The 113,560-nt window shown below is 62.8% G+C and carries 105 protein-coding genes and 4 tRNA genes (1 of these 109 cut by a window edge); 42 read left to right on the top strand and 67 right to left on the bottom strand.

Annotation, left to right across the window (positions count from 1 at the left end; translation table 11 throughout):
* The 8 genes from zapE to sdhC all read right to left on the bottom strand — a co-directional run.
* A protein-coding gene (gene zapE / locus AB4Y85_RS12620; protein ID WP_441985248.1) for a cell division protein ZapE crosses the window boundary here: on the bottom strand, positions 1–742 show its 5' portion. 446 nt of this gene lie to the left of the window's left edge; the window shows 742 of its 1,188 coding nt (coding positions 1–742); its start codon is at positions 740–742; its stop codon lies off the left edge, out of view.
* A 100-nt stretch (positions 743–842) separates the two neighbouring features.
* Positions 843–1,430, bottom strand: a complete 588-nt coding sequence (locus AB4Y85_RS12615) for an AprI/Inh family metalloprotease inhibitor (RefSeq protein ID WP_441985247.1) — start codon at positions 1,428–1,430, stop codon at positions 843–845.
* Positions 1,431–1,491: 61 nt separating this feature from the next.
* Complete coding sequence (locus AB4Y85_RS12610) at positions 1,492–2,019, bottom strand: hypothetical protein (RefSeq protein ID WP_441985246.1); 528 nt, start codon at positions 2,017–2,019, stop codon at positions 1,492–1,494.
* An 84-nt stretch (positions 2,020–2,103) separates the two neighbouring features.
* The gene (locus AB4Y85_RS12605) at positions 2,104–2,886 is read right to left on the bottom strand and encodes a succinate dehydrogenase iron-sulfur subunit (protein WP_441985245.1); all 783 of its coding nucleotides are present in this window, start codon (positions 2,884–2,886) and stop codon (positions 2,104–2,106) included.
* Positions 2,887–2,894: 8 nt separating this feature from the next.
* Positions 2,895–3,290: a hypothetical protein gene (locus AB4Y85_RS12600; RefSeq protein WP_441985244.1), complete on the bottom strand. Its 396-nt coding sequence runs from the start codon at positions 3,288–3,290 to the stop codon at positions 2,895–2,897.
* Positions 3,291–3,309: 19 nt separating this feature from the next.
* Complete coding sequence (sdhA, locus tag AB4Y85_RS12595; RefSeq protein WP_441985243.1) at positions 3,310–5,118, bottom strand: succinate dehydrogenase flavoprotein subunit; 1,809 nt, start codon at positions 5,116–5,118, stop codon at positions 3,310–3,312.
* A gap of 11 nt (positions 5,119–5,129) precedes the next feature.
* A complete protein-coding gene (sdhD, locus tag AB4Y85_RS12590) occupies positions 5,130–5,549 on the bottom strand; it encodes a succinate dehydrogenase, hydrophobic membrane anchor protein (RefSeq protein WP_441985242.1) in 420 nt (139 codons plus the stop codon).
* A 12-nt stretch (positions 5,550–5,561) separates the two neighbouring features.
* The gene (sdhC, locus tag AB4Y85_RS12585; protein ID WP_441985241.1) at positions 5,562–5,957 is read right to left on the bottom strand and encodes a succinate dehydrogenase, cytochrome b556 subunit; all 396 of its coding nucleotides are present in this window, start codon (positions 5,955–5,957) and stop codon (positions 5,562–5,564) included.
* A gap of 202 nt (positions 5,958–6,159) precedes the next feature.
* Between sdhC and AB4Y85_RS12580 the strand changes: the two genes are divergently transcribed.
* Complete coding sequence (locus AB4Y85_RS12580; protein WP_441985240.1) at positions 6,160–7,047, top strand: LysR substrate-binding domain-containing protein; 888 nt, start codon at positions 6,160–6,162, stop codon at positions 7,045–7,047.
* Positions 7,048–7,232: 185 nt separating this feature from the next.
* Positions 7,233–7,835: a hypothetical protein gene (locus AB4Y85_RS12575; RefSeq protein WP_441985345.1), complete on the top strand. Its 603-nt coding sequence runs from the start codon at positions 7,233–7,235 to the stop codon at positions 7,833–7,835.
* Here AB4Y85_RS12575 and folD read toward each other — a convergent pair.
* Genes folD through AB4Y85_RS12560 form a run of 3 tightly spaced genes read right to left on the bottom strand, consistent with a single transcriptional unit; the run spans position 7,832 to position 9,353 of the window.
* Positions 7,832–8,734 carry a bifunctional methylenetetrahydrofolate dehydrogenase/methenyltetrahydrofolate cyclohydrolase FolD gene (folD, locus tag AB4Y85_RS12570; RefSeq protein ID WP_441985239.1) on the bottom strand — a complete coding sequence of 301 codons (903 nt, stop codon included), beginning with the start codon at positions 8,732–8,734 and terminating at the stop codon, positions 7,832–7,834. The two genes, AB4Y85_RS12575 and folD, sit on opposite strands and share 4 nt — an antisense overlap.
* A complete protein-coding gene (locus tag AB4Y85_RS12565; protein ID WP_441985238.1) occupies positions 8,731–9,051 on the bottom strand; it encodes a DUF167 family protein in 321 nt (106 codons plus the stop codon). The genes folD and AB4Y85_RS12565 overlap by 4 nt, the downstream gene beginning before the upstream one ends.
* Before the next feature lie 11 nt (positions 9,052–9,062).
* The gene (locus AB4Y85_RS12560) at positions 9,063–9,353 is read right to left on the bottom strand and encodes a YggT family protein (protein ID WP_441985237.1); all 291 of its coding nucleotides are present in this window, start codon (positions 9,351–9,353) and stop codon (positions 9,063–9,065) included.
* 179 nt (positions 9,354–9,532) lie between these two features.
* Between AB4Y85_RS12560 and AB4Y85_RS12555 the strand changes: the two genes are divergently transcribed.
* Positions 9,533–9,608, top strand: a tRNA-Ala gene (locus tag AB4Y85_RS12555).
* Between the two features lie 77 nt (positions 9,609–9,685).
* Here the strand turns inward: AB4Y85_RS12555 and AB4Y85_RS12550 are convergent.
* The 9 genes from AB4Y85_RS12550 to AB4Y85_RS12510 all read right to left on the bottom strand — a co-directional run bounded on the left by AB4Y85_RS12550 (position 9,686) and on the right by AB4Y85_RS12510 (position 19,814).
* Positions 9,686–10,399, bottom strand: a complete 714-nt coding sequence (locus AB4Y85_RS12550) for a DUF1028 domain-containing protein (RefSeq protein ID WP_441985236.1) — start codon at positions 10,397–10,399, stop codon at positions 9,686–9,688.
* A gap of 12 nt (positions 10,400–10,411) precedes the next feature.
* Positions 10,412–12,205: a gamma-glutamyltransferase family protein gene (locus tag AB4Y85_RS12545; protein ID WP_441985235.1), complete on the bottom strand. Its 1,794-nt coding sequence runs from the start codon at positions 12,203–12,205 to the stop codon at positions 10,412–10,414.
* A 25-nt stretch (positions 12,206–12,230) separates the two neighbouring features.
* On the bottom strand, positions 12,231–13,106 hold the full coding sequence (locus AB4Y85_RS12540) for an ABC transporter permease (RefSeq protein ID WP_441985234.1): 876 nt from the start codon (positions 13,104–13,106) through the stop codon (positions 12,231–12,233).
* Positions 13,103–14,050, bottom strand: a complete 948-nt coding sequence (locus tag AB4Y85_RS12535) for an ABC transporter permease (RefSeq protein ID WP_441985233.1) — start codon at positions 14,048–14,050, stop codon at positions 13,103–13,105. The genes AB4Y85_RS12540 and AB4Y85_RS12535 overlap by 4 nt, the downstream gene beginning before the upstream one ends.
* Positions 14,051–14,125: 75 nt before the next feature.
* Entirely contained in the window at positions 14,126–15,625 is a 1,500-nt protein-coding gene (locus tag AB4Y85_RS12530; RefSeq protein WP_441985232.1) for an ABC transporter substrate-binding protein, read from the bottom strand.
* Positions 15,626–15,667: 42 nt separating this feature from the next.
* Positions 15,668–16,771 (bottom strand): ABC transporter ATP-binding protein, encoded by a 1,104-nt coding sequence (locus tag AB4Y85_RS12525; RefSeq protein WP_441985231.1) that lies wholly within the window; start codon positions 16,769–16,771, stop codon positions 15,668–15,670.
* Positions 16,771–17,826: an ABC transporter ATP-binding protein gene (locus tag AB4Y85_RS12520; RefSeq protein WP_441985230.1), complete on the bottom strand. Its 1,056-nt coding sequence runs from the start codon at positions 17,824–17,826 to the stop codon at positions 16,771–16,773. The genes AB4Y85_RS12525 and AB4Y85_RS12520 overlap by 1 nt, the downstream gene beginning before the upstream one ends.
* Complete coding sequence (locus AB4Y85_RS12515; RefSeq protein WP_441985229.1) at positions 17,816–18,592, bottom strand: FadR/GntR family transcriptional regulator; 777 nt, start codon at positions 18,590–18,592, stop codon at positions 17,816–17,818. Before AB4Y85_RS12515 ends, AB4Y85_RS12520 begins: the two co-directional genes overlap by 11 nt.
* Before the next feature lie 304 nt (positions 18,593–18,896).
* Positions 18,897–19,814, bottom strand: a complete 918-nt coding sequence (locus tag AB4Y85_RS12510) for a phosphatidylglycerol lysyltransferase domain-containing protein (protein WP_441985228.1) — start codon at positions 19,812–19,814, stop codon at positions 18,897–18,899.
* A gap of 492 nt (positions 19,815–20,306) precedes the next feature.
* On the opposite strand from AB4Y85_RS12510, the gene AB4Y85_RS12505 reads away from it, so the two are divergent.
* Positions 20,307–21,272 (top strand): calcium-binding protein, encoded by a 966-nt coding sequence (locus AB4Y85_RS12505; RefSeq protein WP_441985227.1) that lies wholly within the window; start codon positions 20,307–20,309, stop codon positions 21,270–21,272.
* Between the two features lie 31 nt (positions 21,273–21,303).
* Here the strand turns inward: AB4Y85_RS12505 and AB4Y85_RS12500 are convergent, their stop codons facing one another.
* The 15 genes from AB4Y85_RS12500 to aceA all read right to left on the bottom strand — a co-directional run bounded on the left by AB4Y85_RS12500 (position 21,304) and on the right by aceA (position 36,760).
* Positions 21,304–21,669, bottom strand: a complete 366-nt coding sequence (locus AB4Y85_RS12500) for a YbaN family protein (protein ID WP_441985226.1) — start codon at positions 21,667–21,669, stop codon at positions 21,304–21,306.
* 78 nt (positions 21,670–21,747) lie between these two features.
* Positions 21,748–21,975, bottom strand: a complete 228-nt coding sequence (locus AB4Y85_RS12495) for a DUF6894 family protein (protein ID WP_441985225.1) — start codon at positions 21,973–21,975, stop codon at positions 21,748–21,750.
* A 158-nt stretch (positions 21,976–22,133) separates the two neighbouring features.
* A complete protein-coding gene (locus AB4Y85_RS12490; protein ID WP_441985224.1) occupies positions 22,134–23,024 on the bottom strand; it encodes a hypothetical protein in 891 nt (296 codons plus the stop codon).
* Positions 23,025–23,330: 306 nt separating this feature from the next.
* Entirely contained in the window at positions 23,331–24,623 is a 1,293-nt protein-coding gene (locus tag AB4Y85_RS12485; protein ID WP_441985223.1) for an amidase, read from the bottom strand.
* Positions 24,624–24,705: 82 nt separating this feature from the next.
* Positions 24,706–26,850, bottom strand: a complete 2,145-nt coding sequence (locus AB4Y85_RS12480) for a sensor histidine kinase (RefSeq protein WP_441985222.1) — start codon at positions 26,848–26,850, stop codon at positions 24,706–24,708.
* A gap of 1 nt (position 26,851) precedes the next feature.
* A complete protein-coding gene (locus AB4Y85_RS12475) occupies positions 26,852–27,898 on the bottom strand; it encodes a sensor histidine kinase (protein WP_441985221.1) in 1,047 nt (348 codons plus the stop codon).
* The gene (locus tag AB4Y85_RS12470) at positions 27,898–28,353 is read right to left on the bottom strand and encodes a response regulator (protein WP_441985220.1); all 456 of its coding nucleotides are present in this window, start codon (positions 28,351–28,353) and stop codon (positions 27,898–27,900) included. Before AB4Y85_RS12470 ends, AB4Y85_RS12475 begins: the two co-directional genes overlap by 1 nt.
* Positions 28,354–30,591: an ATP-binding protein gene (locus AB4Y85_RS12465; RefSeq protein ID WP_441985219.1), complete on the bottom strand. Its 2,238-nt coding sequence runs from the start codon at positions 30,589–30,591 to the stop codon at positions 28,354–28,356.
* Positions 30,588–31,154, bottom strand: a complete 567-nt coding sequence (locus tag AB4Y85_RS12460; protein WP_441985218.1) for a biliverdin-producing heme oxygenase — start codon at positions 31,152–31,154, stop codon at positions 30,588–30,590. The genes AB4Y85_RS12465 and AB4Y85_RS12460 overlap by 4 nt, the downstream gene beginning before the upstream one ends.
* Complete coding sequence (locus tag AB4Y85_RS12455; RefSeq protein ID WP_441985217.1) at positions 31,151–31,903, bottom strand: ABC transporter permease; 753 nt, start codon at positions 31,901–31,903, stop codon at positions 31,151–31,153. Before AB4Y85_RS12455 ends, AB4Y85_RS12460 begins: the two co-directional genes overlap by 4 nt.
* Positions 31,900–32,838, bottom strand: a complete 939-nt coding sequence (locus tag AB4Y85_RS12450) for an ABC transporter ATP-binding protein (protein WP_441985216.1) — start codon at positions 32,836–32,838, stop codon at positions 31,900–31,902. Before AB4Y85_RS12450 ends, AB4Y85_RS12455 begins: the two co-directional genes overlap by 4 nt.
* Positions 32,835–33,953 carry an ABC transporter permease gene (locus AB4Y85_RS12445; RefSeq protein WP_441985215.1) on the bottom strand — a complete coding sequence of 373 codons (1,119 nt, stop codon included), beginning with the start codon at positions 33,951–33,953 and terminating at the stop codon, positions 32,835–32,837. Before AB4Y85_RS12445 ends, AB4Y85_RS12450 begins: the two co-directional genes overlap by 4 nt.
* Positions 33,954–34,098: 145 nt before the next feature.
* Positions 34,099–35,013: a glycine betaine ABC transporter substrate-binding protein OsmF gene (gene osmF, locus AB4Y85_RS12440; protein ID WP_441985214.1), complete on the bottom strand. Its 915-nt coding sequence runs from the start codon at positions 35,011–35,013 to the stop codon at positions 34,099–34,101.
* Positions 35,014–35,189: 176 nt separating this feature from the next.
* Entirely contained in the window at positions 35,190–35,399 is a 210-nt protein-coding gene (locus AB4Y85_RS12435) for a DUF4170 domain-containing protein (protein ID WP_441985213.1), read from the bottom strand.
* 41 nt (positions 35,400–35,440) lie between these two features.
* Complete coding sequence (gene aceA / locus AB4Y85_RS12430) at positions 35,441–36,760, bottom strand: isocitrate lyase (protein ID WP_441985212.1); 1,320 nt, start codon at positions 36,758–36,760, stop codon at positions 35,441–35,443.
* Positions 36,761–36,948: 188 nt separating this feature from the next.
* Between aceA and AB4Y85_RS12425 the strand changes: the two genes are divergently transcribed.
* On the top strand, positions 36,949–38,382 hold the full coding sequence (locus AB4Y85_RS12425; RefSeq protein WP_441985211.1) for a helix-turn-helix domain-containing protein: 1,434 nt from the start codon (positions 36,949–36,951) through the stop codon (positions 38,380–38,382).
* On the opposite strand, the gene AB4Y85_RS12420 is transcribed toward AB4Y85_RS12425, so the two are convergent.
* Entirely contained in the window at positions 38,379–39,131 is a 753-nt protein-coding gene (locus tag AB4Y85_RS12420; RefSeq protein WP_441985210.1) for a glutamine amidotransferase, read from the bottom strand. The genes AB4Y85_RS12425 and AB4Y85_RS12420 overlap by 4 nt on opposite strands.
* Before the next feature lie 508 nt (positions 39,132–39,639).
* Between AB4Y85_RS12420 and AB4Y85_RS12415 the strand changes: the two genes are divergently transcribed.
* From AB4Y85_RS12415 to AB4Y85_RS12400, 4 genes are all read left to right on the top strand, one after another.
* Positions 39,640–40,017 (top strand): response regulator, encoded by a 378-nt coding sequence (locus tag AB4Y85_RS12415; protein WP_441985344.1) that lies wholly within the window; start codon positions 39,640–39,642, stop codon positions 40,015–40,017.
* A 439-nt stretch (positions 40,018–40,456) separates the two neighbouring features.
* The gene (locus tag AB4Y85_RS12410; RefSeq protein WP_441985209.1) at positions 40,457–44,095 is read left to right on the top strand and encodes a FecR domain-containing protein; all 3,639 of its coding nucleotides are present in this window, start codon (positions 40,457–40,459) and stop codon (positions 44,093–44,095) included.
* Positions 44,096–44,168: 73 nt separating this feature from the next.
* A complete protein-coding gene (locus AB4Y85_RS12405) occupies positions 44,169–46,079 on the top strand; it encodes a CHASE2 domain-containing protein (RefSeq protein WP_441985208.1) in 1,911 nt (636 codons plus the stop codon).
* Between the two features lie 133 nt (positions 46,080–46,212).
* Positions 46,213–47,100, top strand: coding sequence for a cation diffusion facilitator family transporter (locus AB4Y85_RS12400; protein WP_441985207.1), 888 nt, complete (start codon positions 46,213–46,215; stop codon positions 47,098–47,100).
* Between the two features lie 129 nt (positions 47,101–47,229).
* Here the strand turns inward: AB4Y85_RS12400 and AB4Y85_RS12395 are convergent, their stop codons facing one another.
* From AB4Y85_RS12395 to hemC, 9 genes are all read right to left on the bottom strand, one after another.
* The gene (locus tag AB4Y85_RS12395) at positions 47,230–48,447 is read right to left on the bottom strand and encodes a hypothetical protein (RefSeq protein WP_441985206.1); all 1,218 of its coding nucleotides are present in this window, start codon (positions 48,445–48,447) and stop codon (positions 47,230–47,232) included.
* 11 nt (positions 48,448–48,458) lie between these two features.
* Complete coding sequence (locus AB4Y85_RS12390; RefSeq protein WP_441985205.1) at positions 48,459–49,298, bottom strand: DUF6311 domain-containing protein; 840 nt, start codon at positions 49,296–49,298, stop codon at positions 48,459–48,461.
* Positions 49,299–49,861: 563 nt separating this feature from the next.
* Positions 49,862–49,936: transfer RNA gene (locus AB4Y85_RS12385), tRNA-Gly, on the bottom strand.
* Between the two features lie 32 nt (positions 49,937–49,968).
* Positions 49,969–50,044: transfer RNA gene (locus AB4Y85_RS12380), tRNA-Ala, on the bottom strand.
* Positions 50,045–50,109: 65 nt separating this feature from the next.
* Positions 50,110–50,185, bottom strand: a tRNA-Thr gene (locus AB4Y85_RS12375).
* Positions 50,186–50,266: 81 nt separating this feature from the next.
* Positions 50,267–51,850 (bottom strand): heme biosynthesis protein HemY, encoded by a 1,584-nt coding sequence (locus tag AB4Y85_RS12370; protein ID WP_441985204.1) that lies wholly within the window; start codon positions 51,848–51,850, stop codon positions 50,267–50,269.
* 19 nt (positions 51,851–51,869) lie between these two features.
* Positions 51,870–53,291, bottom strand: a complete 1,422-nt coding sequence (locus AB4Y85_RS12365; protein ID WP_441985203.1) for a COG4223 family protein — start codon at positions 53,289–53,291, stop codon at positions 51,870–51,872.
* 185 nt (positions 53,292–53,476) lie between these two features.
* Entirely contained in the window at positions 53,477–54,172 is a 696-nt protein-coding gene (locus AB4Y85_RS12360) for a uroporphyrinogen-III synthase (protein ID WP_441985202.1), read from the bottom strand.
* Positions 54,172–55,098: a hydroxymethylbilane synthase gene (hemC, locus tag AB4Y85_RS12355; RefSeq protein ID WP_441985201.1), complete on the bottom strand. Its 927-nt coding sequence runs from the start codon at positions 55,096–55,098 to the stop codon at positions 54,172–54,174. Before hemC ends, AB4Y85_RS12360 begins: the two co-directional genes overlap by 1 nt.
* 123 nt (positions 55,099–55,221) lie before the next feature.
* Between hemC and tsaD the strand changes: the two genes are divergently transcribed.
* The 4 genes from tsaD to AB4Y85_RS12335 are packed head-to-tail and all read left to right on the top strand — an operon-like array spanning position 55,222 to position 57,971.
* A complete protein-coding gene (gene tsaD / locus AB4Y85_RS12350; RefSeq protein ID WP_441985200.1) occupies positions 55,222–56,277 on the top strand; it encodes a tRNA (adenosine(37)-N6)-threonylcarbamoyltransferase complex transferase subunit TsaD in 1,056 nt (351 codons plus the stop codon).
* 1 nt (position 56,278) lies between these two features.
* Positions 56,279–56,548, top strand: a complete 270-nt coding sequence (locus AB4Y85_RS12345) for a hypothetical protein (protein ID WP_441985199.1) — start codon at positions 56,279–56,281, stop codon at positions 56,546–56,548.
* 2 nt (positions 56,549–56,550) lie between these two features.
* Complete coding sequence (locus AB4Y85_RS12340) at positions 56,551–57,546, top strand: NAD(P)H-dependent glycerol-3-phosphate dehydrogenase (RefSeq protein WP_441985198.1); 996 nt, start codon at positions 56,551–56,553, stop codon at positions 57,544–57,546.
* Positions 57,547–57,557: 11 nt separating this feature from the next.
* Entirely contained in the window at positions 57,558–57,971 is a 414-nt protein-coding gene (locus AB4Y85_RS12335; protein WP_441985197.1) for an EVE domain-containing protein, read from the top strand.
* A gap of 125 nt (positions 57,972–58,096) precedes the next feature.
* Here AB4Y85_RS12335 and AB4Y85_RS12330 read toward each other — a convergent pair whose 3' ends face one another.
* Entirely contained in the window at positions 58,097–59,539 is a 1,443-nt protein-coding gene (locus AB4Y85_RS12330; RefSeq protein ID WP_441985196.1) for a M10 family metallopeptidase C-terminal domain-containing protein, read from the bottom strand.
* A gap of 213 nt (positions 59,540–59,752) precedes the next feature.
* On the opposite strand from AB4Y85_RS12330, the gene acs reads away from it, so the two are divergent.
* From acs to AB4Y85_RS12315, 3 genes are all read left to right on the top strand, one after another.
* Positions 59,753–61,711, top strand: a complete 1,959-nt coding sequence (gene acs, locus AB4Y85_RS12325; RefSeq protein WP_441985195.1) for an acetate--CoA ligase — start codon at positions 59,753–59,755, stop codon at positions 61,709–61,711.
* Between the two features lie 123 nt (positions 61,712–61,834).
* On the top strand, positions 61,835–62,332 hold the full coding sequence (locus tag AB4Y85_RS12320) for a L,D-transpeptidase (protein WP_441985194.1): 498 nt from the start codon (positions 61,835–61,837) through the stop codon (positions 62,330–62,332).
* 256 nt (positions 62,333–62,588) lie between these two features.
* Positions 62,589–64,241 carry a DUF4166 domain-containing protein gene (locus AB4Y85_RS12315; RefSeq protein ID WP_441985193.1) on the top strand — a complete coding sequence of 551 codons (1,653 nt, stop codon included), beginning with the start codon at positions 62,589–62,591 and terminating at the stop codon, positions 64,239–64,241.
* A gap of 33 nt (positions 64,242–64,274) precedes the next feature.
* Here the strand turns inward: AB4Y85_RS12315 and AB4Y85_RS12310 are convergent, their stop codons facing one another.
* Together AB4Y85_RS12310 and AB4Y85_RS12305 are read right to left on the bottom strand one after the other, a co-directional pair.
* Positions 64,275–65,573, bottom strand: coding sequence for a class I SAM-dependent methyltransferase (locus AB4Y85_RS12310; RefSeq protein ID WP_441985192.1), 1,299 nt, complete (start codon positions 65,571–65,573; stop codon positions 64,275–64,277).
* Between the two features lie 101 nt (positions 65,574–65,674).
* Positions 65,675–65,911 (bottom strand): DUF1674 domain-containing protein, encoded by a 237-nt coding sequence (locus AB4Y85_RS12305; protein WP_441985191.1) that lies wholly within the window; start codon positions 65,909–65,911, stop codon positions 65,675–65,677.
* A 232-nt stretch (positions 65,912–66,143) separates the two neighbouring features.
* On the opposite strand from AB4Y85_RS12305, the gene htpX reads away from it, so the two are divergent.
* From htpX to AB4Y85_RS12270, 7 genes are all read left to right on the top strand, one after another.
* Positions 66,144–67,076, top strand: coding sequence for a zinc metalloprotease HtpX (htpX, locus tag AB4Y85_RS12300; protein ID WP_441985190.1), 933 nt, complete (start codon positions 66,144–66,146; stop codon positions 67,074–67,076).
* Positions 67,077–67,081: 5 nt separating this feature from the next.
* Positions 67,082–68,404: a 16S rRNA (cytosine(967)-C(5))-methyltransferase RsmB gene (rsmB, locus tag AB4Y85_RS12295; protein WP_441985189.1), complete on the top strand. Its 1,323-nt coding sequence runs from the start codon at positions 67,082–67,084 to the stop codon at positions 68,402–68,404.
* A 476-nt stretch (positions 68,405–68,880) separates the two neighbouring features.
* On the top strand, positions 68,881–70,641 hold the full coding sequence (locus AB4Y85_RS12290) for a heparinase II/III family protein (protein WP_441985188.1): 1,761 nt from the start codon (positions 68,881–68,883) through the stop codon (positions 70,639–70,641).
* Positions 70,642–70,659: 18 nt separating this feature from the next.
* The gene (locus AB4Y85_RS12285; protein ID WP_441985187.1) at positions 70,660–70,911 is read left to right on the top strand and encodes a CBU_0592 family membrane protein; all 252 of its coding nucleotides are present in this window, start codon (positions 70,660–70,662) and stop codon (positions 70,909–70,911) included.
* Between the two features lie 562 nt (positions 70,912–71,473).
* A complete protein-coding gene (gene purH / locus AB4Y85_RS12280) occupies positions 71,474–73,066 on the top strand; it encodes a bifunctional phosphoribosylaminoimidazolecarboxamide formyltransferase/IMP cyclohydrolase (protein WP_441985186.1) in 1,593 nt (530 codons plus the stop codon).
* Positions 73,067–73,147: 81 nt separating this feature from the next.
* Complete coding sequence (locus AB4Y85_RS12275) at positions 73,148–73,885, top strand: DUF2711 family protein (protein WP_441985185.1); 738 nt, start codon at positions 73,148–73,150, stop codon at positions 73,883–73,885.
* Positions 73,886–73,927: 42 nt separating this feature from the next.
* A complete protein-coding gene (locus AB4Y85_RS12270) occupies positions 73,928–74,248 on the top strand; it encodes a heavy metal-binding domain-containing protein (protein WP_441985184.1) in 321 nt (106 codons plus the stop codon).
* Between the two features lie 4 nt (positions 74,249–74,252).
* Here AB4Y85_RS12270 and AB4Y85_RS12265 read toward each other — a convergent pair whose 3' ends face one another.
* The 3 genes from AB4Y85_RS12265 to AB4Y85_RS12255 all read right to left on the bottom strand — a co-directional run bounded on the left by AB4Y85_RS12265 (position 74,253) and on the right by AB4Y85_RS12255 (position 81,132).
* The gene (locus AB4Y85_RS12265) at positions 74,253–75,608 is read right to left on the bottom strand and encodes an MFS transporter (protein ID WP_441985183.1); all 1,356 of its coding nucleotides are present in this window, start codon (positions 75,606–75,608) and stop codon (positions 74,253–74,255) included.
* Positions 75,609–75,828: 220 nt separating this feature from the next.
* Positions 75,829–80,667 (bottom strand): NAD-glutamate dehydrogenase, encoded by a 4,839-nt coding sequence (locus tag AB4Y85_RS12260; RefSeq protein ID WP_441985182.1) that lies wholly within the window; start codon positions 80,665–80,667, stop codon positions 75,829–75,831.
* 114 nt (positions 80,668–80,781) lie between these two features.
* Positions 80,782–81,132 (bottom strand): winged helix-turn-helix transcriptional regulator, encoded by a 351-nt coding sequence (locus AB4Y85_RS12255; protein ID WP_441985181.1) that lies wholly within the window; start codon positions 81,130–81,132, stop codon positions 80,782–80,784.
* A gap of 97 nt (positions 81,133–81,229) precedes the next feature.
* Here AB4Y85_RS12255 and AB4Y85_RS12250 point away from each other — a divergent pair, with 97 nt between their 5' ends.
* The gene (locus AB4Y85_RS12250; RefSeq protein WP_441985180.1) at positions 81,230–82,246 is read left to right on the top strand and encodes a zinc-binding alcohol dehydrogenase family protein; all 1,017 of its coding nucleotides are present in this window, start codon (positions 81,230–81,232) and stop codon (positions 82,244–82,246) included.
* A 393-nt stretch (positions 82,247–82,639) separates the two neighbouring features.
* The gene (locus AB4Y85_RS12245) at positions 82,640–83,020 is read left to right on the top strand and encodes a DUF2794 domain-containing protein (protein ID WP_441985179.1); all 381 of its coding nucleotides are present in this window, start codon (positions 82,640–82,642) and stop codon (positions 83,018–83,020) included.
* A gap of 88 nt (positions 83,021–83,108) precedes the next feature.
* On the opposite strand, the gene AB4Y85_RS12240 is transcribed toward AB4Y85_RS12245, so the two are convergent.
* The 5 genes from AB4Y85_RS12240 to AB4Y85_RS12220 form a co-directional block, all read right to left on the bottom strand.
* The gene (locus AB4Y85_RS12240; RefSeq protein WP_441985178.1) at positions 83,109–84,335 is read right to left on the bottom strand and encodes an MFS transporter; all 1,227 of its coding nucleotides are present in this window, start codon (positions 84,333–84,335) and stop codon (positions 83,109–83,111) included.
* Positions 84,336–84,344: 9 nt separating this feature from the next.
* Entirely contained in the window at positions 84,345–84,881 is a 537-nt protein-coding gene (locus AB4Y85_RS12235; protein WP_441985177.1) for a GNAT family N-acetyltransferase, read from the bottom strand.
* 96 nt (positions 84,882–84,977) lie between these two features.
* Positions 84,978–85,742, bottom strand: a complete 765-nt coding sequence (locus AB4Y85_RS12230) for a Bax inhibitor-1/YccA family protein (RefSeq protein ID WP_441985176.1) — start codon at positions 85,740–85,742, stop codon at positions 84,978–84,980.
* Between the two features lie 229 nt (positions 85,743–85,971).
* Complete coding sequence (locus AB4Y85_RS12225) at positions 85,972–88,560, bottom strand: ABC transporter permease (RefSeq protein ID WP_441985175.1); 2,589 nt, start codon at positions 88,558–88,560, stop codon at positions 85,972–85,974.
* 11 nt (positions 88,561–88,571) lie between these two features.
* Positions 88,572–89,264, bottom strand: coding sequence for an ABC transporter ATP-binding protein (locus tag AB4Y85_RS12220; RefSeq protein WP_441985174.1), 693 nt, complete (start codon positions 89,262–89,264; stop codon positions 88,572–88,574).
* Between the two features lie 70 nt (positions 89,265–89,334).
* On the opposite strand from AB4Y85_RS12220, the gene AB4Y85_RS12215 reads away from it, so the two are divergent.
* The 7 genes from AB4Y85_RS12215 (at position 89,335) to AB4Y85_RS12185 (ending at position 94,434) form a co-directional block, all read left to right on the top strand.
* Positions 89,335–89,997, top strand: coding sequence for an arylesterase (locus tag AB4Y85_RS12215; protein ID WP_441985173.1), 663 nt, complete (start codon positions 89,335–89,337; stop codon positions 89,995–89,997).
* Between the two features lie 64 nt (positions 89,998–90,061).
* On the top strand, positions 90,062–91,105 hold the full coding sequence (locus AB4Y85_RS12210; protein WP_441985172.1) for an aldo/keto reductase: 1,044 nt from the start codon (positions 90,062–90,064) through the stop codon (positions 91,103–91,105).
* A 295-nt stretch (positions 91,106–91,400) separates the two neighbouring features.
* Positions 91,401–91,937: an RNA 2',3'-cyclic phosphodiesterase gene (gene thpR / locus AB4Y85_RS12205; protein ID WP_441985171.1), complete on the top strand. Its 537-nt coding sequence runs from the start codon at positions 91,401–91,403 to the stop codon at positions 91,935–91,937.
* Between the two features lie 9 nt (positions 91,938–91,946).
* Complete coding sequence (locus AB4Y85_RS12200; RefSeq protein WP_441985170.1) at positions 91,947–92,528, top strand: histidine phosphatase family protein; 582 nt, start codon at positions 91,947–91,949, stop codon at positions 92,526–92,528.
* Positions 92,529–92,598: 70 nt separating this feature from the next.
* Positions 92,599–93,594: a YeiH family protein gene (locus tag AB4Y85_RS12195; protein WP_441985343.1), complete on the top strand. Its 996-nt coding sequence runs from the start codon at positions 92,599–92,601 to the stop codon at positions 93,592–93,594.
* A gap of 125 nt (positions 93,595–93,719) precedes the next feature.
* Positions 93,720–94,022 (top strand): 4a-hydroxytetrahydrobiopterin dehydratase, encoded by a 303-nt coding sequence (locus AB4Y85_RS12190; RefSeq protein ID WP_441985169.1) that lies wholly within the window; start codon positions 93,720–93,722, stop codon positions 94,020–94,022.
* 4 nt (positions 94,023–94,026) lie between these two features.
* Positions 94,027–94,434: a GFA family protein gene (locus AB4Y85_RS12185; protein WP_441985168.1), complete on the top strand. Its 408-nt coding sequence runs from the start codon at positions 94,027–94,029 to the stop codon at positions 94,432–94,434.
* Between the two features lie 2 nt (positions 94,435–94,436).
* Here AB4Y85_RS12185 and AB4Y85_RS12180 read toward each other — a convergent pair whose 3' ends face one another.
* The gene (locus AB4Y85_RS12180) at positions 94,437–95,222 is read right to left on the bottom strand and encodes an SDR family NAD(P)-dependent oxidoreductase (RefSeq protein WP_441985167.1); all 786 of its coding nucleotides are present in this window, start codon (positions 95,220–95,222) and stop codon (positions 94,437–94,439) included.
* Between the two features lie 121 nt (positions 95,223–95,343).
* Between AB4Y85_RS12180 and AB4Y85_RS12175 the strand changes: the two genes are divergently transcribed.
* The 5 genes from AB4Y85_RS12175 to AB4Y85_RS12155 all read left to right on the top strand — a co-directional run bounded on the left by AB4Y85_RS12175 (position 95,344) and on the right by AB4Y85_RS12155 (position 99,295).
* The gene (locus tag AB4Y85_RS12175) at positions 95,344–95,694 is read left to right on the top strand and encodes a YkvA family protein (RefSeq protein ID WP_441985342.1); all 351 of its coding nucleotides are present in this window, start codon (positions 95,344–95,346) and stop codon (positions 95,692–95,694) included.
* A 361-nt stretch (positions 95,695–96,055) separates the two neighbouring features.
* Positions 96,056–96,766 carry a hypothetical protein gene (locus AB4Y85_RS12170; RefSeq protein ID WP_441985166.1) on the top strand — a complete coding sequence of 237 codons (711 nt, stop codon included), beginning with the start codon at positions 96,056–96,058 and terminating at the stop codon, positions 96,764–96,766.
* Between the two features lie 132 nt (positions 96,767–96,898).
* Complete coding sequence (locus AB4Y85_RS12165) at positions 96,899–97,195, top strand: YciI family protein (RefSeq protein WP_441985165.1); 297 nt, start codon at positions 96,899–96,901, stop codon at positions 97,193–97,195.
* A 195-nt stretch (positions 97,196–97,390) separates the two neighbouring features.
* The gene (rlmN, locus tag AB4Y85_RS12160; protein ID WP_441985341.1) at positions 97,391–98,602 is read left to right on the top strand and encodes a 23S rRNA (adenine(2503)-C(2))-methyltransferase RlmN; all 1,212 of its coding nucleotides are present in this window, start codon (positions 97,391–97,393) and stop codon (positions 98,600–98,602) included.
* 183 nt (positions 98,603–98,785) lie between these two features.
* A complete protein-coding gene (locus tag AB4Y85_RS12155; protein ID WP_441985164.1) occupies positions 98,786–99,295 on the top strand; it encodes a hypothetical protein in 510 nt (169 codons plus the stop codon).
* Here AB4Y85_RS12155 and AB4Y85_RS12150 read toward each other — a convergent pair.
* Positions 99,267–99,908, bottom strand: a complete 642-nt coding sequence (locus AB4Y85_RS12150) for a LysE family translocator (RefSeq protein ID WP_441985163.1) — start codon at positions 99,906–99,908, stop codon at positions 99,267–99,269. The two genes, AB4Y85_RS12155 and AB4Y85_RS12150, sit on opposite strands and share 29 nt — an antisense overlap.
* A 221-nt stretch (positions 99,909–100,129) precedes the next feature.
* On the opposite strand from AB4Y85_RS12150, the gene AB4Y85_RS12145 reads away from it, so the two are divergent.
* The 3 genes from AB4Y85_RS12145 (at position 100,130) to AB4Y85_RS12135 (ending at position 102,309) form a co-directional block, all read left to right on the top strand.
* Entirely contained in the window at positions 100,130–100,735 is a 606-nt protein-coding gene (locus tag AB4Y85_RS12145; RefSeq protein ID WP_441985162.1) for a LemA family protein, read from the top strand.
* A 220-nt stretch (positions 100,736–100,955) separates the two neighbouring features.
* A complete protein-coding gene (locus AB4Y85_RS12140) occupies positions 100,956–101,699 on the top strand; it encodes a TPM domain-containing protein (protein ID WP_441985340.1) in 744 nt (247 codons plus the stop codon).
* 1 nt (position 101,700) lies between these two features.
* Positions 101,701–102,309 (top strand): TPM domain-containing protein, encoded by a 609-nt coding sequence (locus AB4Y85_RS12135; RefSeq protein WP_441985161.1) that lies wholly within the window; start codon positions 101,701–101,703, stop codon positions 102,307–102,309.
* A 172-nt stretch (positions 102,310–102,481) separates the two neighbouring features.
* On the opposite strand, the gene AB4Y85_RS12130 is transcribed toward AB4Y85_RS12135, so the two are convergent.
* The 8 genes from AB4Y85_RS12130 to AB4Y85_RS12095 form a co-directional block, all read right to left on the bottom strand.
* Positions 102,482–103,219 (bottom strand): DUF1223 domain-containing protein, encoded by a 738-nt coding sequence (locus tag AB4Y85_RS12130; RefSeq protein WP_441985160.1) that lies wholly within the window; start codon positions 103,217–103,219, stop codon positions 102,482–102,484.
* 29 nt (positions 103,220–103,248) lie between these two features.
* Positions 103,249–104,223 carry a lipid A biosynthesis lauroyl acyltransferase gene (locus AB4Y85_RS12125; protein WP_441985159.1) on the bottom strand — a complete coding sequence of 325 codons (975 nt, stop codon included), beginning with the start codon at positions 104,221–104,223 and terminating at the stop codon, positions 103,249–103,251.
* Between the two features lie 100 nt (positions 104,224–104,323).
* A complete protein-coding gene (locus AB4Y85_RS12120; protein WP_441985158.1) occupies positions 104,324–105,346 on the bottom strand; it encodes a zinc-binding dehydrogenase in 1,023 nt (340 codons plus the stop codon).
* Between the two features lie 311 nt (positions 105,347–105,657).
* Complete coding sequence (locus AB4Y85_RS12115) at positions 105,658–106,404, bottom strand: SDR family NAD(P)-dependent oxidoreductase (RefSeq protein ID WP_441985157.1); 747 nt, start codon at positions 106,402–106,404, stop codon at positions 105,658–105,660.
* Between the two features lie 4 nt (positions 106,405–106,408).
* Complete coding sequence (locus AB4Y85_RS12110) at positions 106,409–107,689, bottom strand: beta-ketoacyl-ACP synthase (RefSeq protein ID WP_441985156.1); 1,281 nt, start codon at positions 107,687–107,689, stop codon at positions 106,409–106,411.
* Positions 107,690–107,700: 11 nt separating this feature from the next.
* Positions 107,701–108,819 carry a beta-ketoacyl-ACP synthase gene (locus AB4Y85_RS12105; protein WP_441985155.1) on the bottom strand — a complete coding sequence of 373 codons (1,119 nt, stop codon included), beginning with the start codon at positions 108,817–108,819 and terminating at the stop codon, positions 107,701–107,703.
* 4 nt (positions 108,820–108,823) lie between these two features.
* Positions 108,824–109,279 carry a 3-hydroxyacyl-ACP dehydratase FabZ family protein gene (locus AB4Y85_RS12100; RefSeq protein ID WP_441985154.1) on the bottom strand — a complete coding sequence of 152 codons (456 nt, stop codon included), beginning with the start codon at positions 109,277–109,279 and terminating at the stop codon, positions 108,824–108,826.
* Positions 109,280–109,422: 143 nt separating this feature from the next.
* A complete protein-coding gene (locus tag AB4Y85_RS12095) occupies positions 109,423–109,704 on the bottom strand; it encodes an acyl carrier protein (RefSeq protein WP_009490841.1) in 282 nt (93 codons plus the stop codon).
* Positions 109,705–110,003: 299 nt separating this feature from the next.
* Here AB4Y85_RS12095 and AB4Y85_RS12090 point away from each other — a divergent pair, with 299 nt between their 5' ends.
* The gene (locus AB4Y85_RS12090) at positions 110,004–110,726 is read left to right on the top strand and encodes a fused DSP-PTPase phosphatase/NAD kinase-like protein (RefSeq protein ID WP_441985153.1); all 723 of its coding nucleotides are present in this window, start codon (positions 110,004–110,006) and stop codon (positions 110,724–110,726) included.
* A gap of 125 nt (positions 110,727–110,851) precedes the next feature.
* Here the strand turns inward: AB4Y85_RS12090 and AB4Y85_RS12085 are convergent, their stop codons facing one another.
* Complete coding sequence (locus tag AB4Y85_RS12085) at positions 110,852–112,636, bottom strand: ABC transporter ATP-binding protein (RefSeq protein WP_441985152.1); 1,785 nt, start codon at positions 112,634–112,636, stop codon at positions 110,852–110,854.
* Between the two features lie 140 nt (positions 112,637–112,776).
* Between AB4Y85_RS12085 and AB4Y85_RS12080 the strand changes: the two genes are divergently transcribed.
* The gene (locus AB4Y85_RS12080) at positions 112,777–113,403 is read left to right on the top strand and encodes a LysE family translocator (RefSeq protein WP_441985151.1); all 627 of its coding nucleotides are present in this window, start codon (positions 112,777–112,779) and stop codon (positions 113,401–113,403) included.
* The last annotated feature ends 157 nt before the right edge of the window (positions 113,404–113,560 follow it).

The following is a 113,560-nucleotide window of genomic DNA, read 5'->3' as shown; positions in this document are numbered from 1 at the left end:
TGAAGGCGCGTGTCAGCGCTGCGCGGGAGATCTCATCGGCGGGAGCGTAGAAGACGGGGCTGCCCGCGAGCTTCTCGAGCCGGAAATCGGTGCGCGATTCCAGCTTCACGATCTCCATTCGCTCCTGCAGCAGATCGATGAAGGGCAGGAAGAGCGAGCGATTGAGCCCGCCTTCGTAAAGCCGGTGAGGCTCCACGTTGGACGTGGCGATCACCACGACGCCACGGGCAAAGAGCGCCGTAAAAAGCCGCCCGAGGATCATGGCGTCGGCGATGTCGGTGACCGTGAACTCGTCGAAGCAGAGCACCCAAGCTTCTTCGGCAAGAGCCTCGGCCACCGGGGCGATGGGATCGTCTCCCTTTACCTCGCCGGTCTTCAGTTTCTGGCGGAAAGCATGGATGCGCTCATGAACATCGGCCATGAAGGCGTGGAAATGGACCCGGCGCTTGCGCCTGACCGGCAGTGCCTCGAAGAACAGGTCCATGAGCATGGTCTTGCCGCGCCCCACCGAGCCCCAGACATAGAGGCCTCTCAGTGGGGCAGCTTGCGTCTTCTTGCCGAACAGCCAGCCTAATGCGCTGGGCTTGCGCGCGAGGCGCACTTGGCCGAGAGCTTCGGCAAGAGCCTCCAGCTGCCGCAGCAGCTTCACCTGCGCGGGATCGCGCTCGATGGTTCCGGCGGAGACCAGAGCATCGTAGCGGGCTGTGATGGAATGGGGCGATGGGAGATGGGTATCGGTCACGGATCAACCGATAGCGTTCCGCTCCGTGAAGCGCAAACGAAGAGAGCGGATTGCGGCATGTGTTTCACGCAATCCGCCCCAGTGATTTTTAAAGGCTAACTTATCGGGAGAGCGACAGCGGGGCACCGGATTTGGCGAGCACGCCCGACAGCGCGGAGGACGAACCCCGCAGGCGCGCAGCCACCGAGCCGCCGGTCTGGTAGAGATAGACCTCGCCGTCGCGGTAATCCCACGCATTGACCTTGGACAGGTCCTGGTTCGAGCAGCCGGAGGCCGAGGCCCGATAGAGATCGAGAGCGGGCGAGCTCGACAGCGAGACGCGGCAGGAGGCGCCGGAGGCGTCGCGCACCGACCAATTGCCGATCATCGAAGTGCGGCTGGCGGGAGCGGAAGGCGCGGGAGCAGCAACTGGGGGTGCGGCGGCCATGTCCATGCCGGGAGCGGATGGGGTCATGCCCGGCGCGGCGCCGACCGGCGGCAAGGGCTGGCCTTCGATGGGAGCAAGCGGCGCGGATTCGACACCGCCGGAGGGGATCGCCTCGATCGGATCGGGAGCCACAGGCGCGGCGGCAACACGCCCCTGCGAGCCACCGAACCCGCCCAGGCGGCTGGACGTACATGCCCCGAGCGCCAGGACGGCGCAGAGGGTGGCGGTGAGGGCGTAACCACGGGATGTCGGTGCGATCATTGCGGCAAGTGCTTCTCGTTTCGGGAGGAAAGTCTTCTGGGCTAGCTTGAAATGGCAGACATCACGGGCGTGTCAAGCCAAGACGGTCCTGCAATGTTCTCAATGCGCTGAGCTGCGCATCGTTCGGCGCGCCATTGGCCGCGACAATCCGTTTGGCCATCTCATGGACATCCGCCCGCTCGGAGGGCTGCAGATTCTCATGCCAGAGCTTGGCGAAGCGCAGGGACAGGATGTTCGGGTCCGTCGTGTGGCTCGCCACCCATTTCGAGAATGTGAAGATCTCTTCGACCGCGACCAGCCCCATCGTATGCTGCATCTCGGCCTTGATTGCCTCCTCGGAGGCTGTGCTGAGGCTGCCGCGCTCAGCCGCAAGCGAAATCAACATGGCCACGACCGCTGCAGCCGGATCCGTCACCGCCTCGATGGGAGAATTCTCGTCTCTCGTAAAGAACTGCTTGCGCCGATAAGCCTGACGGGCCCGCTGCGCCGCATCTACAAGTCTGCCCGCAACGCCACCTAGATTGCGTGTCCGGTAAAACCAAAAAGCAGCGACGCCCAGGGTGCCGAGGAGGGCGAAGAGAGCAGGCATAAAGAAACTCCGGACCCGATCCAGCAGATCAGGCCCGGAGTGTTACAATGAAACATATCGGTTAGGCTAGATTTATTATCGCTTTTAGACTGCCCGCGCGATCATCATCTTCTTCACCTCGGCAATGGCCTTTGCCGGGTTCAGGCCCTTCGGGCAGGTGTTCGCGCAGTTCATGATCGTGTGGCAGCGATAGAGCCGGAAAGGATCATGCAGGTTGTCGAGGCGCTCGCCGGTGGCTTCGTCGCGGCTGTCGATGAGCCAGCGATAGGCCTGTAGGAGAGCGGCCGGACCGAGGAAGCGGTCGCCGTTCCACCAATAGCTCGGGCAGGAGGTGGTGCAGCAGGCGCACAGGATGCACTCGTAGAGGCCATCGAGCTTGGAGCGCTCTTCCGGCGTCTGGCGCCACTCGGTCTCGGGCTCCGCCGTCTCCGTCTGCAGCCAGGGCTCGATAGAGGCGTGCTGGGCGAAGAAGCTCGTGAGATCCGGCACCAGATCCTTCAGCACCGGCATGTGCGGCAGCGGATAGATCTTGATCGCGCCCGATCCGCAATCGTCGATGCCGAGCGTACAGGCCAGCGTGTTGCCGCCCATGATGTTCATGGCGCAAGAGCCGCAGATTCCTTCGCGGCATGAGCGGCGGAAGACCAGCGTCGAGTCGACGTTGTTCTTGATCCATAACAGCGCGTCGAGAACCATCGGGCCGCAATCGTCGCGGTCGACATAATAGGTGTCGATGCGCGGATTGGCGCCGTCATCCGGGTTCCAGCGATAGATGCGGAATTCCTGGACGTTTGAGGCATCGGCTGGCTTCGGCCAGGTTTTGCCTTCGGTGTACTTGGAATTTTTCGGGAGGGTGAACTGGGCCATGTCGTACCTTACAGGTCACTGGTTGGGATTAGCCGGCGGCGCCAATACGCCCCCAAGCACAAACCAAAAAGAATAGGGGGAATGAAGGAGCCTATGAAGACGCGCGGCAAGCGGATCTCATAGCCCTCATCAGGAAGGGCAAAGAAGATTCCCAGAATGACAGAGAGAAACGTGCTGATAGCAATTGCTAACCCGCTCCAGCGCTTAGCCAGAAAGATCGCAAGCAACACTGAAAGCAGAGTTACAACTGTCCAGCACAGCACAACTACTCGAAGCCAAGTCGGGCTATCCTCTAGTATATAGAATTTAAGCCACAGCATCCCCATCGTTGCCGCGTACGCCGCACCTGCCAGCACCGCGCCGCTTATGAGGCCTAAGCGATTTATGAAGCGGTAGCGATGCATGGCAGCAAGTCTCTCAATCTCAATACACGCGAGCCTTAGGCTCGATGTACTGGATGTCGTTCGACATGGTGTAGGTATGCACCGGACGGTAATCGAGCGTTACCTTGTGAGAGGTGTCGTCGAGCCAGGCCAGCGTGTGCTTCATCCAGTTCTTGTCGTCGCGCTCGGAGAAGTCCTCGCGGGCATGCGCGCCGCGGGATTCCTGACGGTTGGCGGCGCCTTCCATGGTGACGACGGCCTGTCCGATGAGGTTGTCGAACTCAAGCGTCTCGAGAAGGTCGGTGTTCCAGATGAGCGAACGGTCCGTGATCTTGATGTCGGCGGAGGCGCTCCACACGTCGTGGATGAGCTTCTTGCCCTCGTCCAGAACCTCGCCGGTGCGGAACACCGCGCAGTTGTTCTGCATGGTCTTCTGCATCTGGAGGCGCAGCTCGGCGGTCGAGGTGGAGCCGTTGGCATAACGGAACTTGTCGAGGCGCGAGAGCGCGAGATCGTCGGCGCTCTTCGGCAGGTCCGCATGACGCGCATTCGGCTCCAGGATCTCGGCGCAGCGAAGACCCGCCGCGCGGCCGAACACCACGAGGTCGATGAGCGAGTTCGAGCCGAGGCGGTTCGCGCCGTGCACGGACACGCAGGCCGCTTCGCCGAGCGCCATGAGACCGGGCACCACCGTGTCCGGGTTGCCGTTCTTCAGCGTCAGCACTTCGCCATGATAGTTCGTCGGGATGCCGCCCATATTGTAGTGAACGGTCGGCAGAACCGGGATCGGCTCCTTCGTCACATCGACGCCCGCGAAGATCTTCGCGCTTTCCGAGATGCCGGGCAGGCGCTCGTGCAGGATCTTCGGGTCGAGGTGATCGAGATGGAGGTAGATGTGGTCCTTGTTCTTGCCCACGCCGCGACCGGCGCGGATCTCCATAGTCATGGCGCGGGAGACGACGTCGCGGGAGGCAAGGTCCTTGGCGGAGGGCGCATAGCGCTCCATGAAGCGCTCGCCTTCCGAGTTGGTGAGGTAACCGCCCTCGCCGCGCGCGCCCTCGGTGATGAGGCAGCCCGAACCATAGATGCCGGTGGGGTGGAACTGCACGAACTCCATGTCCTGCAGCGGCAGGCCCGCGCGCAGCACCATCGCGTTGCCGTCGCCCGTGCAGGTATGGGCGGAGGTGGCTGAGAAATATGCGCGTCCATAGCCGCCCGTGGCGAGGATCGTCATGTGGGCGCGGAAGCGGTGGATCTCGCCGGTCGACTGGTTGAGCGCGACGACGCCGATGCAGCGCCCGTCCGAATCCATCATCAGGTCGAGCGCGAAATACTCGATGAAGAAGTTCGTCTGGTTGCGGACAGCCTGCCCGTAGAGCGTGTGCAGGATCGCGTGGCCCGTACGGTCGGCGGCGGCGCAGGTGCGCTGCGCGGTGCCCTTGCCGAACTCGGTGGTCATGCCGCCGAAGGGACGCTGGTAGATCTTGCCTTCCGCCGTGCGGGAGAAGGGAACGCCCCAGTGCTCCAGCTCATAGACTGCGGCGGGCGCATTGCGCACGAGATACTCGATAGCATCCTGATCGCCGAGCCAGTCGGACCCCTTCACGGTGTCGTACATGTGCCAGCGCCAATCGTCCGGGCCCATGTTGCCGAGCGAAGCGGAAATGCCGCCCTGCGCCGCGACCGTGTGCGAGCGCGTGGGGAACACCTTGGTGATGCAGGCGGTGCGAAGGCCGGCCTGCGAGCAGCCGACAGTGGCGCGAAGACCCGCGCCGCCGGCACCCACGACCACCACGTCGAAGGTATGGTCGATGATGGTATAGGCCTTGCCGTTCGTTGCTTGAGCCATGAGAGAATTCCTTAAACCAGAATGCGGCCGAGGCTGACCTTGAGAATGGCGTAGAGGCAGGCCACTCCGATGATCGAGGCATAGAAATTGTTGGCGATCGTGGCGACGATCTTGAGACCCTTGTCGTGGACATAATCGTCGATCACGATCTGCATGCCGAGCCGCATATGGTTCGCTACCGAGATCACCGCGAGGATCAGGATGATCGCGATGAGCGGATGCGAGATGACGGCGATCGCTTCCTGATAGGACGGCGAGCTTGCCAGCGCCGCAACGATGATCACGAAAGCGATGATGAGCGGAACGTTCGCCACCGCCGTGACGCGGTGCATCCACCAATGCTCGACGCCGTGACCGGCTGCGCCAAGGCCCTTCACACGGGCAAGCGGGGTGCGCATGGAAACGCGGGTATCAGCCCTGTTGTCGGCCATGTGTCCGTCTCCTTAGAACGCGAGGAAGGCGATCACCCAGATCGCAAGGGTGAGCACAATGGAGCCGACGAGGGTGAAGCGGGCCATGTTGATGCGCTGGGCCGGTTCCATGCCGTAGCCGAAATCCCACACGAGATGGCGCACGCCGCCGAGCATGTGGTGCATGAGAGCCCAGGTATAGCCGAAGAGGATCAAGTAGCCGATGGGCGAACCGAAGAACCATTGCACGGCGTCAAATGCCGAGGGGCCGGAGGCCAGGGCGACAAGCCAGATCGCAAAAAGCGCGATGCCGAAATAAAGAGCCGATCCCGTGATGCGATGGACGATGGACATCGCCATCGTCCAGCTCCAGCGATAGACTTGAAGATGTGGGGACAGGGGCCTCGGGGCCAGCTTCGCCTCAGCCATGGCAATCACTCCTGATCGGCGACGTAACGTCGCCCGTAGTTTGGAATGGTTCGTAACGGAAGCGCGGGGACACCGCAATGCGCCTTCTGCCCAAGTTTGTGACAAACGGCATACTTCGTCATTTGCGAAGTGTGCCCCACCCCTTCTCAAGGCACAATTTTTAATTACTCTTATCTACCTTCGCGAATGACGAAGAAAGCTTATGTTATTCGACCTGACCGATCTCAGTCTCTTCCGCCATGTGGTCGAGGCGGGCAGCATCACCCATGGGGCCGAGCGGGCCAATCTGGCGCTCGCCGCAGCCAGCACCCGCATCCGCAACATGGAGAAGTCGCTCGGCGCGCCCCTTCTCCTGCGCAATCGCCAAGGCGTGGTGCCGACTCCCGCCGGGCGCACTCTGCTCCAGCACGCACGAACCCTGCTCGCCCAGGCCGAACGTCTGCGGGAGGATCTAGGCTCCTTCACCGGCGGCCTGGCGGGCCAGATCCGAATCCTCTCCAATACCAATGCCCTCACCGAGTTCCTGCCCGAGGCGCTGAGCGCGTTTCTGGCCAAGCATCCGCAGGTCTCCATAGACCTCGAGGAGCGCCTGAGCGACGAGATCGTCGGCCTCGTCGCTGAAGGTGTCGGCGATTTCGGCATCGTGGCGGGCACCGTCGATACGGGCCGGCTCGAAACCTATCCCTTCCGCAGCGACCGGTTCGTGCTCGTGGTGCCGAACGGACACCCCCTCGCCTCCCGCGCCAGCATTTCCTTCGCCGAAGTGGTCGACCACGATTTCGTCGGCCTCGACCGCGCCAGCGCCCTCCAGCGCTTCCTTGCCGGCAAGGCGGCCCGCATCGGCAAGCCGATCCGCTTGCGCGTTCAGCTCCGCAGCTTCGATGCCGTCTGCCGCATGGTGGAGGCCGGCGTGGGCTTAGGCATCGTGCCCGAAACCACCGCCCAGCGCGCCGCTCGCACCACAGCGATCGGCATCGTCGATCTCGACGATTCCTGGGCCGCTCGCGACCTGACTTTGTGCATCCGCTCCCTCAAGGACCTCCCGCCCTCGGCGCGGCAGCTGGTGGAGCATTTGCGGGAACGCCCCTGAGATCAGCGGAAAAAGCAGCTCCCCTGTAACGTTGCCTTCAAAACGCCGTGAGGACGGAATGATTTCTCCCCTGAACCGTCTCCTTGAACGAGGACGGTCGTGAGGTCTTTCACAGGAGGAAAACTATGCGTGGAACGGACAGCGTAACGCTTATTACTACCATCGGATTTCTCGCCCTGGTGCCCATGGGAGGCGCACAGGCACAAAGCGCCGATACGAGCTTCTTCGTCACCAGCGTCGGCTCCGGCAAGGGTGCGGATCTCGGTGGCCTCGATGGGGCTGACCGGCATTGCCAGAATCTGGCCGAGGCCGCCGGCATTCGTGGCAAGATGTGGCGCGCCTATCTCTCGACGCAAGGGGCTAATGCCGTCAACGCCAAGGACCGCATCGGCCAAGGCCCGTGGCAGAACGCGAAAGGCGCCGTGATCGCCAAGGACGTGGCCGACCTGCACGGCGCCAACAACAACCTCAATAAGCAGACCGCGCTGACCGAGAAGGGCATGCCGGTGAAAGGCCGGGGCGATACCCCGAATGAGCATGACATGCTCACCGGATCGCAGGCCGACGGCACGGCCTTCGCAGGAGCCGAGGATCGAACCTGCGGTAACTGGACGAAGAGCGGCGCGGACGGCACCGTCATGTTGGGGCACCACGACCGCACAGGCCTGGACGAGTCGCCACCGGCCAAATCCTGGAACGCCTCACATCCGTCACGCGGCGGATGCAGCCAGGATGCGCTCAAGAGCACTGGCGGCGCGGGCCTGTTCTACTGCTTCGCGGCGAATTAGGCGGCGAAATCCACTGCCGGCATCGGGAGGCCGCGGCGCAGGCATGCGGCTTCCAACGTGTTGCGTAAGAGGCAGGCGATGGTCATGGGGCCGACACCGCCCGGAACAGGCGTGATCGCGGAGGCGACCCCAGCTGCCTCCGCATAGGCTACGTCGCCGACCACCTTGGTTTTGCCCTCGCCTGCTGCCGGATTCGGCACGCGGTTGATGCCCACATCGATCACGATGGCGCCGGGCTTCACCCAATTGCCCTTGACCATTTCAGGACGACCGACGGCAGCCACCAGAATATCGGCCTCGCGGCAGACCTGGGGGAGATCCTTCGTCTTGGAATGCGCCACCGTGACTGTGCAGCTCTGCGCGATCAGGAGCTGCGCCATCGGCTTGCCAACGATGTTGGAACGGCCCACCACCACGGCATTGAGCCCCGCCAGATCCCGGCGCACGGATTGAACGAGCAGCAGGCAACCCAAAGGCGTGCAGGAGACGAGGCCGGGAACGCCGGTCATGAGCTTGCCCGCGTTGATGGGGTGGAAGCCGTCCACGTCCTTCGCCGGATCGATGGCCTCGATCACCTTCTGCGCGTCGATCTGCTTAGGGAGAGGCAGCTGCACGAGAATGCCGTCCACCGCCGGGTCCGCATTGAGCGTTCCCACGAGCGCCAGAAGCTCCGCCTCGCTTGTCGAGGCGGGCAGCACATGCTCGAAGGAGTGCATGCCGACCTCCACCGTCTGGCGGGCCTTGTTCTTCACATAGAGCTGGCTTGCCGGATCCTCGCCGACGATGACTACCGCGAGCCCCGGCGTGAAGCCTTTGCCGGACAATTCCCGAACCGCTTTCGCGATACGGGCACGCAGGCCCTCGGCATAGGCTTTTCCGTCGATGATCGTGGCGGTCATGGCTGCGCTTGTCCTGTCAGAACGGCGATGTCTTTGGCGAGGGCGTCAGTTTCGCCGGTAATCAGAAATGTCTTCAAGCGGGCGGTCGCGCCGGCTTCGAGGGTGACAGCGGACGCCGGGCGCTTCAGCGCCTTGGCGAGAAGCCGCCTCACCCCCTCGTTGGCCGCCCCATCCTCAGGCGCGGCCCGCACGCGAACCTTCAGAACCGGCTGGCCATCCGACAGGGCATCCACCCCGTCGATGGCGTCCCGCCCGCCCCTGGGCGTCACCCGCACGCGCAACTCGAGCCCGTCAGGACGAATGCACCAGGGTGTCATGCCTATCCCTCTTAGAAGGAAACCGGGATCAGGTAATCGACGATCAGCTTCTGGATGAAGATGATGAGCAGGATCAGGATCACAGGCGAGATATCGACCCCGCCAAGATTCGGCATGATGTTACGGATCGGCCGCAGCACCGGCTCGGTCAGGGCATCCAGGAACTTCCAGATCGAGCGGACCAGCTCGCTGCGGGTATTGACCACATTGAAAGCTATGAGCCAGCTCAAGATCGCCGAGGCGACGATGACGTATGTATAGAGCTGCAGGGCGATCAGAATAACTTCAAGCAGAGCGCGCATGGGGAAACCTGTCAGGATCGGGCGTTGCTCATGTAACCTTCCAAGCGGAGCTGAACAACCCATCCGACCCGAAAACCGGCCCAACCCTCCAAAACGCTCCCCCCTCCCTCGGCCCTGAGCGATTGACAGAGAGAAGCCGGGAGGCCTAAATCGGCCCGCTTGGTCTTGAAAAAGCGACCGGGGCTGTAGCTCAGATGGGAGAGCGCTGCAATCGCACTGCAGAGGTCAGGGGTTCGATTCCCCTCAGCTCCACCAAAATTCCTTCGACCTGAAATCGCCTCTCCATTTCAGGATCTCAGCCAGCGCCCTTCGGCTCCGCTCCCTCTCTCCTCTCAGCCATGTCGCGCGTCCTGGATTTCCCGCGTTCTCTGATCGATCCAGGTCCGATCCGTTATTCCCGCGGGGTTGGTGCGGGTGGCCATGGCTTCCATGAAGGCGAGGAAACGCTCGTGAGCGACGCCGTAGAGCCGGCGCAGCTCTTCCAGGGGCTCCAGATGATCGTCCACGCGTAAGTCCAGCGCGGGGTAAAGCTCGGTGCGCCAGACCTTGAGGGCCGCCGATTGCTTGCCGCGCTTGTCGCCGCCTTCCGCCTGCCCTGCATCGAGCGCCGTCATGAGACGTTCCGCAAAGGGAAGATCCGCGTGATGCCTGAAGGCCTCCAGCGTCGCCTCGATGACGGCCGGGCCTGCGAGCATATTGCCGGCAACCGAGACTCCGTCCTCCGCGAGATGCCCGCACCAGTCCACACATTCCCGACCGGTATGGGCGACTGTGCGCCCCTCACGGTCGATGACATGGAGTTGGCGCACATCCCGTCCGGGATCGGCAGCCGTGAGAATTGCCACGATCTCTTCGGCGCTTCTCCCTTCCGCCAGCAAGCGCAGGCCATCGTGACCGTAAAGCGGATTGACGAAGGCCTGCGTCGCCAGCGCGCCCACCTGTGCGGCGCCGTAGGGGCAAAGCGCCCCGACTGCGAAGAATTTCGTGGTGACGGCGACGCCGAAGGCGCCGCTCTCAGGATCCTTGGCGATGATCGACCAGGTCACGATAAAGTCCCCTCAGCGGCCGACCGCATAGGCCTGCATCAGGCGTGGCGTGGCAGCACCGTGCAGAAGCCCGTCCTTATCGCGGCTCGCGGCCACGAGGCGGCCGACGGTCCACTCAGGAGCAACCTCGACGTCGTGACCGCGTGCGCGCAGATCACCGAGAACCTCCTCGCCGAAGCTCACCTCGGCCATGAGATGGCCGGGCTTCTGCTCGCGCGGATAGAAGGAGGATGGGAAATGCGCCGTATGCGACATCGGCAGGTCGATTGCTTCCTGCAGATTGAGCCCATGATGGGCATGGCGCAGGAACAGGAGTAACTGCCACTGCTCCTGCTGGTCGCCGCCGGGCGAACCGAAGACCATGTAGGGCTCGCCGTCCTTCTCCGCGAGCGTCGGCGTGAGCGTGGTGCGCGGGCGTTTGCCGGGTTCCAGGCTCGCCGGAAGTCCTTCTTCCAGCCAGAACATCTGGGCCCGCGAGTTGAGCATGAAGCCGAGTTCCGGAATGACGGGCGAGGATTGCAGCCAGCCGCCTGAAGGCATCGCGGCGATCATGTTGCCGAAGCGGTCGACGACGTCGATATGCACAGTGTCGCCGCGTCGCGACGAGCGCATGGAGGCGAGCGTCGGCTCGCCTCCCGAGACCTTGCGGTCCGTGGTGGAGAGATCGCGCAAGGCCGCAAGCGTGCGCTCGACCTGCGATTCATAACCGGGCACCGTGCCGGGACGCAGCTCGCGGGATGCCTTATCCGTCATCAGCTTGCGGCGTTCGTTGTTGTAGGCGTCAGAGAGAAGAGTCTCCATCGGCACGTCGACAAAATTCGGATCGCCATAATAGGCCTCGCGATCGGCGAAAGCGAGCTTCATGGCTTCCGTCAGCGTATGAATGAATTCGCCACTGGTCGGCCCCATCTTGGCAAGGTCGAATCCTTTCAACAGCGCGAGGGTCTGCAGGAACACGGGTCCCTGCCCCCAGGGCCTGATCTTGTTGACCCGGTAGTTGTGATACTCGTAAGTCTGCGGCACGTCGTAGCTGGCGGACCAGCCCGCCATGTCGTCGCCGGTGAGCACGCCGCGATGGCGTGTCCCGCTTTGGTCCATCACTTCGGTCTTGCGCACGAAGGCATCGATAGCCTCCGCCACGAAGCCCTTGTAGAAAACGCTGCGCGCGGCTTCGATCTGCGCCTCGCGGTTGGAGCCCTTCGCCTCGGCTTCGCGGATAATGCGTTTCCAGGTATCGGCAAGTTGCGGATTGCGGAAGAGAGCCTTCGGTTTCGGCGCCTCGCCACCGGGCAGGAACACGGCAGCGGATGTGGGCCATTCCGTTTTGAAGAAGTCCTTCAGATCATTGATGGTGTTGGACACGCGCGGCAGCAGCGGGTGGCCCTGCTCGGCATAATAGATGGCGGGCTCCAGCACGTCGCGCAGGGACAGCATGCCATGGTCGCGCAGCAGGAGCATCCAGGCATCGAACGCGCCGGGGATGACGGTCGCCAGCAGACCGTTGCCGGGGATGAGCTTGAGGCCTTCGTTCTTGTAATGCGCAATGGTTGCGCCCTTCGGCGCGGTGCCCTGGCCGCAGAGCACTTCCACCTTCTTGGTCTTTGCCGAATAGAACACAGCCGGCACTTCGCCGGACGGGCCGACGAGATGCGGCTCGACCACCTGCAGCACGAAGCCGGATGCAACGCAGGCATCGAAGGCGTTGCCGCCTTTCTCCAGCATCGCCATGCCGGCGGCGGATGCCAGCCAGTGAGTCGAGGTGACGATGCCGAATGTACCGAGAATCTCAGGCCGGGTCGTGAACATATGATTTTTCCGAAGTTGGCGTTACTTACTGTTCGCGAGGGTCGAGCGCATCGCGCAGACCATCGCCGAGAAGGTTGAAGCCGAGCACGATCAGGAAGATCGCGGAACCGGGGAAGATCGACATCCAGGGCGCCTGATCCATGAAGTTCTTGGCGGTATTGAGCATGGAGCCCCAGGACGGGTTGGGCGGCTGCTGACCTAGGCCGAGGAATGAGAGGCTCGCCTCGGCGATGATGGCGGTCGCGACGGTGAGCGTGCCCTGCACGAGGATGGGCGGCAGCACATTCGGCAGGATATAGCGCACGATGATCCAGAAATCGGGAAGCCCGATGGCGCGCGCGCCCTCCACGTAATCCTCCGCCTTCACGGTGAGCACCTGCCCGCGCGTGAGGCGGATGAAGATCGGCATGGCCGAGAGGCCGATGGCGATCATCGCGTTCGTGAGGCTGGGGCCCAGGAAGGCCGCAAGCGCAATGGCGAAGATCAGGAACGGAATCGCCAGCATGGCATCCGTGGCGCGCGAAATCGCGGCATCGGTCCAGCCGCCGAAATAACCCGATATAAGGCCGAAGGGCACACCGAGAACGATGGCGATGAAGACCGAGACGACACCCGCCATGATGGAGGCCCGCGCGCCCCAGAGCATGCGCGAGAAGACATCGCGGCCGAGTTCGTCCGTGCCGAACCAGAACAGGGCCGAGGGCGCCTTTCGAATGCTGGTGAAACTCGGCTTGATCGGATCGTAGGATGCGAGATACGGCCCGATGATGGCAGCCAGAATGAAGAACAGGACGATGAGGCCTCCGACCACGGCGCTCTTGTTCTTCAGGAACTTTGTGAGGACGCGGCTGCGCTTTTTCGGAAGCGCGAGATCCTCGGTGACGACGGCGGTAGCGGTCATGCGGCGTTCCTCAGGCGAGGATTGACGAGAACATAGAGCACATCGGCCAGGAGATTCATGAAGATGAAGCCGACCGCCGTGCACAGAACGACACCCTGCACCACGGCATAGTCGCGGTTGAACACCGCATCCACGATCAGCTTGCCGAAGCCGGGAATGGTGAAGATCTGCTCGGTTAACACCGCACCTGCGAGAAGCTCCCCGAAAAGAAGCGTCGAGAGAGTTACGATGGGCACGAGCGCATTGCGCAGCGCATGCTTGAGGATAATCTTGCGGGAGAGCAGGCCCTTGGCGCGGGCGGTCCGAATATAATCGGACCGCATGACGCCGAGCATGGCGCTGCGGGTGTGGCGCATGAGGCTCGCAGCAAGGCCCGTGCCGAGCACGAAGGCGGGCATCAGCATGGTCTTGATGTTGAGCCACAGGTCCTCGGTCGGCGTCACATATCCGGATGCGGGCAGCAATCCCCAGCGCACGGAGACCAGCATGATGAGCATGATGCCGAGCCAAAAATTCGGGATGGAGAGACCTGACAGCGCGACCACATTGGCGGCATAATCCACGGCGGTCCCTTTTTTCACGGCGGAGACGATGCCGGCCGGAATGCCGATGGCGAGCGCCACGATCATCGCCATGATGGCGAGTTCGATGGTCACCGGGAGCTTGCTGAGAATGAGGGTAAGCACGGGGATGTCCGTGCGCAGCGAGATTCCAAGATTCCCGGTCAGCGCCGAACCGATCCAGGCGAAGTATTGGACCGGGATCGGATCGTCCAACCGGTATTTCTCGCGAAGAAACGCGAGCACCTGCGGATCGCGCTCTTCCCCCGCCATGGTGAGGACAGGGTCGCCCGGCAGGAGTTTCTGCAAGGCAAAGACCAGCACCGACACGATGATGAGTGTCGGGATGGCGATCAGAATACGTCGTCCGATGTAGCGAAGCATCAGCGCAAATCATCCGCGAGAAGAACAGGAGGGCGTGCCCGGCAGAGAAAGCCGGGCACGCGGTTGGTTAGCCGGTTACGATCCGAGCTTTACGCCCTTCAGGCGGATCATGCCGTCCGGATAGGGCTTGAAACCCTGCATCTTCTTCGAGAGCACGAAGGGCCAGGGCTGGTAGTAGGTGTAGATGATCGGCAAGTCGTCCTTCAGGATGGCCTGCGCGGAGTCGTAGAGTTGCTTGCGCTTGGCCTCGTCGTTGATGGAGCGCGCCTCGTTGAGCAGCTTGTCCACTTCCGCATTGCAATAGCGCCCGTCGTTGAGGGCACCCTTGCAGGTCGCGAAAGCGTGGATGTTGCCATCGGGATCGACGCGGCCCGACCAGCCGATGATGTTGGCGTCGAAATTGCCGGACTGCGCTTCCTTCTGCATGGCCGCGAACTCGGTCGGGCGCAGCTTGACTTCGAAGCCCGCTTCGGCCGCCATGGCCTGCACGATCTCGGCGATCTGCTGGGTCGTGGTGCTGGTTCCGAAGGTGAGTTCGAACTGCACCTTCTCGACCCCCGCTTCCTTCAGAAGCTGCTTCGCCTTCGCTACGTCGCGCTTGCCTGCCGCGAACTTCGGATTGTTATAGGGGCTCGCCTCAGGGAAGGGCTGACCCGCGGGCGGGTAGATCCCGGCGCCCACGACCTCGTTGATCACGTTGCGATCGATGGACAATTCGAGTGCCTGACGCACGCGCTTGTCCTGACCGAGCGGGGTCTTCGCACGCTCGCCGTTATTGGTGTTGATCGTGATGCCCTGATAGCCGATGCCCGTGACGGGCGCGAAGACGAGATTGGCATCGCTCTTGGCGGAGGGCACGTCGCTCGGTGCAAGGCGCTCGAGCATGTCGAGATTGCCCGATTTGAGGTTCGCAAGGCGCACGGTCGTGTCCGGGATCGGCTGGAAGACCACGCGATCGAAATTGAAGTTCTTCGCGTCCCAATGCTCCTTGAAGCGCTCGAGAACGATACGGTCGTTCTGCACACGTTCGACGAACTTGTAAGGGCCGGAGCAGACCGGCTTCTGGGCGAAATCGGCGGAAGTCATGGCCTTCGGCGACAGGATCATGCCGGCGCGGTCGGAGAGCTGCGAGAGCAGGGTCGCATCCGGACGCGAGAGATTGACCTTCACCGTCAAGTCGTCGACTACATCGACGCTTTCAACCGAAGTCAGCTCGCTCTTGCGCAACGAGTCCGGCAGGGTGCGCGCACGGTCGAGATTGGCCTTCACGGCGGCCGCATCCATCTTCTCGCCGTCATGGAACGTGACGCCCGGGCGCAGCTTGAAGGTGAGCGCTTTGCCGTCGTCGCTCCAGCTCCACTCGGTGGCAAGCTCGGGCGTGAACTTCAGGTCGGGGGTAATGTCCACGAGCTTGTTGCACAGCGAGGTGAACACGATGCGGCCGACGAAGGTGCGTGCGCGATGCGGATCGAGCACGTCCGGATCTTCGTTCAGGCCGATGCGAAGGGTTTGCGCGGAGGCGGCAGTGCTCACGAGGAGCCCAGCCGCCACGGCCAGGAGCAGTCTTTTCTTCATTCCTTAGTCCTCCAAGTTTCCTCTGGATTTATTTCACTTGGTTCAGGGGCCCGCCGTGACGGGCTTGTCCTGCCTGTCACGCCAAGTTCGATAGAGCGCCAGACGCTTGGAAAGCGCTGCGCTTTGAGAAGGCGCGCGGATGGAACCCGCGCCCGCATTTTGAATTTCGCGCCAGAAATGGCACGCGACCCTGCGCCCGTCGGATGCGGTTTCCAGCGCTGGATGCTGCTCCTTGCAGAACGGCCTGACATGCGGGCAGCGTGTATGAAAGCGGCAGCCCGAGGGCGGAGCTGCCGGGCTTGGCACATCGCCTTGCAAGAGCGCCTTCGACTGGCGGTTCACGGGGCTCGGAGACGGGATCGCCGCGAGCAGAGCCTGGGTATAGGGATGAAGCGGATCGTCGAAGAGCGCATCCGTCTCCGACAATTCGACGATCTCGCCCAGATACATCACGGCCACACGGTCGCTCATGTGGCGGATGACGGCGAGATCGTGCGCCACGATCACGAGTGTCAGGCCGAAGCGTTCCTTCAGGTCTTCCAGAAGATTGATGATCTGCGCCTGGATCGACACGTCGAGAGCGGAGACCGGCTCGTCGCCGATGATCAGCTTGGGTTCGCCGGCAAGCGCGCGGGCAATGCCGATGCGTTGACGCTGACCGCCGGAAAACTCGTGCGGATACCTGTCCGTATGCGTGGGCAGAAGTCCCACGATGCGCATGAGATCGGCCACGCGCTCACGCTTTTCCTTGCCGGCGGCAAGGTTGTGCAGCCAGATCGGCTCGGCGATGATATCGCCCACATTCATCCGCGGGTTGAGAGAGGCGAAGGGATCCTGGAAAATGATCTGCAATTCGCGGCGCAACTTGCGCAGCTCGCTCTTGTTGAGCGTGAGGATCGACCGTCCCTCGTAGCGCACATCGCCGCCCGTGGGCTCGATGAGGCGAAGAAGCAACCGGCCGAGGGTCGACTTGCCGCAACCGGATTCGCCCACGATGGCGAAGGTTTCGCCGCGCTGGACGCCCAGGGAAACGCCATCGACCGCACGTACCACGGTCGGCGAGGACAGCAAGCCGCCTCCGCCGAAATGCTTCTTCAGATCGATGCCTTCGAGAATGATGTCGTTGGTCACAGGCATCACGCTCATCAGGCAACTCCACGATGCTGTTCGAGCGGCGCGTACCAGCATCGCGCGCGATGGCCGGGATTGATCTCGGCAAGCGGCGGCGGATCGTTTGCGCAGCGAGTGTCGGAGAAGGGGCAGCGGGGCGTGAACCGGCAGCCTTTCGGCATCAGCTCAGCCGGGGGCACCGAACCGCGGATCGTGGCGAGCCGTCCCTGACGGCGTCCGAGGGACGGCACGGAGCCCATGAGCCCGATCGTATAGGGATGCTGCGGATCCTCGAAGATCGCCTCGACGGAGCCGGTTTCGACCACGCGCCCCGCATACATGACGGCCACCTCGTCCGCGACCTCGGCCACAACGCCGAGATCATGGGTGATGAGGATCATGGCCGTGCCCGTCTCCTCCTGCAGGCGTCGGATCAGCATCAGGATCTGCGCCTGGATGGTCACGTCGAGCGCCGTGGTCGGCTCGTCGGCGATAAGAAGCTGCGGATCGTTGGCAAGGGCCATGGCGATCATCACACGCTGGCGCATGCCGCCCGACATCTCATGCGGATAGGCGCGAAGCCGTTTCTCGGGCGCGGGGATGCGCACCTTTTTCAGCATGTCGAGCGCGCGTTCCATGGCCTCGACCTTGGAAACCTTCTTGTGACGCACGATGCCTTCCGCGATCTGATCGCCGACGGTGAAGGCGGGATTGAGCGACGTCATGGGCTCTTGGAAGATCATCGCCATGCGGTCGCCGCGCAGATCCGCCCGCTCGCGCTCGGAGAGGGTCAGCAGATCCTGTCCGCCGAAGATAGCAGAACCTCCGACGATACGCGCCGGAGGGGTCGGCAGAAGGCCCATGAGCGCCAGCGACGTCACGCTCTTGCCGCAACCGGATTCGCCGACGATGCAGAGCGTCTTGCCTTTGCTCACCGAGAAGGACACATCATCGACCACATTGATGTTCTTCGGCGAGCCGTCGAACCGAACCGACAATCCCTGCACGCTGAGCAGCGGCTCTTCGGATGACGGCGCAATATGGCTGGAATGCTCGGCGTGTCTCACCTGCTGGACCGCTTCATGTCCCATGTCGAATGTCTTCCTTCGTCTCGTCGAGCATCGCGCGCATCGAGCTCACTTCGTCGATCCGCTCGGATCGCGGATGGGTCATGACTCTCACCAAATTGTCCCGCACGAATTCCAGATGCTCACGCATGGCCAATTCCGCCGCGTGCCCGTTTCGCTGAGCGATGGCTGAGACTACTTGCCGGTGCTGGTTCACGTAAATCCGCTGACGTTCCTCGGACCGTGCCCGCTCACGCATCAGGCGCCATGTCACGTCCTGACGGATCTGATCGACCATGCCGAAGATCGCCAGGAGAAGGCTGTTGCCTGCGGCTTCCGCGATGGCGCGGTGCAGGGCGCTATCCCAAAGCTCGCGGGAATCGGCGTCAACTGTAATCGCGGTCTTGTCGGCGAGCCGATCGAGGCGCTCGATATCTCCGTTTGTGGCATGCAGGGCCGCGAGCCGGGCGAGAGCCGGCTCGATTGCCAAACGCACGTCCATTATTTCCAGAGGATGCGTCCGCTTCGACAATTCGTCGAGGCTCGACTGGTGCTGGACAGGCCGGGATCCGACGAAGGTGCCCTTACCCTGATGCCGCCAGATACGTCCTTCGGCTTCCAGCACCTCAAGAGCCCGGCGCAAGGCGCGCCGCCCGATGCCGATCTCAGCCGCGAGGGACCGCTCTGACGGAAGCCGCTGATCCTGGGAGAACGAGCCTTCCTCCAGGAGCGCGCGCAGCCGTTCGAGAGCGACACTCGAACTGTCCGACAGGGTATCAAGCGGTGCCACTCGGCAAGGCTCCTCCATGAACCAATCATGTTGTCTCAAGCTCGGATTGTAGAACTTTCGTTCGTCCTCTCGTGCCTTAGCGCAAGCATGCTAGACCAGCATGAAACCAATTGCCAATTGGTTTCATGCTGGTTCATTAGTTGAATACGGGATTGAACTGGAGGCCCGGTTCGCGGCATCCGTCGCTGCTTTCAGTGCGATCCTACAGCTTATGAGAGCAATGAAGACCGCCCGCCAGTGCATGACGCAAGAGCGGCTGTAGATCGGCTACAGCCGCCCCCGCTTCGCAACCGGGTGAACTTTCTTAAGCCTCCCGCGCGCCGAAGAGGCCGTGCATCGCTATCGGGCGGAACCGCTGCTTCAGTTCTCGTAGGCCGGGGCGGCCGGCATCCGTCGAGTCGTTGAAGCGGATGAGGCCGGGGAACTCGTCCATGAGGCGGTAGCGCAGGAGATGGGGGAGACCGCGAAAGTCATTGTCGGTGATGCAGAGGAAGTTGCATCCCATGGTGCCGGTGACGGACCCCGAGAAAGCGAAGCCGCGCACCTCTCCATTCACCTCGACGACCAGCCCGTTGAGCAGGGATTGCGGGAAACGGTCGGCCATTTCCAGGCAGGCGATCGTGTAGCTGTATCCGTTGGCCTTCATGCCGGTGGCGACGAGCCGATCCCACCAATCCTCCACGAGGGCGATGCAGGCCTTCCGATCCTTGGAGGTGTAGTGCCGCGTTTCAACCTGGCCCGGCTTCCTGGCGCGAGAGAGTTCCTGACGAAGGCTTCGGAAACCAGGGCCCTCCAGCGCCATGACTGCTGCGCGGTCGAAGATGAACTCTTCTTCCTTGAAGAAGATCTCGAAGCCTGCCCGTGCGACGGGAATGACATCGCTCTCCTGCACCCAGACGATCCGGCCCGACCGACTGCCATTGAAATCCTGCATCCGCTCCTGGGCATGGCGAAGCGCGGCGAGACTGAACGGGAAAGGGGGAAGATAGAGGCTCAGTCGCAAGCGGCGCTGCCCCTGCCGCAGCAGGTAAATCAGAACGGAGCCTTCGACTTGCTCAAAGAGCAGGGCCTGCTTCTTGACGTGATTGCCGAAGAGATTGAGGAAAGGAAAGTAGTGCAGATGCGAGGTGATCGGATTGTTCTCGACTGCGTCTGAAAAGACCTTGTGATCCTCGACATTGATTGCTGAGAGGCCAGAGAGTTCATCAGGGATACTGAGCATGTACAGCGCCTTTTAATCCCTAAGCAATCTCGGATGACGATCACCGGGAGTTCTCCACGGCAGGGGCCTGCCATGCCGATTGGGTTCCGATGACGTTTGCCTGTCATGCATCTGACGGCTCCGGGCTTAGGATCGATGCGGACGATCTTGTATCAAGTCATGATCTTACGCCTTGGAAATTTTGGGGAACCCGGTGGCAGCTCACGAGTAGCACTGCAAATGAATACCAGTGAACGGCTCGACAACCGCTTCGTGTCCTGTCGGCTGTTCTACAAATGCTAGCCTGAGGATTTGGCTCCTTTGAGGCAGGGACGGATACCTCTTCCGTCGAAGCGACGAGACGCCGCAAGCTGCAACATTTTTGAGCAACCGCTCCGCATCAGTGGCGACATCGCCATTCTCTTCTCGAGGAAAACCTTGGAACAGCGAAGGCATCACCTTTGTTGATGGTGATGCCACGGTTTTCCCGTGTTCCCCTCAAAGGTATCACCCATGCCGACAGCCATCGCCATCGAAGCCAAGCCTCTCGAATTTCAAAGCATCAACCCGGGCTTTTATCATCTCTATCTCATCAAGACACAGACCGATGACGCCGGTAACGTAATTTCGGAGAAGGTGATCCGCGGGACTCTCGGCGATGGGGGCAAGCTGGAGACCCTGGCGAACGCGAATCTCTCCACATCGCCCGATGCCCGTGGTTCGGATACCCTTGTCAACCGGCATCACAGGGAGCTCGACCTCGGCGGCCGCAATGCCGATGATGTGTGGAAGGTCATGGTAAAGCACGCTCAGAATATCGACCATGCCAACCTGGATTACAGCATCGACATTTTCGGGAATTTTCGTGGCGACGACCTCAACAGCAATTCAGTCGTAGCATCGGTCATGAATTCGGTGGGCATCGATTGGTCAGCCAACTACCCGTGGGGCATTAGCCGGTCGGAAGCTCCGCTCTTTGGACAGCTCGCCTATATGAAGGTGGATGACGGCATAAACGGAACGCCCCGAAACGACATCATCAAGGGCGGAGAAGGAAACGACAAGCTGTATGCCGGCGCCGGCAACGACCGTATGACCGGTGGTAGAGGTGATGATCTTCTCTCGGGCGGCTCTGGTGCCGATAACATGCATGGGGGCGCGGGGCAGGATGCGTTCTTGTTCAACACGAAACCCAATGGCACAACCAATCTCGATACAATCCGCGACTTCTCCGTGGCCGATGACACGGTTTGGCTGGAGAGCAACGTCTTCACCGAGGCCGGTCCGGAGGGCCGCCTGATATCTTCGCATTTCTGGAAGGGAACAGCCGCCCACGATTCCACGGATCGTATCATCTATGACTCGGCCGGAGGTTTTCTCTATTACGATCCCGACGGCATTGGCGCGGCGGAGCAGGTCGCGATCACTAAAATTTCCACCGGCCTCAGGCTGACCAACGACGATTTCCGCATCGTTTAGTGGGAGGGCGAGGCGCCGCTCGGCTCCTTGCCTATTCTCGCTCTGAAGGCAGGGGACGCGTGGCGATATAGAGCGCCACGCTGCCCATGATTGACGCTAAAATGAAGGGCAGATATCGGCTCTCGATCAGCCTGATGCTGATCAAGTAGCAAATCAGGAGCGATGAAAGGGCCAGCACTTTCGCCCGCCGAGAGATAGCGCCCTGGTCGCGCCACGCGGTGAGATGCGCACCGAACCGACGGTGCTCATAGAGCCTCGCCGCTAGTGCCGGATTGGAGCGCGCGAAACACCAGGCCGCGAGAATGAGGAAAGGCGTCGTCGGCAGCAGCGGAAGCGCGATGCCGATCACACCGAGCGTCAGGCTGAGATAGCCGAGGGTCAGATGAACGCGACGCATGGAATTGATCCGTTGAGGCTGGCTCTCATGAGAGGCGTATAGCAGCCGAACGGGGATGAGGCGACAGATCCCTTCCGATCAGGACAGGCCGTAACCGAGGTCGAAAACCATCATCAGTTCTCCCGACGCGTCCGTGACCTCCAATCTCCAACCCGCCCAATCCTCATCCGTGGTATCGTCTTCGGACCGCAACTCTTCGATAGCCATCAATGCCTGCGTTTTCGCGTGGCTGAGGCTTGCTACCTCGACGCCTTCACTGTCCGGGATCTTTCCCATGCTGCTGACCAAATGAAAATAGTATCGCATGGCGCGGCTCGCTTCTGCAGCCTGTATTACTTGCATCTTTGCCGCCGCTCTCAAACGTTCGATGTTTTCATCGGGAAGCCAGCATGTCGGTAGATTAGTTCAAGAGTGAACCAAGTCAAAAAAGTGGGCAGAGCCTCATGGCTCCGCCCACACATTTTTCATCGCGCCGATACTCTGCCGACGAACTGACAAAGCGCTGTCAGGTCGTTTTCGAAGTTACCTGGCGATGCCAGCACCCCAGCGCAACTCCGCCGAAGCTTCTGCTGCTCATCGCTGCTCATGGACCGCCATGCCGCCGCGACGTTCGGGTTCGAGCCTGGATTCATGCCGGGATTCTGCCCGGGATTCTGTGCGCCGGGGCTCGGATTGTTGGGGCCTGGGCGACCGGTATTGCCGCCAACCGTACCGCCACCGACACCTCCGATGATGCCGCCGCCTCCGCCGTTATTGTTGCCGTTTCCGGGAGTGCCGCCTCCATTGGAGCCGCCACCGACACCGATGCCCACGCCGACATCGACGCCGTTCGAGCCACCGACATTCGCGCCGATTCCGGTATTCACCCCGTTAGAACCGCCGATACCGACATTGCCGGTCGCCGAGATGCCGTCGGATCCTCCGACATTGGCACCCAGGCCGGCACTTACGCCGCGCGAGCCGCCCACGTTGGCCCCGACACCGGCGGTAACGCCCTGTGATCCACCGGCGTTGGCACCAACGCCGGCATCGATGCCACGCGATCCGCCGACATTGGCTCCGGCACCTGCGTTCACACCGTCGGAACCACCGACACTGGCTCCCAGCCCGGCACCCACGCCCGTCGAGCCGCCGACATTCGCGCCGAGGCCCGCATTCACTCCGTTAGCATCGCCGACACTCGCCCCGACGCCAACGCCGAGACCATCGGATCCACCAACACCTAGTCCGGCATTGATGCCTCCAAGACTGAGACCGATGCCGAGGCCGCCATTATCGCTTCGGCCCGGTCGATCGCCGCCATCTCCACCCCTCGATTGGGCATCAGCCGGGGCGGACAAAGTACAGGCAAGCATCAATACTGCAGCACTGCAGATAACTTCATAGCGTCTTCTACGCAGAGACATCACCCACTCTCCTCAAGGCGACGAACAACCCCCGTGCTATGAAGATGCAAATTTATCGTAGGTTGTTCCGAAAATTGTCTCGGAATAGGTAATTATTTTGGATTAGTTATTATACAACATGTAAATAGAATTATTTTATTTCGTTTATTAAGTTACATTACAAGATTTCGTACAATGAATATCATTTACACTAGCATTCTAACCTTTGCCGCAATACCCGCTCTGATTGCGGAGGCGACCCTTTCCACGCCGGGTTCATGAAGCGAGAAGCGCTTCGATCCCGGCCGCGATCTCAAGCAAGCGTCGATCCGAACCATGCCGGGCCACCAGCATCAGGCCGACAGGCCGCTCGCAATGCGGCAAAGGCAGGGATACGGATGTCAGGTCGAATTGATTGGCCATCTGCGTGTTGCGCAGGATCAGCCTGTCGGCGTCGTTGTAGAGAACCTCATCGGCTTCGAGCGGCGCCATCAGGGGGGCCGTGATCGCCGTCGTCGGCAGGGCCAGGACATCCACGACGGCAAGGCGCCGGTCCATCGCTTCGATCAGGGAGCGGCGACGGCGCATCATGCGCAGGTAGATATGGGCCGGAACGGCACTGCTGCGCACCAGCCAATGATGGACACGCGGATCGATATCCTCCGCGCGCGTCGTGAGCCAGTCCGCATGAATCTCAGCGGCTTCGATGGCTGCGATGGAGGCATGAAGCGTGGCTTCCCGCATGGCCCGAAGGAGATCGTCGATGTCGTGATCCACGATCCGTGCGCCGGTTCTGCCAAGAAGACCGAGTGTCTTCTCGAATGCGATCTCCACCATTCCTTCGGTCTCGGCGAACAGGCGCCCGCGTGGAACACCGATCCGCAACCCGGCCAGCGGATAAGGATCAAGGATATGAGGCTCCTCCCCCGCCATCACCGCGTCAGCAAGGGCGCAATGCTGTACGTTGCGCGCCAGCGGCCCGATGGAGTCGAGGCTCGGCGCGAGGGGGAAAGCGCCGTCGAGCGGCACGCGGCGAGCCGTCGGCTTGAACCCGACGACGCCGTTGAACGCAGCGGGAATGCGTACCGATCCGCCCGTATCGCTGCCGATAGCGATCTCGCTCGTGCCTTCCGCGACGGACACGCCCGCACCCGACGACGACCCGCCGGGGATGCGCGCCGGGTCGACCGCATTGCCGGGCGTGCCGTAATTAGGATTGAGTCCAAGACCGGAAAAGGCGAATTCCACCATGCCGGTCTTGCCGAGGATCACGGCGCCTGCCTGCCGCAGCCGGCTCACTATGGCGGCATCTTTGGCGGCAGGTGGAGCATCGCGCAGAACGATGGAGCCGGCCGTCGTCACTTCGCCTGCCACATCGAAGAGATCCTTGATGGATACCAGCATGCCGTCGAGCGGCCCAAGTGACACGCCGGCCAGCCTACGGTCATCGGCGGCATCGGCCGCGGCGCGGGCAGCCTCGGGATAAAGCCCCATGAAGACGCGCTCGTCCTCTGCGCGCGCAGCAAGCCGCGCCAGGACCATCTCCAGTTTGTCGCGTGTCGTCGTCATGCCCGATCAGCCCGCAGAAGCCATGGTTCAAGACACCTTCCCCGACCATGACCGGGTGTCAAGCACGATGAGCTTGCCTCCCTCAGGAGGCGTAGCGATCCTCATCGGGCTCTGGCTCCTCCTGCAACGCCAGGACGCTCTGGAGCGGGAAGGTGATGACGCAGCGGATACCTTCAGGCCGGAAATCCAGCTTGATCTCTCCGCCGAGCTGCTGTGCGAGGCCGCGCTGGATCAGCTTGGTGCCGAAACCTTCACGCGCAGGAGGCATGACGCGCGGCCCGCCGCTTTCCACCCATTCCACGATCAGCACCGGAGGGTTGAGCGCCGGAGTCACGGCCCACATGACATTGATCCTGCCCTCCGGCGAGGAGAGGCTTCCATACTTCGTGGCATTGGTCGCCATTTCGTGGGTCGCAAGTCCGAGCGCGAGAACGGCGCTCGGCTGTAGATTGACCTTGGGGCCGCGCAGGCGGATGCGCTGGCGCATGCTGTCCTGGTAAGGCTCCAGCTCGTTGTTGAGCACATCCGACAGGAGTGCCCCCTGCCATTGGGACGCCGTGAGAAGATCGTGCGTCTTCGCAAGACCCTGGATGCGGCCCATGAAGGTCTCCCAGGCTGCAGGATCGCCCTGCTGTGCGGAGCGGCGTGTCATGGAAGCGACGGATTGCACCGTGGCCAGCGTGTTCTTGACCCGGTGATCGAGCTCGTGGAGCAGAATGGCCTGACGCTCCTCGGCCAACTTGTTCTCAGTGATGTCCTGAGACACGCCCACCATGGATAAACGCTCATCCGGCCCCACGCGCATGCGGCCGCTGATGCGGATCCAATGCTCGCTGCCATCCGGCCAGATCGTGCGGTATTCCACATGCAGGTCACAGCGCGTCGACACTGCCTTCGCAACCGCCTGCACCAGATGGGCGCGGTCATCCGGGTGAATGGATGCGACGAGATCCGCATAAGAGAAAGGCTCGTCCGGCTCGCGTCCGAAATTCGCGCGGCAGGCGGGCGAAGTGATGAAGGCTCCGGTCGAGGGCGTGTACTCCCATGACCCGAGATTGCCCGCATTGAGGGCAAGCTTCAGACGGGCCTCGCTTTCGGCAATGCGCGCGAGAGCTTCCTCCCGCCCTTTCTCCTGATCGCGCAGATCGGCGGCGGCATCGGCGATGGCCTTCTGGATCGTGTCGAATTCCAGAACGCGCGTGGTAGCGGGCTCCACATCCTTACCCCCCGCAAGAGCCTGCGCTGCCGCCACGAGCTGATCGACCGGGCGTGCGACGAGCCGTGAGAGAATGGCGACCAGCACGATTCCCACACCGATGCAGCCGGCCATGACAAACAGCCAGAACAGGGAGCGGCGTACGGACTCCGACAGCTCAACGTCCGGAACGCTGAGGATGAACGCCCAGCCATAGACAGCCGAGCGGCTGAAATAGGAGCGCACGGGCACACCATCCAGCGTCACGCTCTGCACATGGCCTTCGGGGGAAGCCGCAATCGCCTCACGCAGCGCAGAGCGGGCCAATTGTCCGACGAACTGATCCGGCGCGCGCAGGCGGGCGATGATGCGACCGCTCTTGTCGAGGATGGCGCCGTTCCAGCCGTCGTTGATCCTCTGATCCGTGATCAGCTGCTGGAATACCTCGAAGCCGATGGCGACCGAGAGCACATAGGCAACCTTGTCGGCGATGACGACCGGGACATCCAGAAGCACGAGGGGCTGGCCCGTGAACTGCCCTGACTGAAGATCGGAGAGCTGAGATTGACGCGTTTCAACGACGCGCCGGATGTCTCCCGGCCTGCTGGTATCCGGAAGCTTCACGCCATAGGGCAAACGAGTGTTGAAGATCACGCTTCCATCCGGCCGGATCAACGCGACCCAGGACGGCCTCGCCAGGCCGATCTGCGAGACCTGCTCATAGAACGCCGCGAAATCTCCATCACGAACGCTTTGAGAGAAAGCCAATGCGCGCAAGGCCGTTTCGCTCTTCTCGATCTCCCGGTCCAGGGACGAGGCAAGGGCGCGCACGGTCTCCTGCAACCGTTGATCCATCGCATCCCGTTCGGCCCGGTAGCTCGAATAGAAGCCGGCGGCCGCGATCAGGATGGCAGGGAGGGTGAGAGCGAAGACGAGGCCCCAGAGCACCTGCCTCAGCGACGTGCGGGCGACGATGGGAAAACTCCACATCGCTCGGCCTGTTTCCGAATGCCCGTCGACCCTGTCCGTCATGTCAGCCGATCTCTCGGACCGGCATGGTGATGCGCACCAGCGTTTCCGGTTTGTCGAGCGGCCATTCCACATGGGCATCGAGCTGCCGCGCAAGGCCTTTGAGGACTGTGCCTGACGAGCTCTCCTGCGCCGCCGCCTTCTCTTCCGGCGTAAAGACGTCATCGGAAAGCTGGAACAGAAGATGGCTGTCACGCACCCGCATGACGAGCTTCAGCTTCCCATGCCGCTCCTTGTAGGCGTAGCCGAGAGCGTTGACGACGATCTCGTTGAACAGAAGCGCCATCGGCGCGGCCTTCGCCGCATCCACTTCGACGTTCTCGATCTCGAATTGGCAAATTATCCGAATATCCTTGGCGGCAGCCGTAAGCTCTTCGCACATTTCCCGCGCGAACCGGCCCGCATCGAAACGCGCGGATCCCCTGCCGTCATAGAGATCGCGATGCGCGGCGCCCAGCGCCTGGACGCGCTGTTTCATACGCCCGAGAACGCCGCGCGCATCCGCGCCTTCCGCATGGCGCATCTCGATCGCGATGAGCGCTTGCAGAAGCTGCAGGTTGTTCTTCACCCGGTGATCGAGTTCATGGAGGAGCGTGGTCCTCTCATCCAGCAGCTGGCGCAATGCTTCCTGCGCCTGCCGTCTCTCGGCACGCTCATGCGCCTCGGCGAGCGCGCGCATGATCGTCGCCGGCAGCCGTTCGATCTTGTCCTTCAGGACGTAATCCGTCGCGCCCCGCTTGAGCGCCTCGACGGCGATCTCCTCTCCGAGCGCGCCGGACACGAAAACGAAGGGAAGACTCGGGCGCAGCTGCCGCACGAGGTCGAGCGCGTTCAAACCGTCGAAGCCCGGCAGGAGATAATCGGCAAGCACCAAATCCCAGGTCTCGTTCTCGATGGCTGCCTTGAATTCCTCTTCGAGTACGACCCGGCGGACGGAGGCGTTCAGAGCCGCGGACAGGACCTCCGACACAAGCTCCGCATCGAGCGCGGAATCCTCCAGGAGGAGGATGCGCAAGACGCGGCTGGACTGAAGTTCGGCCCGCTGTTGCATCAAAGACCCTGTCGTGCGCCCCGCGGCGGCGGCTCGTTGAGGATGGCCCAGAACACACCCAGATCCTGGATCGCATCGAAGAACTCGCGGAAGCCCACCGGCTTCACCACGAAAGCGTTCACCCCAAGCTCATAGCTTCGGAGAAGATCACTTTCCTCGCGGGAAGAGGTGAGCATGACGACGGGCGTGTGCCGCAGATCCGGATCGGCTTTTACCTGTTCCAATACCTGAAGACCGTCGATCTTCGGAAGCTTGAGATCGAGCAGCACCACGGCCGGGTCGGCGGTGTTGCGGCTCGCGTGCGCCCCGCGCCGATAAAGGAAGTCCAGAGCCTCCTCCCCGTCGCGTACCACGACCACCTCGTTGGCGAGTTGGCTCTGCTCCAGGGCGGCGAGCGTGAGTTCGAGATCCTTCGGATTGTCCTCAACCAGCAGGATCGGTTTCAGTGCCGGCATTCAAGCCGCTCCTTCCATATCGGGCAGGGCGACATAGAACGTCGCTCCCTTGCCAAGTTCGGCCTCGGCCCAACTGCGGCCTCCATGCCTTTCGACGATGCGTCGAACGTTGGCCAGCCCGATCCCGGTTCCCTCGAAATCCTCGATCCGGTGAAGGCGCTGGAAGACGCCGAACAGCTTGTCGATATACTTCATATCAAAACCGACACCATTATCCTTCACGAAAAAGATGATTTCCCCATCGTCGCGGCGGGAGCCGATCTCGATACGAGCCAGGTTGCGGGGGCGGGTATATTTGACCGCGTTGTCGATCAGGTTCTCGAAAACCAGCCGGATCAGCACCGGATCGGCGATGACCGGGGACAGATCATCGACGATCCACTCAATCCGGCGCTCCCCTGTCTCCATCGCCAGTTTCTGGCGGATTTCGGTGACGATCTGCTCCACATCGACAGGCCTTGGGCGCAGGGCCGTGCGGCCCATCTGCGAGAAGCGCAGCAGATTATCCACCAGGGTTCCCGCCGTGTAGGCCGATTCGATGATCGTCTCGACATAACGCTTGCCGCGGTCGGACAGATCCGCCGATTCTTTTTTCAAAAGTTCGGAAAAGCCGACGATGTGGCGGAACGGGGCGCGCAGATCGTGAGAGACCGAATAGGAGAAGGCCTCGAGTTCCTTGTTGGTGCGCTTGAGCTCGTCGGCAAGCGCCGCAAGTTCCTCGGCGCGGCGCAGGACGATGCCGACGATGGCATTGCGCAGATCCTTGACCGCCTCGATCTCGCTCTGCTCCCAGGCAGTCGAGCGTTCGCGCACGGTCTCCTTCCAGATGTCGAAGGAAGCGCGAGGATGCAGCCTGAGGGTTCCCGCCTCTTCCTTGACGGGCTTTTGCGGATTGCCGCCCCATTTCACGGTCTGGACCTGCTCCGGGCGGAACCAGAGGATATAGCTCGGATACATCTTCGAGATGGAAATCGACAGGAGTCCGCTCGCCTTGTCCGTATAGGCTTTGGCCGGTCCGAAATGGGCCGCGAGATTGTCGGTGGCGAAGATGTCTTCCTGGTGATTGGTCGACAGCCATTCGAAGAGTGTCTTGACCTCTTCGTCGCCCGGCGTAACGCCCCGGCACCAGCAATGATCATCCGTAATGACCGCCACCCCCTGCGCTCCGGCGAGGAGCATCAGATCGTCGGGATGCTTCATGAGCCCATCGACGAAATAGCTCTCTGCCGCCATGTAGGCGAGAAGCCGTGCCTGCACGGCCCTGAGACGCACCCGATTGTCGGCGAGCGCCGTATGCTGCCGCGCTTCCAACTGGAGCGCGAAGATCTGCGTGAGGAAATCGCATGCGTTGCGCACCGGCAGCGAGATCCGCTTCGGCTCCTTGCTGTGGCAGGAGATAAGGCCCCAGAGCTGACCATCGCGCAGAATCGAGATCGACATGGAGGCCATGGTGCCCATGTTGCGCATGTATTCCAGATGAACGGGCGAGACGCTGCGCAAAACCGAGTCGCTCAAATCAAGCGGCGCGGGATCATGCGATTGAATGGGAATCGGCGTGTAATTGGCATCGGGAATGATGCGCAGGCGATTGCGGCGGTAGAGTCCCCGAGCCTGTGCGGGAATGTCGGAGGCGGGAAAACGCAGGTCGAGATAGGACGGCAGCACCTCGTTGCGGTCCTCTGCGAGGACGGTGCCGTTCCACTGCTCGTCGAAGCGGTAGACGAGCACCCGGTCGAATCCGGTCATACGGCGGATGTCTGCGGCGGCCAGTTTGCAGAGAACATCCGTCGAGGAAGCCGATTGCAGCTGCTCCACGAAGCGGCGCAGGGTCGGATAGAGGGCATCGAGGCTGGACACCGCCTTGGAAGGCATCGCCTCGAGTTCGATGATCGTGTGATCGCCGGAAAGGGACACCACGGCGTCGAAGAGCGTGGAGCCTGCCGGCGTGTCGAGTTGGACCGTCCTGATGGAGCGAGCGCTGTCTTCCAAGGGCGGCTCAGCGATATCCGCATCGAGCAACGCCGCCAGTTCCGGCAGTGCCTCTCGGAAAGAGCGTCTGAGAAGAGACATGGCATCATGTCCCAGAACCGACCCCATATTGGCGCTGGCATAGGCGATCATCCCGTCCGCGCGGCCGACAGCGATCAAAATCCCGTGAGGCTGAATGCTCCCAGGAATATGGATCGGCTCGCGTTCGCAGGCGGTCAGATCGAGTTCCTGGGACGCGTGGGTATTCATGAAGCCTCGCACAACCAGTCATGCATGACGGTGAAGGTTCCTTGCGCCGTCTCGACGATCAGATCGTCCACTTCCGGCGAAGAGGCCTCCAAAAGGGCAGCGCCAAACGACTTCCACATGACACCGATATCACGTCCGTAACTCCGAAAATAGGCGCAGCCGGTCTCGGCGCTCATACCGAGCCGCCGTTCCACCTCCCGTGAGATGATGGCGCCGCCAAGGGTCGAGCCTTCGATCACATACATGCTGCCGAGCACGGCTGCCGGCGAAGGCATCGGCATCAGGGACCGGCATTGCGGCAGGCTTATGATCTCATCCGGCGTCATCCCCAGGGCCTGGAGATCCTTAACGAGAAGATGCGTCTTGCGGCGGCGCTCGAAGAATACCCGGTTTCCGGCAACCGGAGCAGCCGCCTGTTCCCAGGCATGATGGAACCCGTAGAAGCGCTGGAGAACGCCTTTGTACGACTCGCGGGTCGCGATCCTGCGCTCAAGGTCGAAGGCCAGTTCGATGCGGTCGTGGGCAGGGCGTGTCTCAACCTTGAGACGTTCGAGCAATGTCATGAGACCTCATCCTGAGAACGGCCCAGCTTCCTGGCTGCGAACCGCTCCACAAGCCCTAACCCGTCGTGGATCAGGACCGCAAGCAGGGCCACAACCAAGCCGCCCTGCAGAACAAAGGCAATGTTGTTCGACTGAAGCCCGGCGATGATGACTTCCCCAAGCCCCTTGGCCGCAACGGTTGAGCCGATCGTGGCCGTACCGAGGCTGATGATGACCGACAGGCGGATACCGGCGAGGATCACTGGCAGGGCCAAAGGCAGCTCTACCTGGAAAAGGCGCTGACGCGGATTCATGCCCATGCCTCGCGCTGCCTCCAGCGTCTGAGCGGAAACCTGGGTGAGGCCGGTCAGCGTGTTCTCGAAAATCGGCAGGAGGCCGTAGAGAAAAAGCGCGATGAAGGTGGGCTTTTCACCGAACCCAACGAGAGGAACCGCGATGGCGAGAACTGCGATCGGCGGAAAGGTCTGCCCGATATGCACGAGGCTGCGCGACAAGGGCAGAAACTCGGAACCGAATGGACGCGTGACGAAGACGCCGAGAGTCAGCGCGAGAACGATGCTGGCGAGCGTCGCAAGGAAGACGGTGCGAAGATGGGACAGCGTCAGCGAGAGAAGACTGCCCTGATTGTAGATTGCCGGCGCGTTGTTCGTGGTCAACGGTTCGAACACAAAAGAAAAGAGCTGCGGCCTCGTGATGAACGACACCAGCAGGACGAGAGCCGCCACGCGAAAGATCCATCGCAGGTTCATGCGAAGCGGCGCCCGTGATCCAGAATGCCCGAAACGCTCACCCGGCCCACGAGCGCACCCGACGCATCCGCGACAGGCAGTGCATCGCGGCCCGTCCACATGAGCTGCGAGAGCGCGTCGTGCAGCGTATCCGACAAGGTGATCGGCTCGCCCTCCGCGCTTCCCGGCTCAAGAGCGTCCCTAACCTTCGTGAGCGCGAGCAGGCGGAAAGGCCGCTCCGCCGTTCCCACCAATTGCTCCACGAAAGGATCCGCCGGGCGCATCAGCAATTCTGCGGGTGCTGCATGCTGCACGAGGCGAGCTTCGTCCATGACGGCGATGCGATCGCCGAGATGGAAGGCCTCGTTCATGTCATGGGTGACGAGAAGAATGGTGGTCCCGAGGCGCCGTTGAATCGCGAGCAGTTCGTCCTGCGCCTTGGCGCGGATCACCGCATCGAGCGCGCCGAACGGCTCGTCCATGAGAAGCAGCGCGGGCCGTGCGGCAAGCGCCCGCGCCACACCCACGCGCTGCTGTTCGCCGCCCGACAATTCATGCGGGAACTTGGTTGAGAATTCCACTGGGTCGAGCTGGAAGAGTTCGAGCAGTTCGGAGACTCGCGCCGCGATGCGTTTCCTGTCCCAGCCGAGAAGGCGCGGCACGGTGGCGATGTTGGCCGCGACATTGCGATGCGGAAACAATCCATAACCCTGGATCACATAGCCGATGCGATGGCGCAGCTGGTCTTCGGGAATCGAACGCGTGTCCTCGCCATCGATGAGCACGCGCCCCGAAGTCGGTTCGACGAGGCGGTTGATCATGCGCAACAGGGTCGACTTGCCCGCGCCCGAGGTGCCGACGATGGCGGTGACGGTGCCCTCCTTCACCTGGAACGAGACGTCATCGACGACGATGGTGTCGCCATAGCGTTTGGTGAGATGCTCGATTTCGATCATGCGAGCGCTCCTTTGGCGCCATCGACCGCCGCATCGAGGATGACGGAGGCGGCGAAAGACAGGGTCACCGTCGGCAAGGCGCCGAGCAGCACGAGATCGATGGCGGTCTGGCCGATGCCCTGGAACACGAAGGCGCCGAATCCCCCTCCCCCGATGAGCGCTGCGACCGTGGCAAGGCCGAGATTCTGGACGAGCACGATGCGGATGCCGGCCAGGATCACCGGCAAGGCCAGCGGCAGCTCCACCTGAAACATGCGCTGGCGCGAATTCATGCCCACGCCCCGCGCCGCATCGACCACGGCAGGCGAGACCTGATGCAAGCCCGCGACGGTGTTGGCGACAATGGGCAGCAGCGCATAGAGAAACAGCGCGATGAGGGCAGGCGCAGCACCGATGCCGCGAATGCCGAGCGCGGCGGCCAGCGGCACGCTCGCGGCAATGGCCCCGAGAGGCGCCATGAGAATGCCGAAGAGCGCGATGCTCGGGATGGTCTGCACGATGCTTAAAATCTGCAGAACAACTGTTCTCAAGGCACGAACGCGATGGCTCGCGATGCCGAGAGGAATGCCGACGAGGCAGGCTGCGATCATCGATCCGAAAGCCAGCATCAGATGCTGGCGTCCCTCGCGCCAGAAGCTTTCGGACCGTGCCGCGTATTCCTTCAGGATGGAGAGGTTGTCCCACGCGCCGGACCACAGCAGGAAGGCGACCCCGGCCGCTCCCGACAACAGCACCACGACCCGTTCCATGGGGCTTAAATGCAGGCGCGTGAGGGCATCGATGAGAAGAAGCGAGAAAGCGAGCGTCAGGAGCCAGAAGCCGAGGGATGGCGAGACCCGCGCGAAGGTATTGTCGGGCGGCGTCAGATAGCCTGCCGACATGCCGATCCCGATGCAGATCGCGCCCAACCCCAGAACGGACGCTACGAGCCTTGCGAGCGGCACGCGCACGACCACCGCGCCGATGGCGATGCCGAGGGACACAGCCATGAGCACGAGCCCCCACATCCCCGGCAGCGCCTCCATCAGCATGCGTGCCTCACCGGAGGCGATACGGGTGGCGCGATAGGTTGCGAACGGCGCGGCGAACAGGGCGACCGCGATGAGGATCGCCATGAGGCTCCCCAAAGGATCGAGGGCGGATGCGGCGCGCGGGGGCATCGGGCCAATCGCATCCGCCCGGGACAGTATCGAACTCACAACAGGCCTTGTTCTTTCTTAACCGTGCTACGAAGATCCGGCTCGCGGGACGGTCCCTGTCCTATTTCAGGAACCCTTTGGACTTCATGTAATCGGTCGCGACCGCCTTTGCCGCCTCGCCGCCGATCTGGACCCGGGCATTGAGCTTCTGGAGCGTCGTCAGGTCGAGCGAGGCGAAGATGGGCTTCAGGATCTCGGCGATCTTCGGATTGTCCTTCAACACCGTCTCGCGGATGATGGGAGCCGGCGCATAGACGGGCTGCACGCTCTTGTCATCCTCAAGCACCACGAGGCCGGAGGGCGCGATTCCGCCGTCGGTGCCGTAGACCATGGCCGCATTGGCGCCATTCGTCTGCTCCGCCGCCGCCTTGATGGTGGCCGCCGTATCGCCGCCGGAAAGCACGATGAGCTGTTCGGGCTTCATCTGAAAGCCGTAAGCCTTCTGGAAGGCCGGCAGGGCCGCCTCCGAATTCACGAATTCGGCGGAGGCCGCCAACACGACCTTGCCGCCGCCCGCGACCCATTTGCCGAAATCCGACAGGGTCTTGAGCTTGTTGGCGTCGATCACATCCTTGCGGAGCGCGATGGCCCAGGTGTTGTTGGCAGGCGACGGATCGAGCCAGACGATCTTGTTGGCGTCGTAGTCGAGCTGCTTCGCCATCTGGAAGCCCTTGGCGGCGTCCTTCCAGACCGGGTCATCCGCCTTGTTGAAGAAGAAGCCCGCATTGCCGGTATATTCGGGATAGATGTCGATCTCTCCTGCCGTGATAGCCTTGCGCACCACCGGGGTCGCACCGAGCTGGATGCGGTCCTGAGTCTTGATGCCGTTGGCGTTCAACGCCAGCAGGATCATGTTGCCCAGAACCGAGCCTTCCGTGTCGATCTTCGACGAGACCACCACATCGGCCTTGGCCGAACTCAGGGCCGCCAGGCCAAGTGCCAGGGCGGCGGCGAACGATTTCAAAACAGGCTTCATGGCAGTCCCTCAGCAAGAACACATTAGCGCGCCCTTCTTTTTAGGTCACGCCGCGCGTTTAAGCAGAGGGGCAGGCCGATAAGAGTCGCCTCAGGCCATCAAAAATCATCGCCCGGAATGGGTTTACCCACTGTCAACTCTGCGGTGACGGTGGGTGAAGAGGATCCGCTGGCGCCTCAGGCGCTCAGGGGCGACGGCGGCTCCTGAGCGATGGTGAAGCGAACCTGAGCCTGGGGCCGGTGATCCTCGGAGAGGCTGCGCCAGGTGCGCTCGGCCTCATTGCGGCTCTCGAAGGGGCCCACGACCCGCTCGGTACCCTGAACGATGGTGTCGCAATCGCAGGAGGTGTACTCGCCGCCGACAACCCAGAAACGTGATGCATTCATTGTCGATCTCCTTAGGTGCAAAGCATTGATAAGATTAGTTTTTACTCGGCTGCCTGAAGCTTGGCCGAGGTTTGGAACTGAGCGGTCTCGGTGGATTCCGCCATGGCGGTCGTGGACGACTTGCCGCCGGTGATCACCACCGACACCTGATCGAAATAGCCGGTGCCGACCTCACGCTGGTGGCGGGTGGCGGTATAGCCGTCGGCCTCCGCCCCGAATTCGCGGGCCTGCAGCTCGGAATAGGCGCCCATGCCGCGATCGCGGTAGCCGCTCGCCAGATCGAACATGCCGTAATTGAGCTGGTGGAAGCCGGCCAGCGTCACGAACTGGAACTTGTAGCCCATGGCGCCGAGCTCGCGCTGGAACTTGGCGATGGTGGCGTCATCCAGCTTCTTCTTCCAGTTGAAGGACGGCGAGCAATTATAGGCGAGCAGCTTGCCAGGATGGTGCTTATGAATGGCTTCCGCGAACTTGCGGGCATCGTCGAGATCCGGGTGCGAGGTCTCCCACCACAAAAGGTCGGCGAGCTCCGCATAGGCCAGCCCGCGCGAGATGCAGTGGTCGAGGCCGGTGCCGTCCTTCAGGCGGTAGAAGCCTTCCGGCGTGCGGCTGTCCGGCTCGATGAAGGGGCGGTCGCGCTCGTCCACGTCGGAGGTGATGAGCTTCGCCGATTCCGCATCGGTACGGGCCATGATGAGGGTCGAGGTGCCCATCACATCGGCGGCGAGCCGCGCGGCGGTCAGGTTGCGCTCATGGGCGGAGGTCGGGATCAGCACCTTGCCGCCCAGATGGCCGCATTTCTTTTCGGATGCGAGCTGATCCTCGAAATGCACGCCAGCGGCGCCGGCCTCGATATAGGCCTTCATGAGCTCGAAGGTGTTGAGCGGGCCGCCGAAACCGGCCTCGGCATCGGCGACGATGGGCAGGAACCAGTCGCGCTGCGCGCCGCCTTCGGCATGCTCGATCTGGTCGGCGCGCTGGAAGGTGCGGTTGATGCGGCGGCACAGCTCAGGGCCGGAATTGGCCGGATAGAGCGACTGGTCGGGATACATGGCGCCCGCGACATTGGAATCCGCTGCCACCTGCCAGCCGGACAGATAGATGGCTTCCAGCCCGGCGCGGGCCATCTGCATGGCCTGGTTGCCGGTCATGGCGCCGAGCGAGTGCACATAGGGGCGCTCCTGCAGGAGCTGCCATAGCTTCTGCGCGCCACGCTCGGCCAGCGTATGCGAAATCGGGAAAGAACCGCGCAGGCGCTGTACATCCTCGGCCGAATAGGGGCGGCGGATTCCGTCGAAGCGGCCCTTGGGAGCTGCTGGGATCAGATCGTCGAGGGAAGCCGGGGACTTCTGCGCGGTCATTATCTTGTCCTTAATTTACATCCATTGACAAACTGCCACTCGCGACCACAAACTTTATGCATCAGCGAGGCGTCTGAAGGATATAATCCGAGAAGAAGCCTTTGTTTCAATGGTTGATTTCTGAAGAAAAGTGGCCTTGTAAAGCCATGACAACACAAGCTTAGTAAACTTGTAAAAAGATTTACAAAATGGATGAAAGCAGAAAGCTCTTTGTCGGGCCCCGCCTCAAGCGCCTGCGGCGCGACCTGAATCTCAGCCAGGCCCGCATGGCGGAGGAGCTCGGCCTGTCGCCGAGCTATCTCAACCTGATGGAACGCAACCAGCGCCCGATCACGGCGCAGGTGCTGATCCGCCTCGCCCACGCCTATTCCCTGGACCCGCGCGAATTCGCCAATGACGACAACGAGCGCACGGTGTCGGAGCTGGAGGAGATCTTCGCCGACCCGCTGTTCCGCTCTTCCCCCGTCTCCCGCATCGAGCTGCGCGAGACCATCGAGTCCGCGCCCTCGCTCGTCGATGCCGTAAACCGGCTCTACCGCGCCTATCAGGCCATGCGCGGCGCGCGCGAGGCCGTGACGCCGAGAATGACCGACAAGGACCGGGCGGAAGACGCGCCGCAGGTCAACCCGGTTGACCGGGTGCGCGAACTCATCCACGAGGCGAAGAACCATTTCCCCGAGCTGGACGAGGCCGCCGAAAACCTTGCCTCGGACCTCGCGCTCACCGCCCACGAGCCGTTCTTCTCGATTGCGGAACGCCTGCACGCGAAACACGGCATCCGTGTGCGCGTTATGCCTGTCGACGTGATGCCGGATTCCTTACGCCGCTACGACCACCACCGGCGCCAACTGCTCATCTCCGAGATCGTCGATCCGTCGGGCCGCACCTTCCAGGCCGCGTATCAGCTCGCCTTCGCGGAAATGCGCGATACCATCGATGCTCTGGCCGCGCGGCTCGAGCCGGTGGATGGCCCGGCGCGGCGATTGCTGCGGGTTTCCTTCGGCAATTATTTCGCCGGCGCGCTGATGATGCCCTACGGCAAATTCCACGCTGCCGCCGAGGCGCTCGGCTATGACGTGGAAGTGCTCGGCGCGCGCTTCGGAGCGAGCTTCGAGCAGGTCGCCCATCGCCTAACGACGCTCGCACGGCCGGGGGCGCGCGGCATTCCGTTCTTCCTCGTGCGCGTGGATGCGGCGGGCAATGTCTCGAAACGCTTTTCGTCGGGACGTTTTCCGTTCTCGCAATTCGGCGGCACCTGTCCCTTGTGGAACCTGCATTCCACTTTCCGAAGCCCCGGACAGGTGATGACTCAGATCATCGAGCTGCCGGATTCATCGCGCTGGTTCTCCATGGCCCGCACGGTCAAGCGCGCGTTCAGTCCCTGGGGCGCGCCCGATCCGCAATTCGTTGTGGGCTTGGGCTGCGAGCTGAAATACGCGCACCGCCTCGTTTATGCGCGCGGACACGATCTCGCGTCGGCGGAGGCCATGCCCATCGGCATCAATTGCCGCTTGTGCGAACGCGTCGCCTGCCCGCAACGCGCGGCGCCTCCGCTCATGCATGCCCTGATCGTGGACGAGATGAAGCGCGGTGTGTCGCCTTTCGAGTTCGACGCAACTTAGCGGCTGGCGACGCGCCTGCTGCGGGCGGGCACCGGCTCGCCCAGCCAGTGATCGAGAAAGTGGCCGATCCATTGCGAGACATGCGGATCGTATTGAAAACGCCCCGCGATCTGGCGGATGCGATCCTGCGCGCCGGGCATGGCAAGGCGCTCTTCCGCGTGGACCGTCCAGCGGCACATCATGGCGTGGGTGACCTCCGGGTGGAATTGCAGGCCGAAGGCGGATTCGCCCACCTGGATCGCCTGCGTGGGAAAATCGTCGCCCGTCGCCAGAGTCTCGGCGCCCGATGGGCAATCGAAGCCTTCCCGATGCCAGTGATAGACATGGCTCGGCCAGGGCATGCCCCATCCATCGCTGAGACGCTGCCCCGCCTCCGTGGGTACAAGCGGATAATAGCCGATTTCGGCACGTCCCTCCGGGTGAGGCCAGACCTTGGCGCCCATCTGCCGGGCGAGCATCTGTGCTCCGAGGCAGAGGCCCAGGAATGGCTTGTTCTCCTTCAAGGGCACGCCGATCCAGTCGATCTCCGTCTTGATGAAATCGTCCGGATCGTTGGCGCTCATAGGCCCGCCGAAAATCACCGCGCCCGCGTGCTCGGCCAGCGTCTCCGGCAGGGGATCGCCCAATCGGGGACGGCGGATGTCGAGCCGGTGACCGCGCTCGGCGAGGAGACGCCCGACGCGGCCTGGAGTCGAGTGCTCCTGATGCAAGATGATGAGGACCGGCGCCTTCGAAGCTCGCTTAAGCACGATTGTCCTAAGTCATGAATTTGTCAGACATGGCGGAATTATCGAGGAGAAGAGGCCTATTCCGCAAGACCTGCCAATTCATGGCAGAACTGCTTGAGCAAAACCATTCCTGTCGCGCGGAATAATGGAGTGATTCGGACGGTCGATCACGAATTCCCGAGAGGATAACCTATGTTAACGGCGTCCGCTCAGGTTCGGCGCATAGTGGTCTGAAGGCGAAAAGTCGCGCAAGAAGTTCCGCATGCCTGGAAGAGATTTCGATTTATCGAATGAATTCAGATGCTTCGGGATCTAGGCAACTGTCTTTTCCCACACTAATATTATGCTCGAAACGAGAAGCGGGAAGACACAGGGGGCGCTTGGCTTTTGCACGATCGTGCAAGGATGCTAGAACCCTCTGATTCTTAATGCTTAACTTTGTAGCGTTCGGGTAATATGCCCGGTGCGGCGGATGGGAATTTCGCAACACCATGCGTGAAGAGAAAGAGAAACCGTGACTGAAAGCGTGATGAGCGACGGAGACCTGAACGGCCTGCGGATTCTTGTCGTCGAGGATGAAGCGGCAATCTCTTTGCTGCTGGAGGACATGCTCCTTGATTTCGGCTGCGAGGTCATCGGACCTGCAGCCCGGCTGTCTGCTGCCCTCGAGGCCGTCTCCCGGGAGCAGGTGGACCTTGCGATTCTCGACGTGAACGTCGCGGGCGAGCCGATCTATCCGGTGGCCGAAGCCCTGGCCCAGCGCTCGATCCCCTTCGTCTTCTCGACAGGCTACGGCAGCGCGGGAATCCGCGACACCTTCCGCGACCGCCCGGTGCTTCAGAAGCCCTTCGCCCAGCATGACCTGAAGCAGAAACTGATCCTCGCCCGGAAGAAGAGCACCACCTGAACGGTTGGCCGGCCAGAGGACTAACGCGTCGCGTATCTCCTGCTCATAAGGCCGTCATCACCGCCTTGCGCCGGTAATGACGGCTACATTTCCCATCCCGCGCCCCTCTTCCTGAGAGTCTGGCTTATAAAGGATGTCGCGCGTGTTCCCCTCCCCGAAAGGGGGAACGAAAGAACTGTCAGCGCATGAGGAGCCAGACACTCAGGATGAGCGCCAGGGTATAAGCGGGTGCCGTCTCCTCCGGGTGCAGCCTTTCCCAAGACTTTCTTAACAACCAAGAAACCACGACGCAGCCTCATATTTCCGCACTGCAACTGCCCGCGGGTGAGGGGAAATGTGTTCCAACGCACCGAACATTGTCCTGAATCAGCTTTGATCCTGTAACAATCCTGCTAAAGTGCCCTTCCCCAGGGTGAGTTTCAGTATCAATCAACCGTTCATGGCTGCACGTTCTTTTCATTTCCTCGCGGCGGCCAGCACTCTTGTGCTGTGCCTATCTTCCGCCCATGCCCAGAGCCCCCTCCCGCGCCCGACACCCGTGGCGGGGTCTATCGTGTCCGCCAAGGGCGGCGAGGAGATGCGCTTTTTCCGTGAGGAATTGTGGCGCAACGCGCAGATCCGGCAGGATGTGATCGGCGGCGACGTGCTTCGCACCAATGCCATCGGCAATCTCGCGATCCTGTTCGCCGACCAGACTCAAATTCGCGTCGGCCGCAACTCGACACTCACCGTGAACGAGGTCGCCAGCGCCAACAGCGGCAAGACCGAGCTCAATCTCCAAGCGGGCAGCATCTGGGCCCGCGCCTCCCGTGGCGGCTCGGGCGTCGATGTGAAGACGCCGGCTGCCGTCGCGGCCATTCGCGGCACGGATTGGTCGCTGACCGTCGAGGGCGGACGTACCTCGCTCGTGGTGCTCGAAGGCGTCGTGGAGCTCAGCAACCCGCAGGGCTCGGTGACGGTCCGACAGGGCGAAGGCGCGGTGGCGGCCATTGGCCGGGCGCCGTCGAAATTCATTCTCACCAATTCCAACGACCGCGAGCAGATGCTCTTCTATTTGAGCCTGCGCGATACCTTCTCCTCCCTTTCCATATCGCCTCTCACGGGTCCTGTAGCGCGCACCGAGCGCAGCCGCGTCGCGGCGACCGCGCCCGAGACCCGCAGCGCGGAGGATTGGCTGGTTCTCGCCGAGACGGCCATGAGCTATGACGGCAAGCCCGCCGCCGCCGAGGCCCTCGCCCAGGCGCGGGCAAAGCGCCTCACCGGTTCGCAGCGCGCCCGCGCCGATCTGGTGGAAGCCTCACTTCTCGGCTCGCAGCATCGATGGGCGGAAGCGGCCAGCCTCTTCGCCAGGGCGGAAAACGGGCTCGATCCGCAGCGTCGCGTGATCGCTTCCTACGGGCGCTACATCACCCAGTCGCTCGCCAATCCGAACCGGGTCTATCCGGAACCGAAAAGCAGCCTCAACGATCCCATCGCGGCCCTGGCCCATGCCTATGTGACCGCCTTCCGGCAGGACCTGAAAGCCGCCGCCGACATTCTGAGGGCCGCGGAGAAGCGGTTCCCGAACGACGCACGCATCGCCGTCATGTCGGCGCAAGTGTCCTACGCCCTCAACAGGCGTGAGGAGATGCGCGAGTCCATCGCCCGCGCCAAGGCCATCGATGCGCTCGATCCGGATGTGATCGCCGCCGACAGCAACATTCGCGGCGACATCGATGGTGAGATGAATGCGGCGGCCGAGGCCCTGCGCCAGGCGGCGCAGGTCGCGCCGGGCAACTCGAATATCTGGAACAGCCTGGGCCTCTTCGAATCCGAGATGGATCGCCCGCTTGCCGCCGAAGACGCGCTGCGCCGCGCCATTGCGGCCGATCCGGGAAGCCCCGTCGCTTACGCTAATCTCGCCATCGTGCTGCTCGAACAGAACCGTGTCGAGGAAGCGGGCGCCCTGATCGACAAGGCGCTCTCCCTCGATCCAGCCTTCAGCGTCGCCTATATCGCGCGCGGCCGTTATTTTCTGCAGAAGGGCGAGATGGAAAAGGCCGTCGAAGCCATTCTCGCGGGCTCCGCCGCCAATCCCGCCCTTTCCCAGGGCCTGCTTCTGGCGGCCATTGCGTATTACCAGAACGGCGAGGAAGAGCTTGCGGAACAGGCTCTCGACAATGCGGACCGGCTCGATCCCAACGATCCGGTGGTGTCGAGCGCCCGCACGGCGATCGCCATCGATCAGTACCAGGCCGATCAGGCGGTGCTGGCCGCCCGCGAGACCCTGCGCCGCTACCAGCAGCGCGGCGGCGATTTCGCAGGGTTAGCCGTGAACAAGGACGGCGGCTCCTATCCGGCGCAGGCCTACCGTTTTCTCAATCTCAACGAATGGTCTCGTTTCTACGGCGACCGGGTCTTCGATCCCTTCACCGCATCGAGCTATTTCGACCAAGCGGCGGTGCAGCGCCCGAACCTCGTGACCGTCAGGCCCGACATCTCCAATGTGGAGACCGGGGCCGGCGCCGATCTGACTTCCCTCAATCTCACGATCCAGGGCCTGTTCTTCGATCCGCTCGCCGTCTCGGGCCGCATCGGCCGCATCGACCTGATCCGCCGCCCATTCCTCGACGTGGAGATGGGCGGCTCGCCACTTCATGACAATGGCCGCTGGAACTGGGGCGCGGAAGTGACCGCCCAAGGCTATACGAACAAGCCTCTGCCCACATCTTTCTCGCTCACCGCGAGCCGCGCAAAAACCAACGGGCGCGATTTCATCAACCACGAGAACGTGGATAACGCCTCCCTTTTCATCGGCTCTTCGCCGACAGCGGCGGACCGCTTCCTGGTCTTCGGCGCGGGTGCCAAGCAGGAACCGGCGCTGGTACCCATCAGCACCGCAACGAATTTCCTCGAGGCTCGGGAAAATACCACCACCGTTCTCGGTGGCGTGGGCTGGAGCCACAGCTTCAGCGACAGGAACGTGCTGACGGGCGCGCTCTTTGGCCTGAGCGGCCTGGAGCGAAGCTACGTCAATGCGGCGAACGCGGATATTCCTGGCCTTGTTATCGGCAGGACGGCTTGGGACAGGACCCATACGGAAGGCGGTTCCGCCGCCCTCTCCCATATGATTGGCTTCGGCGACCTGACCCTGCATTACGGCATCGAGGCGCAAAGCGGACGCAGCGTCGCCAGCAGCACCGGCACCGGCTTCGCATATAATATCGCACAGAACAGGTATGTCTTCACAGATCTGGACGAGCGGACCAGCACAGATTTCAACACGACCCGTCTCTATGCGGATCTGTTCTGGCGTCCGACCGATTGGTTCGAGGCACAGGCCGGAATCGAGCGCAGCGATGTGAGCATCGAGGGCCTGCCGGACGACGAGGCGATCGCCCCGCGCGTCGGCGTCGCCGTCGCGCCGTTCGATGGACAGTGGCTGCGCGCCGCCTACCGCCGGGATGTTCTGCATCCCATCGCGTTCACGCTCTCGCCGATCACGACCGTGGGCCTCGTGCCCAATGCGCTGCCGCTCTCGCTCGGCGGTGAGGTCGGAACGCTGGCGCTGCGCTGGGATTCGGAATGGTCGCCTTATGTGTTCACGGCTCTGGAATATCAGCGTCAGGACGCGGAGGACCTCAACCTTCCGGTTGCCTACAGCATCGACGACATCGCCATCGCGAAGGCACGCATCGAGCGCTTCGCGGCCTCCGCAAACCTCTGGCTCACCCATGGCTTCGGCGTGTTCGGCACGGTGGGCAGGATCTCGTCTGAGGTGCGCTCGGGCGAAGCGCGCGGCGCGGATGTGCCGTTCATCGCCGGCAACTTCGCGCGGGCCGGCGTCACCTTCGTTCATCCGAGCCGCCTCAAGGTCACCGTCGCCACGAATTTCGTCGGCGACATCAAGGGCAATCTCGCAGGCCGCGAACTCGACGACTACTGGACGACGGATGCGGCGCTGACCTGGGAAACCTCCGACCGCAGGCTGGCCTTCGGCCTGAGCGTCCTCAACATGTTCGACGAGGATTTCGAACTGGCTCCGGACACGCGCGGACCGGGACGCACCTTCGAGGCGAGCATAAAGGCCCGGTTCTAGGGTGGAGTCCCGTCAGGCCGCGGAACCTGCATCGACGTCCCGCAACGGCGAGCCGCTGTGGCGGCATTTCGCCATGGCGGGACTGATCGCGGCGTTGCTGATGCCGCTTACCTTCTTCAAACCCTTCAACCTGATTGAAGCGAAGCTCTTCGACATCCTTTCCGTCATCGCACCGCCGCGCCCGTCGCAGTTCGGCGCGGAGGTCGTCGCCATCGACGAGCCCTCCTTCTCCGAGATCGGACAGCGCTGGCCCTGGTCGCGGGAGATGCATGCGCAGCTCATCGAGAGCCTGCGAAAAGCCGGCGCGAAGGTGATCGCTTTCGACATCATCTTTTCCGAGCCGTCGAGCAACAACGCCGACAAGCGCTTCGCGGAATCGCTCGGGCCCGACATCGTGCTGGCCTCCGACGATGTGACGACGCAGCTCGACCAGGGCATCCAGATCACCCGCGTCAACCCCATCGACCCGTTCCTCGATGCGGGCGCGGTGCCGGGCGTGGCGTCTGTCGATCCCGACGGCGACATTTATCTGCGGCGCATGCCGTCTCAACCCGACAGTTTCGCATCAGAAATCCTGCGCCTTGCGGGCACACCGGTTCAACCGCCGCCAGAAGGCGCGCTGATCCAGCATTTCGGTCCGTCGCGGACCTATCCTACCGTCTCCTATTACCAAGCCCTTGACCCGCAGGAATTTCTCCAGCCCGACCGCTTCAAGGACAAGATCGTCTTGGTCGGCTTGAGCCTGAAGGCTGCCACCTCCGCCAATGCGGGCGCGCCCGATACTTTTCCCACCGCCTATACGCTCACTACGGGCAACCTGACGGCAGGCGTGGAAGTGCAGGCCACCATTCTCGACAATCTGAAGAACCGCCTTTACGTGACACCTGTGCCGCGCATCGCGGTCGTGTTCCTGATCGCCGCCGCAGCGTTTCTCGCCGCCGCCCTGTCGACGCGGCGCGTGTCGTGGAAAACTGGCCTCGCGGCGGTTTTCATCGTGGCATTCTTCTTCATCGAGGCCTGGCTGCTCTTGCGCATCGAGCGTGTCTGGGCGCCGCCTGCCCTGCCGATCGCGGCGGCGCTCGCCGTGTTCGGCACGAGGTTCGGGCTGGATTACGCCCGCGAGCGGCATCTGCGCCATGCGGTGTCGGAGGCCTTCTCGCGCTATCTCTCGCCCGACCTCGTGGCGCAGCTCGCGCGCGATCCGAGCGCGCTGAAACTCGGCGGCGAGCGGCGCAACCTCTCGATCCTCTTCTGCGACGTGCGCGGCTTCACCACGCTCTCGGAAAAGCTGAAAGACGAGCCGGAGCGTCTGACGAGCCTCATCAACCGCCTGCTCGATCCGCTCTCGGAGGCTGTGCTCAGGGAAGGCGGCACTATCGACAAATATATCGGCGATTGCGTCATGGCCTTCTGGAATGCGCCGCTGCCGAGCCCCGATCATCCTGTGCGCGCCGTGCATGCTTCCATGCGCATGCTGGACGCAGTGGCCGCGCTCAATGTTGTGCTTCGCAAGGAAGAAGGCGAGAACGCGCCGTCCTTCGCCATCGGCGTCGGCATCAACACGGGCGATTGCGTGGTCGGCAATGTGGGATCCCGCTGGCGCTATGATTATTCCGTGCTCGGCGACACGGTGAATCTCGCTTCTCGTCTCGAGAGTCTGTCGAAGGAATATGGCGTCGCGCTCATCCTCGGCCCCGCCACCGCGGATGCCGTTCGCGATCATTACGCCCTGATCGAACTCGACCGCATCGCCGTTCGCGGCCGCGCCACGCAATCGGCGATCTACACCGTCGTTGCGCCACTCAAGGGCATGGATTCTTCGGTTGCCGATCTCATGCGCCTTCACCCTGAACTTCTAAAGACCATGCGCGCGGGCGACACACAGGACGCACTCGCGCTCGTCGAGCAGTGCCGGGCCCTCGCGCCGCAGCTGTCCGGCTATTACGGCAAGCTGAAAACCAAATTGACGGATACGAAGGAATAGCCGTTCCGCCATTTCCCCCAACAGCTGATTTTGCAAGCGATTTGCAAGTAAAATGAGAGGCTTGCGCTTCACTCAGCAGTCACTATAAGGGCGCTTCGCTTATTCCAGACCACCCGATATTTTGCGTGACGCCATGAGCCGGATCCAAAAACTCGCCATCGGCAGCATCCTCATCGGGGCGGTGGTCTTTGCGCTGAAATACGTCGCCTATTACCTCACGGGCAGCATCGCGCTTTATTCGGATGCGCTGGAGAGCATCATCAATGTGGTGACCGCGATCGCGGCCTTCATGGCCGTGCGCTTGAGCGCCACGCCGGCGGATGCCAACCACCCTTACGGCCACCACAAGGTGGAATATTTCTCCGCCGTTCTCGAAGGCGTTCTGATCATCGTCGCGGCGCTGATGATTCTGCGCGAGGCGTATTTCGGCTTCTTCACGCCTCGGATGATCGATGCGCCTGCATTGGGCCTCGCCATCAATGCCGTCGCGACCGTCATCAATGCCTTCTGGTCATGGATGCTGATCCGCCATGGCCGCCGCCTGCGCTCACCCGCCATCGTGGCGGATGGCCGTCACCTCCTCACCGATGTGTTCACCTCGGTCGGCGTGCTGATCGGCCTGCTCCTGGTGCCGGTCACCGGCTGGGTCTGGCTCGATTCGGTGCTCGCGGCTTTCGTCGCCGTCAACATCCTCTGGTCGGGCTGGGGCCTGATCAAGGAGAGCATCGGCGGTCTCATGGACGAAGCGCTGCCGGAATCCACCCTCTCGCGGGTTCGCGACATCATTTCCAGCAATGCGGCAGGCGCCATCGAGGCCCATGACCTGCGCACCCGCCATGCCGGCAAGATGACATTCATCGATTTCCACCTCGTGGTGCCCGGCGCCATGAGCGTCACCGACGCGCACGATATCTGCGACCGCCTGGAGCGGGCTCTCAAGGACGATATCGAGGACGCACTCATCACGATCCACGTGGAGCCGGACAACAAGGCGAAACACGCGGGCATCGTGGTTTTGTAAAGTTCGCGCCGAACTTTGGATATCCGATCATCACACATCGTTCACTGACTGACAGTCCCGAATGAGGGCACGTGGGTACACATGCCCAGCAATATCAACTCAAACTCTCGGGATACATGCGTTACTCGGTTAAGATCCTCCGACTGAAAACCAGTCAAACTGCCATGATAACTTCCGGGTGTCCCAGCTCAGCCCTAACTCTCGGGGTGATCGAAGCCCTTCAAAATGAAGCTCCAATATTGCCTCCTTGAGACACTGCCCTTCGAGGGGGATAGCGCTTCGCACTACTTGCTTGCTCGCGTGGCTGAGATCAATTCGTCCAGAGTCTTTGCCGTTAAGAATTACTTTTGCTGTCTGGACCCTATAGTCCTCGGAAGTGAACGGTGTAACCATCGCCTCGAACACAAATGTCCCGCAAATGGGCGAGCTGGGATGGATGTAGATTGAGGTCACGGGCCCTGTCGCCCACCGTGATAGACCCACGCTCTCTGACCAACCGTAGCCGAGAAAGCGAAAACCTTTTCCCCTTTCTTGAACCGAAAGTTTCTTTCCAAGAGGGGTCTTGGGCATCTTGAACTCGGGCCCCAAGGCTATAAAGGCGGCGTTGTTTGTCTTGTCTTGGAGACCACAGACAAAGGCGAAGCGCCCCTCACGACACGTGAGTCCATCCTTAGCTTTCCCTTGCAGCGCCTGTAGAGGCACGGAATCTTTTAAAGCTATGACCAATGAGTTTGGTGACACAGCCTCTGCAAAGAGATTGTCGATAATTCGTATCCGTGCGCCAGGACAATCCGTTTGCGCTCGATTCGTGTAAGCCCCGTTAGAAGGAATACCAGCGCGAGCGGCAACCAACTGAAGCTGCAAGATTTTATCTCGCTGGTGTGGGAGGGTGCAATGGTACGTGGGATAGATAGTGAACCCATCATAGGCCCTAGCGGCTTCGGTCCACATCTCAATATCGATAGCGTCTCGCGGAATAGCTGCGTTGGCGACTCTTCTCATCAACGGCGCGATGTCAAACGCCTGTATCCCTACAGCTACCAAGATCAGGCACATTGCATGCCGCTGCCGCAGTCCTCTGACAAGTACAGCTATTGTACCGATGACAATTATATATCCAACCGGCCAGAAGAATCGCCCGCTCGATCGGAATACGCGGGTGAACTCTTTCAGAATGTCGTTTTTTTCATACCTCAAGTTCACCATAAACCAGTTGCCCAAATAGACCTTGCTGGATACGGCATAAAGGATCAGTCCCAAAAGAGCTGCGACAAGAACCCGATTTTTTAGGATGATTGCGCGGATCGCAGAGAGCCGAAAAGCCAGCGCTCCTGCTACGAGGATCAAGCTTCCAGCGCCTAAGTAGTTAAATCCTTCATACTGCCCCCGGTCTTGTCCAAGATGTAAGACTGAAATCCGGGAAATGAGCTCATTTGGGGTGTTATCGGCGAAAGAAGGTTCATGGAATAATAGCCGAACCCTCCCGCTGACGGGAGACTTCCTCCTTGGCCGATAATGCCAAGAGCCAATGCTAGCGCGCTTACAACAGTCGCCATTGACGCGATCACGCCGGCTGCCTCGTGCCAGCGGATTCGACTGCGGGCTGCGGCTTCAAATATGCCGGCGATGAAAATTGTCGCGGACATCGCCAACAGATATGGATTCACCAAGACGAAGGAGCCGACTGCGGCAGCGCCAAGGTACATCTCGCTTTTATCTGCAATGGAAACACTGCGAAGATAGAAAAGGATGGTCGCGAGTATGAGGAAATGAGCCACCAGTCCGATATGGGCAATCCGTCCAATGAAAGCGGGCGTGAGCAGGATCAACGCCGCAGCTGCGAGAGCAACGATGGGGCTCAGCCCGATCTGGCGAAATATCAGCCAAGCGATGAACGATTGCAGGCCATAGGACAGGAGAATCCAACTGCCCATATGAACAGGCAGTATGCCTGTGAGTTGGAAGATGATCTTCCCAATGAGTGCGCCTATAGGGATAGGGTCCGTGAAGACAATGTTTACGCCTTCCGGCGGGTTGAAGAGCCGAGTCAGGGTGATCGGCCAGTTCCATTGATCCTGGGCAAGATATAGTGATCCGATCACGCCAGTGGCGTTGTCGCCGGTTACCCCGCCCCACCATGCCCATCGATTAAGTAGCATATCGGCTGGAAAAAGAAGGAATGAGAATGAGAGTCCCATTGCTATTGCAAGGGCTCCATATGTCCACCGAAGACTAGTATCGAACTTGCGAGAGTCTGGGTTGATTTGCGTCTGCGAAACCATAGGCTCATGCCTCAAAGGCAAGACATTTTTACGAAGACTGGTGTCCCTATTGCTCCCTCACATTAAGGCCTGGAACATTGGACCTTACGTGTGTGCGGATCCGGAGACATCTTCAGAGTTACAATATAACTGATAATCGAACAGGCTGCAGATGTCATCTATGGCCCACCAGAGAGAGTCGACCGTTCGAGCTTCGAGAAAGCTTTCTCGATTAGATTGAGGTCAGGATCGGAGGTGACAGGGAACAGGCACCGCAAGCGTGAGCTGCCTTTTTGCCCTCTCGCTCTTATTTACCGCTAGGCTGTTGAGGATAAACATATCGCCTTGACCAACGTGAGCGCCAGTCGTTTCACGGCTTAAGTCTCGCGGCCTCCGCAAGGGATGCTGACACATTGTCGTGCATACGGTCAGGGATGATGCACTACTGCGCGTGAAGGGCTGAAAAACAAAAAGCCGCCCGAAGGCGGCTTGTTTGGAAATGGAGCGGGCGAAGGGATTCGAACCCTCGACCCCAACCTTGGCAAGGTTGTGCTCTACCCCTGAGCTACACCCGCACGCTCCGTAGTCTCTTTCCCAACAGGATGGATGGTGGAGCCAGGCGGGATCGAACCGCCGACCTCTTGCATGCCATGCAAGCGCTCTCCCAGCTGAGCTATGGCCCCATTCCATGCCTTCCCAACTCAACGGCAAAGGAGCCCGAAGGCCGCTGCGCCACGAAGATGGGAGATGGTGCCGCAAGAGGGATTCGAACCCCCGACCCCCTCATTACGAATGAGGTGCTCTACCAGCTGAGCTATTGCGGCGTTCCGATCATGCGATCGAAGAGGGCGACCTCATACCCTCTCACCTCACGCTTGGCAAGGCGCCGGATGCGGGAAATCGGCCTACCAGATGGAAAAAGCGCTGCGCCTCGCCGGCGGCGTCTCGTCCTCGGGCCGGGGCACGTCCGGCGGGGTGACGGGGAAGATCACCGGTTCGGGCCGGGGCAGCGGGACCTCGTCCTTCGGAGTCTCGTGAGCAGGCGTCTCCGCAGCCTTTACGGGCTCGGGCTCAAGCGGGACCGGTTCCGGCACGGGGCTCGCGACGACAGGTGCGGGTTCTTCCGGTTCGGAGATCTGCAGCGCCCTCGGTTCGTCGTCCAAGTCGCCGGTCACGTCGTCGCTTATGGCGAGTTCGGGTGCCACCAGCACGTCGGGCGGGGCCTCCCACACGAAGGCGTCGAGGCGGCCCGTGACGGGCGAGATCGGCGCCCATTGATCCGAGACGACGCCATCGGCGATCCAGGCCGGATCGCGCGGCGCACGGGTGGCACGGGCAAGCCATTCCCGGCCCTTGCCGGTTGCCCCATGCTCGGCCTGTTCGAGATCCGACATGATGAGGCAGACCCGCATGGTCGGGCGATCCGCCAGAAGCGGATCGAGAGCATCGCGGGCGCGTTCGAACTCACGAGCTTCGAGGGCCGAGCGGGCGACCGCAAGGCGGCCTTCCGGCGCTCCCCCTGAGAGCTTGAACAGGGTCTCGGCGCGCTTCAGGCGGTCGAGGCCCGAATCACCGGGACGCAGATTGAGATAGACCTCCGCGAGATCGGGATGCGGCACGCTGCGCCAGGCGGCTTCCACCACCTTGGCGGCTTTGCGCAGGTCGCCCTTTCGTGAGAGCAGACGTCCGGCAAGGGCGGCGGCGGGCTCCAGATCGGGCGCGAGCTTCACCGCATCCATGGCACTTCTGAGTGCGCCATCGGGATCGCGCTCCACGCGATCGAGGGAATCCGCCGTCAGCAGCACGGCGCGGTGGCGCTTGGCGGTGCGCTTGTCGAGAAGGCCGAGCGAGGTGCGCCGCTCGATGCCCTCGAGGGCGCCGCGCCAGTCGCGTTCGGCGCAGCGCGCTTCCAGCACCGCATCGCTTGCCCAGGCGGCGGCAGGCGCGAGGCGTACGGCCTCGCTGGCAAATTCGCGCGCGGCACCGGCATCGCCCCGGCGGCGGGCTTCCACGAAGAGGCCGCGCAGGCCGAGCACCCGCGTCTCGTCCTCATCCATCATCTGCGTGAAGGCGGCCTCCGCGGCGGCGCGGTTGCCGGAAATCTGAGCCGCCTGCGCTTTCAGGAGAAGCGTCAGGGGCTCCTTGCCCAGAAGCCGCTCGGCCTCGTTGGCGTAGCGGCGGGCCGCGATGGTATCGCCCGCGCCAACGGCCACCATGCCCCGAGACACGGCCTGATAACCGCGCGAGCGGCGGCGGGCGCGCGACGCGAAGGTCAGGCGGGATGGCAGGTACAGAATGGCGCTCACCGCCGACCAGAGGACCGCCAGCGCGAGGGCCAGGCCCACCAGGGCAATCACGCCCACGGCCATGGAGGTCTGCACCTCATAGCCCGCGAAAGTGATCAGAACCGTGCCCGGCCGATCCGCGAGCCACACGGCGCCGAAAGCCGCGACGCAGAGAAGACCGATGAATACGAGAGCGCGCCACATTCTGGGCTGATCCTTACTTTTACTGCGTCGAACGGTTGAGGGCGGCGAGAGATTCGGCGGAGAGTTCACGGGAGGCCTGCTGGGCTCCCGCGAGAGCCGTCACCTGCTTCCCCCACTCCTCGGACATGCGCCGCGCCGGCTCGGGCAGGGAATTCCATGCCGCCGCAGCGCCCCCCATGTCGCCCTGCGCCAGCGCCTGCCGGATGCGGGCGAGCGTTGCGGGAACGCCGGTGGCGCCCGGTTCGTTCACGGGCCGCACGGTAACCACCTTGTCCATCATGCGCAGCAGACGGTCCGACCATTCGCCGGAAGCCGAGCGCTCATCGCGCAGGATGGCGGCCTCCAGAGGCTCGTAGCGGTTCAGCAGATCGGTTGCGGTCGGCGCACCGTTTTGCGCGAAGGGCTCCAGCGCTGCGAGGCGCTCCGCACTGGCGCCGTTCTTCTTCAGCGCATCGAGAAGATCCGCATAAGGCGTGCCCCTGCGGAGCGCATCGCCGAGACGCTCTGAGAGAACGACGCGGACACTGCTCTGGCTCGCATTCTCCACGCCCTTGCTGTTCTCGGTAACCTGCTGGGACAACGCGGCAAGACGCTGATCCTGCTCACCCACACGCTGGTCGAGAGACTGGACATTACCTTGCACAGAACTGACCGCGCCGGCCGCGCTCTGTGCTTCGGTCCGCAATTGGTTTTCGAGAGCGGCCAGACGATCCGACAGATCGGTCACCGCCGCTTCGTTCTGCGGCGCGGGCGCGGCCTGAGGCCGGTTAAGCGCTTCCTCCGCCCGCGAGGCAGCGCCCTCGGCGGTTCCCTGAATTTGCTGGATGCGCTGGTCGATAGGCCCCCTCGCCGATTCGAGCGCTTGAAGGCGGCCCTCGATGGGCTGGAGATTGACCGGCTGGCCGTTGCCGCCGCCCTGGCCCAAGGCGCTCACGCGCTGCTCCAGCTGAGCGAGGCGCGGGTCGTCCTGAACTGTCGTGGGCTGCTGCCAGACCTGGAGGCCATAGACGAGGCCAGCGCCGATGAGGCCGCCGAGCACGCCAGAGCCGATCAGGGCCGCCGCGGAGTTGCGTCGTTCAGGGACGGGAGCCTGAGGCGGAAGGGTCTCGAAACGATCGTCGCGGGAAGCGGTTTCGGATTCCGCACCTTCGGGTGGAATCGAATCAGTTCCCGCACCCGAATCGAGGCTCACCTCTGACGAGGCCACCGCATCCTCGGGCGCGGCGCTCGTTGCCGTGTCGGGCTCGGTAATGATCGTCTCCTCGGGCCGCACGTTCTGCCAAGGATTGTCCTGCAAATTGTCCTGCGCGTCGTCCTTCGTCACATCGGCCTCTTTGGCGCCGTTATCGAGAACGGTCGCCTTCAGGTCGATGGTGGCGGGCTCCCGCGTGTGCTTCTTGCGGGAGGATTTCGGGGCTTTCGGATCGGATGAATCGGTCACTGTTCACTCTTCGTGAGGCAATCTTGACGGGTCAGAGTGGGATGCAATTGAGGCAAGCTTGAGCGCGGGGTTTCGTTCCCTGACGAAAACCGGAATCGGAAAGAGCAAGGGTGCATCGGACCACGATCCTTTCCAGGGGGCAAAGATCCCTATCCCCGCCATCGTAAACGAAGCGGTGACAGGGGTCACGGGAGGCCCTGGAGCAATCCGAGAAGCGCATCCTCGGACGGCTCCCGGGCCACGAGAAGCGGAGCCCGCACCCCGTCGAAGGCGGCCGCCACATCCGCGGACAGGCAGAGATGGGTACAGGCCGTGAGCGCCGATGCCAGGCCCGCCTCTTCAGCCAGCCGGATCAGCAGATCCGCGCTCCTTCTGGAATAATGGAGCGCCGCCCCGATATTGCCAGACCGCAAGGCTTCGACAGCCTCATCCGGAAGCCGGTCCACGACCCTCGCCTCATAAACCTCCCAGGAAAGAACCCGGTAGCCCGCAGCCGTCAGGGATGTGGCCGGTTCCTCCTTATGATGACGCCCGGTGACATGCAGGAGAGTTTGCTTAGGTTCCAGTCTTTCCCGAATCAGACGCGAGAGGGACACCGCGTCGCCCTCCCCCACGACGATGGACGTGAAGCCGGCTCCGCGCACGACCTCAGCCGTGCGCTCGCCTACCACGAAGACGAGGCGGCTCTTGTCCATGGATGCCAGCGCGTCCACCGAATGGCCGCTGGTGACGATGAGGGCATCATGCGTATCGGAGGGCGCGGGATCGCCGGTCGGCACGATCCGCGTTACCGGGGCGATGAGCGCCTCGTGACCGAGAGCGGCGAGCCTTACCGCCGTCCGCTCGGCATCCTCGGGAGAGCGTGTGACGAGAATGCGCATCAGGTTTTGAGGAAACCGGCGGGCATGCGGGTGCGAAGCTCGGTTCCGGCCTCACGCCCGAGCATCACGGCATCCTCGGACGAACCGCGCCGCACGGCCTCCAGGCTCTCGGAGCCATCGGGACGCAGCACGAGACCGCGAATTTCCAACTCGCCGCCGATGAGGCGCGCATGGCCCGCGATGGGCGTGCGGCAGGAGCCGTCGAGAATGGTGAGGAATGCCCGCTCGGCGGCAAGGGCATGGCCCGTCGCGGCATCGAGGATCAGGGCAAGCGCCGCCTTCACCCGCTCGTCCTCGGCGCGGATCGCAACGGCGATAGCGCCCTGGCCGACGGCAGGGAGGAAATCATCCGTATCGAGCACCGTCGTCACATGATCGGTCAGGCCGAGCCGACGCAGGCCCGCCATGGCGAGCAGCGTCGCATCCACCTCGCCCCGTTCGAGCTTGCCGAGGCGCGTCTGCACGTTGCCGCGCAACAAGGTCACCTGAAGATCGGGCCGCAGGCGGCGGATCTGTGCCTGACGGCGCAGCGACGCGGAGCCCACCACCGCGCCGGGCGGCAGATCAGCAATGCTCTTGTAGCGTTGGCTGATGAAAGCGTCGCGCACATCCTCGCGCGGCAGGAAGCCCGCGATCACGATACCTTCCGGCAGGGTCGTCGGCAGGTCCTTGGCGGAATGAACGGCGAGATCGATGGCGCCTTCGAGCAGGGCGATGTCGAGTTCCTTCGTGAAGAGGCCCTTGCCGCCCGCTTCCGAGAGAGGCCGGTCCTGGATGGCGTCGCCCGTGGTCTTGATGATCGACAGGGGCAGGCTCTCCACATGCCAGCCATGGGCGGCCACCAGCCTGTCTTGCGTCTCATGGGCCTGCGCCAGCGCCAGGGGGCTGCCGCGCGTGCCGATGACCAGGGTCGATTGAGAGGCCATTCCCGTTCCGTACTCCTACTAGTCCATATCCGCGTTTGATCTTGTGCGGCGCGGCGGACTATAGGGTGATGACGGACGGGCCGAAAGCCCGAATGATTACGTAAAACAGCGGCACCTTAAACCATGCGCATCCTAGGCATCGAGACCACCTGCGACGAAACCGCGGCTGCCGTGGTGGGCGTCGGCTTCGACGGACGCGGCGAAATCCTCTCCAACGAGGTGCTGAGCCAGATTGCCGAGCACGCGGCCTATGGCGGCGTCGTGCCCGAGATCGCGGCCCGCGCCCATGTGGAGGTGCTCGATCGCCTCATCGTCCGTGCGCTCAAGAACGCGAACTGTTCCGTAAAAGATATCGACGGCATCGCCGTCGCCGCAGGGCCCGGCCTCATCGGCGGCGTGCTGGTGGGTTTGACCACGGCCAAGGCCATGGCGCTCGTGACCCGCAAGCCCCTGATGGCGGTGAACCATCTCGAAGCCCATGCGCTGACCGCGCGGCTCACCGACGGCATCGGATTCCCCTACCTTCTGCTCCTCGCCTCCGGCGGCCACACGCAGCTCGTGGCGGTGAAGGGCGTCGGCGATTACGTGCGCATCGGCACCACCATCGACGATGCCATCGGCGAGGCCTTCGACAAGGTCGCGAAGATGCTGGGCCTCGGCTATCCCGGCGGCCCGCATGTGGAGCGCGAGGCCCTGAAAGGGAACCCCGAGCGCTTCGCCCTGCCCCGGCCCATGCAGGGCCGCAAGGAACCGAATTTCTCCCTCTCCGGCCTCAAGACCGCCGTGCGCATCGAGGCGGAGAAGATCGCGCCGATCACGCAGACCGACATCGCCGATCTCTGCGCCAGCTTCCAGGCCGCCATCGTGGATGTGGTGGTGGACCGCACCCGCGTGGGCCTGCGCCATTTCCGCGACATCGCGGGCCATCCGACCGCGCTCGTGGTGGCGGGCGGTGTCGCCGCCAACCAGGGCATGCGTCAGGCGCTCCAGCGGCTCGCGGTGGAAACCGGCCTCAAGCTCGTCGCCCCGCCGACCTCGCTGTGCGGTGATAACGGCGCGATGATCGCTTGGGCGGGCCTCGAGCGCATGCGCCTCGGCCTCATCGACGACATCAATGCCCCCGCCCGCGCCCGCTGGCCGCTCGACACCAGCAGTCAGGCTGTGGGAGCGAAGGCCTGACATGATGGCCGGCAGGATGCTTCTTCGATGGCTGGGGATCTGCTTCGGCGCGGTCCTTGGCACATTGACAGGCGTCTTCTTTGGAGAAGCGCTGTTCTTCCTTTTCTTTGGGATGGGCCTCTCATCCGCCGAAGGCACGCAATACGATGTCTACGCCATCATCTTCACCTTCAACGGCGCTGTATTCGGCCTATTTCTGGGTGGTTTGGTGGGATTCATGCTGATGCGAAACCTGTTCAACTCCCATAAAAGCCAAAGCGACATCTCCTGACCATGGATACGCAAGCTCAACCCATAGGCATTGCAGGAGCCGGCGCTTGGGGAACGGCGCTTGCCAATGCGGCGGCGATTGCGGGCAACGACGTCGTGCTGTGGATGCGCTCATCTGAGCAGGCTGCGGACTTGAGCGCGTCGCGCAGCAACGAGCGTTTCCTGCCGGGCGTGAAGCTGCACGACCGCATTCGCCCGACCTCGGATGTGACCGACTTGGCCTCCTGCCGCGCCGTTCTGCTGGTGACGCCGGCCCAGACCACGCGTGGGTTGACGGCGGCTTTGTCGCTCATCCTGCCGCCGGAAACGCCTCTCGTTCTCTGCGCGAAAGGAATCGAGCGCGAGGCGAAGGTCTTCCTGTCGGATGTCGTGCAACAGGTGCGCGCCAATTCCCCGGTCGCAGTCCTGTCCGGCCCAAGTTTCGCCGACGATGTGGCGCGCGGATTGCCGACCGCCGTGACGCTCGCCTGCCGCGATGCGGCGTTGGCCGATACTTTGGCGAATGCGCTCTCCGGCCCGACGCTTCGCGTCTATCACCGCACGGATGTGCGCGGCGTCGAGATCGGCGGCGCGGCGAAGAACGTGCTGGCGATTGCCTGCGGCGCAGTCGTGGGGCGCGGCCTCGGCGAGAGCGCGAAGGCGGCCCTCATCGCGCGCGGCTTTGCCGAACTCCTGCGCTTTGCCCGCGCTTATGGCGGCGAGGCGGAAACGCTGATGGGTCTTTCGGGCCTCGGCGATCTGGTGCTCACCTGCTCCTCCGCCCATTCCCGCAACTTCGCCTTCGGGCAAAGACTCGGCCAGGGCATGAGCGTGGAAGAGGCAGCCCTCGGCAAGCTGGTGGAGGGCGCCACGACCGCCAGCGCTCTCGTGGCATTGGCGAAAGCGAAAAACATCGACATGCCGATTGCGGAAGCGGTCGAGCAGGTTCTCAGCGGCGCATGGTCTCTCGATCAGGCCGTCGATGCTCTCATGAATCGTCCCATAAAATCCGAACACTGAGTTTGAAGAAGATGGCCAAGTGGCTCTACAAGTCCGAACCCTCCGTCTGGTCCTGGGATAGCCAAGTCGAAGCAGGCGCGAAGGGCACTCATTGGAACGGCGTGCGCAACCATGTCGCCAAGCAGAATCTGATGGCGATGAAAAAGGGCGAGCAGGGTTTCTTCTACCACTCGAACGAAGGCAAGGCCGTCGTCGGCATCGTCGAGGTGATCAAGGAATACTACCCCGACCACACGGATGAATCGGGCAAGTTCGGCATGGTGGATGTAAAGGCCGTGAAGCCGTTCAAGCGTCCGGTGACCCTCGACGAGATCAAGAAGCAGCCCGGGCTTGAGAAGATGATCCTCGTCAACAATTCACGCCTGTCGGTGCAACCGGTGACGGACGAGGAATGGGCCATCGTGTGCAAGATGGGTGGGCTTTGATACGCATTGAAAGCCAGATCCAGATGATCCCAGCATTGCCGGGATCGCCCATCTAAGACTCCTTGCTTTTACCGCGCATCAGGGACAGCCAGTATCAGCTGTCCCTGATGCGTTGATAATGCCGACTAGATAATCAAGAAATCTGCAGCGGAAAGAGCAGCTTTGTTCGCGATCTTGATGATCTCGACCGCTTTGAACTTCGTGTCCTTACCGTCGGCGTCGTAATAGACCACGCCGTTTTTGTAGGTGAGATAATCGTCTTTGTCCTTGGCTTTACCGAGCTTGAAGAACTTCTTGTTCAGACTGGCCGGAGCGTACTCAGACCCCTTTGCGTCGAGCTTCTTGAAGATCTTGTTGTCAAGCCAGATCTTGTCTTCCCCGGGCTTGAAGTCAGTGATGGTGTCGTAGTTTACTTTCTTGTTGAGATTTTCCTTGTTAGTGCCCTTGCCTAGTATCGTATTGAATACGAACACGTCTGTGCCTGCACCGCCCGTCAGAATGTCGTTGCCGGACAGACCATTGAGCTTGTCCTTGCCAGAGGTCCCAGCCAAAATATCTTTGCCCTTGCCACCAATGACGTCGTTGAATGGCTGTTCTCCACCTCCTATAGGTGGATTGTCCAGTGGGACGCTAGGGTTACGACTTGGGCCATCGACCCCTTTCATCACTATATTCGCTGTAACCTTTAGTCCGCCTCTATCAATGAAATCTATTTTAACAGCTTTATCGTTTCGAGTGTTTGCAGACCTTACATATTCAAGGTGGTGAAGGACATAATGAACAATTTCACCACTTGTGTTTTCATTGAAATAGAAGCTTGCATATTGTCCAATATATGCTCCTTCTTTGGAATACGAACCGATTTTTACGCCATCGAAAATCAAATCGAAACCATAATACTCACTCTTTGAAAAACTTAATCTATCGTCAGTTTTGACTCTGACATAATCTAACCAATCGTCGACATATACGTCGATGCGAGCAATAGTACCCATATCATCAGATATGATTGCATCGCCGCCAGCATCCAAAGATACGATTTGCCCAGGGAGAACAACTTGCTTCTCCCCATCTAGATTATTGATAGTGGGAGCATTATTTTTCGTTATTGTCCCTGTATCATCTGAAACAATATCGAAACCCTGATTATGAATCTTACTTCTATCTGATGCAGATAGAGTTCCATAAAATTTAAATGTATCATTAGTATTATAGTATGCGTTTATGTAATAAATTACATTAATGCTGTCAGAATGATATGTGGCTCCGTCACCAGCATGTATGCCCCAAATATCTTTAAATGTCTTTCCTCTAAGATTTACATTATTACCAATAATAGTTATTGAATTATTTGTAGTTCCTTCGAATGCTGATATGCCATCGAACTGAGAGCTAGACATTCTAATATCGAACGGCGCATCAGTAGCTATTTTTATGTAGCCGCTGAAAGTTGCCTTAGTAAGATCAAATATCTCATATCGGGTGCCGCTAAGATAAAGCGTATCACTCCCACCCCCTACGAATTCACCTCCATTGAGCTGATCAACTGTGACTACTCTGGTTGCCATAATTATTACCTTATAAAGTGTAGAACCACCACTTCTCGCAACCACTAATAAAATCAATGAATCGATATATCAATATAATCTTGTTGGGTGACACTTCACTCTCCAAAGTAGCAACGACCAAAGTGCGAGCCCTACCCCGCTTGCTCAAGCCCTCTCTCTTTTCATAAACCTAGATCTAAATATCCGCGTACAATGAGCCCGGGAGAAGCGGTCATGGAAGAGAAGATCTACGACGTGCCGTCGGAATGGACCCATCGCGCCTATCTGGACGATGCCGGCTATCGCGCGAAGTACGCGGCCTCTGTGAAGGATCCGGAAGCTTTCTGGGCCGAGGAAGCCAAGCGAATTCATTGGTTCAACGCGCCGACCCGGGTCAAGAACACCAATTTCGGCCCCGGCGACGTGTCGATCCGCTGGTTCGAGGACGGCACCACCAATGCCGCCTATAACTGCATCGACCGGCATCTCCACACCCGCGGCGACCAGGTGGCGATCATCTGGGAGGGAGACGACCCGTCCGAATCCAAGAAGATCACCTATCGCGAGCTTCACGCCGAAGTCTGCCGCATGGCCAACATCATGCGTAATCGCGGCGTCGAGAAGGGCGACCGCGTCACGATCTACATGCCGATGATCCCGGAGGCGGCCTATGCGATGCTGGCCTGCGCGCGGTTAGGGGCCATCCATTCCGTGGTCTTCGGCGGCTTCTCGCCGGATTCGCTAGCAAGCCGCATTCAGGACGCCAAATCCGCCTTCATCATCACGGCCGATGAAGGCCTGCGCGGCGGGCGCAAGGTTCCGCTGAAGGTCAATGTGGACGCGGCGCTCGAGCGCGTCGGCCCCGGTGTGGTCGATCACGTGCTCGTGGTGCGCCGCACGGGCGGCGCCGTCGACATGCTGCCGGGCCGCGACGTCTATTACGACGAGGCGGCTGCGATGGTCTCAGACGATTGCCCCTATGAGGAGATGAACGCGGAAGATCCGCTGTTCATCCTCTACACGTCGGGCTCGACGGGGACGCCAAAGGGCGTGCTGCACACCACCGGCGGCTATCTCGTCTATGCGGCGATGACGCATGAATACGTGTTCGACTACCACGACGGCGACATCTACTGGTGCACCGCCGATGTGGGCTGGGTCACCGGCCATTCCTACATTCTCTACGGACCGCTCAGCAATGGCGCGACCACGCTCATGTTCGAAGGCGTGCCCACCTATCCGTCGATCTCCCGCTTCTGGGAGGTGATCGACAAGCACAACGTGAACATCTTCTACACCGCGCCGACCGCGATCCGCTCGCTCATGCAGGCGGGCGAGGAGCCGGTGAAGAAGACCTCGCGCAAGTCCCTGCGCCTGCTGGGCTCGGTCGGCGAGCCAATCAACCCTGAAGCCTGGGAATGGTACTATCGCGTCGTCGGCGACAACCGCTGCCCCATCGTGGACACCTGGTGGCAGACGGAAACCGGCGGCATTCTCATCACGCCGCTTCCCGGCGCGACGAAGCTCAAGCCCGGCTCGGCCACGCGGCCCTTCTTCGGCGTGAAGCCTGAGATCGTGGATGCGGACGGCAAGGTTCTGGACGGTGCTGCGGAAGGCAATCTCGTGATCGCCGATTCATGGCCGGGCCAGATGCGCACGGTCTATGGCGACCATGAGCGCTTCGTGCAGACCTATTTCTCCACCTATCCCGGCAAGTACTTCACCGGCGACGGCTGCAGGCGGGATGCTGACGGCTATTACTGGATCACCGGCCGCGTGGACGACGTGATCAACGTCTCCGGCCACCGCATGGGCACGGCGGAAGTGGAATCCGCGCTCGTGGCCCATCCGAAGGTGTCGGAAGCGGCTGTCGTCGGCTATCCGCACGACATCAAGGGCCAGGGCATCTACGCCTATGTGACCCTGATGGCGGGCGAGGAACCCACCGAGGACCTGCGCAAGGAGCTGGTGACCTGGGTGCGCAAGGAAATCGGCCCCATCGCCTCGCCGGACCTGATCCAGTTCGCGCCAAGCCTGCCGAAGACCCGCTCCGGAAAAATCATGCGCCGCATCCTGCGCAAGATCGCCGAGGACGAGTTCGGCTCGCTCGGCGACACCTCGACGCTTGCCGACCCCACCGTGGTCGACGACCTCATCACCAACCGCCAGAATAAGCGCACGCAGGCGGCCTGATCATTTACAAGGCGTCATCCCGGACGGCGCGAACCGATCCGGGATGACACTTTTCCTGTTTTCGGAACCTCAGCCGTTTCCTTCGCGTCTCACCCTCACGCTGTTCAGCAGGAGGGTTCAGACATGTTTGCGCGCGCTGCCACTGCCTTGGCCGCCTTCATCCTTGCCGCCTCAGGCGCTTCAGCCCGCGAGATCGTGCCGTTCGAGACGCGTGTTTCGCCGGGCACCATCGTCATCAAGACGGGTGAGCGGCAGCTTTACTATGTGCGCGGTGACGGCACGGCGACGCGCTATCGCGTGGCGGTGGGTAAGCCCGGTAAGCAATGGTTCGGCGAGGCGCAGATCGACGGCAAATATGTGCGGCCCGCCTGGGCCCCGCCGGCCGAGGTGAAGCGGGACAATCCCCGGCTGCCGAACGTGATTCCGGGCGGCGCCCCGAATAACCCGATGGGCGCGCGGGCTCTCACCCTCAACCTCGATGAATACGCCATCCACGGTACCAACCGCCCAGGCTCCATCGGCACTTATGCATCCTACGGCTGCATCCGCATGCTCAACGAGGACATTGTCGATCTTTACGATCAGGTGAGCGTCGGCACCCGCGTCGTGGTGGAGCGGTAGCGGGAGCGGCTTTGGGCGAAGTGGATCCGATTCTCAATCCAGAAAGCGCGGTGATCCAAGAATAAGCTGCTTTAGCACCGCGAAATGACTCTAACCTCTTAACCTTCGGGAGAGCTTTTGTTACATGGCGAGACATGAAATATTGTTTCTCGCCATATCGTCAGACCTGGAGGCGGCAGCCCGCCCCCGGTTTGTCGGGTCACCTGACCCTGACTGGAGGGATCGCGAGTGATGGCGCCAGCGGGACGACGCCGCCATGATGCCGCTCGTCCTCGTCATCGGCGGCATGGGAAGCTTCGGGAAAAGGCTCGTCGAAGGACTGCTCGCCACGACGGAAGCCACCGTCGTGATCGGCGGACGCGATCCGCAGCGTCACGAGAGTGAAATTCAGGCCCTGCAGCAGCGTTACGGCGCCGACAGAATTGGCGCCATCGCCATCGACCGGGATGCGGCGCTCGACATTCTTCACGTGCTCAAACCCTTCTGCGTGGTCGATGCGGCGGGGCCGTTCCAGAACGCCGAGCCTGCCCTTGCCCGAGCGGCTATGACTGTAGGCTGCCATTATGTCGATCTGGCCGACGCCCGCGATTTCGTGGCGCGCTTCGGGGCTTTCGATGCCTTGGCCCGCGAGGCCGACATCCTCGCCGTCACGGGTGCAAGCTCGACGCCGGCCCTCTCCGGCGCCGTGGTCGCGGATCTGACAGCAGGTTGGCAGGACATCACCGAGATCAACATTGCGATTTCCCCCGGCAACCGCGCGCCGCGCGGCCTCTCGGTGGTGGAAGCCATTCTCGCTTATGCGGGCCAGCCTCTTCGCGTGCTCTTCCATGGCGGCTGGACCAAGCTGCCGGGCTGGGGCGCCCTGACCCGCAGGGACATGCCGGGGCTCGGGCGGCGATGGCTCTCTTTATGCGAGACGCCCGATCTCGACCTTCTGCCCACCCGCTACCCGACCGCCGATACGGTTCTGTTCCGCGCCGGCCTCGAATTGCCGGTTCTGCATCTGGGCCTGTGGCTTCTGACCCTGCTCGTTAGGGGCGGCCTCGTCTCCTCGCTCAGGCCCTATGCCCGCCCGCTGCACAAGATTGCGTCCCGGTTCGAACGCTTCGGCACGGATCGCGGCGGTATGAGCGTAGAGGTGTCGGGCCGCGATCATGAGGGCAGGCCCGCGAAAGCCGCCTGGTCGCTGGTGGCGGAAGCGGGAGACGGGCCGAACATTCCGGTGCTGCCGGCGCTTGCGCTCATTCGCGGTCTGCTTCAGGGAAGCATCACGGCACGGGGCGCCGACCAAGCAGGCGCGGTTCTTACGCTCAGCGCCATCGAAAGCGAGTTCCCCCGCTTCAAGATCAAGGTCCGTCGCGCGGTGAGTTGGCCGGAGGCGGGGAGCCTGTTCGAGAAGGCCTTGGGGCCGGACATTGCGCGTCTTCCTCCCCTGGTCCGTCACGTGCATGGCGGGCAACCCCTGCACCTTAAGGGCCGCGCCGCCATCGAAGGCGCCCGGCATTGGGCCGGAAAGCTCATCGCAAAGCTCTTCGCCTTTCCCGGCACGACGCCGGATACGGAGGCCGACATCACCTTTGAGCGGCAGGGCAACCGGGAAATCTGGACGCGTCGTTTCGGCGGCAGGGGCTTCCGCAGCGTGCTCCGCCCCGCCTCAGCGCCCCGCCGCGTCTTCGAGCGTTTCGGCCCCTTCCGCTTCGAGCTTGAGCTGACGCCGCTTCGCACCGGCTTCGAGCTGACCATTGTTGGATGGGGCTTAGGCTCCTTCAGACTTCCCACCCGATTGGCGCCCAAGGCACCGGCACGCGCTTTCGTGGATGACAAGGGCCGCTACCGTTTCGATGTGGCGATCAGCCTGCCATGGGTTGGCCAGATCGTCCGCTATCGCGGCTGGGCGATGCCTGTCTGAGGATTGAGCGCAAAAGCGGGAGCCGCTTACGCTCTACCGATACAGATCCGCCCGCGACGGCGGCAGGCATGCGGGGCCTCGGGTGCGTTTCGAGGCGAGCGTCTGGTTCACGCCCACCGCCGCGCGCTCGAAGGCGAGCGAGCAGCCGGCGAGATAGAGAAGCCACATGCGGGTCTTGCCGGGGCCGACAAGCGCTTCGGCTTCCTTGCGGCGGGCGTTGAGGTTTTCCCACCACAGGCGCGTGGTGCGCTGGTAATGCTCACGCCACCCCTCCACGTCATGCACTTCGAAACCGTGGCGTTCGAGATTGGCGATGGACATGCCTAAGTGATCGAGCTCGCCGCCCGGGAAGATGTAGCGGGTGAGCGCCTTGTATTCGGGCTTGAGCTTGCGGAAGGCCTTGTCGCTGCGCTTGGCGCGCCGCGCGATGGTATGATGCAGGTAAAGGCCGCGCGGACGCAGCAGGCGGTGCACGGAGCGAAAATAGGTGGGATGGTTCTTGATGCCCACATGCTCGAACATGCCGATGGAGGAGATCTTGTCGAACTCGCCGTCCATCTGCGTGAAATCCTTCACGATGATCTCGACACGGTCCTGCAAGCCTAAGCGCGCCACCTTCTCGCGGGCGAGCTTCGCCTGCTCCTCGGCGAGCGTCACGCCCGTCGCCTTCACGCCGTAATGCTGCGCGGCATGGCAGACTAGAGCGCCCCAGCCGCAGCCGATATCGAGGAAGCGCTCACCCGGTTTGAGCCGCAGCTTACGGCAGATCATGTCGAGCTTGTCGACTTGCGCGCGCCCCAGATCGTCGTGCCATTCCGGCTGGAAGTAGGCGCAGGTATAGACCATCTCCGGATCGAGGAAGAGCCGGTAGAAATCGTTCGATACGTCGTAATGATAGGCGACGTTCTTCTTGTTGGTCTGCGGTTTTCCCTCCCGCGCCTTCGGGTCGTCCTGGACCTTCGTGAGAGGACGCGGCATGTTGGCGGGCGCGCGCAGAAAATGGTAGGCGACCTTCAGCGCCTTGAGCTTGCTGACCCCCTTCAGGCGCCGGCCGATCTTCTGCGGACGCTGGGCTGCGAGGTCGAAGATGGTGCCGTTCTTGAGATCGAGCAGGCCCGCCACATAGGCATTGAGCGCGGTATCGAGATTGGGCCGGCGAAGCAGGCTCGCCACCACATTCTCGTGGCGGATCACGAGGCGCATGGCATAGGAAGGCAGATCGGCGGGAACGGTGGAGCCGTCCCACAATTCGAAACCGAACTGGAGATCGAGCGCCTTGTGCGCATCCTCCAGAAGGCTCCGGAAAATCGTCAGCCTCGCCGCCCCGTTCATTACCCTGACCCAAGCCCTTGGTTTTTTGCCCCTGGTTCTTTGGCGAAGGACAGTAAGCGTGGCTTGGCCGGGACACAATCCACCTCAGGCGATACAATAACCTAAAAGTCGCTGGCGATGCCCTTCACTTCCCAGTCCTCGTAGCGCACAGGCTCCAGCCCGCCGCGGCCCTGGTGTTCCTTTTGCCTGGCGATCTCCGCCGCGCGGGCATCGATGGCGATACGGCGCTCGGCCGCCTCTTCAAGCGCCCTCTGTGCTGCGGGAGAGAGAGTTTTTCCAGGAGCAGCCCCTTCAAGGGAGGCTCCCTGGATCGGATCGGGATTCTCGTTCGTGCTCATGCGATGGCCTTAACATATTACAGCATCGGACCAAAAAGTGGATTTGCACTTTTTGGTCCGATGCTGTCTCTTTGAATCAGAGTATCGTTCATGCGCAAAACCGGGGCCACTTTTGCGCACGATACTCTGAGGCTCCCCCTGGAAGAGCGCCACCCCTTGGGGGAGAGCCAGGCCGTTCCCACATGAAGATCCAACGGATATTTTCTCGAGTACCGATGAGGTGGAGACCCCGATGAACACCGTCAAGACCGGAATGCTGCTGGCGGCCCTCATGGCTCTGTTCGGCGTTGTCGGCTACATGCTCGGCGGCGCGACCGGCATGATGATCGCGCTCGGCCTCGGCCTTGCGACCAACCTCTACGCCTATTGGAACTCCGACCGGCTGGCGCTTGCAGCCCATCACGCCATCGAGGTGGACGAGAGGAGCGCGCCCGATCTGGTCCATATGGTGGGCGACCTGGCGCGGAACGCCAATCTCCCGATGCCGCGCGTCTATATCATCGAGAATCCGCAGCCCAATGCCTTCGCCACCGGGCGCAACCCTGAGAACTCGGCTGTTGCGGCCACGACGGGCCTGCTCAACATGCTCACCCCTGGCGAGGTGGCGGGGGTGATGGCGCATGAGCTCGCGCATATCAAGAACCGCGACACGCTCATCATGACGGTGAGCGCCACGGTCGCGGGCGCCATCGCCACCTTGGCCCAGTTCGGCTTCCTGTTCGGCGGACGCGGCAATGATCGGCCGAACCCCATCGTCATGATCGCCACCGCCCTCATTGCGCCGCTCGCCGCCATGATCATCCAGATGGCGATCAGCCGCTCGCGGGAATACGACGCCGACAAGATGGGCGCCGAGATCTGCGGCCAGCCGCTCTCATTGGCCTCGGCGCTTGCGAAGATCGCCGGCGGGGTCGCCCATGTGCCCAACATGGATGCGGAGCGTCACCCGGCCACTGCGCCGCTTTTCATCATCAATCCGCTCTCCGGCCAGGGGATGGACAATTTGTTCTCCACGCACCCGGCGACCGAAAACCGGATTGCGGCCTTGAGCGCTTTGGCGCAAGAGATGGGGGCAACGACGCGGGCGACACCGCAACCAGGCTTTGTCGCCCAGTCTTCATCAAGTCCGTGGGGCCAGCCGCCCCGTCGTGGACCCTGGGGTTAAATATTTTGAGCCAAACTGAAGACCAAGCGGGCCTGGGAGCCCGCCGCCTCGCCTGGATGGCGGTATCGGAGGCCACGAAGCGGCGCGTCCCGCTCGACGACGTGCTGGAGGAGCTGGCGCCTGCCGAGAACCTCTCCGCCCGTGACGAGGCCCTGGCCCGGGCCATCGCCATCGTCACCTTCCGCCGCCTCGGCACGCTGGGGCGCGCCCTCAACGAGCGGCTCAACCGGCAGCCGAAGGACGAGCGCCTGCTGCATCTTCTCTCCACCGGCGCCGCGCAGATCCTCTTCCTCGACGTGCCGGACCATGCCGCCGTCGACAGCACGGTGCAACTGGCGCAGAACGACGCGAAGCTCGGCCACGCGGGCGGCTTCATCAACGCGGTGCTGCGGCGCGTGGCCCGCGAGCGCGACATGATCCTGGCGGGGCAGGATTCCGAGCAGGATTCCTGGCTCGATACGCCCACTTGGCTCGAAGAGCGCTGGGTGGCGCAATATGGCGAAGACCTCGCCAGGAAGATTGCCGAATCGCACCGCTCTATGGCCTCGGTCGATCTCACCGTGAAAAGCGATGCGCCGAGCTGGGCCGAGCGCCTGGGCGGCGTTCTCCTGTCCAACGGCAGCATCCGCCTCGTCGAGCGCACCGCGATCCGCGATCTGCCGGGCTTCGAGGAAGGCGCATGGTGGGTGCAGGATGCCGCGGCCTCCCTGCCCGCGCGCCTGCTCAATCCGAAAGCAGGCGAGCGCATCGCCGATCTCTGCGCGGCACCGGGCGGCAAGACGGCGCAGCTCGCCGCCGCCGGGGCCAACGTGCTCGCGGTCGACCGTTCGCCCAAGCGCCTGAAGCGGCTGGAGGAAAACCTCGCTCGCCTGCAGCTGACGGTCGAGACCCGCGCCATCGATGCGGAAAAGCTCGATGCCGAACCCTTCGACGCCATCCTGCTCGATGCGCCGTGCTCCGCCACCGGCACCATCCGCCGTCACCCCGATGTGGCCTGGACCAAGAGCGAGGAGGATATCCGCAAGCTCGCAGGGCTTCAGACACGCCTGCTCGACAAGGCGGCAGGGCTGCTCAAGCCCGGCGGCCGCATGGTCTATTGCACATGCTCCCTGGAGGCCGACGAGGGCGAGCGGCAGGCAGAGGCGTTCCTTGCCCGTCATCCCGAATTCGCCCGCCAGCCCATCGGCGCCGACGAGATCGGTGGATTCTCCGAATGCATCACGCCGGCCGGCGACGTGCGCACCCTGCCCTGCCACCTCGTTTCACCCGAGCATGAGCGCAGCGGATTGGACGGGTTCTTCATCGCGCGGTTCGTGAAGGCTGGGTGATCCCCAAACGCCGTCATCCCGGATGGCGCGTAGCGCAGATCCGGGATCGTTGGCAGGATGTGGCACGGTCTTGCCTCTGCCTCGCGAGGAGGGATTGAGGGTGGGGGTCGCAAAGTCAAAGCGCTTCGCGCCATCCAGACAGCACAACAGTCCTACAATGTCATGGTCGGGCTTGTGCCGGCCATCCCGATCCGAAAAGCGCGGCGTTTCAAGACATCGGGATCCCCGGCACAGGGCCGGTGATGACGCGGGAGCGGACTGGTTCTAGCGCTCACCCAGTCGTACCACCCCCACCCTGGCCCTCCCCGCAAGGGGGAGGGAACATAGGCACTGCTTCCCCACCAACCCCGCACAATCAACACCCTCCCCTGTTGAAATCGGCCAAAACAACCTGCGCTTACGCGTTGTTAACCAGTCAGCAGGAACTCGCTCTTTATGCTGGTGCGGATTCAACTGTTTTGAGAGGAGCGCCGCGCGTGGATTTCGGGCCGGATCGCTGGCGTCTATATCGGCTTGCCTTTCGTGAGGCAGGCCGCGCCATGCGTGGTGGAACGGTCTGGAGCCTGTCGAAGGTATTTCGCGGCACGCCGATGCCGACGCGATTGCTCTTCGCGCCGCAGGATCTGCGCACCGCCGATCCGACCATCGCCACCGACATCTATTCCGGCTTCTTCGCCTTCGCGGGACGCGCCATCACCACGAGCGGCCGCTCCCCCTTCACCTTCACGCCGCCGAGCCGCGCCTGGGGCGAAGCGCTTTACGGTTTCGGATGGCTGCGCCACCTGCGCGCCGCCGGCACCGCCCTGGCGCAGGCCAATGCGCGCTCGCTTGTCGACGAGTTCGTCACCTCGCGCCTCGGCGACAAGCGGATGGCCTGCAGCACGCAGATCATCGCACGCCGCCTGATCTCCTTCATCAGCCAGTCGCCGCTGATCCTGGAAGGCGCCGACCATGCCTTCTACCAGCGCTTCCTGCGCATTCTCGGTCAGCATGTGCGCGAACTGGAGCGGCATCTGCGCTCCGGCGCGATGCCTCACCAGCAGCTCATGGCGGCCATCGCGCTCTGCTATGCGGGCCTATGCTGCGAGGGCCTGGACCGCAATTTAAGACGCGCAAGCCGCCTTCTCGGCCGCGAGTTGGAGCGCCAGATCCTTGCCGATGGCGGCCATGCCAGCCGCAATCCGCGCGTGATCGTCGATCTGCTGTTCGATCTGCTTCCCTTGCGCCAGATGTTCGCGAGCCGCGAAGTCGATACGCCGGAATCCCTGCTCCACGCCATCGACCGCATGCTGCCCATGGTGCGCCTGTTCCGGCACGGCGACGGCACGCTCTCGCATTTCAACGGCATGGGCGTGACGGCGGCGGACCATCTGGCGACGCTGCTCACCTATGACGACATGCGCAGCCGCCCGATCCAGCATGCACCTCATACAGGCTACGAGCGCCTGGAGGCCGGACGTACCCTGCTGGTGGCCGATGTAGGAGCGCCGCCGCCGACCTTCCTGTCGACGGACGCGGGCGCCGGCTGCCTGTCCTTCGAATTCTCCAGCGGCGCGCAGCGCATCGTGGTCAATTGCGGCACGCCCTATATCGCAAGCGACACGATCATCCAGGCCTCGCGCTCCACGGCGGCGCATTCGACCGCCTCGATCAACGACATCTCGTCCTGCCAGCTCCTCTCCGAGCGCGGTGGATGGCTGACGCACCGCGTGGCGGGTTGGATGCTGAACCGGGCCGGACCCATCGTCATCAGCGGCCCCGAGCGCGTGACGGCGGAGCGCAGCGAGCGCGAGCATGCGCAGATGCTCAGCGCCAGCCATGACGGCTATCGCCAGCGCTTCGGCCTGATCCACGAGCGGCGCTGGCAATTGGCTCCCAAGGGCAACCTGCTGGAAGGCGAGGATCTGTTCTGGGGCGAAGGCGCCGCCAGCGCGAGTGCCGAGGCCGTCATCCGCTTCCATCTGGCGCCCGGCATCCGCGCGAGCCGTGCCCAGGGCGGGCGGGTCGTCATGCTGATCCTGCCGAACCAGGAGGCCTGGCAGTTCACGGCCATTCCCATCGAGGCCAATGTCGAGGACAGCGTGTTCCTCGCCGCTCCCGACGGCATGCGTCGCACCGAGCAGATCGTACTGATCATCCGGCCAGGCGAAACGCCCTCGATCCGCTGGCGCTTCGAGCGTCTCGCCCGCACGTACAATCCGAGCCAGCCCGCGGAAACGACGCCGGACCTGCTGTGACGGCAGACAGAGACCTCCATGACCCTCGCTGACGTGATCGGATTGATCGGCGTGGCCGCCTATCTCTCGGCCTACGGCCTGCTGCAGATGGGCATCTTGAAGGTCGAGGATGGCCGCTATGCCCTGCTCAACGGCGTCGGCGCTCTCGCGATCCTCTATTCCCTGATCTTCGACTTCAACCTGCCGTCCTTCATCACGCAGGCGGCTTGGTTGATCCTGACGATTGTCGGCTATGGGCGGCTGCGTTTTAGACGGCGGTCAGCGTCCTGATTGGACGGTAGAAAAGTAGGGTAAACTAGAGGGTTAGTCAGTTTGCGCTGCCTTCGGTGCGTGCTACAAAGTTTCGTATGCAATTTAGGACAGCTATACGCTGGCTGGAGATCCTCTCAGCAGCTTGGTGGGCCTTCGCTCTCACATCGACAGGGCTGATGTTGATCTTTGCTCTGTATGGCGATCAATATCCAAAGCTTAGTCCTAAGGGGTGCTTCTTCGCGTCTGATCTGATCTTTCACGTAACGTGTAAGGAAACGTGGAATGATAAGATTATAGGCGGGATTTTGTCCTGGGCTCTCTATTGGACCTTTGAAAGCCCAATCGTCGTCTCGTTGATGGTCGCCTCGAAAACGATCTTAGGCATCGCTATGGTCATGCTATGGCTTGCATCCCTAGTCTTGACGCTGAGCTTCCTGATCCGTCAGGCTCGGAAACTGGGGGCGAAGAAGGCTGATCTATAGGCATAGAGCCCATACCTGAAACTCCACCCTTCCCGGTTCCCATCCCGCCCCCATCGTGGTATCGCGCCCGCATCTTTCCCCTTCATGGAGCGGCCGTCATGCCGAGCGATCTGAAGCGCGTTACCCGCGCTCTGCTTTCCGTATCCGACAAGACGGGTCTCGTGGACTTCGCCAGGGCATTGTCCGAGCGCGGCATCGAGCTGGTCTCGACCGGCGGCACGCACAAGGCGCTGAGCGAGGCGGGGCTTCCCGTGAAGGACGTGAGCGACCTGACAGGCTTCCCCGAAATGATGGATGGGCGCGTGAAGACGCTGCACCCTTCCGTCCACGGTGGCCTTCTCGGCATCCGCGCCAACCCCGAGCATCAGGCGGCCATGCTGGCCCACGGCATCCAGCCCATCGATCTGCTGGTGGTGAACCTCTATCCCTTCGAGGCGACGGTCGCGGCGGGCAAGCCCTATGACGATTGTATCGAGAACATCGATATCGGCGGCCCAGCCATGATCCGCGCCGCCGCCAAGAACCATGGCGACGTGGCTGTAGTGGTGGACGGCGCCGACTACGCCGCCGTTCTCGATGATCTGAAGCAGCATAACGGCGCGGTCACCTATACGCTGCGCCGCCGCCTCGCGCAGAAGGCCTATGCCCGCACCGCCGCTTATGACGCCGCGATCTCCAACTGGTTCGCCAATGAGCTAGCTGAGGAAACGCCGCCCTTCCGCGCGCTCGGCGGTTCCATTGCCGAAGTGATGCGCTACGGCGAAAACCCGCACCAGAGCGCCGCGTTCTACCGCACGCCCGAGCAGCGCCCCGGCGTCTCGACCGCGCGTCAGGTGCAGGGCAAGCAGCTCTCCTACAACAACATCAACGACACGGATGCCGCCTTTGAGGCGGTCGCGGAATTCGCGCCCGAGCGCTCGGCCGCCATCGTCATCGTCAAGCACGCCAATCCCTGCGGCGTGGCGGAAGGCACGTCGTTGCGCGAGGCTTACGAGAAGGCGCTTCGCTGCGATCCCGTCTCGGCCTTCGGCGGCATCGTCGCCATGAACCGCCCGCTCGATGCGGAAGCGGCGAAGGCGATCACCGACATCTTCACCGAGGTCATCATCGCCCCCGATGCCAGCGAGGAGGCCATCGCCATCGTCGCCGCCAAGAAGAACCTGCGCCTGCTGCTCGCGGGCGGATTGCCGGATCCGCGCCAGGAGGGCCTGACGCTGCGCACGGTGGCGGGCGGCTTCCTGGCGCAATCGCGCGACAATGCGGTGGTCGATGCCATGGACTTGAAAGTCGTCACCAAGCGCGCGCCCACGGACCGCGAGCTCGATGACCTGCGCTTCGCCTTCCGCGTCGCCAAGCACGTGAAGTCGAACGCCATCGTCTATGCGAAGGACCTCGCGACGGTCGGCATCGGCGCCGGCCAGATGAGCCGCGTCGATTCCTCCCGCATCGCCGCCTGGAAGGCCGCTGAAGCCGCAAAGGCTGCAGGCCTTTCGGAGACGCTGGCCAAGGGCTCGGTGGTCGCCTCCGACGCTTTCTTCCCCTTCGCCGACGGCCTCCTCGCCGCGGCTGAGGCAGGCGCTACGGCGGTGATCCAGCCCGGCGGCTCCATGCGCGACGACGAGGTGATCGAGGCCGCCGATGAAGCCGGCCTCGCGATGGTGTTTACGGGCTACCGCCATTTCCGGCATTGATGCTGAATGACAATCGAACGGATAACATCTTATCCAGGTTATGATGGCCCGCTCCTGCAATGGTATGCGGGTGCGTACGACATGGCGTACATCGCGTTCCATCCGTTCGTGCGCATCCCAGGACTTGACCCGGCGGACTGTGAACCCTGGACAATGCATGTGGACTGCACCGCCGTGCCGCCCGAGCAGAATCCATTCGATGTCATGAAGCAGCTTCGGGATGAGCAGAAGTCCAACTTCTCGCCGCATGTTGTGGGTGAGTTATTGAAGGGGCGAGGCATCACTCTACGCTGGAGCGAAATTGGAAAGGCTGCGGGCTTCGATGATCCCCACAGCCTGAACAGAGCATTGTTGAGCACCATTGGAGCCCTGAAAAGGGAATATGAAGATACTGCAGGAGCCGAACGGCTATCGCAGTACTGCTCCGAGGAAAAAATCTTCATGCCGACGGAAGGCCGTTTCCAGTCATCCATGGAGAGCCTGATCGCCGAGGTGTTTCATCGCGCTGGCTATGATCAGGTTGAGTTTGCTGACGAGTTCGATGAATCGTCGTCGACCATTGTCATTGAGAAGCTTCGGAACGAGGAGCCCTGGAGTTCGATCAATGGCTTTCCCGTTGGGGCCAGACGAATTTTTACGGCGGATCGTTCTCTGCTCACTGTTGTCGACTGGGACAGCTTCTTCACGCTCATCTGCGGAAAAGCCGAGCGCCTGCAACATGTTGCGCTTGCAGATATTTTCGAAGGCTTCTGGTGCGGACCGGAGACGACACATCAATGGTGGAGGCAATCCTCCTGCCTCCAACCCTTCCGTCACTGAGTAGCAATCCCTAGATCAGAGTCTCAAACCATGGAGACTCCAATGATCGTCACCACCACACCCAGCATCGAAGGCCGGCGGATCGCGTCCTATCGCGGCATCGTTTCAGGTGAGGCCATTCTCGGCGCCAACGTGTTCCGTGATTTCTTCGCCTCGATCCGCGATGTGGTGGGCGGGCGCTCGGGCTCCTATGAGCGCGTGCTGCGCGACGGGCGCGATACTGCCTTGGGCGAGATGATCGAGGAGGCGCAGCGTCTCGGCGCGCATGCCATCATCGGCGTTCACATGGATTACGGCGCCATCGGCAAGAATGAGGGCATGATGATGGTCACCGTCAGCGGCACGGCCGTGACGCTCGAATAACGGATCACACCCGCTTCACGCCGCTGATCAAGGCAAACCCGGCGAGCAGGAACAGGATTAGCACCGCCGGTCCTGCAGCTTGCGTCTGGAAGACGGCGGTGGCCACAGCGACTGCCAGCGGCGCAAGGAAGGATGTGACTTTTCCCGATAGCGCGAGCAGCCCGAAATAGCGCCCGGCCTCCCGCGCCGGCACGAGGCGTGCGAGAAGGCTGCGGGATGAAGCCTGCATGGGGCCGGCGACCGCGCCGATGACGAGGCCGAGCAGGACGAAAACCTTCTCCGGCGCGCTGGCATAGAGACCCTCGCCGGGAGGTGCTGTCGGGATGACGAAGAGGATGTGTTCTCTCCCCAGCGACAGCACGCCTACGCAGACGAGCGCGAGCGTGATGATCGCACCCATGATCACGGGCTTTGCACCGAATCGATCATCCAGGCGTCCTCCGATGAGCGCGCCGATTGTTCCGGTGATGGTGAGCATGATGCCGAAGATTCCGAGCTCCGTCGCCCGCCAGCCGAACACGCCTGCTCCATAAATGCCGCCGAAGGCGAAGAGCGCCACCAGCGCATCCTGATAGACCATGTTGGCGATGAGGAAGCGCAGCACGCTGGGGTGCCTTCGCGCATCGGCGAGCGTGCCGCGCACCTGCGTGAAACTTTGCGCGACCGCGCTTTTCAGCGAGACGGTCGAGCGCGCGATATCCGGCGTGAAGAGGAAGAGCGGTATCACGAAGACGAGGAACCATACGGCCGAGAACGGCCCGGTGATCCGGTCGCCTTCTCGTGTAGCCGGATCGAGGCCGAAGAGCGGATCGAGCCCGAATAAGGTCTTGCCGCTCATCCCATCCGCGGCGAGGAAACCCAGCACGATCACGAGCGAGACGAGGCCGCCGAGATAGCCCATGGCCCAGCCGGTGCCGGAGAGCCGTCCATAGCGCTCCGGCGGCACGAGATGCGGGATTAGCGCATTGTTGAACACCGCCGCAACCTCAACGGCGATAGTGGCGAAGGCAAAGCCGATCAGCGCGATGGGAATGGCCGCAGGCACACCCGGCGCGGCATACCAGAGAGCGAAGGAGGCGAGGAACAGCACGAGGCCGCAGGCGGCGATCCAGGGCTTCTTCGGCCCTGTCGCATCGGCGACTGTCCCTAAGACGGGTGAGAGAATCGCCAGCGCAAGGCCCGCCGCCGCAGTGGCGTAGCCCCAGAGGCTCTGGCCGGTCACCGGATCGGGCGCAAGCGATGCCGCGAAATAGGGTGCGAAGACGAAGGTGGTGACGAGGGTGAAGAAGGGCTGGCAGGCCCAGTCGAACAGCAGCCAGCCGAGAATGGCGGGACGGGAGGCCATGGCAGGCGAGGTCATTCGATTGTCCTGCTTCACCAGCCTGCGTCCTGATCCAAACCTTGCGTGAGATGCACTTCCCTTGACCCCCTCCCCCTTGTGGGGAGGGTTAGGGTGGGGGTGTTGGCGCTACGTTCTTGAGATGGCGGCGCTCACACCCCCACCTCCAACTCCTCCCCACAAGGGGGAGGAGGGCACGGTCAGAGTGTCGGATACCGATGACCAATTTCTTGACCTTAGGTCAACTCGTTCGCGCCAGATCGCCGAGCAGGCTTGCTGCGACGGTGATCTTCGACAGGGTGAGGCCCGAGGAGACGATGCCGTCGACGGCGCCCCGGATGCGGCTCACGTCGGAGCCACGCTTGTCGCTCCAGGCCTGCACGGCATCGACGCCGGAATTGTCCTGCATCGAGACTTCCGCCGTGAGGCCGCGATGGGCATAGGCGATGCTGTCGATGGCCCGGTCGAGGGCGAGGCGGTCGAAGTAATCGCTGACCACAATATCCTGCGCCGCGCCGATGAGGGCTCCGAGCCGGAACACAGCCTCCAGCGCGAAATGCGTGTGGGCGATGTCGCGGATCGGCTTCCCCGTTTTCTGCGCGGTGAGCGCGATATCGGGCGCAGCCACCAGATCCGGCAGGGACGCGATGCGGCGGGCGAGTTCTTCCGGCGCACCCTGGTCCACGAGCGCCTTGGTGCGCGCATCCCAGGCGGCAATCGCATCAGCGGACAGGGTTTCCGTCAGCCCACGCTCCACCTCCGCGACACCGGCCTGATAGGTGCCGATGATCTGGTCGAGAGAGTGGTTGGTGAAGTCCACGTTGCGGATGAACCAGACGATCCGATTCATGAGCAGGTCCTGCAACTCGCCGTAGAGACGAAGCTGCGTCTTGCCCGGCACCACGCCGTCGAGGGCATCGATGGCGCTGTTGAGTTCCGCGAGGCCGAAGGAATCGCGGGTGGCCGCATAGGCTGCCGCAATAGTCGGCGCATCCGCGCCTGTCTGGTCGACGAGGCGGGCCACCATGGTCGGCCCACCTCGATTGATGATCGCGTTGGCCAACTGCGTGGCGATGATCTCGCGGCGCAGGCGGTGGGTTGCGATGGCGTCCGGGAAGCCCTCACGCATGGCGGCGGGGAAATAGCGCTCCAGCTCCTTGGCGAGATAGGGATCGTCAGGAACCGCGCTTTCCAAGAGTTCGTCGTGCAGGGAGAGCTTGGCATAGGCGAGCAGTACCGCGAGCTCAGGCCGCGTCAGCGCCTCACCGCGGCGGGCGCGCTCCGTGAGAATGCCGTCATCCGGCAGGTATTCCACCGCGCGGTTGAGACGGCCTTGCGCCTCGAGCATCTGCATGAGGCGGCGGGCGAAGCCGATATCGGCGGTGCCGCGCTGCTCGGAGAGCGAGAGGGCCAAAGTCTGCAGGTAGTTGTTGCGCAGAACGAGGCCCGCGACCTCGTCGGTCATCTCGGCGAGAAGCGTGTTGCGCGCCTCTTCCGTCAGGCGTCCGTCGCGTTCGGGAGTCGTGAGCGCGATCTTGATGTTCACCTCCACGTCGGAAGTGTTCACGCCCGCCGAATTATCGATGGCATCCGTGTTGAGGCGCACGCCGTTCTGCCCAGCCTCGATGCGTCCGCGCTGGGTCATGCCAAGATTGGCGCCCTCGCCGATCACCTTGGCGCGCACATCCGCACCCGTGATGCGGATGGCATCGTTGGCGCGATCCCCCACCTGCTCGTCGGTTTCGGCGGAGGAGCGGATATAGGTGCCGATGCCGCCGAACCAGAGCAGGCCGACTTGGGCCTTCAGGATCGCGCTCATCACCTCGGCGGGCGTCGCCTGCGCCTGGGCGAGCCCAAGCATGGAGCGCACCTCGTCGGAGAGCGGAATCGATTTCGCATTGCGCGGGAACACGCCGCCGCCTGTGGAGATCAGCGACTTGTCGTAATCCTGCCAGCTGGAGCGCGGGAGAGCGAACAGGCGCTCGCGCTCCTTGAACGATACTTCCGGATCGGGGTTGGGATCGAGGAAGATGTCGCGATGGTCGAAGGCCGCGACGAGGCGCAGGGCCCGCGACAACAGCATGCCGTTGCCGAACACGTCACCCGACATGTCGCCCACGCCCGCCACCGTGACTGGCTGCGTCTGGATGTCGATGTCCATCTCGCGGAAGTGGCGTTTCACCGCCTCCCACGCGCCGCGCGCGGTGATGCCCATCTTCTTGTGGTCATAGCCCTGGCTGCCGCCGGAGGCGAAGGCATCGCCGAGCCAATGGCCCTTCTCAATGGAGAGCGCATTCGCCGTGTCGGAGAAGGTGGCCGTGCCCTTGTCGGCGGCGACCACGAGATAGGGATCGTTGCCATCGTGGCGCACCGTATCCGACGGCGGCACCACGTGATCGCCTTCGATATTGTCGGTGAGCTGAAGCAGCGTGCGCACGAAGATGCGGTAGCTCTCGGTTCCTTCCGCGAGCCAGGCCTGACGGTCGCTTGCCGGGGGCAGATGCTTGGGCACGAAGCCGCCTTTCGCGCCGACCGGCACGATCACCGCGTTCTTGACCTGCTGCGCCTTCACGAGACCCAGCACCTCGGTGCGGAAATCCTGCGGACGGTCGGACCAGCGCAGGCCGCCGCGCGCAACCTTGCCGTAGCGCAAATGAATGCCTTCGACGCGTGGCGAATAAACGAAGATTTCGTAGAGAGGCCTCGGCAGCGGCAGGCCGTCCACCTTCGCGCATTCGAACTTGAACGCGATGGTTTGGCGCGGCAGGCCATTGCCCTCGAGCTGGAAGAAATTGGTGCGCACCGCCGCTTCGATGAGATTGATGAAGCGGCGAAGGATGCGGTCGTCGTCGAGGCTAGTGACGGCCTGCAGCTTCTCCTCGATGGCGGCGCGGATCGCGCCCTCGCTCGTGAGACGCGCCTCTGCATCCTCGTGACGGGGATCGAAGCGGGCGTAGAAGAGTTTGACGATCTCCTGCGTGATGCCCGCATGACGCGCCAACGTCTCGGCGAGGTAATCCTGCGCATAGGCCACCTGGATCTGGCGCAGATAACGGCCGAGCGTGCGCATCATAGCCACATCGCGCCAGCCGAGGCCTGCTTCGAGAATGAGGCGGTTGAAGCCGTCGGATTCCGCAAGACCCCGGAAGAGCGCAAGCAGAGCCGCCTCAATGAGGTCCTGGATCTCGTCGCTGTCGATCGCGCCGCCGGCGGCGCGCTCCAGCGTCATGTCGTGGAGCCACACACGGTCCATGCCAGTGACGCCGGTGGAGATCACGCGATAGGTTCGCTCGTTCACCACGCGGAAGCCGAGATTTTCCAGCAGCGGCACGCGGTCGGACAAGGGCAGCGCGGTGCCGCGCGAAAAGACCTTCAGGTTGACGCGGGTCTCGTCATCCCCCTCGCGACGGTAGAGATCAACGGCGCGGGGGCGCGCGTCGGACAATTGCTCCAGAAGGGCAATGTCCTTGATGGCGTATTCGGCGCTGAAAGCCTCGCGATAGGCGGCGCTGAACGCATCCGCGTAACGGGAGGCGAGGGCACGCGCGCGGGCGCCGCCGACCACGTCGTCGAGCTGGTCGCGCAGCGCATCGCTCCAGGTGCGCACGATCGAGGCGATGCCTTTTTCCAACGTGTCGCGCGGGATTTCCGGCGTCTCGCCCTCATCGCGGCCGATGATGTAATGGGTGCGCGCCAGCGGCCCTTCCGGATAGGCAGGATAGGCGGCGGAGACACGGCCCTCGTAGACGCCGGCCAGGAACTGCCCGATGCGCAGGCGCGCGCTGGTGTCGTAGCGGTCCTTCGGCACGAAGACGAGAACCGAGACGAAGCGGTCGAACTCGTCCACCCGCGGAAGGGCGCGGACGCGCGGGCGCTCCGACAGGCTCATGATGTCGATGGCGAAGTGGTAGAGCGTGTCCTCATCGATCTGGAACAGCTCGTCGCGCGGATAGCTTTCGAGCACGTTCAGAAGCGCGCGGCCCGCATAGCTCGACGGATCGAAGCCCGCCCGCGCCACAACCCTCGCCACCTTGAGGCGAAGATACGGCACTTCTCCCGTGGTGTTGGTGTAGGCGCTGGACGTGAACAGGCCGACGATGCGCAGCTCGCCCTCGAGCTGGCCATCGGCATCGAACAGCTTCACGCCCACATAATCGAGATGCGCGCGGCGATGGACGCGGGACTTCACGTTCGCCTTGGTGATGATGAGCGCCTTGGGCTGCGCCATGAAGGCGCGGATTTCCGGCGTGATCGCCACCAGCTCGCGCCCACGGCGCAGCACGCGCACATTGGGGTCGCGCAGCAGGCCGAGGCCTGAGCCCTGCACCGGGTCGGCGGCGGTGTCGCCTTTCGGCAGGCGGTATTCGCGAATGCCTAAAAACGTAAAATTGTCCTGCGCCATCCAGTCGAGGAAGGCGATGGCTTCCTTCACCTCGTCATCCGGCAGCGGCGGAGGGTTGAGGCGGTAGTTCTGCACGAGTTCCGTGATGCGCCCGCGCATGCCGGGCCAATCGTGCACCGCAAGCCCCACATCCTTGTGAACGAGGCGCATGCTGCCGATCAGCTTCTCACGGGTCTCCGGATCGTCGATGCGCGGCAGATGGATATGAATGAAGCTCTCGCGCTTCACGGCGAGTCGCGTCGCGCCAGTGGCCTCGCCGACGAGACGCACGAGGCCGCCTTCGGCATCGCGCTCGACCGCAAGAATCGGGTGCGCGACGAGATAGGGCTCGTAGCCCTGGTCCACCACCTCGGCGAGAGTCGAATCGAGGAGGAAGGGCATGTTGTCGTTGATGATTTCGAGCACCGTCACCTCGCGGCGGCGGCCCTCGCGCTCGACCTCGAGATCGAGGAGGCGGATATCCTCGCCGCCACCGATTCGGGGAGCCTTCAGGTGTTCGTAGGCCGCAGCCGCGAGATCAGCGAGGGCGCGCGGCGAATAAGCCGCCAGATCCTCCGGCGGCACGCGTCCATAGAGATCGCGGACGAAAGTGGGGGGAATGGCCTTGTGGCCTGCTTCCAGAACCGCAACGGCTTGCGCCGTCAGTTCGCTTCCGCTGGTCGGCGTTTCCAGCTTCATGCGCGTATCCTCATGTGTTCGTTGCGGGAGCGTTGCCACAGAGTCTCAGACCACGCAATAAAACCATGCCGTTCTGCACACCGTAGAGTTAAGTTGGTGCGGCGCACAGACATTTTATGCTGCTTTGGCCTCCACAGACGACAGATTCATGTCGCCCCATTTTTTAAGGGCCATGATGACGGGTTCTAGGCTCCGGCCCTTGGCCGACAGGGAATATTCCACCTTGGGCGGCACCTGCGGGTAAATCTTGCGCACGATCAGGTCATCCGCCTCCAGTTCCCGCAGCTGATGCGTGAGCATGCGCTGGGTGACGGCGGGGATCAGGCGGCGCAGCTCGTTGAAGCGCAGGGTTCCGCCAAGAAGCTTATAAAGAATCACGATCTTCCACTTGCCGTCGATGAGGTTCAGGGCCCGCTCGACGGAACAGCCCGAACAGGAAACGATCCTCTGGGATAGGCGTGGCATGACGGTATCCTTTTTGACCCTATGGGCTCTGAATGTGCGTTCTTGCGGCCTTCGATCCTATGCTCAAGTATGGGCTCCATCAACAAGGAGACGACACATGCGCGCCGTGGGCTACCAGCAATCCCTTCCCATCGCGGACGAAGCCTCCCTCATCGACGTCGAGCTGCCGGACCCGGAGCTGGGCCCGCGCGACCTTGTGGTCGAGATCAAGGCCGTCTCCGTGAACCCGGTGGACACCAAGGTCCGCAAGCGGGCACAGCCCGAGGCGGGCGGCACGAAGGTTTTAGGCTTCGATGCAGCCGGCATCGTCCGGTCCGTGGGATCGCAGGCGAGCCTGTTCAAGGCTGGCGACGAGGTGTTCTACGCGGGCTCGATCAACCGCCAGGGCACCAACGCACAGCTTCACGCGGTCGATGAGCGCATCGTGGGCCGCAAGCCGAAATCGATCGGTTTCGAGGAGGCGGCCGCCCTGCCGCTGACCACGCTCACCGCTTGGGAAACCCTGTTCGACCGTCTCGACATCAAGCGTCCCGTTATCGGCGCGGCGAATGCCATCCTCATTGTCGGCGCCGCCGGTGGCGTCGGCTCGATTGCGGTGCAGCTGGCCCGCCGGCTCACGGATGTGACGGTGATCGCGACCGCCTCCAGGCCTGAGACGAAGGCCTGGGCCAAGGAACTCGGCGCGCATCACGTGATCGACCATTCCAAGCCCCTTGCCGCACAGATCGAGGCTCTCGGCATCGGCGCTCCAGCCTTCGCCTTCTCGATCACGCAGACGCAGGTGCATTTTCCTGAAGTCGCCAAGGCGCTCGCGCCTCAGGGCCGCTTCGCCCTCATCGACGATCCCACGATCCCGCTCGATATCAGCCTGCTGAAGGGCAAGAGCATCTCACTTCATTGGGAATCCATGTTCACCCGCTCGACCTTCCAGACCGCCGACATGGAGCGGCAGCACGAAATCCTGAACGAGGCCGCGCGTCTCGTGGATGCAGGCACCCTGAAAACCACGCTCGCGGATGTGTTCGGCCCCATCAACGCGGCCAATCTCAAGCGCGCGCACGCCTTCATCGAAAGCGGGCAGGTTAAGGGCAAAATTGTCTTATCGGGGTTTTGAGCAAAGAAAAGGCCGCCCGAGGGCGGCCGATGACTCGATGTTAATGGCCCGGCTCTCCGTTGACGTGGAGGGCTGGGGGGCTGACGTGTCCAAGCCAATGGGCAAGCCGGGCCGTCGAGGCAACGTAAGCATTTACGAGGCCCAACAAGGCTCCTTCAGGGCACGAATAAGGCAGGAATAAGATTTGCCAAACTGTTAGTGGGCAAATCGTTCACGACGGGTTGATCCCGTCTCCCGTCGGTCCCATCATCAGGGAACGATCATGAGCATCGGACCCAAAAGTGGAAAGCACTTTTGGGATCTGCTTCGATGCTCCCTCTCTCAAGCCGCGCATCGTTGAGAGCGGAAAACCGGTACCACTTTTCCGCACGATGCGCTGTGACGGGAGTGATCATGAGCGAAGGTGACATCGCAGAGCCGCTGCGCGGCGGCTCGATGCAGGGTTCAGCCCACATCGTCCCTTTTCCCGCCGCGCCGAAACAGGTGTCCTTCGATTGTGCTGAGTTGCAGACCATTCTGAACCTCTACGGCCGCATGGTGGCCGCAGGCGAATGGCGCGATTACGCCATCGATTTCATGCCGGAGAAAGCCATCTTCTCGATTTTCCGGCGCAGTTCCGAGATGCCCCTCTACCGGATCGAGAAGGATCCGAAACTCGCCAAGAAACAAGGCGCCTATTCGGTGATCGTCTCCACGGGCCTCATCCTCAAACGCGGGCATGAACTCGACCGGGTGCTGCGCGTGCTGGACAAGCCGAAGGTCGTGTCGAACTAGAGCATTTTTCGGCGAAGTGGATTCGGTTCGCCGTAAAAAATGCGTCACACCAAAGAAAAGAGATGATTCCACGCAAGTGGAAACAGCTCTAATCTTCGCGCGGCATCAGCAGCAGCCACAGGGCCGATACGAGGGCGCCCAGCGCACCGATGAACAGGATCGGCCTGATGCCGACCGCATCGGCGGCGCTGCCTGCCACGAGCGCTCCGATCAAACCCAATCCCGCCGTCAGCAGATGGAACAAGCCGCCTTCGCGGCCGCGTAAGGCATCGGGCGTTTCCATCTGGCGCACGGTCGAGACCGTGGTGAAGAAGACGACCGACAAAGCATCGCCCATGAGCTGCGACACGCACAGGAAGGCAACCGCCATCCATAGCGGGCCATGCGCCATGGGAATGAAAGAGATCATCACGCTATAGGCGATGAGGATGCCGATCAGGAGCCGGCGCGGCGCAAAGCGGCGGCCGAGCCTTGCGCCGATGAAGGCGCTCACGCCGCCGAGCGCGATGATGAAGCCGAGCACGCCCGGCGGAATGGCGAGATCGCGCACCGCGAAGAGCACGTAGAGCGGCGCGAAGAACGACAGGCAGAATCCCAGGGTCGCGGTGCACAGGGTGAGGGGCCGCAGGACGGGATGGCTGAAGACGAAGCGCAGGCCTTCCTTCGTTTCGCGCCATAGATCGGGCGCATGCTCGCCAGTGCTCACGGGAATTTCAGGGCGCTTGATCGAGGACAGGAAAAACGCCGACCAGAGAAGGGACAACGCATCGAACAGGATCGCGAAAGGCGCCGTGAGCATCTGGATCGCGAGACCGGCCAAAGCGGGACCGACCACTTCGGCGGCAGCATCGGTCGTGGCGAGTTTCGCATTGCCGTCGAGCAATTGATCACGTTCCACCACGCTCGGCAGATAGGCGTTGTCCGCCGTCTGGAAGAACATGGAGAACAGGGCGACGATGGTGGACACGCCGATCACGTGGCCGATGGTGATGGCATTAAACCAAGCGAGCACCGGCAGGGTGAACAGCGCGCCCGCGCGGGCGAGATCGGCCACGATCAGGACGCGCTTGCGCGATGTACGGTCGATCCAGGCTCCGACGAACGGGCTCACGATCACGCCCGGCAGGGCGCTGAGCGCCACGAGAAGGCCGAGATCCATCGCCGAGGCGCCCAGCGTCAGCGCCGCGATGATCGGCAGGCCCTCGCGGGTGAAGCGTGTGCCGATTGCGGACAGGGTCTGGGCCGCCCAGAGGCGCATGAAATCGGGATTGTCCCAAAGGCCCCCGCGGGGCCTACGGATGAGAGCGGCAATCATAGGGGAAACTCAAGCGATGGGACTTGTCGGCGGCTGATGGGTGCCGCCGGCGAGTGGGCGCTGCATCAGCACCGTGGAGAGCCAGCGGCCGTGCTTGTAGCCGATTCCTTTGAGGATGCCGACAAGCTCGAAGCCGAGGCGCGTATGCAGGGCGATGGAGCCCTGCGAATCCTCGTCGCCGATGACCGCGACCATGAGCCGGAAATCCCGCGCCTCGCATTCCTCGATGAGCGCTTCGAGCAGCACGCGCCCGATGCCCTGCCCCTGGACTGACGGCGCGATGTAGATCGAATCCTCGACGGTGAATCGATAGGCGGGCCGCGTGCGGTAGGCCCCGGCATAGGCATAGCCGAGGATCTCGCCCTCGCGCTCGGCGACGATATAGGGGTAGCCTCCCTCCAGGATCGTCGCGCGGCGGCGCATCATCTCCGCCTCATCGGGAGGATCGAGCTCGAAAGAGGCCGTGCCGTGCAGCACCGCGTGGGCATAGATCGCGGCGATGGCAGGGATATCGGCGTCGGCGCAGGGGCGAAGGGTCAAATTCATGGCGCGTGCTGTACGCTCAAGCCTGAACCGAGGCAATCGGCAAAAGAAAAGCCCCGGCCTTTCGGCCGGGGCTCGTAGACGTGTATCCGGTCGCTCTTAGTTGTTGCGATTGCCGAGCAGCGCAAGGAGGAACTGGAACATGTTGATGAAGTCCAGATACAGCGTCAGCGCGCCCATGACCGAGACCTTTGCGGCGGCCTCGTTGTCGAAGTTGCCGTACAGGTACATTTCCTTGAGCTTCTGCGTGTCGTAGGCGGTGAGGCCTGCGAAGATCAGAACGCCGATGACGGAAATGCCGAACTGCAGCATGCTTGAGCCAACGAAGATGTTGACGATCGAAGCAAGGATCAGACCGAACAGGCCCATGATCAGGAACGAGCCCATGCCCGACAGGCTGCGGCGGGTGGTGTAGCCCCACAGCGACAGCGCGCCGAACGAAGCGGCCGTGATGAAGAACACCTGCACGACGCTCGCGCCCGTGTAAACGAGCAGGATCGTCGAAAGCGAGGCACCCATCACCGCCGCGAAGGCGAAGAAGGTGCCACGCGCCGCAGCGGCCGACATACGGTCTACGCGGAACGTGAAGAAGAAGATGAATGCCAAAGGCGCCAGCATCACTACCCAACGCAGGGGCGAGGTATACATTACGCGACCGAACTCGGTCAGGGCCATACGGCCTGCCTCATCCGTGGTAACAGCCAGCATGTTGATGCCGAGTGCGACCAGGGCCGAGATGGCAAGGCCCAGGACCATGTTGTTGTAGACGCCGAGCATGAAGGTGCGCAGGCCCTGGTCGACCTGTGCCGCCGTCCGGGTAAAGCCGGTGCCATAGGCGGTTTGGTTCTGCTCATACGGTTGCATCGGAGCCCTTTCTCGCGGTGTCCCGTGTGTTCCCTCGAAAGGCTGAACATCAGCCCTCGGCCGCCACTATACCACGGCGACTCATGAAATATGAGTGGTGTGTTGCCCCCGCGCAAGAGGTAACGCCAAGCTTCAAACTTTCGTGAACAAGAAGAACGAAGAGAAGACGCACGGCCTCCCCTCCTCCGCAGCGAATGCTTTTTTATAACGCGGGCCGACGCGCCGCTCGTTATAGGTTTCTCAAGTATTGCGCAGGCTTTTGACTCAGGATTCGCCAGGTTCCCATCAGACCGAGGCCCACCGTCACCAGAACGGCCAAGGCGCAGGCGAGGAGTGCTCCCGATAATTCTAGCGTAAAGCTTAACCGCATGACCTTGGTGAGGATGAAATACGCAGCCAAGCCGCCCGCGAGCAGGCCGAAGGCGGCGGTAGCGAGCCCGAGCAATCCGTATTCGAGGGCATAGGCCGAGATCAGCCGTGCGCGGGTAGCCCCCAGCGTCTTCAGCACCACCGCATCATAGAGCCTTGCGCGATGGCCCGCGGCCAGCGCACCTGCAAGGACGAGCAGGCTCGCGATGAGCGCAATGGAGCTGGCGCCCCGGATCGCCATGACGAGCTGGGACACCACGTCGTTGACCGCCTCCAATGCGTCCTTCACGCGGACGCTCGTCACCATGGGATAGGTCAGGGCAGCGCTGCGCAGAATCTTGGCGTCGGTCGCCGCATCCGACCCGTTCGGGAAGGTGACGGTGGCCAGATGCGTATGCGGCGCGCCGGCGAAAGTATTGGGCGAGAACACCATGACGAAGTTGATGCCGATGGACCGCCATTCGATCTCGCGCAGGCTGGCGATGGTGGCGGAGATGTTGCGGCCGAGCACGTTCACGGTGATCTCGTCACCGATCTTCAGTCCCAAGCCTTCCGCGATCCGCCGGTCGAAGGAGACGAGGGGCTTGCCGCGATAGTCTTCAGGCCACCATTCGCCCTGCACGAGCTTGGAGCCCTCCGGCGGGGTTTTCGAATAGGTGATACCCCGATCACCTTCCAACACCCAGCCGATATCCTCCGGCGCCTTCACTTCGGATACGGGCCGTCCGCCCAGCGTCACGAGCCGCCCGCGCATCATCGGCACGCGCTCGATATGCGTGTCGGGGGCCTGTTGCTTTAAAAAGCCCTCGAAGGCATCGGCCTGCTGATTCGGGATGTCGAGGAAGAAGAAGCTCGGTGCCTTCTCCGGCAGGCTCTGGGTGAGCTGGCGGGTGAGATTGCTGTCGATGAGCGCCAGCGTCACGAGCAATGTGATGCCTAAGCCCAGCGACAGCACGAGCGAGGGCGTGAGCGCGCCGGGACGATGGATATTGGCGAGCGCCAGACGCGCCGCCGTGCGCCGGGGTCGCGGCAGGCGGCGGGCGATGGCCATGATGCCCGTCGAAACGAGGCGCAGGAGCACGAAGGAGCCTGCCGCTGCGCCCACGAACATCAGCGCGATGCGCTGGTCATAGGCCGCGATCACCGCAAGCGTCACGAGGGCTACCACCGATATCACCAGTGCAATGACATAGCGGCGGCGCGGCCAGCGCCGCTCCGGATCGATCTGGTCGCGGAACAGCCCCGAGACCGGCACGTCATGCGCCCGTCCCAACGGCGCGATGGCGAAGACGAGGGCGGTGAGCACGCCGTATAGAAGCGCGATGCCGAGCTCCGTCACGGCAATCACCGGCTGGATCGGGATGGGCAGCAAGTGGCCGAACAGACCTGTGATGATGAAGGGCAGAGCGGCACCCACGCCAAGACCAATGGCGATGCCCACAAGCGCGATCATCATGACCTGCGTGAGATAGAGCATCACCACCTGCCCGCCAGGCGCGCCGAGGCTCTTGAGGGTGGCGATGGAGGCGCGTTTGCGGTCCACGAACCCGCGCACCGCATTGGCGACGCCCACGCCGCCCACCAGCAGAGCGGTGAGGCCCACGAGAGTGAGGAACTGGGTGAAGCGCTCGATGTTGCGGGCAAAACGCGGATCGGCATTGAGCCGCGTGCGGACGTTCCATCCAGCTTCGGGCAGCACGCGCTTTGCCTCCGCCTCGATCTGCGTCATGCCCTCTTCTGTGGACAGGGCTTGTGGCAGAGTGAGGCGGTAGGTCCAGCGCACGAGGCTGCCGGGCTGGACGAGGCCTGTGGCTTGCAAGGCTTCCTGCGAGACGATGAGGCGCGGGCCGAAGCCGATACCGTCCGCGATCTTGTCGGGCTCAGAGATCAGCTGCGCCCGCAGCTCCACGGGTGCGCCGCCGACCGTCACCCGGTCGCCGACCTTGAGGTCGAGCCGTGCCAGGAGCGCGGGATCGACGGCGGCGCCAAAAGCGCCGTTACGCTGAGCGAAGAGATCGGCGGACGGCAATTGCGGGTCGGTTTCAAGAGCGCCGACCGTGGGATAGCCCGAATCCACCGCTTTCAGCTCGACGAGGCCGGAGCCCTTCTCGCCCGCGATCGCCATGGCGCGCATGGTGGCGACGATGTTGACCTGTCCTTTTGATGCCAGGAAATTCCGTTCCGGCTGGGCCGCCTCCCGCTGCAGCAGGGAGAAGGCCATGTCGCCGCCGAGGATGCGGCGTCCCTCGCGGGAGATGCCTTCCGTCAGCGAGCGCGACAAGGACGAGACGCTCGCAATCGCCGCCACGCCGAGCGCGATGCAGGCGAGGAAGATGCCGAAGCCTCTCAATCCGCCGCGCAACTCACGCAAGGCGAGGCGCAGGATCAACGGCATGGACGAGGTGGAAGTCTTGCGGGGCTTCGGGGTGGCGGGCAGGGTACCGTGCATGAACCGCTCCCTTAAGCGACAGTCGAGGCCGCATCGGCCTCCACCTGACCGGAGCGCAGGCGCACCGTGCGGTCGCAGAGGCGGGCGAGGTTCAGGTCGTGGGTCACGAGTACCAGGGTGGCGCCCCGGTCGCGCTTGAGGGCGAAGAGCAGGTCCACGATGGAGGTGCCCGTCGTCTCGTCGAGATTGCCGGTGGGCTCGTCCGCCACCAGGATCGCCGGGTTCGGCACGATGGCGCGGGCAATCGCCACACGCTGCTGCTCGCCGCCCGAAAGCTGTGCGGGATAATGATGAAGGCGAGACCCTAAGCCTACCGCCTGTAATTCGGCCTCGGCGCGCTCGAAGGCATCATCCTCGCCGGCCAGCTCCAGGGGAAGCGCCACGTTCTCTAACGCCGTCATGGTGGGAACGAGATGGAAGGACTGGAACACGATGCCGATGCGCCGGCCTCGAAAACGGGCGAGATCATCCTCATCGAGGCCGGACAGATCGGTGCCGTCGACGATCACCTTGCCAGAATCCGGCCGCTCGAGGCCCGCCATGGTCATGAGCAGCGTGGACTTCCCCGAACCCGAAGGGCCGACCAGGCCCACCGCCTCGCCCTTGCCGACATCAAGCGAAATGCCCTTCAGGATATGCACCCGCGCGGCCCCGCGCCCGAGGCTCAAATCGACATCGTGCAGCGCGATGGCCTTGTCCTTCATGCCTATTCACCCGATCTGTTGGAAACTGTCCAAGACGTCCTTTAGTCCTGCCTAGATGGGAAGCCTATCGATGAAGCGCCAATCCGGCCCATTCATGACGATCATTTTTGCGTGTGCGGCCATGCTTTGCGCCCTCGCCTCCCCTGCCCTTGCTCAAGGCCAGAGAACGGAGCCCCTGAAGCTCGTGGCCCTCGGCGACAGCCTCAGCGCGGGCTACAATCTGCCTCAGGAAGCCGCCTTTCCCACCGTTCTGGAGAAGGCTTTGCGGGCCAAGGGCTACAAGGTCGAGGTCGCCAATGCGGGTGTGTCCGGCGATACGGCCTCGGCGGGGCTCGACCGGCTCGATTGGTCCGTGCCCGACGGCACAGACGGGGTGATCGTGGAGCTGGGGGCCAACGACATGCTGCGCGGCCTCGACCCGACTGTTACCCGCCAGGCCATCGAGACCATCGTGGAGCGGCTCAAGAGCCGGAACATCCTGGTCATGCTCGCGGGCATGTATGCCTCGCGGAATCTGGGACCGGACTACATCGCCAAGTTCGACCCGATCTATTCGGACATTGCGAAGAAGCACGACCTTGTGCTCTATCCCTTCTTCCTGGATGGAGTCGCAGGCGACAGGTCTCTCAACCTTCCCGATGGGTTGCACCCCACCGCCAAGGGCGTGGAGACCATCGTCGAGCGTATTCTTCCCAGCGTCGAAAGCTTTCTTTCCCGCCTGACCCAGCGCTGACCCAATTCCGGCGCATCTTAGTCCATCTGAGCGTGGCGGATCCCCGCCGCGAGGAGCCTTGAACATGGAATATCGCCGCCTCGGCCATACCGACCTGAATGTCAGCCTCATTTGCCTCGGCACCATGACCTGGGGCCAGCAGAACACGGAGGCCGAGGGCCACGAGCAGATGGATTATGCCCTCGACCAGGGCATCAATTTCTTCGATACCGCCGAACTCTATTCGATTCCGCCCAAGGCCGAGACTCAAGGCTCCACGGAAAAGATCATCGGCTCCTGGTTCAAGTCGCGGACCAACCGCGACAAGGTGATTCTCGCCTCCAAGGTGGTGGGCCGGTCCGACAACACTTGGTTCCGCAACGACGGCTCCAAGGCTGAGCTCTCCCGCGCCCAGATCGAGGAGGCGGTGAACAAGAGCCTCAAGCGGCTCCAGACCGACTATATCGATCTCTACCAGATCCACTGGCCCGACCGCCCCATGCCCTGGGGCTCGAACCCGACCGTCTACAAGCATCAGGACGCCGATTCGCACCCCATCGCGGAGACGGTCGAGATCATGACCGACCTCGTGAAGGCCGGAAAGATCCGCCATTTTGGCCTCTCGAACGAGAGCGCCTGGGGCACCATGACCTTCCTCAAGCATGCGGAGGCCAAGGGCCAGGCGCGGGCGCAATCGGTGCAGAACGCCTATAACCTGCTCAACCGCACCAACGAGGTGGCGCTGGCCGAGGTGTTCATGCACGAGAAGGTGAGCCTGCTCGCCTATTCGCCGTTGGCTCAAGGCTATCTCACCGGCAAATATCTCGACGGCGCCCGCCCCGCAGGCACCCGCACGGCTCTCTTCGGCCGCGGCCAGCGCTACGAGAACGCCACTGCCGAGGCGGCGATCCGCAAATATGTAGCGCTCGCCAAGGAGTTCGCCCTCGACCCGGCGCAGATGGCGCTCGCCTTCGTCAATTCGCGCGCCTTCGTCACGTCCAACATCATCGGCGCGACCTCGATGGAGCAGCTGAAGACGGACATCGCCTCCGTTGAGGTGACGATCACGCCGGAACTCGAAAAGCGCATCAACGAGATCCACGTCGCGCATTGCAATCCGTGCCCGTAAGCGAAACCCACCAAGTGTCATCCCGGACGGCGTGAGCCGATCCGGGATCGCAAGCAGAACAGAACACCGTCATCTCCGCGAAGGCGGGGATCCACAACCAGAACGCCGCAAGGAGCCTCATTCCATATCCGCAATGCTTATGGGTTCCCGCTTTCGCGGGAATGACAGGGGTGGCTCCAGCGTCTTATTCTGACAACGATCCCGGGTTCTGCTTTGCAGCCCCGGGATGACAAATCGTCAGAACCCGACCGGCACGTCGTCTGTTTTCACAACGGCAAGGCTCAGGAGGAATCGCATGCCCCGCCTCTTTACCGGCATCGAAATTCCCGCCCAGATCGGTCTTGCCCTGTCCGCCTATCGCGGCGGCCTGCCCGGCGCACGCTGGATCGACCCTGAAAACTATCACATCACTCTGCGCTTCATCGGCGATATCGACGACCGCATGGCGGAGGATGTAGTTTCCGTTCTCGGCGAGAGGCGCCGCCGCGACCCGCTCACCATCACCATCGACGGCCTCGACAGTTTTGGCGGTTCGAAACCCCGCGCGGTCTTCGCCCGCACGTCAGGCAACGGCGGGTTGAACGAAGTGCAGGCCGAGCAGGAAAGGCTTTTGCGCCAGATCGGGCTGGAGCCTGAAACCCGCAAGTTCACGCCCCATGTGACGCTCGCCCGCCTGCGCAACGCCTCGCCCATCGATGTGGCGGATTACATCGCCACGCGTGGTCATTTCCCCAAGCTGACCTTCACAGCCGACCGCTTCGTCCTCTATTCCTCTCGCTCCTCAACAGGCGGTGGCCCCTATGTGATTGAGGCGGCCTATCCCTTGAGCTAACGATCTTTCATGTCGTCTCTCATCTTTCTCACTCATCCCGAAGTCGTCATCGATCCGCTCGTGCCCGTGCCGCGATGGCCCTTGAACCCTGTCGGCCGCGCACGCATGGAGCGATTCGCGGATGCCCTCGCCGGCCGGCCGCTTTCCGCCGTTCATGCGAGCACCGAACAGAAGGCCCTCGACGGGGCTGACATCATCGCCAGGCGCTTCGGACTTGCCGTTCAGACCGATGAAGCGCTCGGCGAAAACGACCGCTCGGCCACCGGCTATATCGCGCCGCCGGAATTCTGGGATGTGGTGCGGGAATTTTTCGCGCAACCGCACGAGAGCATTCGCGGCTGGGAGCGCGCCATCGACGCACAGACGCGCATCGTCGATGCGATGCGCCGGGTCGTGCAGGCAACCACCGGCGATGCCGTCATCGTGTCCCATGGCGGCGTCGGATGCCTGCTCACGGCGCATCTGCAGAACGTGGAAATCGGCCGCGAGAGCCGCCCGTCTCATCCGGGCGGTGGCTGCTTCATCGTGATCGACCGCGAGACGTTTTCGCTCAAACAGGATTGGCGGGCGATCGAAGACGGGTTTGCGTGACAGAACGCTCTCTTGGGATTATCCATCCCCCGATACCACAGGGGCGAAACACGTGACGATCCGCAACCGCATGGCGCAACTCGGCCCCGGCCTCGCAATCTGCGCCGCGATTTCGCTGGTTGCGCTGGGCCTGCAAGCGGTTGAGGAGCATTGGACCGGGCGGCCCTGGCTCGAGGCCTTGGTGATCGCCATTCTCATCGGCACGCTCATTCGCACGCTCTGGACCCCCAGCCTTAAATGGGTGCCCGGCATCGGCTTCTCAGCCAAGACGCTCCTTGAAATCGCAGTCGTGCTGCTCGGCGCCTCGATCAGCTTTCAAGCCGTGATGGAAGCGGGCTTCGCGCTGATCCTCGGAATCGCGGGTGTCGTCATCGTCAGCATCGCGGCGAGCTATGGTTTGTGCCGTATACTCGGCCTTCCTAAGCGCATGGCGGTGCTGGTGGCCTGCGGAAACTCCATCTGCGGAAACTCGGCGATTGCCGCCGTGGCGCCTGTGATCGGAGCGAGACCTGAGGATGTGGCCTCGTCGATTGCCTTCACCGCCATTCTCGGCGTGATCGTGGTGCTGGGCCTGCCGCTTCTGATGCCGCTTCTCGGATTATCCCTGACGCAATATGGCGTGCTCGCGGGGCTGACCGTCTACGCGGTGCCGCAGGTGCTCGCGGCCACCGTGCCGGTGAGCATCGTCAGCACGCAGCTCGGCACCCTGGTGAAGCTGGTGCGCGTGCTGATGCTCGGCCCCGTGGTGATCGGCCTGTCGCTCGTAACAAAGCGCCAATCGGCAACGGCACGCCCATCGCTCGCCAGGCTCGTGCCCTGGTTCATCATCGGCTTTCTCGCGCTTGCGCTGCTGCGCTCCTTGAATTTCATTCCCGATGCCGTGCTCAACCTCGTCATGCCCGTGGCTACGCTGTTGACCGTCATGGCGATGGCGGCGCTCGGGCTTGGCGTCGATCTGAAAGTTTTAGGCAAGGTGGGTGGGCGTGTGACGCTTGGCGTCACTCTCTCGCTCATCGTTCTCATTGCGATCAGCCTCGGCCTTATTAGTCTGCTCGGGATTGCGTGAAATCCTGGTGTCGTTCCCGGCAGCCCGCAGGGCTGGGAAGAGGATGACACTGAAGACTGGGGCCTTGAAACGCGGCCCCGCCGCTTCATGATGATGGTGACCCTGGTTCCAGCAAAGCAGCCGCCATGCCCCGATTGACCGACACCGAACGCCAGCAGCTCCTCTCCGGCCTCGATGGCTGGAATCTCGTGGAGGGGCGCGATGCCATTCACAAACGCTTCGTCTTCGAGGATTTCAACGCCGCCTTCGGCTGGATGACCCGCGTCGCCCTGGTGGCCGAGCCGATGAATCATCACCCGGAATGGTTCAACGTCTACAACAAGGTGGATGTGACGCTCTCTACCCACGATGCGGACGGCCTCACCCGGCGCGACATCGAGCTGGCGCAGCGCATGAACCAGCTCGCCGCCGGGCTGACGAAGGCGTGACGCTATGGCGGGCGAGGAAGTTCTGTCCGGCGGCTGCGCCTGCGGGCAATTGCGGTTCGAGGCGCGCGGCGCGCCCAATCGCGTCGGCCTGTGCCATTGCATGACCTGCCGCAAGATCGGCGGCAGCGTGTTCAACGCCTTCGTGGTTTATCCCTCAGACAAGGTCACGATCTCCGGTGAAAGCCATGGCTGGGAGCCCTCACCCGGTAGCCAGGATCGCTTCTGCCCAAAATGCGGATCGCAGGTGTTCTATACGGATGGCGGCGACGAGATCGAGATCAAGATGGGTGCGTTCGACGACACGAATCGCTTCACGCCCACCTATGAGGCCTGGACCATCCGGCGCGAGAGCTGGCTCTGCACGCCGGACCTGATCGGCTACCCGGAGAACCGGGGCGAGGTGACGTCTTAAAATTACTTCGGCTGCATGCGCAAAGCGCCGTCGATGCGGATGCCTTCGCCGTTGAGCATGTCGCTCTCGATGATCGCCTTCACCAACGCGGCGTATTCCTCCGGGCGTCCGAGGCGCGACGGGAAGGGAATGTTCGCCTCCAGCGCCTTGCGGTATTCCTCCGCTATACCCTCCAGAAGCGGCGTCTCGAAAAGGCCTGGCAGGATCGACATCACGCGGATGCCGAAGCCCGAGAGATCGCGCGCCACCGGCAGGGTGAGCGCGAGAACGCCGCCTTTGGAGGCGGCATAGGCCGCCTGCCCGATCTGCCCGTCCTGGGCCGCGACCGACGACGTATTGACGATCACGCCGCGCCCGCCGTCGGGCGTCACCGGATCGAGGCCAGCCATGGCGGCCGAGCATTTGGCGATCATGGCATAGGTGCCAATAAGATTGATCTCGATGGCACGGCGGAAGCTCGCAATATCGTGCGCGATGAGCTCGCCGGTCTCGCGCTTCTTCGTCACGGTGCGGCGGCCCGGCGCGATGCCGGCGCAATTGACGAGAATACGCTCGGTGCCGTTCGCGGCACGAGCCTGCGCGAGCCCTGCATCGATAGAGGCCTCGTCCGTCACGTCGGTTTTACAGAAGACGGCGCCGATGTCGCGGGCAACTGCTTCGCCGCGTTCCGCGTTCATGTCCAGAATGGCGACCTTCACGCCGTGCGAGGCGAGCATTCGCGCGGTCGCCTCGCCAAGGCCGGACGCACCTCCGGTCACAACGGCCGCCATCATTTTGTCGAGCTTCATCGGTTTCCTCTCCTGTTCCGGATGCATATCTATGCAGTGCTGGATACGGCGGATACTAGACTCAAGAAGGAGTAGGACGAGCATGAGCGACCCTTTCATCAAGCCTTTCACCAAGGCCGAGATGGATGCCATGCGCGCGGAAACCCGCGACGAGGAGAGCCTGAAGCGGCGCTTCTGGGAGAAGCTGCGCCGCGTAGCCGGCAAGATCCCCTTCGCCGAGGATCTGGTGGCCGCCTTCTACTGCGCGACCGATCCGCAGACGCCGAGCCGCGTGAAGCTGATTCTCATCGGCGCCATCGCCTATTTCATCTTCCCCACAGATGCGATAGCCGACTTCCTGCCTCTGGTAGGCTTTGCGGACGATGCCGCCGTGCTGGCTGCGGCAATTACGCAGGTCGCCAGTTCCATTACGGAAGAACATAGAGCTAAGGCACGGAAATCCCTAGGGGAAGTCGCCATAGATCATCTATAAAATCTGCTCTTATTAGGATTCTAGTCAGAAGAAAGAATATAGACTTATTGCAACATTATATTTTTGCTTTTAAGAAAGATCTCGTTCGACCAAAAATGATTTCAACTCCTCCCTGATTTCAAAAACGAACATCTTTTCCTCTCAACTTTGCGGGCCGCTTCATGCGGCCCTTTTATTTTTCTGAGTACGATTGCCGACTTCTTCAGATGACTCTAAGTCATGCCAATTTACCGGCCCTCGTTTTGGCCAGGCGCATATCGTCCGCTCGGCTTGCCACGTTTCGACGCATCGCCAAGGGCGCGGGCTGGGCTTAACGGGATGGTGAAGAGTTCTTAACCATCCCCCCGTATGGTCCCGCCCTATGATTACTGCATCTCTCCAGCGCGGCATCGCCGCGGGCATCCTTTCCGCCCTTGTCATCATCGGAACCGGGCCTGCAGCTCTAGCTCAGGCCCAGCGTCCGGCCCCCAAGCCGACACGGACCGCGCCGGCCAAGCCGGTTGCAGCGAAACCCGCTCCGGCAGCGCCCTCGGCCGCCAAGCCTTCGGCAACCAAGCCTGCTGCCGCAGCAGCGGCTGCCGGTGGAGCCGCAACTGCCGCGCGGCCCGCCCAGGCTGCCACGGGACCGGGCGGCGCCTCTCTCGTGACCTCTTACGGCGATTGGGGCGTCTACACGGCTCAGACCGGCCGCTCCAAGATCTGCTACGCCCTGAGCCAGCCTCAGGACCGCCTGCCGAAGAACCTGAATCGTGACCCGGCCTATCTCTTCGTGTCCTTCCGCCCGGCGGAGAACGTGAAGAACGAAGTCGCCCTCGTGCTCGGCTTCACGGCCAAGGAGAACGCTCCCGCCGAGGCCGCCATCGGCAACACGTCCTATGCACTCATCACCAAGGCCGCGAGCGCCTGGCTGAAGAACCCCGCCGAGGAAGGCCAGGCCATTTCCACCATGGCCCGAAGCGGCACCATGGTCATCAAGAGCCAATCGCTCCGCGGCAGCAGCCTGACGGACCGCTACTCGCTCAACGGCTTCAGCAAAGCACTGGATCACGCCCGCCGGGAATGTGCGTCTTAAGACAAGCTGCGGCTCGGTTTCAAAAAACAACGCGTTCCGGACACTTGCCCGGAACGCTTTTTCTTTATGGCTTGGTGCCGCCTCGATCTATGGATACAATATTGCATTGATCATCCAAGCGGAGCCACTCCTATGACGAGATGGGTTGCTATCTTCGATGATCTTCCGGGAATGGCCGATATCCGCCAGGAGCGTGAGAGCCTTCATTTCGATTATCTGAAGGAAAACAGGGATAAGATCCGCATCGGCGGCGGTCTGCGCGAGGTTCCGGGTGGCCCGTTTCTTGGCGCGCTCTGGGTTCTGGAAACCGATACCCGCGAGGAAGCTGTGCGGTTGATCGAGAATGACCCCTATTGCCGTTCGGGCTGCAGACAGTACCGGCTGCTTTTCTGGGGCAAAGCCTTCGAGGATGTGCCCGTCATACTTTAAAAACGTTGCGACGGACCTCACGTTTCTGTCGCAATCGTGTTATAGGCACGCGAAATCCCAACTACGAGGTTTGAGATTCCCATGGCGACGGTGCTCGACATCGCCAAGCGTAACCCCAATGCGGCATCCGTTGCCGTAAGCGATGCCGCGCGCGTGGCAGGGGCCGACGCTTTGTCCATCGAAAAGACGGCGGAGATGAAGGTGGCGGCGGGAGCTGCCCCCGGCGGCGGCTCGCTCATCGGCCTCACCCGCGACCAGCTGAAGGATTCGCTGGATTCCATCGGCGTGCCGGACCGCGAGCAGAAGATGCGCGTGGCTCAGCTTTGGCACTGGATCTATTTCCGGGGCGCCAAGGACTTCGCCGAGATGACCAATATGGGCAAGGAGCTGCGCGCCAAATTGGCCGACGCCTATACGCTTGCCCGCCCGCAGGTGGTCTCCGAGCAGGTGTCCAAGGACGGCACCCGCAAATGGCTGATCCGCATGGCTTCCACCGGCCCGCTCGACAAGGGCGCGGAGATCGAGTGCGTTTACATCCCCGAGACGGATCGCGGCACGCTTTGCGTATCGAGCCAGGTCGGATGCACGCTCACCTGCTCCTTCTGCCACACGGGCACGCAGCGCCTCGTGCGCAACCTGACCTCCGCCGAGATCGTCGCGCAGCTCATCGTGGCGCGTGACATGATCGGCGACTGGCCCGATGCCACGCCGCCGGAAGGTGCATTCGTGCCCAACGACGGCGGACGCTTCGTGTCCAACATCGTGTTCATGGGCATGGGCGAGCCGCTCTACAATCCGGATGACGTGATCGCCGCCATCGACGTCATGTCGGATGGCGAAGGCCTGTCCCTGTCCCGCCGCCGCATCACGGTTTCCACCTCCGGCGTCGTGCCGCAGATGGAGCGTCTTGGCGCCGAGGCTAACACCATGCTGGCGATTTCGCTCCACGCTGTGCGCGACAATCTTCGCGACGTGCTGGTGCCGATCAACCGCAAATACGACATCAAGCAGTTGCTCGATGCCTGCCGCGCCTATCCCGGCCTGTCGAACGCGCGCCGCATCACCTTTGAATACGTGATGCTCAAAGGCGTGAACGATTCCAATGCCGATGCGCGCGAGCTCGTGCGCTTGCTGAAAGGCATTCCGGCGAAGATCAACCTGATCCCGTTCAATCCCTGGCCCGGCTCGAAATACGAGTGCTCGGACTGGGAGCAGATCGAGCGCTTCTCCGAGATCGTCTACCGCGCGGGCTATGCCTCGCCGGTGCGCACCCCGCGCGGCCGCGACATCCTCGCGGCATGCGGCCAGCTCAAGAGCGAGACGGAAAAGCTGCGCGCCCGCGCCCGCATGATGGCCGAACAGGGCATCGGAGCGGAAGGCGTGTATGCGGTGGGGAACGGGGAGTAGGATTTCCTTTCCAAAGGAAGCTTGGTTTTTCCTGCTTCCCTGTGATCCATGCAACGCTTCGGCGAACGACTTTGCCGAAGCGTTTTTCCATGGTCCGTCAGACAGCAGTCCCTTAAGACCATGGCCGCGCTGGCGCATCGCCATCCAGCAGACACCTGACACCGCCCGCCCTATAACCACCTCATGATCCGCTGGCTCCTCCTCATCCCCTTCGCGCTACTCATCGCCATCGGCGCGAGCGGCTTCTTCTTTCTCATCGCTTCCGCCGTCGATCCTCTCATGGCGACGCTGACGGGGGAGACGCTGTTCGTCGGTTTCTGGAACCTGATCGACGCGGTGTTCTCGACGGATGATCCCGGTCCTCTCATCGCCGATGCCATGCAGGCCGTGGGGCGCATCGTGTTCACGCTGCTCGTGCTGCCGCCGCTCATGGTCGCCGTGGTCAGCGAGGTTCTGCGGATGCGGAGTTTTCTCTGGCATGTGCTTGCGACCGGCGTGCTGACGGCGGCGGTGCCGTGGATCTTGCGCGGGGCCGCGCGCGTCGCCAACCCCGCCGAACTACACGTGAGCCTCATCCTCGGACTTACGGGTGCTGTGGCGGGCTTCGTCTATTGGGTCATCGCGGGTCGCGATGCAGGCGGACGCGCCGCCCCGTCTCTCCCGCCTAGCGCGCCGACGCGGTCAAGATCTTGACCGCGAAGGCGCCGAAAAGCCCGGCGAAGGAATAGTCGACTCCCCGCATCACCTTCGGATGGTTGCGCAGGAGCGCGATCATCTTCTCGGCACCCAGGATCATGATGGCGCCCAGAGGTCCCGTGAAGGCGATGAAATAGAGGCCGAGAAACAGAAGCTTGTCGGCGGCATGCGGATCGTTCGCGTCCACGAATTGCGGCAGGAAGGTCACGAAGAACAGGACGATCTTCGGGTTTGTGAGATTGATTCCGACGCCCATTAGAAAGGTCTTCCAGAACGAGACCTCGACGCGGCCCTCTTCCTTCAAGGAGAGCGCCGAGCCGTTACGCACCGCGTCAAAAGCCATCCAGAGCAGGTAAAGCGCACCGACGACTTTCAGGATCGTGAAGGCGGTGACGGAGGCCGCGAGCAAAGCCGAGAGGCCCAGAGCCGCAAGCAGCGTATGGACAACGCTTCCCGCCATGGCGCCCGTCATGGAGGCCATTCCGGCCTTCCGGCCGCCCGCCATGGTCTTCGCCAGAAACAGGCTCATGTCCGGCCCTGGCGTGATGAACAGCACGAAGCAGGCCAGCGAATAGGTCAGCATCGTGCTCAGATCGGGCAGGAAGGTCATGGGCGTGGTCCTGATGGCGAAACGGCGGGATCATGCCTCAAGCATCCGCTCTCATAAAGCGAAAAACGCCCTGTCTTCCAGGGGGTATTGCCGCAACGGAAAACGCGGAATGGCCGAGGAGAACCATCCATCCGCGCAGCATGCGCCTTGTTGAAGCCGCACCATTGCCCCATCTGTTGTTCCCGCAAAGGTTCAATGACCGATTCGCGAGAAGGACAGACATGAAGGCCCTCCATCTGCCGCCCCGGATTCGCGCCGCTCTGACGGGCATCCTTTTGGCTGTCACCCTGTCCGCCTGTGGCATCAACAATGTGCCGACCCTGGAAGAACAGGCCAAATCCGCCTGGAGCGAGGTGCAGAACCAGTACCAGCGCCGTACCGACCTAATTCCCAACCTCGTCGAGACCGTGAAGGGCTTCGCCCAGCAGGAGCGCGAGGTGCTGACCCAGGTGACGGAAGCCCGCGCCAAGGCCTCCCAGGTCCAGGTTGATGCCTCGACCGTTACGAATCCCGAACAGTTCCGCCAGTTTCAGGAGGCGCAGAACCAGCTTTCCGGCGCTCTCGGCCGCCTGCTCGCCACCGTCGAGCGCTATCCAGAGCTAAAGTCCAACGCCAACTTCCTGGCCCTGCAATCGCAGCTCGAAGGCACGGAAAACCGCATCGCGGTCGCCCGGCGCGACTACATCGAATCCGTCCGCGCCTACAACACCGAACTGCGCACGATCCCGGGCCGCTGGATCGCTGCCGTGGTCTATCCGGACGCCAAGCCCATGGAGACCTTCACCGCCACCGCCGGTTCCGATCGGCCCCCCGAGGTGAAGTTCTAAGCGCATGACGAACGCGCCGGTTTCTTCCTTCCCCCTTGCGGGGAGGGATCGAGGGTGGGGGTCGCAAAGTCGGAGCGCTTCGCGTCATGCAGTGCGCAGAGCAGCCCTGCCGCGTCATGGCCGGAATAAGTCCGGGGATGATGTGGAAGGGATCTGGATCGCTCCCACCCGGTCAAACCACCCTCCCCGCAAGGGGAAGGGAATAACCGCAGCGCTCTTCATTGCGCTCTTCATTCTTCTCTTTTCCCTCCCTGCCCTCGCCCAAAGCTTCCCGCCCCTCGCGGGTCGCGTGGTCGATACTGCAAATATCCTCAAACCCGAGGAGCGCGCGGCTTTGGAGGCCAAGCTCAAGGCCTACGAGGACAAGACCTCCGATCAGGTGGTCGTCGCGACGGTGACCTCGCTCGACGGAACAAGCGTTGAAGATTACGCCAATCGCCTCTTCCGCCACTGGCAGCTTGGGCAGAAGAAAAACAACAACGGCGTGCTGCTGCTGATCGCGCCCAAAGACCGTAAGCTGCGCATCGAGGTTGGTTACGGCCTCGAGGGCGCGCTCACCGATGCGCTGTCCAAGGTCATCATCACCACGGCCATCGCGCCGCAATTTCAGAAGGGCAATTTCGCGGGCGGCATCGATGCGGGCGTGGACGCCATCCTGTCGATTCTCACCGGCGATGCGGAGGAATGGCAGCGGCGCGCCGAGGTGCGCGAGGATAGCGGTACGGGCACCGATCCCGTGATCGCCTTCATCATCCTCCTGATCCTCTTCTTCTTCATCATCCGCATGGTGCGCGGCGTGCACTCCAGCCAGGGCATCGGACGCCGGCGCGGCGGCCCGTGGATCGTCACCACAGGAAGCGGCGGCGGATGGTCGGGTGGAGGTGGAGGCTGGTCCGGCGGAAGCGGCGGGTTCTCGGGCGGTGGCGGATCATCGGGAGGCGGCGGTGCCTCGGGGAGTTGGTAGCATGCTGTCGATGGACGACCAGGCACGCCTCGCGAACGTCATCCGCGACGTGGAGGACGACACATCCGGCGAGATCGTCGTGGTTTTGGCCAAACAGGCGGATACCTACCGCGCCATTCCGCTGCTATGGGCGCTTCTGATAGCGCTCGCCCTGCCCTGGCCGCTGATCGAGCTGACGAACTTAAGCGCGAGCCGAATCTTCATGATTCAGCTCGGCGTGGCGCTGGCTTCGAGCCTTGCCCTCTCCCTGCCGCAGCTGCGGTATCAATTGGTGCCGCGTTCGATCAAGCGGGCGCAGGCCCATGAGGCAGCCTCCCGCGAGTTCATCCGGCGAGGCCTCACCCGCACGCGGGACAAGACCGGCGTGCTGATCTATGTGGCGCTTGCTGAGCACCACGCGGAAATCCTGGCGGATACCGGCATCGCCGACCGGGTCGGGCCGGATGTGTGGGTCGAGATCATCGAGAAGCTGACGATGGCCATAAAGGCCGGGTCGATGGCCGACGGGCTGGCCGAGGCGATCAGGCGGGCCGGCGCGATTCTGGCCGAGCATGCCCCGCCGCGCTTCGAGGATGAGGACGAGCTGCCGAACAAGATCATCCTGCTCTAGAAGCAGGGCGAGCGATCAAACCAGTCTGCTCTCCCGTCATCACCGGCCTTGTGCCGGTGATCCCGATTGTTTGAAGCGTTGTGCTTTTCCAATCGGGATGGCTGGGACAAGCCCGGCCATGACGCGACGGGGGTTGTGAGCGCGTCCCGAGCGCTCTTTCAGCGACCCGCGCTCAAAGCCCCGAACTCTTGGCAGCGCCGAGGATCGTGCCGGGACGGTCGGCTTCCGAGGTTTGGAGCAGCACCACATAGCCGTCGCCGCCGCTGCGGGCGGTGTCGAGGGAGACCTGGAAGCTTCCCTGGCCGCCGGCCCACTCGCCGACCTTGGTCAGGCCCCGCACCACGTTGACATAGGTGATGGTCTTGCCCTGGTTCTCGCCGTGCCCGATCGGCACGGATTGCTCGCGCAGCACGGGCAGAACCCATACTTCCGCGATGCGCTGAACCGTGCGGGCGGTCTCGGTCACGGAGACGGTGAGCGTGCCGTTCTCTTCCCGCAGGTCCACATCCACCGGGAGAAGGGTATGGCCGTCGGTGGCATAGCCGATGGCCTTGTCCACCTGCTTCCGGTCGGAGCCGATGCAGGATTTCTTGCCGTTCACGATCATCTGCGGCGTGAAGACCTGCCGGTCGCTGCGGGCATGGGCATAAGCCTTCTGGCGCAGCGTAAAGGCCTTCTGGGCAAGCGTGTCCTTCCAGCCGAGATAATCCCAGTAGTTCACCGGGAAGGAGAGCGCCACGATATCCGGCTTGCGGGCGAGGTCGGCTAGAAGCTCATCGGCCGGCGGGCAGGAGGAGCAGCCCTGGCTGGTGAACAGTTCGAGCACCGCGCGCGGCGGTTCCGCGAACGCAGGCTGAAGGAGGGCAGCTAGGCCGAGAGCCGCCAGGGACCATTTCAATCGGGACGCCATGATGCCCGCCATGAAACACCGAGCCCGCCTCAATGGGAAGTCACTTTAGCTTGAGCGCCATTGAGTTCCGGGGCCTGCGCAGCGGCAACTGGCACACGCCAGCGGCGATGCATCCACAGCCATTGCTCAGGCGTCTCGCGCACCCATTCCTCCACCACGGAGGTCATGGCCTGCATGGCGCCCTGCACGTTGATCTGCCCATCGGGATCGCGCGGGAGATCGAGGGCGGGGGTCAGCTGGAGGCGGAAGCGATGGTTCGGCAGACGGATCACCCGCACCCCGTGGACCGGGCAATCGAAGCGGCGGACGAACTTGCCGAGGATCGGATTCACCAGGGCCTTGCGGCCCATGAAATCCACCAGCACGCCGCGGGTGAAGTGCTGGTCGATGAGCATCCCCAGATGGCCGCCCTTCTCCAAAGCCGCCTGCATGGAAAAGGCCGCGCCCTGGCGGGCGGCTTCCAGGTTGCCCATGGTCTCACTGCGGATTTCATGCAGCACCCGTGCAATCGCCGGTTCGTTGGGCGCGCGGAACACCGCCGTGGTGTCGAGCCCGAAGCGCGCGGCGCAGATTGCTGGCAGCTCCCAATTGGCGAGATGGGCGGAGAACACGATACCGGGCTTGCCGTCGTCGCAAAGGCTTAAGAAGTGGTCGATGCCGTCCACTTCCGTGCGGCCGGGAACCGTGCTGTCGGGATCGAAATCGAACAGACGGCCGAGATGCGGATATTCCCCGCCGGTGCGGCCGAGATTGTCCCAGGCCCCGCGCGCGATGGCCTTTACCTCGGCATCCGACTTCTCAGGATAGGCCGCGCGGATATTGGCGAGCGCGGTCCTGTGCGCTTTCAACAGCGGCCCGATCCAGCGGGCAAGCGCCGCGCCGAAAGCGCCGGAACGCTCGGGGCCGATGGCGCGGGAGAAGGCGAACACGCCGCGCACGACGCCGACCATCACGGTCTCCGAGAGACGCGAGAGGAGGCTGCGGGGGCGTTGATGTGGCTGCACGTGCGGTATCCGGTCCAAAAAGGAAAAGGCTTCCCGCGTGTTTTCCGCGAGGAGCCCGTTTCGTCAAGATCTGTGGTTGAAGGGCGGTTCTTACCAGAGGTCAGAACGTCACGATGACTTTGCCGAAGACCTTGCGGCCTTCCAGGCGCTCCAGACCTTTCTGGAATTCATCGAGCGGGAAGACCGAATCGATGACCGGGCTCATACCGGCGGCCATCTTCTCCAGCGACTGGCTGATATTCTCGATGCGGCAGCCGAAGGAGCCGAAGATCCGGTATTGCTGCTGGAAGAGCTGCATCAGGTTCATGGTGGTGGACACGCCCGAGGTCGAGCCGCAGGTGACGAGCCTTCCGCCGCGCTTGAGGCAGAGGAGCGAGCCGTTCCAGGTCTCAGCGCCCACATGCTCGAACACGACGTCCACGCCTTTTCGCTTGGTGAGCAGGCGAACCTCGCCCTCGAAGCGCTCTTTCCGGTAATTGACGACGAAATCGGCGCCCAGCGCCTTCGCTTTCTCGCCCTTCTCGTCGTCGCCCACCGTCGTATACACCGTGCAGCCGATGGCCTTCGCCATCTTGATCGCCGCCGTGCCGATGCCGGAGCCGCCCGCATGGACGAGGATCGACTCGCCAGGCTCCAGCTTGGCGTTGTCGAACAGCATGTGCTGCACCGTGCCGAAGCCGATGGGCGCGCAGGCCGCCTGCTCGAAGGAAACACCCTTCGGCACCGGGATCACGAGGCGTTCGGGCCGGTTGATCAGCTCGCGGGCGAACCCATCGATATGGAAGCCCATGATGCCTTTGACGTTCTCACAGAGATTGTCCCAGCCCTTGCGGCAAGCGCTGCAATGGCCGCAGGTCTCTGCGCCGTACATGGTAACCGGATCGCCGACCTTGAAACGCGTCACGCCCTCGCCCACCGCAGCGATCTCGCCCGCAGCCTCGACGCCCACGGCCTGAGGCATCTTGCGCTTGGCGAACGCCATGCCGCGAAAGCCCCAGACATCGAGATAATTCAGCCCCAGCGCCTTGACGCGAACCTGCACCTCGCCCGCAGCCGGGGGCGGAGGAGCGTCCATCTCGGTGATGCGAATGTCACGGTCGCCGAAAAGCTGGAGGGAGCGCATGGACAACAATCCTGATGGCGTCGCAGCCCACGGCGTAAAGCGCGGCGGCAACGGAGAAATCTGTTCCCGGCGGCTTAAAGGGCGAGCGGGGGAATGGCAAGGTCCGGTCGGCTTGAAGGGTCATCCCCACGCAGGCGGGGATCCATTACCACGACGGTGCGAGGAGAGGCGCGATGGTCTCCGCACGCTTCATTCTTATCTCTAGCGGATATGGATTCCCGCCTGCGCGGAAATAACAGGTGGAGATGCAGGTGCCTCATCCTCTTGGCAATCCCGGATCGGCTGCACCGCCCGGGATGACACTTCAGGTTTTACCGATGCACGCCCAGCATCGAAGTCAGGCCGCCGTCGATGGGCAGCACCGTGCCGGTGATATAGGCGGCAGGCTCGGACATGAGGAAGGCGGCAAGGCCCGCGATTTCCTCCGGCTTGGCGAAGCGGCCGGCGGGAATCTGCTTTTCCATGTTTTCGCGGTAGGCCGCATACGGCGCCATCATGTCCGTGTCGATGAAGCCCGGCGCGATCACGTTGACGGTGACGCCGCGCTTGGCGGTCTCGACCGAGAGCGTGCGGCAATAGGAGATGAGCGCGCCCTTGGAGGCCGCATAGGCCGCGTTGCCGGGATTGCCCTGGAGCGCGGCGACGGAGCCGATGGCGACGATGCGCCCGGCTTTCGCGCGGATCATGCCGCGCATCATCGATTTGGCGATGCGGGTCATCGACCAGAAGTTCACCTGCATGGCGGCTTCGGCCTTGTCCTGCTGCATCATGGCGGCGAGCGCATCGTAAGGCTGGCCCGCATTATGGATGAGGCCAAAAAAGCTCTCGCCCTCCAGCATTTCGCAGAAGGTTTCCAGCGCCGCCTTGTCGGCGAGATCGACCTCATGCGCCTTGATGGAGCGGCCTGCGTGCGAGGCCATCAATTCATCGGCCAAAGCCTTCGCGGCATCGCCTGAGGAGCGATAGGTGAAATCCACATCGTGACCGGCGGCAACGAGCGCCCGCACGATGGCTGCGCCGACGCCTTTGCCACCGCCTGTGACGAGAATGCGGGTCATATCTTTAAGCCCCCTTCGGCTCGGCCCCGAAGACGAGGCAGGTATTCTGGCCGCCGAAGCCGAAGGAGTTCGAGAGAACGTAGTTCACCTTCGCGTCGCGGGCGACGTTCGGCACCACGTCGAGCGGGATCGCGGGATCCGGCACCTGATAATTGATCGTCGGCGGAATGCGGCCCGAGCCGATGGTCAGCAGCGACATCACCGCCTCGACCGCGCCGGCGGCCGTGAGCGTGTGACCGATCATCGACTTGTTGGACGAGATCGGCAGGCTTGCCATGCGCTCGCCGAACACGGCGGTGCAGCTCATGGCTTCCATCTTGTCGTTCTCCGGCGTCGAGGTGCCGTGCGCGTTGATGTAGTCGATGTCCTCAGGAGCAACGCCCGCATCTTCCAGCGCCTGGCGGATCGCCGTGATGGCGGGCATGCCGTCCGGCGAGGAGCGTGTGCGATGGAAGCCGTCGCCCTTCTCGCCACAGCCAAGTACATAGCCGAGGATTTTCGCGCCGCGCGCCTTCGCGCTTTCCGCGTTCTCCAGCACGAGAGCGGCACCGCCCTCGCCCATGACGAAGCCGTCGCGGTTCTTGGAGAAGGGCTTCGACGCACCTTCCGGATTTTCGTTCTGCGTCGAGAGCGCGGAGAGCAGCGAGAAGCGGATGAGCGATTCCGGATTCACCGAGCCGTCCGTGCCGATGCAGAGCGCGGCATCCGTCTCGCCCCGGCGGATCGCCTCGACGCCGAGCTGGATGGCGGTGGCGCCCGACGAGCAGGCGGTGGAGAGCGAAATCGGCGAGCCTTTCGTGCCGAACTTGTCGGCGACGCGGTCGGCCACCGTGCCGAAGATGAACAGATCGTGCCACTTCTTGAACTTACCCGTGGCCGCGGCCTTGAGCAGGTCTTTGTAGGTTACGTCGCCGTCTTGGTGGGATGCCTCGGCGAGCGCCTCGCGCTGCGGCCATTCCATCTCGACCGGCGGCACGGCGATGAAGAGCGCGCCGGGGAAATCCTCCTGCGCCAATCCCGACTGGCCCACCGCTTCCTGGCCCGCCAGCATGGCAAGGCGCTCGGAGAGCATGGGCGCGCAGAAAGGCTCCACATCGACGGAATCGATGGTGCCCGCAATCGTGGTGCGCAGGCCTTCCGTGGGAAAGCGGTTGATGCGGTGAATGCCGGATTTGCCCGCCGTCAGCGCGGCCCAGGTGTCGTCCTTGCCCTTGCCGAGGGATGTGACCACGCCCATGCCGGTAACGGCAACGAGCGGACGGCCCTGTTTGTCGCGAAGCGCCATAACTTGTCTCCTCAAGCCTTGATGACCCGCAGGCCACCCTCGCCGCGGCAATGGCCAACGGAGGTGACGAGCGCCTCATGGGCCGCACCCTGCGCGATCAGCCCGGCGGCGAGCGCCACGCCCGTGGGCGCCTGGGCTTCCATGGTGTGACCGACGAGATCGCCGGTTGCATGAACCGCCGCGTTGGGCGCGATATCCTTCAACGCCGCCTGCTCTTCTTCCGTGATGCCCTTCACGCCGGTTGCGCCGGAGATCACTACGTCGGGCTTGGCCTCCAGCTTGCTCGCGAGCGCATGAAGCGCCTGCTCGACGCTGCCCGGCTTGCGGCGGGAGCGGTCGGAGGCCACGCCTGCCAAGACTGCCAACGGCTTCGCGCCGCGGGCTTCGGCATGCTCGCGCGATTCCAGCACCAGGAAGCACGCGCCGGAGCCGAGAATCATGCCGCCGCCGTCTTCGGGGCGCTCCCAGACCGGAGCGTAAGGCTGCTTCCACAGGAAGCCGCCCATTTCGTAGATCAGCAGAACGTCAGGGCGCTCGGCATTGTAGGCCCCGCCCACCAGGAAAATGTCGTCCTGGCCCGACGCAATGCGCTCCTTCGCGATGCGGATCGCATCCACGCCGCTCGATTCCTCGCCCATGAAGGTGCGGGAAGCACCTGTCACGCCATGCACGATGGAGATGTTGCCGGCGAGCAGGTTGGAGAGCTGCGCAAGGAACAGAGTCGGCCGCAGATCGCCCATCAGGCGCTCATTGAGAAATACGCCGGGATTGTCGGCTTTCGCCAACCCCGTGAGGATCTGCCCATCGACGGCATAATCGCGCTCGCCGCCGCCGGCGGAGACGATGAGCTGCATGCGGCCTTTGAGCTCCGTGTCGTCCTTCACGCCAGCGGAGTCGAGCGCGAGGCCTGCCGCATAGCAGCCGAGCTTCTGCCAGGGCTCCATCTGGCGCTGGTCGGATTTCTTCGGGATCTGCCGGTCCCATTCGAGGGGGACGACCGGATGGACCAGGAAGGGCGCGAAGGTCTCGGCATCGGTGTTCGGCGCGCGCGACAGGGCGGCAAGATGCGCCTCCAGCCCCTCGCCCGCGCCGGAGACGAGGCCAATTCCGGTAATCACCACATCACGCATCAGATTACTCCTCCGTGAGGCCGATGCGGCGCGCCTGGGCGCGCATCTGGCCGTCCATGCCCTCGGGGAAAGGCATGATCCTGAACCGCAGCTCCGCATCGCAGATCGGCTTGCCCTCGGCCAGGATCTTGGCCTTGGTCACGGCATAGCCCGAGCCCTCATGCTCCAGCTGGGCCTGGACGGTGAGCACCGTACCCGGTCCGACGAAGGTGCGAAAGCGCGCCTTATCCACCGCCATGAGGAACGGCATGTGGGTGAAGCCCATGAGGCCGAGAACGAGATAGCCGGAAGCCTGGGCCATAGTCTCGGTCAGCAGCACGCCGGGCACGAGGGGATGGCCGGGGAAATGCCCCTCGAAGACGGGGCTTTCCTGGGGAACCGTGGAGGTCACCTCGATCCGCTTGTTCTCGCGGTCGAGGCCCGTCACCCGGTCGATCATTTCAAAATATTCGAGGCGCATCCCGGTCCCGTACCATGTCGCTCCCGGCGGGTGAAACAGGAAAGGAATCCATGAGGCAGAGCCGCTTAATGGATCGCCTCTTCGAGCCGGCTCGAAAGGCCGGCCCGCCGGGATGGTGTTGTTGAGGTTTAGACTTGGGCTTCTTAGGCCTGCTTGGCGGCCACAAGCGCGTCGATGCGCGCCACGAGGTTCTTGAGCACGAAGTACTCTTCGGCCGGAGCCTTGCCTTCGTTGACTTCCTGGGTCCACTGCTCGAGCGGCAGCTTGATGCCGAAGGCCTTGTCGATGGCGAACGCGATGTCGAGGAAGGCGAGCGAGTCGATGCCCAGATCCTCGATGGCGTGGCTCTCGGGGGTGATCTGCTCGCGCGGGATGTCGGCGGTCTCGGAAATGATGCCGGCGACGGTCTCGAAGGTAGACGACATGACGCCGCTCTCCTGAAATGCTGTGGCTTGACGATGCAGCGCCGTTACGGGCCGAAGGCGGCCCGCAAGCCTCTCTCGTCGTCAAGGAGGGTTGTCTTGGAGCGCACCCCTTACACGAGAGGTGGCTCAGCGGCAACCGATAGGTTGCATTTCGAAAGCTCTGTGGGTCTGTCCGGCCCGCGTCAAAGGCCTTCGGCTTCAAGGAGTTGATTAATCCGCCTCCTTCGAGGATAAGGAGCCGGCCTGCGGCCTCACGACCCGGCTATCCTTTTTATACGACAACCGACGACGGGGTCGACGTGCTCAACAGGTTCCTCAAACCTGAAATCCGCTATGCGCGCCGCATGGCCCGGATCGCCCGATGGGACAAGCCCATCGAGGGGCATGCCGGGCGCGTGCGCGCCTGGGCGAACATGCTGCTCGTCGATCACGGTGTCTTCCGCCTCCTCTACCTCAACAAGCACCGGGTGTCGGACCGTTTGTGGCGCTCGGCCCAGCCGGCCCCGCATCAGATCGCGGCGCTTAAAAGCGAGGGCGTGCGCACCATAATCAATCTGCGCGGCGGGCGCGAGCACGGCTCCTGGCAGCTCCAGAAGGAGACCTGCGAGCGGCTCGGCATCAATCTGGTGGAATTCATCGTGCGCTCGCGCGGGGCGCCGGACCGGGAGACCCTGCTCCAGGCCAAGGACTTCTTCGCCAAAGTGGAGTACCCGGCCGTCCTGCACTGCAAGTCGGGCGCGGACCGGGCGGGCTTCGTGGCGGCTCTCTTCCTGATCCTGCAGGAGGGCAAGTCCATCGACGAGGCCCAGCGCCAGCTCTCCGTGCGCTTCGGGCATTTCCGCTTCTCGAAAACCGGCATTCTCGACGCCTTCTTCGACCTGTATCGGAAGAAGGGCGAGGCCAAGGGCATCCCCTTCCTCACCTGGCTCGAGCACCATTACGATGCCGAGGCCCTGGAAAAGAGCTTCCGCCCCAGCTTCTGGTCGAACCTCCTCGTCGACCGCATCATGCGGCGCGAGTAGGGACTGAATTTTCCATTTTCTCCGCTGTCATCACCGGCCTTGTGCCGGTGATCCCGATTGTTTGGAGCACCACGCTTTTGGGATCGGGATGGCCGGGGCAAGCCCGGCCATGACGAAAGGTTGCTTTAAGACGAAACCGCCAGACGCTGCTCGCTGTCGTCGGAGAGCTGGAGGCGGTGCAGGCGGGCATAGGCGCCGCCCTTAGTGATGAGCGCGTCGTGGGAGCCGGTTTCGATCACGCGGCCCTGATCCATGACCACGATCTTTTCCGCGTCACGCACTGTCGAGAGACGATGGGCGATGACGAGCGTCGTGCGCCCGCGCATGAGCTTAGCGATCGCATCCTGCACCAGCCGCTCGGATTCGGAATCCAGCGCGCTCGTGGCCTCGTCGAGCAGCAGGATCGGCGCATCTTTGAGGAAGGCGCGGGCGAGCGAAATGCGCTGGCGTTCGCCGCCCGAAAGGCGTCCGCCGCCAGGGCCGACGACGGTGTCGTAACCCTCGGGCAGCTTCATGATGAAGTCATGCGCCGCAGCAGCCTTGGCGGCCTTCACGATCTCCGCCTCGGACGCGCCGGGACGGCCGAAATTGATGTTGGCGCGAACCGTGTCGTCGAACAGCACCACGTCCTGCGTGACCACGGCGATGGCACGGCGCAGGCTCTCCAGCGTCACGTCGCGAATGTCCTGACCATCGATGAGGACCGCGCCGCCGGTGACATCGTAAAGGCGCGGAACGAGGGCCAGAAGGGTCGATTTGCCGGAGCCGGAGCGTCCGACGAGAGCTGTCGTCTGGCCTGCCTCGGCCACAAGATCCACATGCTGGATCGCCGCAGCCTCGTCGTTATAGGCGAAGCCGAGATTCGAGAACCGGATCTCGCCGCCCTTGAGCATGAGCGGCTCGGCGTCCGCCTTGTCCTGGATGCGGGGCGTCTCGTCCATCACATCGAAGGTGCGCTGCAACGCGGCGGCGGCCTCCTGCACGATGGCGTTGAAGTTGCCTAAAGCGCGGATCGGCTGGGCGGCCATGATCAGCGCCGTCACGAAGGCAATGAAATCGCCCACCGTGCTCTCGCCGGAGAGAATGCGCTGGCCGATGAGCAGCAGCACCAGGGCCACCGCGACGCCGCCGGCGGCCTCGAGCAATGGATCGAGGCGGCCACGGGCATTGGCCGCCTTCATCTTGAGGCGGCGCACCTCGTCGAAAGTCTGGGCGGCCTTGTTCTTGAGGTAGCCTTCGAGCTGATAGGTCTTTGCGATGCGCGTGCCGGCGAGGCTCTCGGTGATGAGGCTTGCCATCTGGCCCGCCTGCTCCTGGGTGGAGGCGGCGACGCGGCGCAGCTTCCGTCCGATCCGATCGATGGGAAGGGCGATGATAGGTGCGACGATTCCCGCGACCAGCGTGAGCACGGGATCGATCCAGAGCATGGCCACGACCAGGGCGACGATGGTGGCGATCTCGCGCAGGAACACGGTGGAGAGACGGGTCAGCGCCTCGCGGATGAACAGGAAGTCCGTGGTGAATCGCTGAGTGAGCGCGGCCGGACTCTCACGCCCGATCTGGGCGAGATCGGCCTCGATCATACGGCCGTAAAGGGCGGTCTGCATGTCCGCCTCGATCTTGGTGACCACCTTGTTGGTCAGGATGGTCAGAGCGAGCAGCGAGAAGCCGCGTATGCAGGTCACCGCGATGACCACGAGCGGCCCGTATTGCAGCACTGCGGCGTCCTGGGATGCGAAGGCGTCGAAAGCCAGCTTGATCAGGAAGGTGTAGAGCGACGAGGTGCCCGCCACCAATCCGATCAGCACCATCACGATGACGAGCGTCTTCAGATGCGGACGCATCCAGTCTCGCCACAGGCGGCGGATCAGAGGGATGGTATCGCCTCGAACGAGGCTTTTACGGGCCATGATGCTGCTTGATACTCTTTTCCGTAGGCTGGCGGGTTAGCACGCGGGCCTCTCAGCCGCAAATTCCGCGCCGACACAGGCTGGCATCGACAGCCGCGAGTATTTGTGGCTCCATTCGTACCTGCAACAGGAGAACGCTCGTGACTCTTGAGATCTGGCTCGCCTTCGTCGCCACCTCCGCCGTTCTCCTCGTCATTCCAGGGCCGACAATCCTGCTGGTGGTCTCCTATGCCCTGGGCCAGGGGTGGCGTACGGCCCTGCCCACGGCCATCGGAGTTGCACTCGGCGATTTCACAGCCATGACTCTGTGTCTGCTCGGCCTCGGCGCTCTTCTCGCTGCCTCGGCGACGATCTTCACTGTGTTGAAGTGGATAGGCGCGGCCTATCTCGTCTGGCTCGGCATCAAGCTCTGGCGCGCGGGCGGCGCCTTGGACGCCAAACCCCGAACCGATGCCGCCTCGTCCCTGAAGATGCTCGGCCATGCCTGGATCGTAACGGCGCTCAACCCGAAGGGTCTCGTCTTCTTCGTCGCCTTCCTGCCCCAGTTCATCGACCTGAAGCTGCCCTTCCTGCCGCAGGTCGGCGTGCTGGCAGCCACCTTCCTTGTCATGGCCTTCACCAATGTGGTCGCCTACGCACTCGTGGCCTCGCGGGCCCGGACCATGGCCCGCAGCGCCCGCACGCTCGGCATCATCAACAAGGCCGGCGGCAGCCTGCTGATCGGTGCTGGCATCGCGACGGTGACGCTGCGCGCCTCGCAATCGTGAAAATACCTACACCGCCTTGAGGTGGCGAATTGGTTTGCCGGGTGCGATCATTTCGGCAGCGGCGATGATGCCCTGGGCGTCGATGCCGAAATGTCGATAGAGGTCCTTGACCGTGCCAGTCTGGCCGAAGTGCTCCACGCCCAGCGAGCGGGTGCGG

This window comes from Microvirga sp. 2YAF29, from assembly GCF_052114605.1.
Classification (GTDB): domain Bacteria; phylum Pseudomonadota; class Alphaproteobacteria; order Rhizobiales; family Beijerinckiaceae; genus Microvirga.
The sequence above is the reverse complement of the archived record's forward strand: the minus strand, read 5'-3'. Positions and strand labels throughout refer to the sequence as shown.

Excerpts from the sequence above, each read along its gene's own strand:
- AB4Y85_RS12615 (WP_441985247.1), bottom strand. The coding sequence starts at position 1,430 with ATGATCGCACCGACATCCCGTGGTTACGCCCTCACCGCCACCCTCTGC.
- AB4Y85_RS12610 (WP_441985246.1), bottom strand. The coding sequence starts at position 2,019 with ATGCCTGCTCTCTTCGCCCTCCTCGGCACCCTGGGCGTCGCTGCTTTT.
- AB4Y85_RS12605 (WP_441985245.1), bottom strand. The coding sequence starts at position 2,886 with ATGGCCCAGTTCACCCTCCCGAAAAATTCCAAGTACACCGAAGGCAAA.
- AB4Y85_RS12600 (WP_441985244.1), bottom strand. The coding sequence starts at position 3,290 with ATGCATCGCTACCGCTTCATAAATCGCTTAGGCCTCATAAGCGGCGCG.
- sdhA (WP_441985243.1), bottom strand. The coding sequence starts at position 5,118 with ATGGCTCAAGCAACGAACGGCAAGGCCTATACCATCATCGACCATACC.
- sdhD (WP_441985242.1), bottom strand. The coding sequence starts at position 5,549 with ATGGCCGACAACAGGGCTGATACCCGCGTTTCCATGCGCACCCCGCTT.
- sdhC (WP_441985241.1), bottom strand. The coding sequence starts at position 5,957 with ATGGCTGAGGCGAAGCTGGCCCCGAGGCCCCTGTCCCCACATCTTCAA.
- AB4Y85_RS12580 (WP_441985240.1), top strand. The coding sequence starts at position 6,160 with ATGTTATTCGACCTGACCGATCTCAGTCTCTTCCGCCATGTGGTCGAG.
- AB4Y85_RS12575 (WP_441985345.1), top strand. The coding sequence starts at position 7,233 with ATGGGAGGCGCACAGGCACAAAGCGCCGATACGAGCTTCTTCGTCACC.
- folD (WP_441985239.1), bottom strand. The coding sequence starts at position 8,734 with ATGACCGCCACGATCATCGACGGAAAAGCCTATGCCGAGGGCCTGCGT.
- AB4Y85_RS12565 (WP_441985238.1), bottom strand. The coding sequence starts at position 9,051 with ATGACACCCTGGTGCATTCGTCCTGACGGGCTCGAGTTGCGCGTGCGG.
- AB4Y85_RS12560 (WP_441985237.1), bottom strand. The coding sequence starts at position 9,353 with ATGCGCGCTCTGCTTGAAGTTATTCTGATCGCCCTGCAGCTCTATACA.
- AB4Y85_RS12545 (WP_441985235.1), bottom strand. The coding sequence starts at position 12,205 with ATGTTCACGACCCGGCCTGAGATTCTCGGTACATTCGGCATCGTCACC.
- AB4Y85_RS12540 (WP_441985234.1), bottom strand. The coding sequence starts at position 13,106 with ATGACCGCTACCGCCGTCGTCACCGAGGATCTCGCGCTTCCGAAAAAG.
- AB4Y85_RS12535 (WP_441985233.1), bottom strand. The coding sequence starts at position 14,050 with ATGCTTCGCTACATCGGACGACGTATTCTGATCGCCATCCCGACACTC.
- AB4Y85_RS12530 (WP_441985232.1), bottom strand. The coding sequence starts at position 15,625 with ATGAAGAAAAGACTGCTCCTGGCCGTGGCGGCTGGGCTCCTCGTGAGC.
- AB4Y85_RS12525 (WP_441985231.1), bottom strand. The coding sequence starts at position 16,771 with ATGAGCGTGATGCCTGTGACCAACGACATCATTCTCGAAGGCATCGAT.
- AB4Y85_RS12520 (WP_441985230.1), bottom strand. The coding sequence starts at position 17,826 with ATGGGACATGAAGCGGTCCAGCAGGTGAGACACGCCGAGCATTCCAGC.
- AB4Y85_RS12510 (WP_441985228.1), bottom strand. The coding sequence starts at position 19,814 with ATGCTCAGTATCCCTGATGAACTCTCTGGCCTCTCAGCAATCAATGTC.
- AB4Y85_RS12505 (WP_441985227.1), top strand. The coding sequence starts at position 20,307 with ATGCCGACAGCCATCGCCATCGAAGCCAAGCCTCTCGAATTTCAAAGC.
- AB4Y85_RS12500 (WP_441985226.1), bottom strand. The coding sequence starts at position 21,669 with ATGCGTCGCGTTCATCTGACCCTCGGCTATCTCAGCCTGACGCTCGGT.
- AB4Y85_RS12495 (WP_441985225.1), bottom strand. The coding sequence starts at position 21,975 with ATGCGATACTATTTTCATTTGGTCAGCAGCATGGGAAAGATCCCGGAC.
- AB4Y85_RS12490 (WP_441985224.1), bottom strand. The coding sequence starts at position 23,024 with ATGCTTGCCTGTACTTTGTCCGCCCCGGCTGATGCCCAATCGAGGGGT.
- AB4Y85_RS12485 (WP_441985223.1), bottom strand. The coding sequence starts at position 24,623 with ATGACGACGACACGCGACAAACTGGAGATGGTCCTGGCGCGGCTTGCT.
- AB4Y85_RS12480 (WP_441985222.1), bottom strand. The coding sequence starts at position 26,850 with ATGACGGACAGGGTCGACGGGCATTCGGAAACAGGCCGAGCGATGTGG.
- AB4Y85_RS12475 (WP_441985221.1), bottom strand. The coding sequence starts at position 27,898 with ATGCAACAGCGGGCCGAACTTCAGTCCAGCCGCGTCTTGCGCATCCTC.
- AB4Y85_RS12470 (WP_441985220.1), bottom strand. The coding sequence starts at position 28,353 with ATGCCGGCACTGAAACCGATCCTGCTGGTTGAGGACAATCCGAAGGAT.
- AB4Y85_RS12465 (WP_441985219.1), bottom strand. The coding sequence starts at position 30,591 with ATGAATACCCACGCGTCCCAGGAACTCGATCTGACCGCCTGCGAACGC.
- AB4Y85_RS12460 (WP_441985218.1), bottom strand. The coding sequence starts at position 31,154 with ATGACATTGCTCGAACGTCTCAAGGTTGAGACACGCCCTGCCCACGAC.
- AB4Y85_RS12455 (WP_441985217.1), bottom strand. The coding sequence starts at position 31,903 with ATGAACCTGCGATGGATCTTTCGCGTGGCGGCTCTCGTCCTGCTGGTG.
- AB4Y85_RS12450 (WP_441985216.1), bottom strand. The coding sequence starts at position 32,838 with ATGATCGAAATCGAGCATCTCACCAAACGCTATGGCGACACCATCGTC.
- AB4Y85_RS12445 (WP_441985215.1), bottom strand. The coding sequence starts at position 33,953 with ATGGCGATCCTCATCGCGGTCGCCCTGTTCGCCGCGCCGTTCGCAACC.
- osmF (WP_441985214.1), bottom strand. The coding sequence starts at position 35,013 with ATGAAGCCTGTTTTGAAATCGTTCGCCGCCGCCCTGGCACTTGGCCTG.
- AB4Y85_RS12435 (WP_441985213.1), bottom strand. The coding sequence starts at position 35,399 with ATGAATGCATCACGTTTCTGGGTTGTCGGCGGCGAGTACACCTCCTGC.
- aceA (WP_441985212.1), bottom strand. The coding sequence starts at position 36,760 with ATGACCGCGCAGAAGTCCCCGGCTTCCCTCGACGATCTGATCCCAGCA.
- AB4Y85_RS12425 (WP_441985211.1), top strand. The coding sequence starts at position 36,949 with ATGGATGAAAGCAGAAAGCTCTTTGTCGGGCCCCGCCTCAAGCGCCTG.
- AB4Y85_RS12415 (WP_441985344.1), top strand. The coding sequence starts at position 39,640 with ATGAGCGACGGAGACCTGAACGGCCTGCGGATTCTTGTCGTCGAGGAT.
- AB4Y85_RS12410 (WP_441985209.1), top strand. The coding sequence starts at position 40,457 with ATGGCTGCACGTTCTTTTCATTTCCTCGCGGCGGCCAGCACTCTTGTG.
- AB4Y85_RS12405 (WP_441985208.1), top strand. The coding sequence starts at position 44,169 with ATGGCGGGACTGATCGCGGCGTTGCTGATGCCGCTTACCTTCTTCAAA.
- AB4Y85_RS12400 (WP_441985207.1), top strand. The coding sequence starts at position 46,213 with ATGAGCCGGATCCAAAAACTCGCCATCGGCAGCATCCTCATCGGGGCG.
- AB4Y85_RS12390 (WP_441985205.1), bottom strand. The coding sequence starts at position 49,298 with ATGGGACTCTCATTCTCATTCCTTCTTTTTCCAGCCGATATGCTACTT.
- AB4Y85_RS12370 (WP_441985204.1), bottom strand. The coding sequence starts at position 51,850 with ATGTGGCGCGCTCTCGTATTCATCGGTCTTCTCTGCGTCGCGGCTTTC.
- AB4Y85_RS12360 (WP_441985202.1), bottom strand. The coding sequence starts at position 54,172 with ATGCGCATTCTCGTCACACGCTCTCCCGAGGATGCCGAGCGGACGGCG.
- hemC (WP_441985201.1), bottom strand. The coding sequence starts at position 55,098 with ATGGCCTCTCAATCGACCCTGGTCATCGGCACGCGCGGCAGCCCCCTG.
- tsaD (WP_441985200.1), top strand. The coding sequence starts at position 55,222 with ATGCGCATCCTAGGCATCGAGACCACCTGCGACGAAACCGCGGCTGCC.
- AB4Y85_RS12345 (WP_441985199.1), top strand. The coding sequence starts at position 56,279 with ATGATGGCCGGCAGGATGCTTCTTCGATGGCTGGGGATCTGCTTCGGC.
- AB4Y85_RS12340 (WP_441985198.1), top strand. The coding sequence starts at position 56,551 with ATGGATACGCAAGCTCAACCCATAGGCATTGCAGGAGCCGGCGCTTGG.
- AB4Y85_RS12335 (WP_441985197.1), top strand. The coding sequence starts at position 57,558 with ATGGCCAAGTGGCTCTACAAGTCCGAACCCTCCGTCTGGTCCTGGGAT.
- AB4Y85_RS12330 (WP_441985196.1), bottom strand. The coding sequence starts at position 59,539 with ATGGCAACCAGAGTAGTCACAGTTGATCAGCTCAATGGAGGTGAATTC.
- acs (WP_441985195.1), top strand. The coding sequence starts at position 59,753 with ATGGAAGAGAAGATCTACGACGTGCCGTCGGAATGGACCCATCGCGCC.
- AB4Y85_RS12320 (WP_441985194.1), top strand. The coding sequence starts at position 61,835 with ATGTTTGCGCGCGCTGCCACTGCCTTGGCCGCCTTCATCCTTGCCGCC.
- AB4Y85_RS12315 (WP_441985193.1), top strand. The coding sequence starts at position 62,589 with ATGATGCCGCTCGTCCTCGTCATCGGCGGCATGGGAAGCTTCGGGAAA.
- AB4Y85_RS12310 (WP_441985192.1), bottom strand. The coding sequence starts at position 65,573 with ATGAACGGGGCGGCGAGGCTGACGATTTTCCGGAGCCTTCTGGAGGAT.
- AB4Y85_RS12305 (WP_441985191.1), bottom strand. The coding sequence starts at position 65,911 with ATGAGCACGAACGAGAATCCCGATCCGATCCAGGGAGCCTCCCTTGAA.
- htpX (WP_441985190.1), top strand. The coding sequence starts at position 66,144 with ATGAACACCGTCAAGACCGGAATGCTGCTGGCGGCCCTCATGGCTCTG.
- AB4Y85_RS12285 (WP_441985187.1), top strand. The coding sequence starts at position 70,660 with ATGACCCTCGCTGACGTGATCGGATTGATCGGCGTGGCCGCCTATCTC.
- purH (WP_441985186.1), top strand. The coding sequence starts at position 71,474 with ATGCCGAGCGATCTGAAGCGCGTTACCCGCGCTCTGCTTTCCGTATCC.
- AB4Y85_RS12275 (WP_441985185.1), top strand. The coding sequence starts at position 73,148 with ATGGCGTACATCGCGTTCCATCCGTTCGTGCGCATCCCAGGACTTGAC.
- AB4Y85_RS12270 (WP_441985184.1), top strand. The coding sequence starts at position 73,928 with ATGATCGTCACCACCACACCCAGCATCGAAGGCCGGCGGATCGCGTCC.
- AB4Y85_RS12265 (WP_441985183.1), bottom strand. The coding sequence starts at position 75,608 with ATGACCTCGCCTGCCATGGCCTCCCGTCCCGCCATTCTCGGCTGGCTG.
- AB4Y85_RS12260 (WP_441985182.1), bottom strand. The coding sequence starts at position 80,667 with ATGAAGCTGGAAACGCCGACCAGCGGAAGCGAACTGACGGCGCAAGCC.
- AB4Y85_RS12255 (WP_441985181.1), bottom strand. The coding sequence starts at position 81,132 with ATGCCACGCCTATCCCAGAGGATCGTTTCCTGTTCGGGCTGTTCCGTC.
- AB4Y85_RS12250 (WP_441985180.1), top strand. The coding sequence starts at position 81,230 with ATGCGCGCCGTGGGCTACCAGCAATCCCTTCCCATCGCGGACGAAGCC.
- AB4Y85_RS12245 (WP_441985179.1), top strand. The coding sequence starts at position 82,640 with ATGAGCGAAGGTGACATCGCAGAGCCGCTGCGCGGCGGCTCGATGCAG.
- AB4Y85_RS12240 (WP_441985178.1), bottom strand. The coding sequence starts at position 84,335 with ATGATTGCCGCTCTCATCCGTAGGCCCCGCGGGGGCCTTTGGGACAAT.
- AB4Y85_RS12235 (WP_441985177.1), bottom strand. The coding sequence starts at position 84,881 with ATGAATTTGACCCTTCGCCCCTGCGCCGACGCCGATATCCCTGCCATC.
- AB4Y85_RS12230 (WP_441985176.1), bottom strand. The coding sequence starts at position 85,742 with ATGCAACCGTATGAGCAGAACCAAACCGCCTATGGCACCGGCTTTACC.
- AB4Y85_RS12225 (WP_441985175.1), bottom strand. The coding sequence starts at position 88,560 with ATGCACGGTACCCTGCCCGCCACCCCGAAGCCCCGCAAGACTTCCACC.
- AB4Y85_RS12220 (WP_441985174.1), bottom strand. The coding sequence starts at position 89,264 with ATGAAGGACAAGGCCATCGCGCTGCACGATGTCGATTTGAGCCTCGGG.
- AB4Y85_RS12215 (WP_441985173.1), top strand. The coding sequence starts at position 89,335 with ATGAAGCGCCAATCCGGCCCATTCATGACGATCATTTTTGCGTGTGCG.
- AB4Y85_RS12210 (WP_441985172.1), top strand. The coding sequence starts at position 90,062 with ATGGAATATCGCCGCCTCGGCCATACCGACCTGAATGTCAGCCTCATT.
- thpR (WP_441985171.1), top strand. The coding sequence starts at position 91,401 with ATGCCCCGCCTCTTTACCGGCATCGAAATTCCCGCCCAGATCGGTCTT.
- AB4Y85_RS12200 (WP_441985170.1), top strand. The coding sequence starts at position 91,947 with ATGTCGTCTCTCATCTTTCTCACTCATCCCGAAGTCGTCATCGATCCG.
- AB4Y85_RS12195 (WP_441985343.1), top strand. The coding sequence starts at position 92,599 with ATGGCGCAACTCGGCCCCGGCCTCGCAATCTGCGCCGCGATTTCGCTG.
- AB4Y85_RS12190 (WP_441985169.1), top strand. The coding sequence starts at position 93,720 with ATGCCCCGATTGACCGACACCGAACGCCAGCAGCTCCTCTCCGGCCTC.
- AB4Y85_RS12185 (WP_441985168.1), top strand. The coding sequence starts at position 94,027 with ATGGCGGGCGAGGAAGTTCTGTCCGGCGGCTGCGCCTGCGGGCAATTG.
- AB4Y85_RS12180 (WP_441985167.1), bottom strand. The coding sequence starts at position 95,222 with ATGAAGCTCGACAAAATGATGGCGGCCGTTGTGACCGGAGGTGCGTCC.
- AB4Y85_RS12175 (WP_441985342.1), top strand. The coding sequence starts at position 95,344 with ATGGATGCCATGCGCGCGGAAACCCGCGACGAGGAGAGCCTGAAGCGG.
- AB4Y85_RS12170 (WP_441985166.1), top strand. The coding sequence starts at position 96,056 with ATGATTACTGCATCTCTCCAGCGCGGCATCGCCGCGGGCATCCTTTCC.
- AB4Y85_RS12165 (WP_441985165.1), top strand. The coding sequence starts at position 96,899 with ATGACGAGATGGGTTGCTATCTTCGATGATCTTCCGGGAATGGCCGAT.
- rlmN (WP_441985341.1), top strand. The coding sequence starts at position 97,391 with ATGAAGGTGGCGGCGGGAGCTGCCCCCGGCGGCGGCTCGCTCATCGGC.
- AB4Y85_RS12155 (WP_441985164.1), top strand. The coding sequence starts at position 98,786 with ATGATCCGCTGGCTCCTCCTCATCCCCTTCGCGCTACTCATCGCCATC.
- AB4Y85_RS12150 (WP_441985163.1), bottom strand. The coding sequence starts at position 99,908 with ATGACCTTCCTGCCCGATCTGAGCACGATGCTGACCTATTCGCTGGCC.
- AB4Y85_RS12145 (WP_441985162.1), top strand. The coding sequence starts at position 100,130 with ATGAAGGCCCTCCATCTGCCGCCCCGGATTCGCGCCGCTCTGACGGGC.
- AB4Y85_RS12135 (WP_441985161.1), top strand. The coding sequence starts at position 101,701 with ATGCTGTCGATGGACGACCAGGCACGCCTCGCGAACGTCATCCGCGAC.
- AB4Y85_RS12130 (WP_441985160.1), bottom strand. The coding sequence starts at position 103,219 with ATGGCGTCCCGATTGAAATGGTCCCTGGCGGCTCTCGGCCTAGCTGCC.
- AB4Y85_RS12120 (WP_441985158.1), bottom strand. The coding sequence starts at position 105,346 with ATGCGCTCCCTCCAGCTTTTCGGCGACCGTGACATTCGCATCACCGAG.
- AB4Y85_RS12115 (WP_441985157.1), bottom strand. The coding sequence starts at position 106,404 with ATGACCCGCATTCTCGTCACAGGCGGTGGCAAAGGCGTCGGCGCAGCC.
- AB4Y85_RS12110 (WP_441985156.1), bottom strand. The coding sequence starts at position 107,689 with ATGGCGCTTCGCGACAAACAGGGCCGTCCGCTCGTTGCCGTTACCGGC.
- AB4Y85_RS12105 (WP_441985155.1), bottom strand. The coding sequence starts at position 108,819 with ATGCGTGATGTGGTGATTACCGGAATTGGCCTCGTCTCCGGCGCGGGC.
- AB4Y85_RS12100 (WP_441985154.1), bottom strand. The coding sequence starts at position 109,279 with ATGCGCCTCGAATATTTTGAAATGATCGACCGGGTGACGGGCCTCGAC.
- AB4Y85_RS12095 (WP_009490841.1), bottom strand. The coding sequence starts at position 109,704 with ATGTCGTCTACCTTCGAGACCGTCGCCGGCATCATTTCCGAGACCGCC.
- AB4Y85_RS12085 (WP_441985152.1), bottom strand. The coding sequence starts at position 112,636 with ATGGCCCGTAAAAGCCTCGTTCGAGGCGATACCATCCCTCTGATCCGC.